The organism is Paenibacillus sp. RC84 (assembly GCF_041260495.1).
Taxonomy (GTDB): domain Bacteria; phylum Bacillota; class Bacilli; order Paenibacillales; family NBRC-103111; genus Paenibacillus_F.
The window spans coordinates 229,218-343,571 of the sequence record NZ_JBGBYL010000009.1 but is presented as its reverse complement, the minus strand read 5'-3'; the positions used below and the strand labels follow the sequence as shown (position 1 = coordinate 343,571).

The 114,354-nt window shown below is 56.9% G+C and carries 119 protein-coding genes (2 of these 119 running past the window's edge); 20 read left to right on the top strand and 99 right to left on the bottom strand.

Annotation, left to right across the window (positions count from 1 at the left end; all coding sequences use genetic code 11):
* Together ABH899_RS21505 and ABH899_RS21500 are read right to left on the bottom strand one after the other, a co-directional pair.
* A protein-coding gene (locus ABH899_RS21505) for a copper resistance CopC/CopD family protein (protein WP_370000408.1) crosses the window boundary here: on the bottom strand, positions 1–107 show its 5' portion. It extends 1,546 nt beyond the left edge of the window; the window shows 107 of its 1,653 coding nt (coding positions 1–107); its start codon is at positions 105–107; its stop codon lies off the left edge, out of view.
* Between the two features lie 50 nt (positions 108–157).
* On the bottom strand, positions 158–565 hold the full coding sequence (locus tag ABH899_RS21500; protein ID WP_370000406.1) for a DUF2203 domain-containing protein: 408 nt from the start codon (positions 563–565) through the stop codon (positions 158–160).
* A gap of 229 nt (positions 566–794) precedes the next feature.
* Here ABH899_RS21500 and ABH899_RS21495 point away from each other — a divergent pair, with 229 nt between their 5' ends.
* Positions 795–1,670, top strand: coding sequence for a PhzF family phenazine biosynthesis protein (locus ABH899_RS21495; protein WP_370000404.1), 876 nt, complete (start codon positions 795–797; stop codon positions 1,668–1,670).
* 127 nt (positions 1,671–1,797) lie between these two features.
* On the opposite strand, the gene ABH899_RS21490 is transcribed toward ABH899_RS21495, so the two are convergent.
* The 7 genes from ABH899_RS21490 to ABH899_RS21460 all read right to left on the bottom strand — a co-directional run bounded on the left by ABH899_RS21490 (position 1,798) and on the right by ABH899_RS21460 (position 8,556).
* Entirely contained in the window at positions 1,798–3,531 is a 1,734-nt protein-coding gene (locus ABH899_RS21490) for a diguanylate cyclase (protein ID WP_370000402.1), read from the bottom strand.
* 38 nt (positions 3,532–3,569) lie between these two features.
* Positions 3,570–3,953: a response regulator gene (locus ABH899_RS21485; protein ID WP_036740184.1), complete on the bottom strand. Its 384-nt coding sequence runs from the start codon at positions 3,951–3,953 to the stop codon at positions 3,570–3,572.
* Positions 3,954–4,146: 193 nt separating this feature from the next.
* On the bottom strand, positions 4,147–4,443 hold the full coding sequence (locus ABH899_RS21480) for a CD3324 family protein (RefSeq protein WP_009676152.1): 297 nt from the start codon (positions 4,441–4,443) through the stop codon (positions 4,147–4,149).
* 701 nt (positions 4,444–5,144) lie between these two features.
* Complete coding sequence (locus ABH899_RS21475) at positions 5,145–5,912, bottom strand: LamB/YcsF family protein (protein WP_370000400.1); 768 nt, start codon at positions 5,910–5,912, stop codon at positions 5,145–5,147.
* 3 nt (positions 5,913–5,915) lie between these two features.
* Positions 5,916–6,932 carry a 5-oxoprolinase subunit C family protein gene (locus ABH899_RS21470; RefSeq protein WP_370000398.1) on the bottom strand — a complete coding sequence of 339 codons (1,017 nt, stop codon included), beginning with the start codon at positions 6,930–6,932 and terminating at the stop codon, positions 5,916–5,918.
* Entirely contained in the window at positions 6,929–7,750 is an 822-nt protein-coding gene (gene pxpB, locus ABH899_RS21465; RefSeq protein ID WP_370000432.1) for a 5-oxoprolinase subunit PxpB, read from the bottom strand. Before pxpB ends, ABH899_RS21470 begins: the two co-directional genes overlap by 4 nt.
* A gap of 224 nt (positions 7,751–7,974) precedes the next feature.
* Positions 7,975–8,556, bottom strand: a complete 582-nt coding sequence (locus tag ABH899_RS21460) for a type II toxin-antitoxin system PemK/MazF family toxin (protein ID WP_009675151.1) — start codon at positions 8,554–8,556, stop codon at positions 7,975–7,977.
* Between the two features lie 244 nt (positions 8,557–8,800).
* On the opposite strand from ABH899_RS21460, the gene ABH899_RS21455 reads away from it, so the two are divergent.
* Positions 8,801–9,394, top strand: a complete 594-nt coding sequence (locus tag ABH899_RS21455; protein ID WP_009675150.1) for a TVP38/TMEM64 family protein — start codon at positions 8,801–8,803, stop codon at positions 9,392–9,394.
* Between the two features lie 262 nt (positions 9,395–9,656).
* On the opposite strand, the gene ABH899_RS21450 is transcribed toward ABH899_RS21455, so the two are convergent.
* Positions 9,657–10,997 carry a helix-turn-helix domain-containing protein gene (locus ABH899_RS21450; protein ID WP_370000395.1) on the bottom strand — a complete coding sequence of 447 codons (1,341 nt, stop codon included), beginning with the start codon at positions 10,995–10,997 and terminating at the stop codon, positions 9,657–9,659.
* Positions 10,998–11,227: 230 nt separating this feature from the next.
* Between ABH899_RS21450 and ABH899_RS21445 the strand changes: the two genes are divergently transcribed.
* The 4 genes from ABH899_RS21445 to ABH899_RS21430 all read left to right on the top strand — a co-directional run bounded on the left by ABH899_RS21445 (position 11,228) and on the right by ABH899_RS21430 (position 13,901).
* Positions 11,228–11,473, top strand: a complete 246-nt coding sequence (locus tag ABH899_RS21445; RefSeq protein WP_370000393.1) for a hypothetical protein — start codon at positions 11,228–11,230, stop codon at positions 11,471–11,473.
* Positions 11,474–11,695: 222 nt separating this feature from the next.
* Positions 11,696–12,532: a sensor histidine kinase gene (locus ABH899_RS21440; RefSeq protein ID WP_370000391.1), complete on the top strand. Its 837-nt coding sequence runs from the start codon at positions 11,696–11,698 to the stop codon at positions 12,530–12,532.
* Complete coding sequence (locus ABH899_RS21435) at positions 12,495–13,163, top strand: response regulator (RefSeq protein ID WP_009675149.1); 669 nt, start codon at positions 12,495–12,497, stop codon at positions 13,161–13,163. Before ABH899_RS21440 ends, ABH899_RS21435 begins: the two co-directional genes overlap by 38 nt.
* 93 nt (positions 13,164–13,256) lie before the next feature.
* Positions 13,257–13,901, top strand: a complete 645-nt coding sequence (locus ABH899_RS21430; protein WP_009675148.1) for a YcnI family copper-binding membrane protein — start codon at positions 13,257–13,259, stop codon at positions 13,899–13,901.
* 287 nt (positions 13,902–14,188) lie between these two features.
* Here ABH899_RS21430 and ABH899_RS21425 read toward each other — a convergent pair whose 3' ends face one another.
* From ABH899_RS21425 to ABH899_RS21410, 4 genes are all read right to left on the bottom strand, one after another.
* On the bottom strand, positions 14,189–15,097 hold the full coding sequence (locus ABH899_RS21425; RefSeq protein WP_370000389.1) for a Gfo/Idh/MocA family protein: 909 nt from the start codon (positions 15,095–15,097) through the stop codon (positions 14,189–14,191).
* 256 nt (positions 15,098–15,353) lie between these two features.
* Positions 15,354–15,839: a dihydrofolate reductase gene (locus tag ABH899_RS21420; protein WP_370000387.1), complete on the bottom strand. Its 486-nt coding sequence runs from the start codon at positions 15,837–15,839 to the stop codon at positions 15,354–15,356.
* A gap of 110 nt (positions 15,840–15,949) precedes the next feature.
* Positions 15,950–16,744 (bottom strand): thymidylate synthase, encoded by a 795-nt coding sequence (thyA, locus tag ABH899_RS21415; RefSeq protein ID WP_370000385.1) that lies wholly within the window; start codon positions 16,742–16,744, stop codon positions 15,950–15,952.
* A gap of 223 nt (positions 16,745–16,967) precedes the next feature.
* Positions 16,968–17,825: a sugar phosphate isomerase/epimerase family protein gene (locus tag ABH899_RS21410; RefSeq protein WP_370000383.1), complete on the bottom strand. Its 858-nt coding sequence runs from the start codon at positions 17,823–17,825 to the stop codon at positions 16,968–16,970.
* A 295-nt stretch (positions 17,826–18,120) separates the two neighbouring features.
* Here ABH899_RS21410 and ABH899_RS21405 point away from each other — a divergent pair, with 295 nt between their 5' ends.
* The gene (locus tag ABH899_RS21405; RefSeq protein WP_009677180.1) at positions 18,121–18,336 is read left to right on the top strand and encodes a hypothetical protein; all 216 of its coding nucleotides are present in this window, start codon (positions 18,121–18,123) and stop codon (positions 18,334–18,336) included.
* Between the two features lie 9 nt (positions 18,337–18,345).
* Positions 18,346–18,594, top strand: a complete 249-nt coding sequence (locus tag ABH899_RS21400; protein ID WP_016423854.1) for a hypothetical protein — start codon at positions 18,346–18,348, stop codon at positions 18,592–18,594.
* Between the two features lie 134 nt (positions 18,595–18,728).
* On the opposite strand, the gene ABH899_RS21395 is transcribed toward ABH899_RS21400, so the two are convergent.
* Positions 18,729–19,799, bottom strand: coding sequence for a hypothetical protein (locus tag ABH899_RS21395; RefSeq protein WP_370000381.1), 1,071 nt, complete (start codon positions 19,797–19,799; stop codon positions 18,729–18,731).
* 819 nt (positions 19,800–20,618) lie between these two features.
* Here ABH899_RS21395 and ABH899_RS21390 point away from each other — a divergent pair.
* On the top strand, positions 20,619–21,449 hold the full coding sequence (locus ABH899_RS21390) for a D-alanyl-D-alanine carboxypeptidase family protein (RefSeq protein WP_370000379.1): 831 nt from the start codon (positions 20,619–20,621) through the stop codon (positions 21,447–21,449).
* 277 nt (positions 21,450–21,726) lie between these two features.
* On the opposite strand, the gene ABH899_RS21385 is transcribed toward ABH899_RS21390, so the two are convergent.
* From ABH899_RS21385 to ABH899_RS21340, 10 genes are all read right to left on the bottom strand, one after another.
* On the bottom strand, positions 21,727–22,479 hold the full coding sequence (locus tag ABH899_RS21385; protein ID WP_370000377.1) for a LutC/YkgG family protein: 753 nt from the start codon (positions 22,477–22,479) through the stop codon (positions 21,727–21,729).
* Positions 22,472–23,983, bottom strand: a complete 1,512-nt coding sequence (locus ABH899_RS21380; protein ID WP_370000375.1) for a LutB/LldF family L-lactate oxidation iron-sulfur protein — start codon at positions 23,981–23,983, stop codon at positions 22,472–22,474. The genes ABH899_RS21385 and ABH899_RS21380 overlap by 8 nt, the downstream gene beginning before the upstream one ends.
* A complete protein-coding gene (locus tag ABH899_RS21375; protein ID WP_009677201.1) occupies positions 23,970–24,713 on the bottom strand; it encodes a (Fe-S)-binding protein in 744 nt (247 codons plus the stop codon). Before ABH899_RS21375 ends, ABH899_RS21380 begins: the two co-directional genes overlap by 14 nt.
* A 130-nt stretch (positions 24,714–24,843) precedes the next feature.
* Positions 24,844–25,605 carry a DeoR/GlpR family DNA-binding transcription regulator gene (locus tag ABH899_RS21370; RefSeq protein WP_218229045.1) on the bottom strand — a complete coding sequence of 254 codons (762 nt, stop codon included), beginning with the start codon at positions 25,603–25,605 and terminating at the stop codon, positions 24,844–24,846.
* Between the two features lie 381 nt (positions 25,606–25,986).
* On the bottom strand, positions 25,987–28,056 hold the full coding sequence (locus ABH899_RS21365; RefSeq protein ID WP_370000373.1) for a bifunctional aldolase/short-chain dehydrogenase: 2,070 nt from the start codon (positions 28,054–28,056) through the stop codon (positions 25,987–25,989).
* A 106-nt stretch (positions 28,057–28,162) separates the two neighbouring features.
* Positions 28,163–28,522: a hypothetical protein gene (locus ABH899_RS21360; RefSeq protein WP_370000371.1), complete on the bottom strand. Its 360-nt coding sequence runs from the start codon at positions 28,520–28,522 to the stop codon at positions 28,163–28,165.
* Positions 28,523–28,679: 157 nt separating this feature from the next.
* Entirely contained in the window at positions 28,680–29,528 is an 849-nt protein-coding gene (locus tag ABH899_RS21355) for an RnfABCDGE type electron transport complex subunit D (RefSeq protein ID WP_370000369.1), read from the bottom strand.
* A 12-nt stretch (positions 29,529–29,540) separates the two neighbouring features.
* Entirely contained in the window at positions 29,541–30,437 is an 897-nt protein-coding gene (locus tag ABH899_RS21350) for a YqaJ viral recombinase family nuclease (protein ID WP_370000367.1), read from the bottom strand.
* A gap of 43 nt (positions 30,438–30,480) precedes the next feature.
* Entirely contained in the window at positions 30,481–31,485 is a 1,005-nt protein-coding gene (locus tag ABH899_RS21345; RefSeq protein ID WP_370000365.1) for a DUF1702 family protein, read from the bottom strand.
* Positions 31,486–31,581: 96 nt separating this feature from the next.
* A complete protein-coding gene (locus ABH899_RS21340) occupies positions 31,582–32,229 on the bottom strand; it encodes a helix-turn-helix transcriptional regulator (protein WP_370000363.1) in 648 nt (215 codons plus the stop codon).
* Between the two features lie 381 nt (positions 32,230–32,610).
* Here ABH899_RS21340 and lexA point away from each other — a divergent pair, with 381 nt between their 5' ends.
* Positions 32,611–33,444: a transcriptional repressor LexA gene (gene lexA / locus ABH899_RS21335; protein ID WP_370000361.1), complete on the top strand. Its 834-nt coding sequence runs from the start codon at positions 32,611–32,613 to the stop codon at positions 33,442–33,444.
* Between the two features lie 106 nt (positions 33,445–33,550).
* Positions 33,551–33,751, top strand: coding sequence for a hypothetical protein (locus ABH899_RS21330; RefSeq protein ID WP_009677182.1), 201 nt, complete (start codon positions 33,551–33,553; stop codon positions 33,749–33,751).
* Positions 33,752–33,896: 145 nt separating this feature from the next.
* Here ABH899_RS21330 and ABH899_RS21325 read toward each other — a convergent pair whose 3' ends face one another.
* The 37 genes from ABH899_RS21325 to ABH899_RS21145 form a co-directional block, all read right to left on the bottom strand.
* Entirely contained in the window at positions 33,897–34,682 is a 786-nt protein-coding gene (locus ABH899_RS21325; protein WP_370000359.1) for an RnfABCDGE type electron transport complex subunit D, read from the bottom strand.
* Entirely contained in the window at positions 34,683–36,413 is a 1,731-nt protein-coding gene (locus ABH899_RS21320; RefSeq protein WP_009677202.1) for a CRTAC1 family protein, read from the bottom strand.
* Between the two features lie 40 nt (positions 36,414–36,453).
* Positions 36,454–36,717: an acyl carrier protein gene (locus ABH899_RS21315; RefSeq protein ID WP_009677204.1), complete on the bottom strand. Its 264-nt coding sequence runs from the start codon at positions 36,715–36,717 to the stop codon at positions 36,454–36,456.
* A 14-nt stretch (positions 36,718–36,731) separates the two neighbouring features.
* Positions 36,732–37,481, bottom strand: coding sequence for an SDR family oxidoreductase (locus tag ABH899_RS21310; protein WP_009677181.1), 750 nt, complete (start codon positions 37,479–37,481; stop codon positions 36,732–36,734).
* An 8-nt stretch (positions 37,482–37,489) separates the two neighbouring features.
* On the bottom strand, positions 37,490–38,758 hold the full coding sequence (locus tag ABH899_RS21305) for a beta-ketoacyl synthase N-terminal-like domain-containing protein (RefSeq protein WP_370000356.1): 1,269 nt from the start codon (positions 38,756–38,758) through the stop codon (positions 37,490–37,492).
* 36 nt (positions 38,759–38,794) lie between these two features.
* A complete protein-coding gene (locus tag ABH899_RS21300) occupies positions 38,795–39,622 on the bottom strand; it encodes a beta-ketoacyl synthase N-terminal-like domain-containing protein (RefSeq protein ID WP_370000353.1) in 828 nt (275 codons plus the stop codon).
* A 13-nt stretch (positions 39,623–39,635) separates the two neighbouring features.
* A complete protein-coding gene (locus ABH899_RS21295; RefSeq protein ID WP_370000351.1) occupies positions 39,636–40,883 on the bottom strand; it encodes a beta-ketoacyl-[acyl-carrier-protein] synthase family protein in 1,248 nt (415 codons plus the stop codon).
* Positions 40,880–41,731, bottom strand: a complete 852-nt coding sequence (locus ABH899_RS21290) for a tetratricopeptide repeat protein (protein WP_370000348.1) — start codon at positions 41,729–41,731, stop codon at positions 40,880–40,882. The genes ABH899_RS21295 and ABH899_RS21290 overlap by 4 nt, the downstream gene beginning before the upstream one ends.
* 45 nt (positions 41,732–41,776) lie before the next feature.
* Complete coding sequence (locus ABH899_RS21285) at positions 41,777–42,481, bottom strand: helix-turn-helix transcriptional regulator (RefSeq protein WP_370000346.1); 705 nt, start codon at positions 42,479–42,481, stop codon at positions 41,777–41,779.
* Positions 42,482–42,484: 3 nt separating this feature from the next.
* Positions 42,485–43,576: a methyltransferase gene (locus ABH899_RS21280; protein ID WP_370000343.1), complete on the bottom strand. Its 1,092-nt coding sequence runs from the start codon at positions 43,574–43,576 to the stop codon at positions 42,485–42,487.
* Between the two features lie 17 nt (positions 43,577–43,593).
* Positions 43,594–43,956 (bottom strand): cupin domain-containing protein, encoded by a 363-nt coding sequence (locus tag ABH899_RS21275; RefSeq protein WP_370000340.1) that lies wholly within the window; start codon positions 43,954–43,956, stop codon positions 43,594–43,596.
* A 16-nt stretch (positions 43,957–43,972) separates the two neighbouring features.
* Positions 43,973–44,725: a class I SAM-dependent methyltransferase gene (locus tag ABH899_RS21270; RefSeq protein WP_370000337.1), complete on the bottom strand. Its 753-nt coding sequence runs from the start codon at positions 44,723–44,725 to the stop codon at positions 43,973–43,975.
* 5 nt (positions 44,726–44,730) lie between these two features.
* Positions 44,731–46,056, bottom strand: coding sequence for an aminotransferase family protein (locus ABH899_RS21265; protein WP_370000334.1), 1,326 nt, complete (start codon positions 46,054–46,056; stop codon positions 44,731–44,733).
* Between the two features lie 4 nt (positions 46,057–46,060).
* Positions 46,061–47,494, bottom strand: coding sequence for a class I adenylate-forming enzyme family protein (locus tag ABH899_RS21260; protein ID WP_370000331.1), 1,434 nt, complete (start codon positions 47,492–47,494; stop codon positions 46,061–46,063).
* 16 nt (positions 47,495–47,510) lie between these two features.
* Positions 47,511–48,302 (bottom strand): phytanoyl-CoA dioxygenase family protein, encoded by a 792-nt coding sequence (locus ABH899_RS21255; protein ID WP_370000328.1) that lies wholly within the window; start codon positions 48,300–48,302, stop codon positions 47,511–47,513.
* Positions 48,303–48,400: 98 nt separating this feature from the next.
* Complete coding sequence (locus ABH899_RS21250) at positions 48,401–48,634, bottom strand: phosphopantetheine-binding protein (RefSeq protein WP_370000325.1); 234 nt, start codon at positions 48,632–48,634, stop codon at positions 48,401–48,403.
* A gap of 12 nt (positions 48,635–48,646) precedes the next feature.
* Positions 48,647–49,813, bottom strand: a complete 1,167-nt coding sequence (locus ABH899_RS21245; protein ID WP_370000324.1) for a glycosyltransferase — start codon at positions 49,811–49,813, stop codon at positions 48,647–48,649.
* Between the two features lie 15 nt (positions 49,814–49,828).
* The gene (locus tag ABH899_RS21240) at positions 49,829–50,926 is read right to left on the bottom strand and encodes an aminopeptidase (RefSeq protein ID WP_370000321.1); all 1,098 of its coding nucleotides are present in this window, start codon (positions 50,924–50,926) and stop codon (positions 49,829–49,831) included.
* A gap of 8 nt (positions 50,927–50,934) precedes the next feature.
* Positions 50,935–51,903, bottom strand: coding sequence for a hypothetical protein (locus ABH899_RS21235; RefSeq protein ID WP_370000318.1), 969 nt, complete (start codon positions 51,901–51,903; stop codon positions 50,935–50,937).
* A complete protein-coding gene (locus tag ABH899_RS21230; RefSeq protein WP_370000315.1) occupies positions 51,903–52,769 on the bottom strand; it encodes an alpha/beta hydrolase in 867 nt (288 codons plus the stop codon). The genes ABH899_RS21235 and ABH899_RS21230 overlap by 1 nt, the downstream gene beginning before the upstream one ends.
* Entirely contained in the window at positions 52,682–53,578 is an 897-nt protein-coding gene (locus ABH899_RS21225; protein ID WP_370000312.1) for an alpha/beta hydrolase, read from the bottom strand. The genes ABH899_RS21230 and ABH899_RS21225 overlap by 88 nt, the downstream gene beginning before the upstream one ends.
* Positions 53,565–53,984 (bottom strand): 3-hydroxyacyl-ACP dehydratase FabZ family protein, encoded by a 420-nt coding sequence (locus ABH899_RS21220; RefSeq protein WP_009673060.1) that lies wholly within the window; start codon positions 53,982–53,984, stop codon positions 53,565–53,567. The genes ABH899_RS21225 and ABH899_RS21220 overlap by 14 nt, the downstream gene beginning before the upstream one ends.
* A 17-nt stretch (positions 53,985–54,001) precedes the next feature.
* Complete coding sequence (locus ABH899_RS21215) at positions 54,002–54,442, bottom strand: 3-hydroxyacyl-ACP dehydratase FabZ family protein (RefSeq protein WP_370000309.1); 441 nt, start codon at positions 54,440–54,442, stop codon at positions 54,002–54,004.
* Positions 54,439–54,678, bottom strand: a complete 240-nt coding sequence (locus ABH899_RS21210; RefSeq protein WP_370000308.1) for an acyl carrier protein — start codon at positions 54,676–54,678, stop codon at positions 54,439–54,441. Before ABH899_RS21210 ends, ABH899_RS21215 begins: the two co-directional genes overlap by 4 nt.
* 87 nt (positions 54,679–54,765) lie before the next feature.
* A complete protein-coding gene (locus ABH899_RS21205; RefSeq protein WP_370000306.1) occupies positions 54,766–55,614 on the bottom strand; it encodes a phytanoyl-CoA dioxygenase family protein in 849 nt (282 codons plus the stop codon).
* A gap of 14 nt (positions 55,615–55,628) precedes the next feature.
* Positions 55,629–56,426, bottom strand: a complete 798-nt coding sequence (locus tag ABH899_RS21200; RefSeq protein WP_370000304.1) for a phytanoyl-CoA dioxygenase family protein — start codon at positions 56,424–56,426, stop codon at positions 55,629–55,631.
* Positions 56,423–57,247 (bottom strand): phytanoyl-CoA dioxygenase family protein, encoded by an 825-nt coding sequence (locus tag ABH899_RS21195; RefSeq protein ID WP_370000301.1) that lies wholly within the window; start codon positions 57,245–57,247, stop codon positions 56,423–56,425. The genes ABH899_RS21200 and ABH899_RS21195 overlap by 4 nt, the downstream gene beginning before the upstream one ends.
* A gap of 1 nt (position 57,248) precedes the next feature.
* On the bottom strand, positions 57,249–58,100 hold the full coding sequence (locus ABH899_RS21190) for a phytanoyl-CoA dioxygenase family protein (RefSeq protein ID WP_370000298.1): 852 nt from the start codon (positions 58,098–58,100) through the stop codon (positions 57,249–57,251).
* A gap of 21 nt (positions 58,101–58,121) precedes the next feature.
* On the bottom strand, positions 58,122–59,060 hold the full coding sequence (locus ABH899_RS21185; RefSeq protein ID WP_370000295.1) for a PDZ domain-containing protein: 939 nt from the start codon (positions 59,058–59,060) through the stop codon (positions 58,122–58,124).
* A complete protein-coding gene (locus ABH899_RS21180; RefSeq protein WP_370000292.1) occupies positions 59,053–60,231 on the bottom strand; it encodes an NAD(P)/FAD-dependent oxidoreductase in 1,179 nt (392 codons plus the stop codon). The genes ABH899_RS21185 and ABH899_RS21180 overlap by 8 nt, the downstream gene beginning before the upstream one ends.
* 78 nt (positions 60,232–60,309) lie before the next feature.
* On the bottom strand, positions 60,310–60,843 hold the full coding sequence (locus ABH899_RS21175; protein ID WP_218229016.1) for a hypothetical protein: 534 nt from the start codon (positions 60,841–60,843) through the stop codon (positions 60,310–60,312).
* Positions 60,844–60,971: 128 nt separating this feature from the next.
* Entirely contained in the window at positions 60,972–61,223 is a 252-nt protein-coding gene (locus ABH899_RS21170; protein WP_103994495.1) for an acyl carrier protein, read from the bottom strand.
* Between the two features lie 25 nt (positions 61,224–61,248).
* The gene (locus ABH899_RS21165) at positions 61,249–62,274 is read right to left on the bottom strand and encodes a hypothetical protein (protein ID WP_370000287.1); all 1,026 of its coding nucleotides are present in this window, start codon (positions 62,272–62,274) and stop codon (positions 61,249–61,251) included.
* Positions 62,275–62,276: 2 nt separating this feature from the next.
* Positions 62,277–63,536, bottom strand: coding sequence for a class-II aminoacyl-tRNA synthetase family protein (locus tag ABH899_RS21160; RefSeq protein WP_370000284.1), 1,260 nt, complete (start codon positions 63,534–63,536; stop codon positions 62,277–62,279).
* 29 nt (positions 63,537–63,565) lie between these two features.
* Positions 63,566–64,399 carry a phytanoyl-CoA dioxygenase family protein gene (locus tag ABH899_RS21155; RefSeq protein ID WP_370000281.1) on the bottom strand — a complete coding sequence of 278 codons (834 nt, stop codon included), beginning with the start codon at positions 64,397–64,399 and terminating at the stop codon, positions 63,566–63,568.
* A 3-nt stretch (positions 64,400–64,402) separates the two neighbouring features.
* Positions 64,403–65,194 (bottom strand): phytanoyl-CoA dioxygenase family protein, encoded by a 792-nt coding sequence (locus tag ABH899_RS21150; RefSeq protein WP_370000278.1) that lies wholly within the window; start codon positions 65,192–65,194, stop codon positions 64,403–64,405.
* 56 nt (positions 65,195–65,250) lie between these two features.
* Positions 65,251–67,200 (bottom strand): carbamoyltransferase C-terminal domain-containing protein, encoded by a 1,950-nt coding sequence (locus tag ABH899_RS21145; protein WP_370000276.1) that lies wholly within the window; start codon positions 67,198–67,200, stop codon positions 65,251–65,253.
* Between the two features lie 177 nt (positions 67,201–67,377).
* Between ABH899_RS21145 and ABH899_RS21140 the strand changes: the two genes are divergently transcribed.
* Positions 67,378–68,184, top strand: a complete 807-nt coding sequence (locus tag ABH899_RS21140; protein WP_370000273.1) for a phytanoyl-CoA dioxygenase family protein — start codon at positions 67,378–67,380, stop codon at positions 68,182–68,184.
* A gap of 200 nt (positions 68,185–68,384) precedes the next feature.
* Here ABH899_RS21140 and ABH899_RS21135 read toward each other — a convergent pair whose 3' ends face one another.
* The 31 genes from ABH899_RS21135 to ABH899_RS20985 all read right to left on the bottom strand — a co-directional run bounded on the left by ABH899_RS21135 (position 68,385) and on the right by ABH899_RS20985 (position 99,418).
* Complete coding sequence (locus ABH899_RS21135; protein ID WP_370000270.1) at positions 68,385–69,320, bottom strand: NAD-dependent epimerase/dehydratase family protein; 936 nt, start codon at positions 69,318–69,320, stop codon at positions 68,385–68,387.
* Positions 69,317–70,420 carry a hypothetical protein gene (locus ABH899_RS21130; protein WP_370000267.1) on the bottom strand — a complete coding sequence of 368 codons (1,104 nt, stop codon included), beginning with the start codon at positions 70,418–70,420 and terminating at the stop codon, positions 69,317–69,319. Before ABH899_RS21130 ends, ABH899_RS21135 begins: the two co-directional genes overlap by 4 nt.
* Complete coding sequence (locus tag ABH899_RS21125; protein ID WP_370000264.1) at positions 70,417–71,955, bottom strand: carbamoyltransferase N-terminal domain-containing protein; 1,539 nt, start codon at positions 71,953–71,955, stop codon at positions 70,417–70,419. The genes ABH899_RS21130 and ABH899_RS21125 overlap by 4 nt, the downstream gene beginning before the upstream one ends.
* Positions 71,956–71,979: 24 nt before the next feature.
* Complete coding sequence (locus ABH899_RS21120) at positions 71,980–73,917, bottom strand: carbamoyltransferase C-terminal domain-containing protein (RefSeq protein ID WP_370000261.1); 1,938 nt, start codon at positions 73,915–73,917, stop codon at positions 71,980–71,982.
* 1 nt (position 73,918) lies between these two features.
* Positions 73,919–74,605 (bottom strand): D-sedoheptulose-7-phosphate isomerase, encoded by a 687-nt coding sequence (locus tag ABH899_RS21115; RefSeq protein WP_370000259.1) that lies wholly within the window; start codon positions 74,603–74,605, stop codon positions 73,919–73,921.
* On the bottom strand, positions 74,547–76,268 hold the full coding sequence (locus ABH899_RS21110) for a carbamoyltransferase family protein (protein WP_370000256.1): 1,722 nt from the start codon (positions 76,266–76,268) through the stop codon (positions 74,547–74,549). The genes ABH899_RS21115 and ABH899_RS21110 overlap by 59 nt, the downstream gene beginning before the upstream one ends.
* Complete coding sequence (locus ABH899_RS21105) at positions 76,265–76,750, bottom strand: adenylyltransferase/cytidyltransferase family protein (protein ID WP_370000253.1); 486 nt, start codon at positions 76,748–76,750, stop codon at positions 76,265–76,267. Before ABH899_RS21105 ends, ABH899_RS21110 begins: the two co-directional genes overlap by 4 nt.
* Before the next feature lie 15 nt (positions 76,751–76,765).
* Positions 76,766–77,206, bottom strand: coding sequence for a hypothetical protein (locus ABH899_RS21100; protein ID WP_370000251.1), 441 nt, complete (start codon positions 77,204–77,206; stop codon positions 76,766–76,768).
* Positions 77,203–78,684 (bottom strand): glycosyltransferase family 9 protein, encoded by a 1,482-nt coding sequence (locus tag ABH899_RS21095; RefSeq protein WP_370000248.1) that lies wholly within the window; start codon positions 78,682–78,684, stop codon positions 77,203–77,205. Before ABH899_RS21095 ends, ABH899_RS21100 begins: the two co-directional genes overlap by 4 nt.
* A 12-nt stretch (positions 78,685–78,696) precedes the next feature.
* Complete coding sequence (locus ABH899_RS21090; protein ID WP_370000245.1) at positions 78,697–79,698, bottom strand: bifunctional heptose 7-phosphate kinase/heptose 1-phosphate adenyltransferase; 1,002 nt, start codon at positions 79,696–79,698, stop codon at positions 78,697–78,699.
* A 108-nt stretch (positions 79,699–79,806) separates the two neighbouring features.
* Entirely contained in the window at positions 79,807–81,579 is a 1,773-nt protein-coding gene (locus ABH899_RS21085; RefSeq protein WP_370000242.1) for an ATP-binding cassette domain-containing protein, read from the bottom strand.
* Entirely contained in the window at positions 81,576–83,348 is a 1,773-nt protein-coding gene (locus tag ABH899_RS21080) for an ABC transporter ATP-binding protein (protein WP_370000239.1), read from the bottom strand. The genes ABH899_RS21085 and ABH899_RS21080 overlap by 4 nt, the downstream gene beginning before the upstream one ends.
* Before the next feature lie 41 nt (positions 83,349–83,389).
* Positions 83,390–85,117: an ATP-binding cassette domain-containing protein gene (locus tag ABH899_RS21075; RefSeq protein WP_370000236.1), complete on the bottom strand. Its 1,728-nt coding sequence runs from the start codon at positions 85,115–85,117 to the stop codon at positions 83,390–83,392.
* 14 nt (positions 85,118–85,131) lie between these two features.
* Positions 85,132–86,880 carry an ABC transporter ATP-binding protein gene (locus tag ABH899_RS21070; RefSeq protein ID WP_370000233.1) on the bottom strand — a complete coding sequence of 583 codons (1,749 nt, stop codon included), beginning with the start codon at positions 86,878–86,880 and terminating at the stop codon, positions 85,132–85,134.
* Entirely contained in the window at positions 86,870–87,733 is an 864-nt protein-coding gene (locus tag ABH899_RS21065; protein WP_370000230.1) for a sugar phosphate isomerase/epimerase family protein, read from the bottom strand. The genes ABH899_RS21070 and ABH899_RS21065 overlap by 11 nt, the downstream gene beginning before the upstream one ends.
* Before the next feature lie 199 nt (positions 87,734–87,932).
* The gene (locus ABH899_RS21060) at positions 87,933–88,310 is read right to left on the bottom strand and encodes a VOC family protein (protein ID WP_009672264.1); all 378 of its coding nucleotides are present in this window, start codon (positions 88,308–88,310) and stop codon (positions 87,933–87,935) included.
* 170 nt (positions 88,311–88,480) lie between these two features.
* Positions 88,481–88,858, bottom strand: a complete 378-nt coding sequence (gene acpS / locus ABH899_RS21055; RefSeq protein WP_370000227.1) for a holo-ACP synthase — start codon at positions 88,856–88,858, stop codon at positions 88,481–88,483.
* Complete coding sequence (locus tag ABH899_RS21050) at positions 88,855–90,063, bottom strand: glycosyltransferase (RefSeq protein WP_370000224.1); 1,209 nt, start codon at positions 90,061–90,063, stop codon at positions 88,855–88,857. The genes acpS and ABH899_RS21050 overlap by 4 nt, the downstream gene beginning before the upstream one ends.
* The gene (locus ABH899_RS21045) at positions 90,060–90,803 is read right to left on the bottom strand and encodes a glycosyltransferase family 2 protein (RefSeq protein ID WP_370000222.1); all 744 of its coding nucleotides are present in this window, start codon (positions 90,801–90,803) and stop codon (positions 90,060–90,062) included. The genes ABH899_RS21050 and ABH899_RS21045 overlap by 4 nt, the downstream gene beginning before the upstream one ends.
* Positions 90,800–91,147: a 5' nucleotidase, NT5C type gene (locus ABH899_RS21040; RefSeq protein WP_009672212.1), complete on the bottom strand. Its 348-nt coding sequence runs from the start codon at positions 91,145–91,147 to the stop codon at positions 90,800–90,802. The genes ABH899_RS21045 and ABH899_RS21040 overlap by 4 nt, the downstream gene beginning before the upstream one ends.
* A gap of 75 nt (positions 91,148–91,222) precedes the next feature.
* Positions 91,223–92,257 (bottom strand): BtrH N-terminal domain-containing protein, encoded by a 1,035-nt coding sequence (locus ABH899_RS21035; RefSeq protein ID WP_009672026.1) that lies wholly within the window; start codon positions 92,255–92,257, stop codon positions 91,223–91,225.
* Between the two features lie 138 nt (positions 92,258–92,395).
* Positions 92,396–92,683 (bottom strand): hypothetical protein, encoded by a 288-nt coding sequence (locus tag ABH899_RS21030; protein WP_370000219.1) that lies wholly within the window; start codon positions 92,681–92,683, stop codon positions 92,396–92,398.
* 95 nt (positions 92,684–92,778) lie between these two features.
* Positions 92,779–93,051 carry a hypothetical protein gene (locus ABH899_RS21025; RefSeq protein ID WP_218228991.1) on the bottom strand — a complete coding sequence of 91 codons (273 nt, stop codon included), beginning with the start codon at positions 93,049–93,051 and terminating at the stop codon, positions 92,779–92,781.
* 101 nt (positions 93,052–93,152) lie between these two features.
* Positions 93,153–93,725 (bottom strand): hypothetical protein, encoded by a 573-nt coding sequence (locus ABH899_RS21020; RefSeq protein ID WP_009672087.1) that lies wholly within the window; start codon positions 93,723–93,725, stop codon positions 93,153–93,155.
* An 83-nt stretch (positions 93,726–93,808) separates the two neighbouring features.
* Positions 93,809–94,090, bottom strand: coding sequence for a hypothetical protein (locus ABH899_RS21015; protein WP_370000216.1), 282 nt, complete (start codon positions 94,088–94,090; stop codon positions 93,809–93,811).
* Positions 94,091–94,274: 184 nt separating this feature from the next.
* Positions 94,275–94,553: a hypothetical protein gene (locus ABH899_RS21010; RefSeq protein ID WP_218228988.1), complete on the bottom strand. Its 279-nt coding sequence runs from the start codon at positions 94,551–94,553 to the stop codon at positions 94,275–94,277.
* 81 nt (positions 94,554–94,634) lie between these two features.
* On the bottom strand, positions 94,635–95,576 hold the full coding sequence (locus ABH899_RS21005) for a hypothetical protein (protein ID WP_370000214.1): 942 nt from the start codon (positions 95,574–95,576) through the stop codon (positions 94,635–94,637).
* 20 nt (positions 95,577–95,596) lie between these two features.
* The gene (locus ABH899_RS21000; RefSeq protein WP_009672127.1) at positions 95,597–96,268 is read right to left on the bottom strand and encodes a helix-turn-helix transcriptional regulator; all 672 of its coding nucleotides are present in this window, start codon (positions 96,266–96,268) and stop codon (positions 95,597–95,599) included.
* 327 nt (positions 96,269–96,595) lie between these two features.
* On the bottom strand, positions 96,596–96,889 hold the full coding sequence (locus ABH899_RS20995; protein ID WP_370000211.1) for a hypothetical protein: 294 nt from the start codon (positions 96,887–96,889) through the stop codon (positions 96,596–96,598).
* Between the two features lie 28 nt (positions 96,890–96,917).
* Positions 96,918–98,492 carry a M2 family metallopeptidase gene (locus ABH899_RS20990; protein ID WP_370000208.1) on the bottom strand — a complete coding sequence of 525 codons (1,575 nt, stop codon included), beginning with the start codon at positions 98,490–98,492 and terminating at the stop codon, positions 96,918–96,920.
* Positions 98,493–98,518: 26 nt separating this feature from the next.
* Positions 98,519–99,418 (bottom strand): glycosyltransferase family 2 protein, encoded by a 900-nt coding sequence (locus tag ABH899_RS20985; RefSeq protein WP_370000205.1) that lies wholly within the window; start codon positions 99,416–99,418, stop codon positions 98,519–98,521.
* Positions 99,419–99,601: 183 nt separating this feature from the next.
* Between ABH899_RS20985 and ABH899_RS20980 the strand changes: the two genes are divergently transcribed.
* Both ABH899_RS20980 and ABH899_RS20975 read left to right on the top strand, forming a co-directional pair.
* Positions 99,602–100,474, top strand: coding sequence for an SRPBCC domain-containing protein (locus ABH899_RS20980; protein WP_370000202.1), 873 nt, complete (start codon positions 99,602–99,604; stop codon positions 100,472–100,474).
* Positions 100,475–100,661: 187 nt separating this feature from the next.
* Entirely contained in the window at positions 100,662–102,920 is a 2,259-nt protein-coding gene (locus ABH899_RS20975; RefSeq protein ID WP_370000199.1) for a helix-turn-helix domain-containing protein, read from the top strand.
* A gap of 83 nt (positions 102,921–103,003) precedes the next feature.
* On the opposite strand, the gene ABH899_RS20970 is transcribed toward ABH899_RS20975, so the two are convergent.
* Entirely contained in the window at positions 103,004–103,375 is a 372-nt protein-coding gene (locus ABH899_RS20970; RefSeq protein ID WP_370000196.1) for a hypothetical protein, read from the bottom strand.
* Positions 103,376–103,552: 177 nt separating this feature from the next.
* Entirely contained in the window at positions 103,553–104,161 is a 609-nt protein-coding gene (locus tag ABH899_RS20965; protein WP_370000193.1) for a GbsR/MarR family transcriptional regulator, read from the bottom strand.
* 253 nt (positions 104,162–104,414) lie between these two features.
* On the opposite strand from ABH899_RS20965, the gene ABH899_RS20960 reads away from it, so the two are divergent.
* From ABH899_RS20960 to ABH899_RS20935, 6 genes are all read left to right on the top strand, one after another.
* Positions 104,415–105,614, top strand: coding sequence for a quaternary amine ABC transporter ATP-binding protein (locus ABH899_RS20960; protein ID WP_370000190.1), 1,200 nt, complete (start codon positions 104,415–104,417; stop codon positions 105,612–105,614).
* A complete protein-coding gene (locus tag ABH899_RS20955) occupies positions 105,611–106,447 on the top strand; it encodes an ABC transporter permease (protein WP_370000187.1) in 837 nt (278 codons plus the stop codon). The genes ABH899_RS20960 and ABH899_RS20955 overlap by 4 nt, the downstream gene beginning before the upstream one ends.
* Before the next feature lie 38 nt (positions 106,448–106,485).
* Positions 106,486–107,334, top strand: a complete 849-nt coding sequence (locus ABH899_RS20950) for a glycine betaine ABC transporter substrate-binding protein (RefSeq protein WP_370000185.1) — start codon at positions 106,486–106,488, stop codon at positions 107,332–107,334.
* Between the two features lie 27 nt (positions 107,335–107,361).
* The gene (locus ABH899_RS20945; RefSeq protein WP_370000182.1) at positions 107,362–107,796 is read left to right on the top strand and encodes a TIR domain-containing protein; all 435 of its coding nucleotides are present in this window, start codon (positions 107,362–107,364) and stop codon (positions 107,794–107,796) included.
* Positions 107,797–107,893: 97 nt separating this feature from the next.
* On the top strand, positions 107,894–108,061 hold the full coding sequence (locus ABH899_RS20940) for a hypothetical protein (RefSeq protein WP_370000179.1): 168 nt from the start codon (positions 107,894–107,896) through the stop codon (positions 108,059–108,061).
* A gap of 163 nt (positions 108,062–108,224) precedes the next feature.
* The gene (locus tag ABH899_RS20935; RefSeq protein WP_370000176.1) at positions 108,225–108,818 is read left to right on the top strand and encodes a YdeI/OmpD-associated family protein; all 594 of its coding nucleotides are present in this window, start codon (positions 108,225–108,227) and stop codon (positions 108,816–108,818) included.
* A gap of 128 nt (positions 108,819–108,946) precedes the next feature.
* On the opposite strand, the gene ABH899_RS20930 is transcribed toward ABH899_RS20935, so the two are convergent.
* The 4 genes from ABH899_RS20930 to ABH899_RS20915 all read right to left on the bottom strand — a co-directional run.
* Positions 108,947–111,844, bottom strand: coding sequence for a GAP1-N2 domain-containing protein (locus tag ABH899_RS20930; RefSeq protein ID WP_370000431.1), 2,898 nt, complete (start codon positions 111,842–111,844; stop codon positions 108,947–108,949).
* The gene (locus ABH899_RS20925) at positions 111,844–113,109 is read right to left on the bottom strand and encodes a TRAFAC clade GTPase domain-containing protein (RefSeq protein ID WP_370000174.1); all 1,266 of its coding nucleotides are present in this window, start codon (positions 113,107–113,109) and stop codon (positions 111,844–111,846) included. Before ABH899_RS20925 ends, ABH899_RS20930 begins: the two co-directional genes overlap by 1 nt.
* A gap of 12 nt (positions 113,110–113,121) precedes the next feature.
* On the bottom strand, positions 113,122–113,757 hold the full coding sequence (locus ABH899_RS20920; protein WP_370000171.1) for a hypothetical protein: 636 nt from the start codon (positions 113,755–113,757) through the stop codon (positions 113,122–113,124).
* A 125-nt stretch (positions 113,758–113,882) separates the two neighbouring features.
* Positions 113,883–114,354 carry the final stretch of a vWA domain-containing protein gene (locus tag ABH899_RS20915; RefSeq protein WP_370000168.1) on the bottom strand. The gene runs 812 nt beyond the window's last position, so 472 of the gene's 1,284 nt are visible here — the last part of the coding sequence; its start codon lies off the right edge, out of view — the gene reads right to left on this strand; its stop codon occupies positions 113,883–113,885.

Below are 114,354 nucleotides of genomic sequence, written 5' to 3'. Positions count from 1 at the left end.
TGCGCAAACGCCTCCCGGGGAAACAATCCTCCCAGGATGACGAGCAGGCACAGCAGACCGGCCGTAAAAAAGGTCCGCCGTGCCGTCTTCACTACCTTTCCTTTCATGTTCAGTCCATCCGCCTCCAGTGTCTTTGTAAGTCACGCTTCCCGGACCTTTAATCCCCGGGGAGCGGTTTGCGGCCTGTGTACCCGTCCTGCCGGCTATGATAATAACCGATGCGTTCCTCTCCGCTGCGCCAGCAAAGGAGGACTTCTTCGCCGCCCAGAATGGACGGAAAATCCACAAGGCCGGAATCAATGTCCTTTAGCTCGATACCTTGATGATAAAAGTGCTGAATCATTCCGCGGGCTTCGATCTGCAGAAATTCAAGATCGCATTCCAGCTCGAAAAGCGGATCGTATGCTTCTTTTCCGCCCAGCCTGCGGACCGCCTGTCTTTTTTCACGCAGCTCCGCATACTTGTCCTCAAACTTCTTCTTGATTTCTTTGAGACCGGAGATCTGATCCTGTACCGCAGGCAGCAGGACGTTGGCTTCCTCTACCGTAAAATACCGTTTGGCCATTTACTCCACCCCCTAAGATCAGTGTACCAGAAACAGGTTCCCCGAATCGAATGTCTTGAGCGGTCGGCTCCTCCAGTATACGCGATGAAAAAGGCGGAGAAAGAAAGCTCAGATGACAATTCCATGAAAGAAGGGAGAAGTCCTGCTTCTGTTTCTGTGCTGTACTTTCACAAAAAATTTCATTAAAATCATTTCAAATCCTATTTTCCGAAAAAAAGGCGGTGCCCCCATGAGCTTGTCCAAGCAGGATTTTTATATCGTCGATGTATTCGCCGAAAAGAAATATGCGGGAAATCCTCTCGCCGTCATCATTTGTCCCGAGCCGCTGCCCGCCCCGGATATGCAGAGCATTGCCCGCGAAATGAATTATTCCGAGACTACGTTCCTCCAGCCGGAACCGGATGCGGACGGAAGCTACCGGGTCCGTATCTTTACGCCGAACAGCGAGCTGCCGTTCGCCGGTCACCCTTGTCTGGGGACCGCCTGGATCATCCGTCATCTTTACAGTCCCGATGCAAAGGAAATTACCCTGAAAGTTCCCGCCGGAAACATTCCGGTCACCTTCGGCAGCGACGGCGTGCTCTGGATGGAGCAGCTTCAGCCTTCTTTCGGAAGTCTTATTTCCGCTTCCGCCGCAGCAGCGGTAATCGGACTGGAAACGGAGGAAATCGACGAACGCTACCCCGCTCAAGTGGTATCGACCGGCATCCCTTTCCTCCTCATTCCCGTGAAAACCCTCGCCTCGGTGCGCAGCGCGGTTTACCGGGCCGAAGAAGCAGCCGCGCTTCCCGCAGAAGCCGCCGTCCCCGTCATGCCGTTCTGCCCGGAGACTTACGATAACGCGAACGGGATCAACGCCCGCGTGTTCGTGGACGAACTCGGAGTGCCGGAAGATCCGGCTACGGGCAGCGCGGGCGGCTGCCTGGCCGCTTACCTGGCGCACTACCGCTATTTCGACGGCCCGTCCGTCGAAACGGCTGTCGAGCAGGGCTATGAGATCGGCCGCCCGTCGCTGCTATATCTGCGGGCAAGCGAAATGGACGGCCGGTTCGCCATCCATGTCGGCGGACGCGTATTTTTTACGGCGCAGGGGCAGCTCGTGTAAAGCGCTCTTGCTGCCGATGTCCGACCGGGCAATTCGGTCCCCGGCTTACCTTCCATTAAAAAAAACCATTTCCGGCCTGCCGCAGGCTGAAATGGTTTTTTAATTGGATGAAGCGGACGCTCGCCTCTTAATCCAGAAGCCGCTTCACGTTCATTTCCAGCTCGACCATCGAGAACGGCTTGGTCATGTACTCGTGAACGCCAAGCTTTTGAAGCGTGTCCATGCTTTCTTCTTTTTTCCGACCGGAAAGCATGATCACCTTGCACATGGTTCCCGTCACGGGAGGCTCGGTGTTAAGAAGCTCCAGTAGCTCGATTCCGCTCATTTTGGGCATAATGCCGTCCAAAATGCACAAATCTATGCCGCCTTCGCGGATACGCTCGTACGCGGCTTCTCCGTCCTCCGCCTCTTCGATATCAAGAGGCAGGTGCTGAAGACCCGAGACCACAATGGCGCGCAAAATCTTATCGTCGTCCACGACGAGCAGCTTGGGACGATGCCGTAGGCTTCCCTCGGAACCGGCCGGAGCGGCTTCCGTCTCCTCCTCGATATAGATCCGGTCTTTGCCGTCCTGCTTCGCCCGGTACATCGCCCGGTCGGCCTGCAGAATCCATTCGTCTATGGACAGATCCGAGTGCCAGGCCGACACGCCCGCGGAGAACGTAATCCAGTAGTCCTCCCCCTCGTCGGACACGATCGGCTGAAGGTGCGCCATCTCGAGCAGAGCGCGCAGCGATTCCGCCGCCGCTTCCGCTCCCGTCCCCGGCATGACCACGACAAACTCTTCTCCTCCGAAGCGAAAAACAAGGTCCGTCGAGCGCATCCGGGTCTGCAGCAAATGCGCGAGACCTTGAAGAACCAGATCTCCCGTATGGTGACCGTGCCGGTCGTTGATCCGTTTGAAATTATCGATATCGATAAAGGCGAGCGAGATGGCGGACGGATAGCGCTGCACCCTCTCCAGCTCCAGCTGAATCTGGTGATCGAAGTACCTCCGGTTGAACACCGCCGTTAAGGGATCGCGGAAGGCCAGCTCTTCGAAATTTTTGGTTCTTTTCACAATCCCGTAAATGCGTGCGGCCAGCTCTTCATATTGAAAAGGCTTCGTCACGTAATCATCCGCGCCCAGATGGAAACAGCGCACTTTATCGCTTAAATCGTCACGGCCGGACAACACGATCAGAGGCACCCATTTCAAGGTCGGATCTTCCTTCAGAAAATCGAAAAGTTCATAACCCGACTGCGGGTACATCATAAGATCCAGCGTAATCAAATCGTAGGCCTGCTGCCGCAAGAGCAGCTTGGCGGACGGGACGTCGCTCGCTTCGTCCACTTTGTAGCCGTCCAGTTCGAGCCGCCGCACCAGATATGTGCGCAGCACATCGTCATCGTCTATGATCAACAAGCGCCTTTTGCCGCCCATTGTGTGTACGATCCCGTTTCCCTTCTGTTCGTCCACCTCGAGCTCGATCACCGAAACATCGTGTTCCATCAGCAGATGACGGATATATTCGCTCGTGTGCGTGACGCTTTCATTGACCAGAGGGGTGAAATCCGCCGTTAACGCCGCAGATGGATGAAGGGACTGCGTCCATTCCCACACGCGGACGAGTTCCTCGGCGATTTTGCCGATCCTCCCGAACTGGAACATGGGGGCGCTTCCTTTCAGCATGTGAACGATCCGGTACATATCCTGAAGATCTTTCACCTCGGGTGAGGAAGCTATGATCACCAGCAGATCGTCCATCTGTGCGATTTGATGGGCCAATTCCTTAATGAACAGCCTGCGCCCCTGCTTCAGCAGCCGTTCGTCTCTTCCCTCGGCATCTGAGCCATGCCCCCGGGAGCTCGGTTGATTCATGGTTGAGATTCACTCCGTTCGTAATCGCGTAATCGCTGTCATGCGCCGCCTATAAGAGCCTCCACGGTATCGACCAGCTGAAGAGGGCTAAACGGTTTGACAATATAAGTGCTGACACCGGCCGCAGTCGCTTTCTCGCGATCCTTGTCCAGAGCCTTGGCGGTCAGCAGGATAACGGGCACTTCGCGGTTGATCCCGCCTTCCGAACGCAGCCATTCGCACACCTCGACCCCGGTTTTCTCCGGCATCATATAATCCAGAATAACCAGATCGTAACGCTCTCTAACGAGCTCGGCAACCGCTTCTTTACCGTCCATAACCTCCGTGATGGCGTATCCTTCGTCCGAAAGCGTCTCGGTCAACAAAAATCGGAGTGCGGCTTCGTCGTCTGCGAGCAAAATGCGGTATGGATTCAACTCCATTCCTCCTGTTCGTCTGCGGTCTGTCTCTACACCGATAGGGTTCGATTAATATTTCCGAAATCCTTCCACAAACCATCCACCGCAACTTTTTATCTATGATAGCACACGAGCCCGATCCGGGTAAAAAAATTTCCAGCCTCTGGGGGAGACTGCCGGAAGACATAGAAAAACGGCGGCCTAAGAGGTCGCCGTTTTATGGTGTCGCGGCAGCTTCTTTAAGCCGCTCGCGTGTTTTTCCAATGATCTTGCGTATACTGTCTTCCGATAGATGAAACGTCTGAATCAGCTCCAGCACGGTTGAACCGTTTTGGTATAACCGGAATATTTCGCGGTTGCGCCGTTCTATAATGAGGCGGGTTCCGTTATTTTCTCCCCAGCCTGCGCGTTTCTTCTCTTTCTTCGGAACGTAAATGATCTCTCCCTGAATGTAATTCTGCAGCTCTTTAAGCAAGCTGGCCGGAAGAATATCCTTGCCGTTCTTGTAACTCATCGGATGAAAACCTCCTCGAATTGGTCGTGTATGATCCGTACCGCATCGTCAAACGTAGAGGGTCTTCATCTTCCGCACCTGCCATCATTCATAAGGAAAGATATACACGATAGGTATCGTGCCGCAGCTTGTATGTATATACAAACAGGTGAACGGTACTTCCATGATGATAGCAGTTAGAAAATGAGCACCTCTACGGTGACTTTCACTCTTACTGTTTGAACAAATTTCATGGAAACCATCTCCTTTCACCTAATTTTTTTGGGTTTACTATTTCCAATTATATGGAGTCGGCCTGTTTTTGTCACGCACATTTCACATAATCTTCAGGAAAATAAAAACCGGGGGCGCTGCCGCCCCCGGTTCGACACGGGCTTCCGCTTACGCAGAAGCCACCTCCATTGTCGTGTTCATTGTTCCGAATCACTCCTTTCCTGATAGAGTGGAGCCGGCCGGCTGCATCTCTATTAACGCATATTTGCGGGCCCGTTCTCAAGGGGGAGATTCGTTATAGTCGTTCTTTCCAGATATTCCTGAAAACCGGAGCAGCTCCGCAGTTCCGGGCCGGGTTCGGCTCTCGCCGTCAGCCGTCCTGCGTCACCTGAAGCAGGACGTGAACGCGCCGTACCGCGGGCTGTGCACCCGGCTCCGATGGCCGGCCGTCCTGCGGCGCCGCACCGCCCCAGCCCGCGCGAGGCCCCTCACGCGCCCCAAGGCGGGCGGACCGCAACGCCCGCCTCGTCCAGCGCCGCCCGGACCGAGCGGGCGATGACCGCCGCGTGCGGGCCGTCCCCGTGCACGCAGACCGTCTCCGCGGTCAGCGGCACGGTCTCGCCGCGCGCGCCGGTCACGGCGCCGTCGCGCACGAGGCGCAGCACCTGCGCGGCCGCCTGCGCCGGATCGCTCAGCAGCGCTCCCGGCTCCGTCCGGGGCGTCAGGGTGCCGTCCGGCCGGTACGTCCGGTCGGCGAACGCCTCCGCCGCCGTGCGCAGCCCGTGCGCCTTCCCGGCGCGGAGCAGCTCGCTGCCCGGCGGTCCGAGCAGCACGAGAGCGCCGCCGCTGACGCGCAGCGCCGCCCGGGCGACCGCATCGGCCAGATCGCCGCGTGCGGTCGCCATGTGGTACAGAGCGCCATGGGGCTTCACATGGCGGAGAGTGCCGCCTTCGGCCTGTACGAAGGCTTGAAGGGCTCCGAGCTGATACAAAGTCAGCTCGTAGACTTCTTCGGCGCCGACTGCCATCTCCCGGCGGCCGAAGCCGGCCAGGTCGGGCAGCCCGGGATGCGCGCCTACGGCGACGCCTTTCTCCAGGCAGAGCGCCACTGTCCGGCGCATGACGCCGGGATCTCCCGCGTGGAACCCGCAGGCGATATTCGCCGATGAAACGCTCTCCAGCAGCTCCTCGTCCCGGCCGAACCGGTAAGCGCCGTAGCTTTCGCCCATATCGCAGTTCAAATCGATCGATACCATGCCTTATCTCCCCATCCTTGCGCGTACTCCGGTCTGGAGCAGCCTCAGGTTCATTTCCTGGCGCATTAGCTCCGCCTGCGCCTCATGCAGCGTCACTTCCGCGAAACGCACGGACGCCCCGGGAGCAAGCTGGCCCAGAACCGGCAGATCCGCGCTGATGACATGCCCGATTCGCGGATACCCGCCGGTCGTCTGGCTGTCGGCGGCCAGCACAATCGGCTGTCCGTCCGGCGGAACCTGGATCGTCCCGGGCGCCGTGCTTTCCGATACGAGTTCGCCCGGAACGGACAGCTCCAGGGCGGGGCCTTGCAGCCGGCAGCCCATGCGGTCCGATTGGGGCTGCACGCGGTAAACACTCGCGGTCAAGGCGTCCAGGCCTCCCTTAAACCGGCCGGTCTCACTGCCGCGGACGACACGAAGCACCGCAGGGTTCCCCGCCGTCCTCCCAGGTCTGACGGCCCAGGATGCCTCCCACGCGGCCGCCCGGACATCGATGTCTTCAGCGGAAGCCTGAAGCCGGAGCTCTGCCATCATCCGCTCGGCGGCCGGTGACGGCCTGCCCGGCAGCAGCTCGTCGCCCGCCTGAAGCGGCCGTCCTTCCAACCCGCCCAGCCCGGCGCGGGTGTAAGTACTCCGGCTGCCGAGCGCAAGCGGAACGTCGACGCCGCCCGCGAGGGCAAGATAGCCCCGGCATCCGTTGCACCCGCTTCCGAGCGTGAGCGTCGTCCCCGCCCGGATATATACGGGGCGCCAGCCGGGAACGGGTGTCCCTCCGGCGTATACCGCAAACTCCGGGCCGCACCATGCGGTCAGCGTGTCTTGACGCAGCAGCAGCCGCGGACCCTGCAGCGTCCATTCCAGCACGGCCGCATGCCGGGGATTGCCCGTGAGGATGTTGGCCGCCTGCATCGACAAGATGTCCATCGCCCCTCCGGAGACAAATCCGAAGCGGCGGAAGCCGAAGCGCCCCGTATCCTGCACGGTCGTGTACAACCCCGGATTTTCGACAAGCAGGCTCATCGGCGGTTCCCCTCCTTAGCCATCTCCGTTTCTGCGCGGCAGAGCCGCTCGTAATCCTCTTCGTCTACAGGCACGAAGCGGACCGTGTCCCCCGCCTGCAGCAGCACCGGAGGATTGTGACGCGTCCGCAGCAGATCAAGCGGCGTACGGCCGATAATATGCCAGCCTCCCGGCGAAGGCAGCGGATAGATCCCGGTCTGGCTGCCTCCGATTCCAACCGATCCGGCCGGAATGGCAACCCTGGGATTAGATCTCCGCGCAAGAGCCAGAGAAGAAGGAAGTCCTCCCAAATAAGGGAATCCGGGTACAAAGCCGATCATATAGACCCGGTATACGCCTTCGCTGTGCAGCCGCACAACTTCTTCCGGGCTCATCCCGAGAGTACGTGCGGCATCTTCCAAATCCGGACCGAAGGAGCCTCCATAACATACCGGAATAAAAATTTCCCGCGACGGAGAAGCTGGAAGAACCGAATGCTCCGCAGCACCGGTTTCTAGAACACGCTCCAGATGCCGGCGGACCCAAGTGTAAACGACAGGCTCCCCGCCTGCCAGCATGGCCTCGGTTTCTTCCAGCTCCGAAGGAGAGAAATGCCTGCCGGCGGCCACCGCCGCCTCTACGACGGAGTACCAGACCGTGACTGTCGTATATGTAGGTACGATCTCGACCAGTCCCGGAAACGGGCTGCGGCTGATCGTCTCCGCCGCCTCCAGAACACGCCGGTGCACTTCCTCGGATATGCTTTCACCCAGACGAAGCACGACGGCCTGGTCTCCAAGCGGCTCGAAAACGATTGCAGAACTGCATTTAGGCTCCACTTTTTGCACTTTTTGCGTCTCCCCGTTTCAAAATATCCCCTGCCGTGTATTATTTAGTAGACATGAAAAAAAGACCTCTGGCGGGAGATCTTTTTTCGAAAGACGAAGGAATCAACGGACTCCTTATATTTGAATTGTAATGGACCTTTGGGATACGATTCGATCAACCGATCAAACATATTTGTAAGTCGCTAAAACAATTAAACCACACCAAATAAGCTTTGTCAACCATGTATTTCCGAGGCGCTGTCCGGACGCTCATACAAATCCAGTTTTTCTTTGAGCGCATAATTTTCCTGCAGCAGGCGTTTGATAAACGCTTTGTCCCTCTCTTTTTTGTCGAGAAGATCTTTATATTTTTTGAACATGCCCAGAGAGACCATCACTTTTTCTTCGATCTCGTCCATCTCTCCGCGGATGTTCGCCAGGCAGCTCCCCGTAATGCGCGACTTGCTGACAGTCATAATATTGGCCAGCAGTACGTAACCGGTAAGCTGCTTTTCTTTGCCCGCTTCCAAATACGTATAGTTGCCCTTGAGTTCTACGGATACGCTCGGAATGCCCGCGGTGTGCGTAATAGGCGCGATGATCGTATTCCCGGAATGTTTGTTGCCGACGTCGTTTTGTAAAATGATGCACGGACGCTCTTTCTCTTCTTCGCTTCCGATGCCTTTACCCAAATTGCATTTGTAGACTTCTCCGCGGCGCAGGGCACGCGTTTTCGCTTTATCGGACAGGGAGTCCAGATAGATTTTCGTTTTAAGCCACTCCAAGTAATCCTGAATGCGGGTAAGATCCGTTTTCAAAGGGCCACCTCCGTTGTGATTGCGGTTTGCCATGAACAAAATTCCCCTTTCGTGCTGTGTAAGAAATATTCTGTTTTAAGGTAAACTGGGTAACGGATGAATCTGCCGGACACGGATGCCGCCTCTGCCCGAGAAACCATTCCGGATTTCATTCGTTATACTCATGTATAAACCCTTTTTTACGAAACATTAAAACAGTCCAGTTGATCTTTCACTACCCGAAAAAGGAGCTCTTGAAACCGCCGTGACTTGGGAATCTATCAAAAATGTGCTGACCGAAGAAAATATTGCGCAGCTTTTGTCTCATTATAATTCTCTCGGTCCATTGCCCGGTATTTTGCTGACGTTTATCGAAGCTTTCATTCCCGTTCTTCCGCTGTTCGTGATTGTCATGGGAAACGCCGCGTCCTACGGGCTCGGCTTCGGCTTCCTATACTCCTGGCTCGGCACGAGTCTGGGCGCGACCTGCCTGTTCCTGCTGTTCCGCAGACTGTCCAATACGGCGTTTATGCAAAAGCTGACCCGCTCGCCCAAATTGCGCAACGGCATGAATTGGATTCATAACCACGGGTTCGGCACGATCTTCCTGCTGAGCTGCTTCCCGTTCACGCCTTCTTCGCTGGTTGTGGTGGCGGCGGCTCTGTCCCGGGTCGAGAAAATGATTTTTCTGCCGGCTATCGTAGCCGGGAAGGCGGTGATGGTGTTTACCATGGCGTTCGTCGGGTACGACATCATGTCTTTTATCCGCCAGCCCTGGAAGTTCCTGATCGTCCTGGTCGTGATCGGCCTGCTTTGGCTGCTCGGCAAAAAATTCGAGACCCGTATGCACCGGGCTTAAAAACCTCCGCTGCTGCGGGAAGAGTCACGTTCAGCAGTAGCTGCTTTGAAGCTCCTTGTCGAGGGGCTTTTTTTATTTGTAAACCGTGCTGTTCGGGCACGGCTTACAAATAAACGCATCAAGGCTTGAAAGCGGGCGGGCATGGAGTAAATCATTGACAGTTTGCTCCGCCTGTCCGGTCTTTATTCCCGCAGCCGTGAAGGATCGGTCCGTTCCACGCAATCCGCGAGTGTCCGGCAGGACCTCCGGTCACCGGTCACCGTCACGAACGGATTCTCTCCTCCAGAAAGGCCAAGCGGAATATTTGCTTGGGACGTCCTTTGGAAACGCCGCGTTCTTCGCCGATAACGTCGACAAGCCCGGCATCCTGCCAAGCCAGTAGGAAGCGGTGGGTGCTGCGCACCGTCACGTCGAGGACGCCCGCAAGCTCCTGCGCCGTGTAATCCAGCTTCCCGAAGCGGGTTACGTACGCGACCAGCCGGCTCAGGTAAGCGGGCGTCATTCCCGCCCTCCCCGCTTCCTTGATCAGCTCGGCATCGAGCAGGGACAGGTCGAAGCGGTTCGGCTCCGTCATCTCCAGCGGACCGATGACACTGCGGTCCTCGCGCACGATGAACGTGATGTTGCCGCCCGCATCTTTGGAGCGGCGCAGGGCAAGGCGCGCATGCGTACCCGCTTCGTTGGCGGAACGGCCGAAGCCGATGCCGATGCTCAGCGTAAGGTCGTGCATGAGCGACAAATCTTTGGCCAGCGGGATCGATTTGTAGCCGCCCGTCTCCCGCTCGAATATCCCTCTCGTCGTCATGAACAGAAACTCGTCCCCGCCGAGCGTGTTCAGATACCCGTCGAGATGTTCGACGTAGTCCAGCACGATCCGGTGAAGGTCCAGCTTCATCCGCTGCACTTCGTGCTCGGAGCCCGACCTGGCGGCCAGCCGTTCGAATCCGTCGATGTTGATGAACCCGATGACGATCTGGCCCTCTTTGCTCCGGCGCGTCTCCGTGGAGAGCAGCGCGCGCTGCAGCGAAATCGTCATATCGTGCTCGGTCGGGGCGATCCATTCGCTGCGCAGTCCTTCCTTCGTCAGAGCCTCCGCAACCGTCTTCATTCCCGTTAGGGCGACTGTGTCCCTTGATGCCCCTGCCCGGTGGAAGTCGATCAGCTCCTGCAAGCTGCCGTCGCTCTGTCCGCCGTAACAGACCACGTCCATGCCGTTCTCCCCGAGTTCCCTCAGCGCCTTGGCTACGACAGGCTCCGTCAGTCCGTCTACGGTCAGTTTCCCGGGGGAGCCGGTATGACCGGCCAGATAGAGCGCACGGTATAAGCCCGTGCCCGTCAGCGGCACATAATGCGCCGGAATTCGGAACGCAACGCTCTGCTTAGCGAGGCGGAATGTGTCCGGGTCCGTAAAAAGCAGCACCTCGGCCTGCTCGCCGAGACGCTGAACGTCCGGAAGCCGGTGCGGCTCCCCTTCCCATTTTAAAGACAAAGAATGAAAAGAAGGAAAAGCTTTGATCGTCTCCTCCGCTTTATCGAGAAGCTCTTCCGGACCGATCAGCCCGATCACGATTTCGTCCCGGCTGGGGGGTCGTTTTATTTCCATGCTGCACATCCTCCTTGTCCCTGGCCGGATTTCCGCCGCGATAAGCACGTACCTCGGCAATCCGCGTGTTGTAGGCGTTTACATTCTTTCTCTATTTTAAAGAAAGACTTCATTTAAAGACAAATCTTTAAATTGTCTTTAATTAAATTTAATGTTTTTTCTTTTTAAAAAATGGTGTGACGAATATCACAGAGGACTTGTCATATCTTAATAGAGAGGTGAGTTTATTTATGTTTGATATACTCATATACCAGAAGCAGAAAGTTATAGTCAGCTGCGGCAAAGATACCATTACCGGTGTCATTTCCAATCACTACGAACAGTTTGGTCTGATTAAGATGGATAACGTCCTTCTGCCGATCGAACACATTCTCATGATTGAAGTTGTGGAGGAAGAGGGCGATCCGTTCTGTTATGCGGACCTGCCCGCTCAATCGATTAATAAAGGAGCTTCCTTACGGGAAATGCTCTATTGAGTGACCCACAGCCGGCCCTTTGACCCGAGGGGCCGGTTTTGCTATGCCCGAAGTTTTTTCGTCCGAAATAGGACGCTAAATCCATTAGACGAAAGTTTCTCCAAAAAGTCGCGGTCTGCGAAGAGGAAAATTTCTCTCGCCTTGTTGCTCCGGACGCGTTACGGTATATTGGGTACATCCGTTAAGACAAGAATCATTAATCTATGCAAAGGACGGGCTTTTATGTCGCTTAAAACCCTTAAATGGCTGGCCGTTTGGACCCCTACCCTGTTTATCGGAGGATTCGAGTTTATCCGGCATGAGTTCATGCTGAGCTATATGTCCATGGAAACCGGAAACTGGTACATTACGTTCCTCACTCTCCTCGTCTCCTACATCTTCGCCACCTGGATGTTCCGCAGTATCGAGCGTACCAATAACCGGCTGGCCCGCGAAACGTCCAAACGCGCCGTCTATGAAGAACGCGAGCGGCTGGCCAGGGAGCTGCACGACAATCTCGCCCAGACGCTGTTTTTTATCAACGTGAAGCTGAAGCAGGGGAAGACCGAGGAAGCCAAAGCCGCCGTCTCTGAAATCGACCATCATCTTCGTCAGGCGATTTTCAATCTCCGAACCCTGCCCGAGGAAGGGACCTCCTTCACTCTGCGCATCGGCAAGTGGCTGCAGGACTGGGAAGTGCTGACCGGCATTGAAACCGTCCAAAATCTGCGGGCAACCGACAAAGTTCTCACGGCTGCCGAAGAAGTGCAGATTTTCGCCATCATCCAGGAAGCTTTCACCAATATCCGCAAGCATTCCCGCGCGACCCAGGCTTCCATCGACCTGGAAACGAGCGGCCCGGAATGGTCGCTCAAAATCGCCGACAACGGAGTCGGATTCGCAGAGGACGAATCCCAGCGGCACCGCTACGGCCTGACCATGATGCGCAAGCGGACCGCCGAGCTCGGAGCCTCGTGGGAACTTCAGTCTTCGCCCGAAAACGGTACGGAGCTGTCCGTCACTTCATCAAGGAGGAAAACCCATGTCAGAGACCTGCTATCGCGTTCTCATCGCGGATGATCATCCCCTTGCCCGCCAGGCAATCCAGAGCTTGCTGGAAGACGATTCTTCATTCACCGTCGTCGGCGAAGCCTATAACGGCGAGGAAGCGATCGCCCTCTGCGGCAACCTGCAGCCGGATGTGGTGCTCATGGATATCCATATGAGCCCCGTGAACGGCCTGGAGGCGACCCGCCAGATCAAACAGCGCTACCCTCACATCCGCATCGTAATCCTGACGGTATCGGACGATGTAGCCGATCTGTTCACGGCCGTCCAGTTCGGAGCACAAGGCTATCTGCTCAAAAATATGGACCCCGACGAGTGGCTCAACTACCTGCACGCCCTGCTCGACGACAATTCCCAGGTGGCCCGCCAGATGGCGGACCGGCTTATGCGGCGCTTCCGTCAATCGGGGACACCGGCCGCCTCCGGCCAGCCCCTGCCTCAGCTTACGGCCCGCGAACATGAAATTGTCCTCTATGTCGCCGAAGGATACAACAACCGGCAAATCGCGGAAAAGCTGCTCATTTCGGAAAACACCGTTAAAAACCATATGAAAAATATTTTCGAAAAGCTCGGCATGGATAACCGCGTCCAGCTTACCGCCTATGCCGTGAAACACGGTATGTCACGAAAAGATCATAACTAGGGGGCAAAAATAGCCCAGTTGAGTCATACTTTCTCCTGCCCGCTTTGGGTACAGTAGAAGTACTACAAGATTGCGAGAGAAAGGGAGTTACTCATGAACAAGCTTAAAATACAAGCGGCCGCCGTTGTAGCCGGTTTGATGCTCTTTGCCGGCGTGGCCAGCGCCCACGTTACCGTTAATCCTGCCGAAGCGACGGCGGGTTCCTATCAGAAATTTACAGTTCGCGTACCGACGGAAAAAGATGTGCCGACTACCAAAATCGAAGTGAAATTCCCGGTAGACGCCGTATCCATCTCGCGTTTCGAGCCGAAACCGGGCTGGAAATACGAAATTGCCAAAGACGGAGCGGATAAAATCACGGGTGTGACCTGGACCGCGGAGAACGGCGGCCTGACCAAAACCGAATTCGGCGAATTCAACATGCAGGGCAAAGTGGCCGACAACGCCACTTCCATCGTCTGGAAGGCTTATCAGACTTACCAGGACGGCAGCGTAGTGGAGTGGACCGGCGCCGAAGGCTCGGACAAGCCCGCTTCCGTAACGAAGGTTGCCGCTAAACCGACCGGCGCAGGCACGGACAGCCACGGCCATACAAGCACGGCGCCGGGCAGCGCCACGGCGGCTCCCGCCCAGCAGGCGGGCGCTTCCGCGAGCAATACGCCGCTGTATCTGTCGATTGCCGCTGTGGTACTGAGCGCGGCTTCCCTGCTGCTCAGCCTGTTCAGAAAACGCGCCTAAGCAAAGTTACGTTCCGTTTCCCTCCTGCTCGAACGGCGGGACGGAAACGGGAAAAAGCTGCGGGAATGACGATTCCGCAGCTTTTTTTGTTCACTTGAAAAGACCTGAACCGCTCTTTACGGCGGTTCAGGTCTTTTTGTGCGCCTGAGGCGATGCGTATGCGATGCGATACAGCGCGAGCGGCCTGGGGCGAGGCGAGACGCTCCGAGACGCTGGAGACGGCGCGAAGCGGCCCCGGGCGCGACGGGGAACGGCGGGGTGCCGCACGAGGCGAACCAAGTTGCCGCCTAAAGACGCACCCGTTGCCCCGTCTCACGGCTCTCGTTCGCCGCTTCGATGAAGCGGATCACTTCGAGCGTCTCCCGTATGCCGACCGCCGGCTCGCCGCCGCGGAACAGCTCCATGACGCGCTCAAGCAGGCTCGCGTAGAAGGGCTTCGCGTCCGCGGAGATATCGACCGCGCGGCTCCCCCCTTCGCGGTGCACCACCGCGCCGAACGCGGGACTGCCCTGGCGGCTGCCGCGCACGGTCCCGATGCGGCCGTCGGCCCAGACGCCGACGACCACCTCGTGCGACTCCCCGGCTGCCGCCGTGACGTGCACGCAGCCCGGGCCAAGCGCGGCGTACAGCATCTCCACCATGTGGATGCCGTACCAGAACAGGCCGGGCTGCGTCGGCTCCAGCGCCAGCGGGCCGAAGCAGTCGGCTCCGGTGACCGCTCCCTTCTCCTGAGCGCGCAGCGCTTCCGTTAAGCCTTCGGCGAAGCGGAGGGACGAGCTGCTCAGGAGCGGAACGCCGTGCCGTCCGGCCAGAGCGGCGATCTCGCCGGCATCCCGCGAGCTGACGGCCAGCGGCTTGTCGACGAACACCGGCTTGCCGTACGGGGCGATCTGCCGGAACTGTTCGGCGTGTACCCGGCCGTCCGCCGATTCAAGCAGGATGGCGTCGCATGCCGCCGCAACGGCCGCGGGAGAGTCGGCGATTTCCACGCCGTATTCGCCGCGGAGCTTCTCGGTGAACCCTCCCACGCGGGAACGGCTCAGCTCGAAATCTTCCGATCCCCCCGGATAGGCGATCACGACCCGGCCGCCCGGCACATGCCAGGGATGCCCCGGATCGTTGAGCAGTTTCGTAAATTCGACGGCATGGGAAGTGTCCAATCCGATCATGCCGATTCGTAAACTTGGTTGCTGCACCCTTAACGCCCCCGTTCAGCTTTCCCGGCTTATGTAAGCCGCCGGGCTGGTTATGTACCCGTTATTGGAAGAAGCTCCGGCAAGAAGACCGGGCAGCCGCAGGCGCATGAATAACCGGTCTGCGTCCCGCCTTGTTTACCGTCCTTCCGAATGCCCAGCGCAGCCGGATCCCCCGTTACCGCGCCGGACTCCCGATACTATTCTGACGGATATGTATCCGCTTGTGATTTCGATTCCGGCACCGGCATTTTCGGCGTCACTGCGCCCGCTCGTACACCCGGAATGTATAATCATACGGATTTTTCTCATCCCGGATACCGGGCTCGTCGGAAACAAGCGTCCATTCGCCGGGATCAATCTCCGGAAAGAACGTATCGGCTTCGAAAGTATCGTCGATAAACGTCACGTACAGCTTGTCCACGTGAGGCCAGAACAGCAGGAACACTTCCGTTCCGCCGATCACGAAAACCTCCCCTTCCGTGTAACGTTCCAGCACTTCTTCCACCGTATGGACGACCGTGCACCCTTCGGCTTTAAAGCCGCTTTGCCGGGTCAGGACAATATTTTCACGATTCGGCAGCGGGCGTCCGATTGAATCGTATGTTTTCCGCCCCATCAGAATCGGATGACCGGTCGTCATTTTTTTAAAATATTTCAAATCCGCCGGCAGATGCCACGGCAGCTTATTGTCGATCCCGATCGCATTTTTGCGGTCCATCGCAAAAATAAAAGAAATACTCACCTGGCCAACACCTCTTCCCGCGACCCATGCGAACCTTGCGGCCGTTCATGGATCACCCTATTTTCCGTCCTAATTCGGTCCGAAACGTGCTCTGCTGACGCCCTGCGCAATCAGATCGCGATCGGAGCCTTAATACCAGGATGCGACTGGTAGCCGACAAACTCGAAATCTTCAAAAGCGTAATCGAAAATAGAATCCGGCTTGCGCTTGATTTCAAGCTTGGGCAGCGGAAACGGCTCTCTCGCAAGCTGTTTCTCCACCTGTTCCAGGTGGTTCAGGTAAATATGCACGTCCCCGCCGGTCCATACCAGGTCCCCGACTTCGAGATCGCACTGCTGCGCGACCATGTGTGTGAGAAGCGCGTACGAGGCCAGATTGAACGGCAGACCGAGGAACGTATCGACCGAACGCATCTGGAACATGCACGACAGCTTGCCGTCCGCCACATAGAACTGGAACGCGTAATGGCAGGGCGGCAGCGCCATCTCATCTACCTCTGCGACATTCCAGGCGCTTACGAGATGCCTGCGAGAATCCGGGTTGGTTTTAATCTGGTCGATCACTCGGGTAATCTGGTCGATAGTCCGTCCGTCCGGCGCCTGCCAAGTACGCCACTGGGCGCCGTACACACGGCCCAAGTTGCCGTCCTCATCGGCCCACTCGTCCCAAATGGTGACGCCATTGTCGTGTAAATAGTGAATGTTGGTTTCACCTTTCAAAAACCATAAAAGCTCGTGGATAATCGAGCGCATATGAAGTTTTTTAGTCGTCAAAAGCGGAAAGCCTTCCGCCAGATCCATCCGCATCTGACGCCCGAACACGGAAATGGTTCCGGTTCCCGTGCGATCTTCTTTGCGGGTTCCGTTTTCCTTGATATCCTTAAGCAGTTCCAAATACTTATTCATTCCCAAGCGCACCTCGAATCATCGGTTTTCCTTTTTTCCGGATAAAGTCTGTCCTTAGTATATCAGTTTCCTCCTCCCCGGAAAATGAAAAAGAACTTCTCCTTATTCAGAAAAAGTTCCCTGTTCCCCGTTCCCTTCCGGCAGCCGGAAAGAAGCGTTCCCTTTCTTAGGAGGAGAACGCTTCTTTTATAGACCCCGAACGGCTCTGCAGAGGCAGAATCGTCTAGACTTCGGCCCAGATCCGTCTCACGTTGTCCATGGCGATTTTGGAGCCTTGTCTGCACTCTTCCATGCCTTCGAATTCGATGGACAGATAGCCGTCGAATCCGGAACGCTTCACCAGACGCAGCACTTCCCACATGTCGATATCGCCCTGCCCGGCAATAGCTCCCCGTAGGTAGTTGCCTGCCGTGGTCTTGAACCAGCCTTCACCCGGATTCCGGTAAGAAGGGCGGAGATAGAAATCTTTGATATGTACAATGGAGGCAAACGGCAGATTTTTCTGCACGGAAGCGACCGGATTTTCATCCGCACACATAAAGTTGCCGATATCCAGCGTCGTCTTGAAGTTCGGACGGGCCACGCCTTGAACGACGGTAAGCACCCGGTCGCTCGCCTGCACCAGATAGCCGTGATTTTCGATGCTGGTCGTAATCCCGTACTGAGCGGCGTAATCCGCAATCGTCCGGCACGCTTCGATCATGCGGCCCAGATTCGCGTTGAACGTACGGATGGAAACGTCTTCATGGCGGGCCACATCATGGCGCATCAGCTTAACGCCCAGTTCGGCCGCTACATCGACTTCCCGCTTCACCCGGGAAATTTCATCCTGGTAAGCGCCCTCATTTTCCGTCAGGAAGTTGGCTCCGACCGCATAATTGGAAAGCTCGATGCCTGCGGACTTCGCTTTTTCCTTGATGCTTTGCACAAGCTGGGGTTCCCGGGTAAAATCAATTTCCAGCGGAACGACTTCCATATGTTCGCCGCCGTTAGCCGCAATCCAATCCAACGCACTGACATAGTCCAACTCCCCGGCTCTGATGGCACGGTACAAACTGTAAGAGCTTAATCCGATTTTCAAAATGGGCCGCCTCGTTTCTCTGTAAGGGTTATAAGTACACCTGTATCATAGAAAACCGTTCCGCAAGAAGCAAGCTCTCTTCTTCTTCATATAGGAGCGTAATCGGCGTCCAGACCCCCTTTTTCGTAAAAATAGCCCCCTATAATCCCTCTTCCTTCCAAAAGCGGCTCTACACGGATACCTTGTGACCGATTTCGCTGTTTCCTTTAAAAGAGACGGAGGTAATACAGGGTACGGTAAAAAGTCGTCCGTACTCTGCGTACAATCCGGCAACCAGGCGAAGGAGGAAGACACGATGAATAACGGGCCCAAAAAAGAATACGACCTGCGCCGCCTGGCCGGATTCATTTTTTTGCCGCACGGTATCATCCTGTGCCTCTGCGGCCTGTTCAGCCAAGCAGCGACGCTCTGGAATCCTTACATGTGGTGGGGGAGCGTGATGCTTCTCTTCAGCGCCACCTTCCTGTTCTGGACCGGGTTCGAGCGGCAGGCGGAAGAAGAAACATTCTGAGGACGTCCTATGCAATATGACTGGTCCTCCATTTCCCGGACGGTCGGCTTTTACCGGAGGCATCAGGTCATTCCGTCGATTGAAGAGATCGAAGACACCTGGCAGAGAGCCCAGGACGGCAGCCGCGAGGCCGCCATCCGCTTCCTGGACTGGAGACGCCACTGCCTGCTGGCCAAAACGGACGAGCAGCGCGCCGCCATGATCCTCGTTATGAACTATTCGTATAAGCTGTTTAATCGCGGCTCTACATCCTCATAATAAACCGGCTGACCCGGGCATCCCCCTCCCGTACGGCCGGTTTTTCCATGCCGTTAACGGCGGACAACGGCAAAAAATCCCCGGCTTCCATCAAGGAAACCGGGGATTTGTCTTGCGCGCGACCGGAGCGATTATTACATGCCGGAAGCTTGCATTTTTTGCGAAAATTGTTCGATAGTCAGCGTATCGGTAGGAAGAGGCTGAAGGTTAGCCTTCTTGTTGATATTGCTGTACTCCGTTTTGATTTTCGTACCGACTTTGAACGTACCCTGCTTTTCATCGGTGACGTCCAGGTTCGCGTTAATTTCCTGATAAGCCGGGAATTTATCTTTATTGATAGCCGTCAAAATGTTGAATTCGTTGATTTTCAGTACTTTTTTCAGCTCATCGATCGCCTTCTGGGTATCTTCCTTACTCGAACCGGCGGCAAGTTCTTTCTTTGCCTTCTCGATTTCGGCCGGATCGACTTGAAGCATGTCTTTATACTTGTCGCTGGACACGAGATCCAGAAGCTGCGGAGCTACCTTCTCGACAATCGTTTTGATGGTAGGTTCCAGGTTCTCGTTGGTAATCTGGAATTTCACGACTTGTTTCGCGTCTACGCTCTCGGGCAGTCCCGCGTTTTTCTTATCCACATCGACAAAGTACGTTTTTTCGTCAAAGTTGGTCGTAAAGATTTTCATCGCGTCTTGACCGAACTGCTGCTGTTTCTTCACGTCGATGGCATTTACGTTCACTTTGCCGTCCGTCGTCTGATTCAGCTCGTTGACATCCACGACGATGTATTTACCGACGGTGTCTTTCGGAATAGGCAGAAGCGGAATGTTCGGAACTTTCACATACATCTTGTCTTTGGTCATAACCATAGGCAGGGAAATCTTCATCGGCATGTCGCCTTTGAGGTTGGCTTCCAGCGTCATTTCCAGCTGCATAGGATCGGCCTGGTAAACACCTTTAGCCGTAACATCCAGGTTTTTCAGGAAATTAGCTCCCATCGCCAAGCTCGGATCCGCTTTAAGCGCGGATTCCGGGAAATCCAGGTTCAAGGTCATATTCATGTTGAAATCCGCACTGTTCATGTTAGAAGCAGCGGTATAGGATTCCTCCAAAGCCGTTTTCGGTGATTCTTTTTTGCCGCAACCCGCCAATACGACAGTAAAAGTCAACAGTAATACGAGTGCAGACATCCAAATTTTCTTGTTCACACGATTTCTCCTCTCTCTATCCCTCACGATAATTAAGAACATGAACGATTATAATACAGCTTCCACAGGAAGCAAAGACAAAAATTTGTATAAAGGAGGAAATTGAAGAAATCCTGCCCTATTTGGAGTTAACCCGAATGGGGAAGGTGTGAAACGCCAGGAACGGTTTATTTTGGAAATTGGCGCCCTATGCGGGGGTTAGAACCGGATGAATATCCGGGTCACATGGTTTTTCGCGGTGTATGGACATACTCGGCCCGGAATAACCGAACCTTTTCCGCAAAAAGAGCGAATATAGAGCATAACGCTTATGGAGGAGGTAAAACCGATGGTTGCAAAACGGAAGAATTGAAAGAGCAAAGAAGGCGTCCGCTCCGTCACATGCGGCTTATGCTTATCCCCGACAATTGCTGTTGACCTTCTCTCTCTTACGGATAACGCATGAAACGAAAATGCCCTTACCCCGGACGGCGGAGTCGGGCCCCGGGCAGGAACCGCCGGGTATCCCGGATTCAATCCTCGTCGGGATTTTCCCATTTTCTGGAGTATGCCTTATTGGTGATCCAAATCGTCGCCCATAAAATCAGACCCGCCAAAGCCAGGCCGATAATCAGAGATGCGATCATCATAGCTGCTGCCTCCCTTCTTGTTACCCCCATTGTAGCGAATGAAATGGCAAGATGATAGTGTTTTCACCGCTTAGTCACAATTGCCCCGCGTTGGGTTTTTCAACCCGCGTAAGGTATAATAAAACGTGTTGTATTTCGGGCCTGTCCCGCATAAGGATGCGCCTTTTTTTTAATTCAAGGAGGAACTACCATGACCCCGAAAAAAAGAATCACCCGGCTTCTGATCCTGGCTTCCGCCATCGCGCTCTTCGCCGGCTGCGAGAACAGCAAGGAAACGGGCGGGAACTCCCCGGCCGCCACGTCGACTCCGGGTACGTCAGCGGTAACTTCGCCTTCCGCAAGTCCGTCCGCGGTACCGGGAAGCACGAGCAAGCCGCCGACTTCGCCGACACCGGCTTCCACTTCGAAAGGAACGGACGGTGCGGAGCAGGTGGCCGCCAAGCCGGAAAGCATGACCGTGCTGGTTAACAAACAATTCAAGCTTCCGGACACGTACAAACCTTCCGATCTGGTGTACCCGGATGTGAATTTTGTATTCGCCGAAAAAATCGAAAAGCGCATGATGCGCAAAGAAGCGGCAGGCGCGCTGGAAAACATGTTCGCCGCGGCCAAGAAAGACGGGACACCGCTGGCCGGCGTGTCCGCTTACCGCTCCCACTCCACGCAGACGACCCTGTTCAACCGTTACGTACAAAAGGACGGCGAAGCCGCGGCCAAGAAATACAGCGCCGTACCGGGACACAGCGAGCATGAAACGGGATTGGCCATAGACGTTGCGGGCAGCACAGGCAAATGTGCGGCCGAAGACTGCTTCGGCGGAACGCCCGAAGCCAAGTGGCTGGAAGACCACGCCCACGAATACGGGTTTATCATCCGCTATCCGAAGGGCAAGGAATCCGTCACCGGCTATCAGTACGAGCCGTGGCACCTGCGCTATGTCGGCACCCAGATGGCCAAAGACATCAAGACGAAGAACACGACGATGGAAGAGTATCTGAATGCCGTACCGGTAGCGAAATAACGCCGGATTCATCGAACGGGCAATGGAGCCTGCCGAGTCATAACGAGAAAATGCCGCCCCTTGTTTTGAGGGGCGGCATTTTTGTGCGGCCAGGCAGGCTGCTGCGGCCTGACGACGCCAGACTTGGCGCGAAGTTGAAACGCCTCCGGCCTTTGGCGCGTATCAGCATAAAAAGAAAGAACCGAATATGAACTGCCGCTCGGAAACGGCAGTTCATTTACATAAAATTTTCGTTTGCTCCCGCAGGCAAGCCACCGGCCCGTCCCGGCAGGGACGGCTAGCAGTCTTCCACCACAAGCGCATAGACAATACCGGGACCGTGCACGCCGATGGTAAGGTCGTTCTCAATATCCGCCGAACGGCTCGGGCCCGATACGAAATGAATCCCGGCCGGCCTCGCTCCGGCCGCCAGCCCGTCGAGCGGACGGAGCACCTCGCCGAGACGCATCTTCATCCGGCTGGCGGGAACCACCGCGACGAGGACCGCCGGAAGCAGGCTGACGCTCCTGCCTTTGCGGGGCGAGGACATCAGCACGACCGTACCGGTATGAGCCGCGGCGCAATCGGCCGCCACAAGCCCGATGTCGGCTCCGGCAGCGTCTGCCAGCCCGGCCTCCTTCTCCGCGTCCGAGGCATGCTCCGCGTTCCAGACGGTCAGGCGGTCGAGTCCCTCTGCCGTCTCCAGCACGGCCGCTATCGCCTCCAGCTCCGGCTGGTCTTGGCGGATGACCCGCCTCGCCTCCAGGTCGCGGATCAACTGCCGCACGAAAGCGGCCGCTTCCTCCATGGAGGCCAGCTTCTCGGCATGACCGCCCGCCTTGCGCCAGTTATCCATAAAGAGACGGATGCGCGCCTCTTCGTCCAAATCTACGGCGTTCCAGAAGTCAGGCGCTCCCCGGAACGGTCTTGCCGGGCGCTCCGTTATCCGGGGACGCCCCAGCCGGGAGGCGATGCCGCCCAAGAACGCCTCCTGCTTCCGCCGGGACTCGGCTTCCAGCCTGTTCAGGAAATCGGCAGCGGATTTACTCATGACGGCCGCCCCCTTTCCGGCGGGCGTCCATAATCCGCTCCATGCGGCTCTTCACGTCCGCGTCCATCTCCGGCAGGCTTCCGGCGGCTTCTTCGGCGAGGCTTTTCCATTCCTCGCGGAATGTCTTCGGCGGAAGCGCCGGGGCGTAGCGGTGCGTGTTCCAGCCCTTGAGCGGACCGATTCTCGCTTTGATCACGCCGCCGCGGGCCACGAACCGCTGGCCGAATCTGCCCAGCGCCGCAACCCGCCTCAAGCGCTTGGCATCGGCCATGATATAACCGAAAGCGGACATTCCCGCCTTCTCCGCCGCATCCCCATGGCCCTTCTCGACCTTGCGGCCGCGTAAATAGACCAGCATGTCGTGCAGCGGGATTTTGACCGGACAAGCCTCGTAGCAGGCGCCGCACAAGGTCGAAGCACCGGCGATATCGTCCCACTCGGCCGTGTTCCGGTTAAGCGCCGGGGTGAGGACGGCCCCGATCGGACCGCTGTAAGTGCCGCCGTACGCATGCCCGCCGATGTGCCGGTAGACCGGGCAGGCATTCAGACAGGCGCCGCAGCGGATGCAGTTCAGCAGCTCCTGGAAATCCGGGTCTCCGAGCTGAAGCGAGCGCCCGTTGTCCAGGATGATGACGTGCATCTCCTCCGGACCGTCTCCGTCCGGTTCTCTTCTCGGCCCGGAGATGACCGACATGTACACGGTCAGCTTCTGGCCGGTGGCCGAGCGCGGCAGCAGCGTCGCCATGACCTCCAGATCATCCAGCGTGGGAATGATCCGCTCCATTCCCATGAAGGTGATCTGCGTCTTGGGGACGGTGCTGACCATCCGGCCGTTGCCTTCGTTCTCGAAGAGAACGATGGAGCCGGTCTCGGCGATGGCGAAATTGCAGCCGGTCATTCCGATGTCCGCCTCCAGGAACTTCTCCCGCAGCTTCCGGCGCACGAAGCCGGCGAGCACGCCCGTATCGGGCGGGAGCGTTTCGCCCGCCTCTTCGGACAACAGCTCCGCGATCTGGTAGCGGTTTTTGTGGATCGCGGGAATGATGATGTGGGACGGCGCTTCCCCCGCAAGCTGGATGATGTACTCGCCGAGGTCCGTCTCCACGGCTTCAATGCCGAGTTCTTCGAGCGCGCGATTGATGTGAATCTCTTCGGATACCATGGATTTGGATTTCACGACGCTCTTCGCTTCTTGGTGCCGGGCGATCTCCATCGTAATCGAGACCGCCTCTTCCGCCGTTTCCGCGAAGTGGACATGGACGCCTTGCGCCCGCGCATTTTCAACGAAGGCGCCGAGGTAATAATCGAGATGAGCGATCGTATGCAGGCGGATCTGCCGTCCCCGCTCCCGCCATTCTTCCCAGTTTCCCTGCTCGGCGGCCGCGTTCAATTTGCCGGTTTTCAGACGCTCGGTCGTGAACTTGACGGCTTTCCGCAGGAAATCGTTGTTAAGCGCGATTTTCGCCCGGTCTTTCACACTGCCCCCACCGCTAGACATGCTCATCGGCCCGTCTCACTCCTTCCTCCAAAAGTTCCGCCAGATGCATGACCTTAACCGGTCTGCCTCTGTGCAGCAGATTCCCCGATATATTCATGAGGCAGCCCATATCGAGACCGACGAGCACCTCCGCTTCCGTTTCCAGGACATGATCGGATTTCTCTGCGACCATCGCGCCCGATATGTCGCTCATTTTGACGGCAAACGTGCCTCCGAACCCGCAGCAGTCCTCCGCATGAGGCAGCGGAACAAGTTCAAGGCCCCGCACATGCTCCAGCAGGGAGGCCGGTTCGTCCTTGATGCCAAGCAGCCGCGTGCCGTGGCAGGACGGATGGTAGGTGACTCTGTGGGGAAACACCGCACCGAGATCCGTAACGCCCAGCACGCCGACGAGAAATTGCGTAAACTCGTACGTTTTCTCCCGGAGGGCTTCCGCCTTGGCCAGCAGCTCCGGATCGTCCTGAAACAGCTTCGGATAATAATGCTGAACCATGCCCGTGCACGAGCCGGAAGGCGACAAGACAAAGTCGCTGTCGTCAAACGCTTCCAGCAGAGTCCGGGCCGACTTGCGCGCATCGTCCCAGTAGCCGCTGTTAAAAGCCGGCTGTCCGCAGCAGGTCTGCACCTCCGGAAAATGGACCCGGATGCCGTACCGGGCGAGCAGCCGCACCATCGCCTGCCCGACCCGGGGATACACGAGGTCGCTCAAACAGGTGATAAATAAGGAAACCTTCAAGATGAATCGCCCCTTTCGGTTGAAAGCGCTCTCTTTTAATAGAAGAAATACGTTGTAATGATTGAAAAAAGCCCTTTCCGCTCCGCGAATAATAAGATGGGGGAACGGGCAGGGCGGATACGGCGGGGGCTCAGGAAAGCCGGGTAACCTTTACGCCTTTCTCGCGCAGGGCTTCCAAGCTGTCCGCGCTCGTCGCCGAATCGGTGATGACATGCCCGATCCGCTCCCATGAAGCGACGTGGGCAAACGACTGCAGACCGAACTTGCTGTGGTCCGCCAGCAAAAAAACTTCGTCGGAAATGGCGACCATTTTGGCTTTGACCAGCGCCTGCAGCTCGCTTGATTCGGAAATGCCGCGCGCCGCATGCACGCCTTTGCACGACAGGAACGCTTTATCGACATGGTACGTATCCAGGGAGCGTTCGGCCAGCGGACCGGCGTAGGAAAGCGATTGCGGAAGAAGACGGCCTCCGGTGGAAACGACCTGTATTTTCTCCTTGGAGCTGAGCTCCACGGCGACTTGAATCGAGTTGGTCAGCACGGTGAGCGGTTCGTCCGGCAAAATTTGTGCCATATACCACGCCGTCGTGCTCGCATCGAGTATGATCCGGTCGTTCTCCCGGATATGTTTAACGGCTTCCCGGGCGATGCTCCGCTTGAGGTCCGCGTGCACCGTTTCCCGTTCCTTGAACGGAATCTCGGGCTGGGATTCTCCCACACGGACCGCTCCGCCGTGACTGCGCATCAGCCGGCCTTCGCTCTCCAGCTTGTCGAGATCGCGCCGGATCGTTTCCTCGGTGACTCCGCACAGCTCGCTGAGCTCCGTCACCCGTATGCTTCCTCTTTCATTGACCAGCGCGAGTATTTTCTGCCATCTTTCCGCTACAAGCATCGTGCATCCTCATTTCATGGTTCCATTCTTGCCGAGGCGGGCCTGTTCTTCTGCCGTACGCACGGATGCAGGCATGGTCCGGGCTTCGCCTCTGTTTCTTTTATTGTACAATATCGGGCGGGACGGGACTAGACGAACGGCCTTCGGACGGCCGCCCATGCCGCTCGAAGGCCGCGGCGGCACAGGCGGGACGGAGCGGGCACGACGATTGCCGTCTGGAACGAATCGGCATTAACCGGTGTGACGTCACGGCCGTATACAGCGAGGCGGCATCAACCGGGGCGGCGTCACGGCCGTATGCGTCGAGCCTGCATCACCCCGCATAACGTTCCGTCCCTCCGCCACGAGGCGGCATAGCCGGGCACGACGCCCTCCCTCCGGCTATCGCGTAAACGCCGCCGGAACGCCGCCGTCCACGGTCAGCATGCAGCCGGTCGTCTTCTCCGATTTTGACGAGGCAAAGTAGGCGATCGCTTCCGCGATATCCTGCGGATACACGTTCACGAGCAGCGTCGTCCGCTTGCGGTAATACTCCTCCAACTGATCCGGCTCGATGCCGTAAGCCGCGGCGCGTTCGCTGCGCCAGCCGGAATTCCAGATGGCCGAGCCCTGGAGGACGGCGTCCGGCAGCACCGAATTGACGCGGATGCCGTAGGCGCCTCCCTCGGCGGCAACGCAGCGCGCCAGGTGAATTTCGGCGGCTTTGGCGGTGCTGTAGGCGGAAGCGTTTTTGCCCGCGTAGACGGAATTTTTCGAGCCGACGAATACCATGCTGCCGCCGGTTCCCTGAACCTTCATGATCTTGAACGCTTCCCTCGCTACGAGGAAATAGCCCGTTCCCAGCACGTTCATGTTCAGGTTCCATTCTTTCAGTGTCGTATCTTCAAACGGACTCGATGTCGCCAGGCCGGCGTTATTCACGATAATGTCCACCCCGCCGAAGGCAAGGACGGTTTCCTTGTATGCTTCCGCGACCTGTTCTTCGCGTGTAACGTCCATTGCGGCGGCTATGACGCGTCCTTGCCCGTACTGCCGGTTAAGCTCCGCCGCCAGCGTCTGCGCCCCCTCCAGATTCAGGTCGGCCAGCACGACGTGGGCACCGCCCTTCAGCAGCTCGCGGGCGGCCGCGCCGCCTATGCCCCCCGCTCCGCCGGTAATGAACGCCACTTTCCGGGAGAATTCGGCTTCCGCCGGGGCAAGTGTCAGCTTGTACAGCTCCAGCGGCCAATATTCAACGTTATAGGACTCGTTTTCACTCAGCGAAACGAAGTTTCCGAGCGCCGTCGCTCCCCTCATCACGGCGATGGCACGATGATAAAGGGCGCCGCTCACTTGGGCCATTGCCCGGCTTTTGCCCGTATTCACCATCCCGAGGCCGGGAATCAGAATCACTCTCGGCGCCGCCTCGAACATCGCGTCACCCTCGTTCCTGTTGCGTTCAAAGTAAGCCTCGTACGCTTCCTTGTAAGCGGCGATGCCGGACTTCAGCGCTTCGATAAGGGCCGGAACATCAGCTTCGGCGGGATTCCAATCCACGTAGAGCGGCTTCATCTTCGTATGAACGAGATGATCCGGACAGGCGGCCCCCACCTGGGAAAGCGCCTGCGCCTGGCGGCTGTTCACGAATGCCAGCACATCTTCTCCGGCATCGGCCGTCAGCAGCATCTTCCGTTCCCCGCCGACAGCTCCGCGGATGACCGGCAGTACCTGCGCGAGGATCTCTCTGCGTGCGGAGTCCGCCAGCGTTTCATACTTCGCGCCGCCGAACAGCGCAGCGCGATTCACGCGCGATTCGATGAAATTTTCCGCCTCCGAGATAATTTCGATCGTCTTCTTGTAGCAGGCCGCCGACGTCTCCCCCCAGGTGACCAGTCCGTGCTTTTCCATCAGGACAAGCTCGGCGCCCGGGTTGGCGCGTACGCCTTTGGCGATCATTTTCGAAAGGGTGAAACCGGGACGCACATAGGGCACCCAGACAAACCGGTCGCCGTATATTTCGCGCGCCAGCTCTTTGCCGTTATCCGCGCAGCAGAGAGCGATGATGGCATCGGGATGCGTATGATCCACATGTTTAAAAGGAAGAAACGCATGCAGCAGCGTTTCGATCGAAGCCCGCGGGTGCCGACTGTTCACCATGCAGTGTCCCAGATAGGCGACCATTTCTTCGTCGGTCATCTCTTCCCGCTCCATAAGCGGACGAATATCGTCCAGGCGCAGGCCCGTGAAATTTTCCGCTTTCATGGACGCAAGGTCCGAGCCGCTGCCTTTTACCCACATGACCTCGATTTCCCGCCCGCGAAAATCGGTGACCGCCGTTTTGGCCGAGGTGTTGCCGCCGCCCCAATTGGCGACCGTTCGGTCAAACCCGAGCAGGTTCGACCGGTACACCAGTTCGTCCAAACCTTTCTTAACGCCTACCGCGACTTCCGCATCCCATAAATTTGCCGTCATTTTGTGCTCCTCCTCAGGAATTGAACGAGTATTGTTTTGCTTTACTTGCACTTGTTTTCTTTTATTTAATCGTATCATATCTTTATTTGTTTTTGAATATTTATTTTTATGTTTGCTTTTCTTCTTTGGATAAATAAAAAAAGACAAAAACGGGAGGGCCCGTCCTGTCTTTGTCTTTATTTTGTGAAGTTGTCTGTCTTTTTATTGGGTTGCGGGTTGCTTCTTGCGATTTAGCGGAAATGGTCCCAGAAGTCCCAATACTTGAAATATTTCGTGCGCAGGAAATACCTCGATGGCAAATGGTCGGCCGGGAGACGGTCGCGCTTCCCCTGTTTCTGTTCATCGCTTCGCTCCCTGTGCTGCGGCCGAGTTTCCGTGCGGCTCGGCATCCGATTTTCCGGCTGTTTTTCAACCTGATTTGCGGACCGGCTTGCCGGCTTTGCTTCTGTACCATCCGTTCCTTCATTAGAATGGGCTTCCGTCTGGAGGTTGGCGCAGTGTCTGCCGCAGCCTGTCCCCTCTCCGCCGTTGAAAGCCCTCCTGCATGTCCCGTTGCGGCACATGGCGTTCACCTCTTTTGTAAAATTAATCGTCGGATTTCCATTCCTTCTTACTTCCTCTGTTTAAGAGTTTGCCGTCAGTCCCGGCTCCGGCGCCGTTTTGCGGGAAGCCCACAGCCGATATGGGATGATGAGGGCCAGGCACACAAGGAACAGCGCGTAGAACTGCGGATTCGGAATCCGGTTGATCCGGAAAACGGCGTCCAGCAGAGCCACGAAAAAGGCAAACGCGATACGGGCGCTCCTTGTCGCAGGCGTGGATTTGGGGTCCGTGATCATGAAGAAGGCAAACAGTTGAAGGGAGGCGCCCATGAGGGGCCCAAGGGCCGCAAACAAAGGCGCTCCGAAGAAGAAATGCCGCACGAACGCAAACAGCGTAAAGCTCCCGAGGAAAGCCAGCACCGCATCCAGCCGGTTGGCGATGTAGCACACCACGATGCCTAGGCACAGGATCAGAATCATAACGCCGATGCCGTTCGTCCACTGTTTGGGAGTACTCACCGCATACTGGGGCAGGGAGTAGAGCATGATGACCATCGCCACGTTGTTGGGGTTGAAAATATGCCCGCCTTTGAAACGGATGGCATATTTCAGCGCGATCGCGATAACGGCGGTGAGCGCGTAAGGCCACAGCTGATTGGAACTGAGCAGCAGAGAGATGCCGATTCCCGTGATCAGGGCGCTGAGCGGAAATATCCACGTTTTATTTTTCAGCCGGTTCAGAATGATTTCCGTCCCCGTGGTACAAACGACTGCCGCAAAAACCGCATCCCATTTCTGGAAAAAGCCCAGGTACACTTGCCCGGCTATCGCAAAGCTGCTCAGGAACGCCAGAATAAAGTATCTCGGGTCAATCCGGTAATCCCGCCAGGATACGACCGAACGCAGATGCGTATTCATTTCGTTGCGCATGAAATTCCTCCGTTATTTCGAAATGGTTGAAATCTGAAACCGCCTGTAGGGGGTGAACCGGTCCGACTTCCGGTTGATGCTTTTCCATTCCACTTTGTAGTTGCCTACCGTGCCCTGCTCATGTTCACCCAGCAGTCCCTTGAGCTTATTTTCCGCTTCCGTTTTGCGCAGCGCCGCCGCCCTTTCTTCCTCGGCCCCCTGCCGGTACTGCCCAATCCACCCTTCCGCTTCTTCCGTCAGGCGCACGGACGAGTTCCGGCTCGTCGGCGGGGGATACAGCCGGTTCAGCAGATCGGACGAAGCATCCGTTCCGTCGAAGGACGGCGGTCTTCTTCTCAGGACATGCTCGTTCCAAAATACGGCTTCCCGGTCGATAAGCCGTTTGATCCGCTCTTCGCTGCGCTCCAGACGCACGGTACGGAACTTGTTGCCGCCGATCAGAACGGCTACCCACCAGTGATCCGCGCCCGTAACGGCCATATAGTGCTGGCACTGAAAATCAATCTTCGCGGGAACCCGGCCGTTCTCCCATTCTTCTTTGCTGAATTCGCCGGTTGATTTGCATAAAAGACCCGCATGAGAGCCAATCACCCAGCGGTCCAGGCCCGCCAGCATAAAAGAATGCTCCGGGTGCTGAAAAATCCAGTTTCTTCTCATCACCCTGTGTCCGGTCCGATCCGTAAATTCCCGTGCGATAAAATCTTTGAGCTTGCTGCCGAGCTTCATCGCTTCCTTCTCTTCCGAAGGAGGCAGTTCTCCGGTTTTATCCAGGTAAACTTCCAGAGCGGTTTTCCATTTGTCCGCTCCGCAGACGGCTCCCGCATCGCTGCCGCCGATTCCTTGTCTCCGCCAGGCGAGCCATTCCTCGTAAGAAAGATCTCGGGTATTCACAAGCTTCTTCGCACGCATACCATCTCTCCTTTACACCGGCAGCTTCTGCTGCGGTTACGAGCTATTCTTCCTTAAGCAGACTCCGCACCGTATCCATCCATCTCAAGTAATAATCCGCTTCCGTATCGTCCTTCCCCAACAGCTGCACGGCCTCGTGAACACGGTCCACAAATCCGGTGACTTTGAGAATGACGGGATAGGTGTATCTCTCCAATTGTTCGTCCCAGTAAACGGGGTCCTGCAAACGGCGCGCCTCCCAGCCGAAAGCAAGCCCCTGCCGGAAAGAAGGCCGGTATTGCTCCGGAATTTGTTTATCCGCATGGGCCGCAAACGCAAGCTGATCAAAAAAACTGTACGCTGCGGCTAACCCTACTCCACTATATGCATCATGTCTGAATTCAGCAGGTAAATTTTCCAGTTCGGCAGCTGTTTTTTGCAAATCGAATTCCGTTAAAAACCATAAACAACGGCCGAAACCCTGGTAGCAGACGCGCTGGTAGGGAAACGGGAAATGTTGAAATTTCTGAATAATCTGTTTATTTTTCTTATAGTGAAACAACGCGGTTTTAAATCCGGCTCCATCGAACACAATGGGCGCGTATCTTGGGTCCAGTTGCTTTATCCAGCGCTTGTATGCCCGGTACCGGAAACCGTACCGGATAGTGAGGTACCATCCGAGTCCCACGTAATACTGATACAGATATCCCGGCGACAACTGATGAACGTAAGCTTCGAAACGTCTGCCTCCGGACGGGAATAAAGCGGATTTTACCCCAAGTCCCATGCCGGCCCCTTCGTAAGCGAACCCTTTGTAGAACGGCTCGAAACGGTTTTCCAGCCTGGCACGCAGCTTGGGCATCCCCAATACCGGTTTCAAAGTCCAGTTGCTGCCGGACAAGAACGCTCTTAAAATCTGCGGGAATTTGCGGTCGTAATGGACATTGCCCGTGAGCGGAAATTTGGCGACCATCTTCGGGATGCTGCGGTGAAAAGCTTTCAGATAAATGAAGAGAGCAAGAAAGGCTAGGCATGCCCCTATTCCGGCTGCGACTGCAATGACCTGCATGGATCCATCTCCTCCGCTTTCCTTGTGGCTGAAACGGTTGACGCGTCTGTAAAAGGCAGCGTCTTCCTTGTTTTTTCATTTCCCTCCTTTTTCTTCTTATTGCGAAGCGGCTTTGCTCAATCTATAGACGGACGGGTTTACCCCCACCTTCCTTTTGAAAATTCTGCCGAAATGAGTCAAATCGTTATAACCTACCGAGAAACAGACGTCTGTTACGGGCTCTCCTCTTTTCAAAAGAAGCTTCGCTTTCTGGATGCGCTTATTCATCACATATTCTTTGAAGCCCGTACCCACATACTTCTGAAACATCCGGGAATAGTGGCACCGGCTGACATAAATTTGCGAAGCGACTTTCTCGAGATTCAGATCGTTCTCGCATATGTTTTCGTCGATGTAGGCCAGCGATTCCGCGAAAAGCCGGTTATCATGGGAAACTTCTTCATTCTGGGCCACCATATCAATCAGAGATATCAAGGAAGATAAGCTGATTTTATCGGCTCCTGCTAACGCGAGCAGAGGACTGTTGATTCTCAGCTCGTTCACATTCCAGGTTTTCGGAAAAGACGGCTCGAATGTAAGAAACACGATCAGTTTATAGTGCGCCTGCTTGACCAGTTGGAGAGCGGAGTTAAAATCGACAAACTCGGTCAACTTCACTTTTTTGGAAAGAAGCAGCAAATCCGCCAGGTAATCTTTACATCTCTCGGCTTTATGTACAAAGACCAGCAAATCCACTTCGTTCATCCCCCTCTTGATAGTTGGTGAATTTTTCATAAATTAGTCCAAAATGATAAATTAGCTGATTAAGTGCTTCTGAAATAAATTTTACCAATAAAACTTTGTCGTTGATCTGCTTGAATTGTCACCTATCCGTCTTTTTTTGTCATGAAGTTTCACATCCCTAGAAAAAGTTAAACATAAATATTCAATTTATTTTGGATGAAACTGGTAAAACAAATTATATACGCTTATGCGTGTGAAAACAAGGATAAAATTCGAAAATGCGTATTTTTGAGTATTTGTAATACAGGAATAAATAGCTATTTTCTAAAACTAATGTTTGATATACTATTAGAACATATGTTTGTTGATTGTTCTGGAATATGCCGAATTGGGGGCTTGCAAATGAATGAAATTAATCATCGCATTAAAGAGCTGCGGTTAAAGCACAACTTGACCATGGCCAAGATGGCCGCTATGATCGGAGTTTCTCCGGGAAACATCAGTGATTGGGAAAATGGCAAAAAAAAATCGACCCCTACTGCTAGAGCATTGATCTCCATTTCCAAACAATTCAACGTTTCTCTTGATTGGCTAATGACAGGTAAGATTCCTGATTTTCCTTCAACCTTGATCCCCTTCCCTCCTTCCGAGAAGAGCCATCCACACATAGATGCCTTGTATGATGTCGCCGAGCAGCTTGAGGAGGAAGATTTTGTCCTCCTCCAGACGATGGCCGCTCATCTTGCAAGCAAGAACCGGGCTCAGACGCCGGGTGAGCTGTACCGGTCCGGGAAGGTGCGAGCCGCTTCCATCCAACCGGACAGCGAACTCCGTGAAGCTTCGCTCTCCGCGGAGTATTACGTCCGGCTTCCCCTGATCGGTAAAGTTACGGCGGGCAGTCCGATCCTGGCTGCGGAGAATATCGAAGAGTATTTCAGCGTTCCCAAAAATCTGGTGGGCCAGGGAAAACATTTCATCCTGCGGATTCAAGGGGAAAGCATGATCAACAAAGGAATCGAGAACGGCGACCTGGTGCTCGTCCGTCAACAGTTATGGGCGGACAACGGGGAAGTGATCGTCGCGTTGATCGACGGTGAAGAAGCGACGGTGAAAACCTTCTTCAAAGAATCCAACCGGGTCAGGCTTCAACCCGCCAACGATCGCTTTCAGCCTCTCTATCCGGTTAACGTCAGCATACTGGGCAAAGTCGTGAGCGTGCTGCGGGACGCCGAATAAACCGGCCGGACATCAACAAACGCCGTACAGCCGGCAACAAACGAGGAGTCCCGCCGACCTCCGTCATCGTATCCTAGTTTCATAACGGATGAATGGAGGGCTCGACTTGCCGTCGTTGGATCGATTTGAAGTCGGACTGCCGGACCGTCAGGCAGAGGAACCCAGTCAAGTTACGGAGTGCGCATTCGACAGATGCCGCAGCCCGATTTACGCCGGAGAGAAGAATTGGGACTTCGACCGGGACTGGTTCTGCAGCGCAGCCTGTATCGCCAGGCATTTGGGCGCCGAGAAACGCTATGTGGAGTAGCCACCTAGAAAAAGTCCGGGGGACAACGGAAGCTCCAAACGGAGCCGCCTCCCCCGGACTTTTTGGCGTGTTAACAGCCGGCCATACAGCGGCTCTCCTCTTCCGGAGGAAAGTCCTCTGCCTTGCCGCTGCGTCTTTAGACGGTTTAGACGGGAATGCCCGTTTTCCCCGCTTTATTGGCCAGCAGCCTGTAAGGCACCCCGAGCAGGAGCGTGACCAGAAATGAAGCGTAAAACTGCGAATTCGTTATTTGATTCACACGCAGCCAGGCATCCGTAAAGGCAATTAGAAAGGCGAACAGAATCCTCGCTTTCCGGGTCGGCGGCGTCGTTTTGGGATCCGTGATCATAAAGAAGGAAAAAAGCTGAAAGGATGCCCCCATCATCGGACCGAAGGCGTACAGGACCGGTTCTCCGAAAAATCCGACTCTTATAGCAGCAAAGAAGGAAAAACCCCCGATAAAAGCCAGGACGGAGTCCAGCCGTTTCGCTTTATAGGCCGCGAAGAGACCGAGAATCATAATGAGGCTCATGACCTCGATCCCGTTGGTCCATTGTTTCGGAGTACTCACGGCATAGGCGGGCAGAGCGATCAGCATGATCACCATCGCGACATTGTTCGGGTTGAAAATGTGGGCGCCCCGCAGCCTTACGAACTGCTTGATCGTGACAGCCAGGACGGCTGTCAGGACATAAGGCCATACGGCATAGGAGCTGAGCAGCAGACTGATTCCGATACCCGTAATCAGGGCGCTCAAGGGGAACGCCCACTTTTTCTTCAGCCAGCCGACCAGAATAAATTCAAGAGCGACCGCTGTAAGCACAGACGCGAAAAAAGAGTCCCATCTCTGAAAAAAACCGAGAAACAGCTGGCCTGCGGCAACAAAGGACAACAAAAACGCCAAAATATACAGTCTCGGATCTTTGCTCATCTAGTCCTTCTTTTCGGTCAGTCTCAAAATCTGGTTTTTGGGAACGTCCCGGAACTGCTCCACTCTTCCGCTGGGCCAGCGCACCGTGATCTTGTCCGCTTTATCCGCCTTGCCGAGGCCGAAGTGCAGGCGCGGATCGCTCTGGCCGCCGAAGCTGTTGGCTCCGTCTTTTTCCATGACCGTTTCGACTCCGTTCACTTCAAAAGTCACCCTCGCCCCTATCGCGTCCCGGCTGCTCGGCGCCGTGCCGATCAAATCCAGCTTGATCCAATTGTTCTGATTGGTGACGGTATTCTCGTAAACTCTGGCCGGCCCGCCCTGATTGGCGAACACAAGGTCGAGCTTGCCTTGGTTGCGGATGTCTACCGCCGAGATGCCGCGTCCGTCTTCCACGAAGTCAAGCCCGACCTGCCCCGCTATATCCGTAAATTTATTTCCCTGCGGGTAAAAAAGAAACTTGTTCTCATAGCCGGAAAGACTCTTGTCTGCGAAAGCCGGCCAATTCTTCGTATCCTCGACGATATTGCCCGGTGTCGTTGCGAGTGTCCCGAGATCGAACCAGTAATCTTTCTTCTTGCTGGCGGAAACAAACCCCGTCTGTACGACCAGACTCGACTTGCCGCTGTTGTCCAGATCCATAAAACGGGCGCCCCAGGAGAAGCCGGCCAAATTGACGCCCATTTCTTTCCCGCGGTCGATAAACTGGCCGTCCTTCTCGTGCCACAGCTGATTGCCTTCCAGAATATACTGGGATTTGCTGACGTTGCTGACGTACATGGCCGGCTTGCCGTCATGGAAAATATCCGCGAAATCGACGTTCATTCCTTTGAAGGTATCATCTCCGATTCCCCTCGGTTGAACCACAGCCGTAAACTTCTTGCCCTCTTCGTTCAAATACAGGGTATCGGGACCGAAATCGTTGGCATTGTAGATATCCGGCCAGCCGTCGTTGTTCACGTCCCATGTCCCGGAAGCGAGGGTCCAGCCTGTATCGCCCACCCCGAGCTCCGCGGTGACGTCCGTGAATGTACCGTCCCCGTTATTGCGGTACAGCACGTTACGGCCGCCGTTGCGCGCCCTCTCGAAATCGTTATGCATAATCTTCGTCGTCGTCAAATTCCACAGGTCGTTCTTTTCATGAAAATAACAAGACAGGTACAGATCCAGATTGCCGTCTTTGTTGTAATCGAGGACGATCGCCTTGTTGACATAGCCCTTGTATCCAACCCCCGCCTGATCCGTGACTTCCGTAAAAGTCCCGTTCCCGTTATTGTGAAACAGGCGGCTTTTGCCCCAAGAACCGACGAACAGGCTGGGATACCCACTGTTGTCGTAATCGAACCACACGGCCGCTTCCGAGATTCCGTCCTTGTTTACATCCGCAAGCCCGGCGGATTCGGCCGTTTCGGTAAAGGTGCCGTCTCCATTGTTGTGGAACAGAGCGTTCTTGGAGCCTTTGGCGGAGTTTACGAAGTAAAGGTCCATAAAACCGTCCCCATCATAGTCCGCCGTAAACACGCCCGCTCCGGTCGAAGCCATCCAAGGCATAATGTTCGCCACTTTGGAGTCGAATGTCGGCTTGCTGTGGGTGAATTTGACGCCGGAAGCCTGTGTGGTCTCCTTCAACGAAAAGCCGAAATCCGTCCGGTTCTGCCCGGCGCCGCAGCCGGTGGCCGTCAGAAGCAGCGCCGACACGGCAAGCAGCATTTTGCTCAAAGGTTTAACCTGCATGTACTCTCCATCTCCCCATCCGTTCATAATGAGATCCGGCTTAGCTTTGTCCCGCCCTGCCTGTAATAAAGGTCAGAATATCCTCCAGTGTAGCGATGCCGCCGAGATCGTCCTCCGTCATTCTTACGCCGAATTCTCTTTCCAGGGTAACCACGAGCTCCAGGACAGCCAGAGAATCAATTCCGATTTCGGGCAGGGGTTTCCGCAGGAAAGCGTCGGCGTCCAGTTCTTCCATCGGCTCCGTAGAATCCAGAAGACTCACCGTTACTTCGATAATGCGGGATTTCACAGCTTTAACGTTCATGACAGTTCTCCTTTTCAAAGTAATCCTCCGTCCACAACCAGCACGGCGCCGTTCATATAAGAAGCCGCATCCGAGAGAAGGAAAAGGACGGCGGAGGCCGCCTCTTCAGGCGTTCCCAGTCTTCTCAGCGGGATGTCCTTTTCCAGGTCCCGCTTGCGGCGGGCGGGAATGGATTCCAGCATGTCGGTGCCGATAAACCCGGGAGCAACGGCGTTTACCCGTATGCCCAGAGGCCCCGCTTCCTTGGCAAGCGCCTTGGTCAGTCCGATGACGCCCGCCTTGGAGGCGGCATAATTGGTTTGTCCGGCCGCTCCGGCAATTCCGGTCACGGAGGAGAGGTTCACCACGCTCCCCCTTGAAGCGGCAAGGGGACGGATGAGGTTTTTCAAAATGATATGCAGGGAGGTAAGGTTCACCTGAAGGACGGTGTCCCACTGCTCGTCGGTCATCCGGTACATCGGCGTATCCTGCAAAATTCCGGCGTTGTTGACGACTCCATGCACGGGACCCTCTTCCAGCAGGTTTGCGACCATTCTTGCGACGGCAAGCTTGTCTGTAAAGTCCGCCTGCACGCAAGAGACACGCGATAAGTCATTCCCCGTTTCATCCAGAAGCGTTTCTGCCGCCTGCCGGTCCTTCGAGTAGGTGAAGACTACGCGAGCGCCTGCCGAAGCCAGCTGTTTGACGACGGCCCTGCCGATCCCCCGGGACCCCCCGGTCACCAAAATCGTTTTTCCTGTAAAACTGTAAGTCGTCGTGGCCATAGTTCCTCCTAATCCGGCTTGTTGAACAGCACGGCCGCGTGGAATCCGCCGTAAGCGGGTACCGATTTTAAGGCGGAAGCCGTTTTGCGGTGCGCGGTTAGCGTCTGAACGGGAAGCTGCACCCTTGGATCGGCTTGTTCGTAATTCAGCGTACGAAGCAGAATCTCTTTCTTCATGCAGTGCAGAAGCAGTACCGTTTCGATCATGGCGCTCGCTCCCAGCAAATGCCCGAAATACCCCTTGAAGGAGGTTACGGCCGGAACAGGCCGGTTCAGACGGCCGAAAGCGCGATGGATTTCGTTCGCTTCGTACCGGTCCCACAGAGTACTGCCTGACCCGTGCGGTACGATAACGTCGATTTCCGGAGCCGTGCCGTGTCCGGCGGCCTCCGTGATGACCGACGCGTAGGAGTGCCTCGAAACGTCCGGAAGCGTCATATGCCAGTGTTCCTGGAGGAAGGCCCCTCCGCGGTAAACCGCCAGCGGCTCTGCCGGCCTCCCCGCTGCATGCTCGGCCGATTCGAGAATGATCGTGCCCGCACCGTCCCCAAGAATGGAGCCGTCCCTATGCAGGTCAAACGGTCTGATTTTCATCTGTCCGGAAACAAACCCCTTCTCCTGCAGCCACAAATACTCCGATGCGTGCGCGTAGTCCGAACAGGCGACGATAACGAGATCGGCGCTGCCGCTCGCAATAAGCATCCTCCCCAGCTCCAGCGCATACAAACCCGAGGCGCACGCATTGTTTACGACATAGCCCGGGCCGTTCACCCCCAGCAGCTGTGCCAGGTAAAACAAGTAGGGAAAAGTCTGGATATTAAAAAATTCACGCCGGAACTCGTTGAAAAGCGGCGTTTTTTCCGCTTGGTCCTTCTGTGAGGCGGCATCCTGATAACGGATGAATTTATCCGTCAGCTTCACGGCGCCCAGATTCTCGTGACCGATAACGAGCCCGATTCTGCTGTCTCCGGTTATCCGGAAAGAGGCATCGTCAAGCGCCTGCCGGATGGACAGAAGCAGCATGCAGAAGTCCCGGTCGTCCAGCAGATGATTTTCCGCAAGCCACCGCACACTCTTCTCTTCCAGCCAATCGGACAGGTCGAAATCCGGCAGAGAAAAGACCGGATATTCCAGGCGGTTGCCGTCCGGAAAAGGATAGGAGCGGCGGGACGGCTCCGGTACCGAATCGGACAGTGCGGCTTCCCATACCTCTTGATTGGTCATGCCCAGGGAACACAACATGTTCGTTCCCGTAACCAGAACGCTAGTATTCTTCACGGTTATCTCCTCTTAACGATGCGGATTTGCACGGATTTAAAACTCGACGGCAAGCAGCCCCTCCGGGCCGGCATCCGCATAAATCACGGACGTTCCGGACGGAAGCTCCCCGCTTCTGAGCCTGACAGCCAGAACCGCCGGAAGCTGCTCGTCGGTCACGCGGGTTGCGGCCGCATCCGGCAGGTCCGTTCCGCTTGCTACGCGAAGCTTGAGGCCGTCCCCCCCGGAAGGCATCCGGGACAGCACCAAAGCTACGACGGACTCCCTGGCTGCCCGGTACCGGATGCTTCCCTCGAAGACGGCGGGCGGCAGCAGCCTTACGATGCAGACCGCCACTTGGGAAGCACGGCCCGACTCCAGCATGTCGGCCGCGTACTGCAGCGACTTCACCGAGGAGAAGTCCCCGCCCGATATCGTGACATTGGGGCCGCCGAGCCCGAAGTAGATGGATGCCTGGCCGGCTATTACATTCAGTACGGTTTCCGGAAACAGACCCGGGTTCGTGTTGTTCACCCCGTACGTTTCCGCCTCCTGCTGCAGCCGGTCGATGGCTTCCAGATTCGCGTCGTTGGTTCCGACAACCACGCCGATGTCGTTTCTCTTCCCATCCGGGACGTGCCCCGGAATCGAGGCCATTTGCAGCGCCTCCTTGATGGCCAGACAGGCCAGCCGGACGGCTCTGGAATGCCTTTTCAGCCCTCTAAGACCCCCTGCCGCATCCTCCGGTTCATCTTCGATCCGGGAAGACAAAGTCTCGTCGTCCGAATCTTCAGCCGGAGGCCGGCTGTCCGGACGTTCGACAATCGCCGCAAAGCTGGGGGCCATGTAATACCCGCACCCGCTTAAATAAATGAACTGCGGCACCGCTATTCCCCCCTTATTCCAAGTTTTCCGGCCGCTGTCCATGAACGGCGGACAGAACAATCGAGGAGTTTACTCCTCCGAACGCGTAGGAATTCGACAAAACGGTACGGTACCTGCCGGGCGCGGGTTCCTTCATGAGAACAGGGACCGGGCAAGCCGGATCGGGCTGCTCCAGATTAAGCGTCGGCGGAGCCACCCCTTCTTCCAGGCATTTCACACTCATCACCGCTTCAATCGCGCTCGCCGCGCCCAGCGTATGGCCGATGTGGCCTTTAATCGAGCTGGCAGCCGGAAGACGCGTCTCCTTGAAGACGACCGACAAAGCGGCCGCTTCCATCTTGTCGTTCGCCTGGGTGCCCGTTCCGTGCAGGCTCACATAATCGACGGCGGACGCCGGGACCGCCGCCATCTTCAAAGCGGCGCGCATGGCCCGCACGGCGCCTTCCCCCTGCGGATCGGGCTGGGTAATGTGATGAGCGTCGCAGCTCATCCCGTACCCGAGCAGCCCGGCCCGCGGACGTATCCGGCGCGCCTGCGCATGAGCTTGCGATTCGATGACTAGCACGCCCGCCCCTTCCCCGAGGAGGAGCCCTTTCCGGCGAACGTCGAAGGGCCGGCAGCGGTCGGGCGCCATGGCGCGCAGGCTGCTGAATCCCGTAAAAGCGACCCAGGACAGCGAATCCGCTCCGCAGGCGATCATCACGTCCGCTCTGCCGGACGCAATCTCGTCCATGGCTCTGGCGATGGCGAAATTACCCGCTGCGCAAGCGTTGGTGAACGTCCATACGGGACCCCTCAATCCGAGCAGCCGACTGATCTGCTCCGTTATGACATGCGGCCCTCCGAACGCCTCGCTGCGCTTCCCTTGAATGGCGCCTTCGAGCGGGTCGATATCTCCCATCGTGGTGCCTACGCAGAGCCCGACCCGGCAGCGGGAAAGCGCAGGCTTATCGAGCCCCGCATTCCACAGAGCCTGCTCGATGGCGGGCATCAGTATCCGCGTCGCTCTTCCCGATTTTTGGAGAGCGTCCGGAGCGTATTCGGAGAGGGGGATGTCGTCGATCTGGCAGCCCATCCGGTTCGTATGCTTCTCCACGTCAAACACCGTGATCGGTTTGACGCCCGTCTCTCCCCGCAGCAGATTTCTCCAGAAGGATGCCTCATCCGTTCCGATCGAAGTTACGACTCCCAAGCCCGTTACCACTGCCGGTTGACCCGCTTGACGGGATCGTTCTTCGGGTGCATAGCCTGCTTGGTTCATTTGCCCTGCCCTTCTTTCATGGGATTCCAAATGGGGCTGAGGTCGCTGATTCCCGGTTCCGGCCGCTGAAACTGATCCATGCCCCGCTCACGCACGACAATCTCGACTGCCTGCTCCTTGGAGGCTTGCGCCCGCTCCTTCAGGGCCGGATCATCCGGATGAGCTTGATGTCCCTCTTTCCAAATCTTCATGCCGTCGCCGACCTCGCCTTTTTTAACCAATGCATCCCCCAGTGCCGTGTACGCCAGCGTCCACATGTAGAAAGGATGGTCCTGTTCGAACTTTTTCGTGACAGCCAGACAGAAGGACAGATCCTGAATGGACTTATCGATCCGCTGCAAGCCCACCGGCCAGTACAGATTATTGATTCCGCGGGCATAATGAGCCAGCCAGTCGTAAGGGTCCTTCTCCAGCACCTCATTCATCAATTCAATGGAATGAACAGATATTTGTCCGAGAGAGGCGGTTCCCAGAGACTCGTTCTGCATCTGGTCCACGTAAGCCAGCGCCAGCTGCAGCTTGGCTCTTGCCGGGGGCTGCTCCAACGATTTCATAAACGATACGAAGGCATCGATCCGGCCTTCTTTGCCCATCGTTATCCGGAGCGCATTGCCGTAGGCCAGGTTATCCGGTTCGGCGGCGACCTTTTTCTGCAATTCTTCTGCGCTTCCCAGCGCCTGGCCGCCGGCTGCGGCTTTTTCTTTCTCGAACGCAAGATTATACTCCGCAAGCCGCATACCGTCGGATACCGGTGGAAGCTTGTACGGCCGATTCCAGTAATAATAAAATTCCGTTAATAGTCCTGCCACAATCAGAACGACAAGCAAGAACTGCCATCTTTTTCTCATACGGTTCCCCCTCGCTTTGACTTGTTTGGGATCTCCCTTAGACTTTCATAAAATAAACTGGCTGTAATAATGCTTGCGGTAATCGGAAGGACTCACACCGACCTTCTTGCGGAAGATTCTTCCGAAATGGGTCATGTCTCCGTATCCCACGGCGTAACAGGCATCCGTAACGGAGTGTCCTTTTACGAGCAGTTTCTTGGCCTCCCCGATCCGCTGTTCGATCAGATAGTCGCGGAAGGTGATGCCGAATTGTTTTTTAAACCGTTTCGAAAACTGCCATTTGCATACGTAGCATTCTTTGGCCACGCTCTCCAGAGAGAGCTCTCCCGTGCCCAGGTTGTCCTGGATGTGCTTAAGCACGCGCTCCCAATCCATCTCCGTGTCGGGTCCGGCACCCGCGAAAGTCTTTCTCGAGAAGACATGGCTCTGGATCGACGCCAGATAGTGAAACAGAAGCTGGATCACAAACCGCGACTGCTTGTCCGCCTTCGTAAAAACATACACCGGAACGGAAGCGTCCGCAGGCAATTCGCCGGTCTCCACCCGCTCGTTCTCCGTGAGAACGACAAGCGCCTCGCAGCTTCCGGCCGTGGCCTGCCTGCGGGCATCTTCCGCCGTTCCGACGTGCAGAATCAATCCGTCGGCCACATAAGCCGCAGCGGGCGTATTGCGGGAATCAAGCGGATCGCTGTCCGCCGGGTCGCTATCCCCCGCATCCCTGCCGGCTTCCCTGTCCCAGAACACGATCATAGGCTAGCCCTCCCGGCTTCCGGTTATAATCGCGCCGCGGACCGGCCCTTCGTTCATCTTGACGCAGATGTCCCGGAAGCCCGCGGCTTGCATGACCTCCCACCAGTCCTCCGGGCGGAGAAACCCGAAACAGGACGTGTCCCCGTCCGCTCCGCCGACCGGCTTAAAATCGGGCAGCAGTGAGAAAATAAACTCCTGATGCAGCCTGGACCGGTAATGCTCCCTCACACACTCGGACAACACGATCGTTCCTCCCGGTTTCAGCAGCCGGCGCAGCGCGTCCAGTGAAAGAGCCAGATCCTCCGCGCAGTGCATGACATTGACGGCATAGATAAAGTCGTACGTCTCCCCGCCGCTCTTCACCTCGTTGATATCCAGTGTCAGCTGGCGGAGCTTGTGCGGGGGGAGCTCTCCTTCGAGCATCCGGCCGGCTTTCGCGGCGAGCAGTCTGCTGGCGTCCGAGACGGTGTACTCCTCGACGAATTTCGACCGGAGGCGGATTTCCGTCAGCAGAGCGCGTGTTGCCGAACCGAAACCTGTACCGAGCTCCAGGATTGTGCAGGATTCCGCGGGAATCAGATCCGCCAGCTCCTCCGCTGCCCACTGGTTGTGTACCGCGTACAAGTCATGCGCATTGTGGAAATACACTTCCCACAGGGCGATGCCTTCGCGGTTAAACAGCCTGTGCTGAGGCTGAACCTCTCCCCGGATGGCCCGCAGCCAGAATGTCCCCGCGTATTCGATTAGCTTCAGGGAGGGGGCCACGTGCACGGCCGGGAACGGATTGCCCGGATTCGTCCACTCTCTGCCTTTGGCCGTGAGTGTCAGGACCGCTGTGCCTCCGGGCCCGGTCGTCTTCCCGACGAACTCCTGCTGCTCCAAAAAATGAAGAGCCCAGTTCAACAGCGGCCTGTTCTCTTCCGAACAGGCGATCTGAGAAAGCAGCCTGCTCTCCCGCACCGGGCCGTTCAGGTCGATGCCCCCCGCCTTCATTGCGTTCAAAAGGGTAAAGGCCGTAAAATCCGATACATATTCATAGGCCGCATGATAGGTTTCGTTAAACAAAGCCGTCTTAACGGTCGTAACACCACTCACCCCTGTTCCTCCCAGCCTTACGATGTGGTCTCGATCTCAACGATCCGCTGCCGGATCACATGATAGTCGATGAAGACGTATAGCAGCGCGCCGTTCTCGGTGCGGACGTCATGGGATTCCGCCAGGCCCGCCGTAAGGAAATCGCCTTCTTTCATCACTTCGTTCTCGTTTAAAATAAGATCGCCTTTGATCAGGTAGGCGAATTCTCTTCTCGGGTGGTCGTGCATGGGAATGAAGCTTCCGGGATGAAGTTTAACCAGAAAGCACAATCTGCCCTGCTCGTCTTCGTACAGGTAGCTCATCTCGGTGTTTTCATAAATGCCCGGCTCCCAGTTCATTTCTTCCCATTTAATGAGCTTGTGTTTATTTTCGATTTCCATCTAGAACCCTCCCGGATTAATCCGTTTTTTTCTCCAGATGAAGCAGCATCCGCGGACTTGAGGTCGTAAGCGGAGACAAATCGAAGCCTCCGTATATTCCCTTGACGTCCAGTCCCGCATTACCGTGCAGCCGCAGCAGCTCGGCGGCCGTATACAAACGCAGGTTCAACCGGGATGACTTGAGCTCCCCATTGTCAAACCACGTCATCTCTTCGTTCCATCTGCCGGTTACGCTGTCGAAATCCCGCTGCGACCATACGGGACAGCCGTTCATCATGTCCCACGTTTTTTTCGCGCTGTAAAGAAGCTTGAAGTCCCGGTTTTCCGTTTCCTGAATCAACTGTCCCCCCGGTTTTAGAGCGCGGTAGACACGATGCAGAATGTCTTGATTCTCTTCTTCGTTTTCCAGATACCCGAATGCCGTGCCGAGATTAAGAACCGCATCGAATTCGTCCGCGAAATCAAGCTCTCTCATATCCAGAGACTTGAACACCGCCTCGGCTCCGGATGCCTGAGCCCGCCGCCGCGCCTCGTCCAGCAGCGTATCCGACGCGTCGATACCCGTCACTTGGTACCCCCTCAGAGCGAGAGGGACGCTGATCCGGCCTTGTCCGCAGCCCAGGTCGAGAATGGACGCGCCTTCCGGCAGATTCAGCAAGGACAAAAGCTGCCCGATTTCGAAACGGGTACGCTCTTCATTCAGAATCACTTCCGAGAAAAGGAGATAGTCCTTCCCGAAAAAGTCGTGCCAGTGCTCTCTTGCCGCCACTGTCTTCACCCCATTCGCCGTAATGCTCTCGTCACCCCGTGAACGAGAAAGTCGCATTCTTCCCCGCTGACATTCAGGGGCGGATACATAAGAAGAATGCCGTTGAAATAATTGCCCATTATGCCTTCGTCGTGGAGATGCCCGGACAACCGGCGCCCCCATTCGAAATCGACCGGCTCTTTGGTCGCCTTGTCCTTCACGAATTCAAGCGCAAGCATAAGGCCCATCCCCCGGATATCGCCCACGTTCGGATGACCGGCCAGCGCGTCCGCAAAATCATCCAGAAGCCCCTGTCCGCGCACGGCCGCATGATCCGGCAGTCCGTCCTGCTCGATGATTTCCAGCACCTCCAGAGCCGCCGCGCAGCCGACCGGATGTCCGCACTGCGTCGAGCCGTGAAGCAGGATGCCGCCGCTTCCGAACAAACTGTCGTCCAGCTCGCCCGACATCAGCACGGCCCCCATCGGGAAATAACCGCCGGTCAATCCTTTGGATACGGCAAGAACATCCGGCTCCAGCCCGTATTTCTCGCTCAAGGACCAGTGTCCCGTTCTGCCCAGTCCCGTCGTAACTTCATCCGAAATCACCGCAATGCCGTATTGCCGCGTCAAAGCCCTGACTTGTGAAAAAAACGGCTCCGGCATAAGAACCACTCCGTTCACCGCCTGAATCGGCTCCACAAGAACGGCGGCGATCGTCTCGGGGCCCGCTTCCCCAATCAGGCGCTCCAGCTCCTTCAGGCAGAAGTCCGCCGCACTTTCGGGAGAAGAAGCCGCCGCCGGAGGCCTGTACAAATTAGGCGCGGGAGCGCACAAGCAATCATCGAGGCCTCTTCCGAACATTTCCCGGATGCCCAGATGGGTAACCGAACCGGAGCCGTAGGTTGTTCCGTGAAAGTTTCCGTCGAATGAAATAAACTTGTCCCGCTTCGCCTCCCCGCGGGAGATGAAATGCTGCCGGATGAGACGCATTGCCGTTTCCACGGCCCCCGATCCGTCGTTGGTAAAGAACACCTTGGCATACCGGCTGCCGCAGAGGCGGAGCAGTTTGTCCGCCAGCGGCTCGACCAGGTCGTGCGTCTGGGCGCAGGTCGACGCGAAGCTCAGTCGTTCCATCTGTTCCTTCATCGCCTGGATGACCCGCCAGTTGGAAAGCCCTACCGTGGGAACCGCCGTAGTCGTATACAGATAGGCTTTGCCCTGCGTGTCGTACACCCAGGAACCGTCTCCCCGCTCCAGACAGGTTACCTGCTCGAGCCAGGTGTCCGTCGTTAGTGTGCCGCTGGGAGGCATCCATGTAAACGGATGGACGACCGGATAGCTTTTGTGCATGAACTCACCTCAAAGATTGGATTGGACGAATCAGCTTTCCACTGGCCGTCTTCGGAAGCTCCTCTTTCATTTCGATCACATCCGGCCACAAGCGGGAATCTTTGATCTCGTGTATGATCGTCGAACGGATTTGTGTCATCAGGACCCCATGTTCACAAGTGATCCAGGCATGAACTCTCGTCCGGTCTTCGGAATAATCCGCAAAAACGAGCGCTTCCTTGATTCCCCGGAGCTTCATCAGCTCGCTTTCGATCTCGCTCGGGTCCATATTGACTCCTCCCCGGATGATCAGGGAATCGGCTCTTCCGAGAATATAGATGTCGCCTTCCCGGATTACGGCCCGGTCGCCCGTCCTCAGCCAGCCGCCCTTGATTTTCAGCGAGGTCGCGGCCGGATCCCCGTAGTAGCCTTTCATGACGTTCGGTCCCCGCACGTACAGGACGCCTTCCTCGCCTTCCTCGGCAGCCCTTCCCTCCGTGTCCTCCGCCCGCACCTTCACCTCGACGCCCGCCAAAGGTCTGCCGACGCAGCCCTTCCGGTTCAGGAAGGCGCCCTCCTCGGTCAGACAACTGATCCGGGGCGAAGCCTCGGTAAGTCCGTAGGCGTTCCAGACAGCCGCGCCCGGAAACGCTTCGGCAATGAGCTCCGCCTGTCTGACGGTCAGACACTCCCCACTCAGCATGAGGCAGCGGAGGCTGCCGAAATCGAACCGTTTCCGGAAACGGGCGAAGGTGGCGGCGACGGTGGGCGTTGTGCCGAGAATGGTAATGCCGTCCCGCTGGATGCTCTTCATCGTGCTCAGCGGATTCGTATCCGGGGGCCGGAAGTAAACGGCCGCTCCCCCGAATAAGGACGGCAACAGCTCGCCTGTAAAGGCCGAAGCGTAAGTAAGCGGCCGGAACAGATAAAGCCTGTCCTCCGGAGCCGGCTTGAAGTAGCCCAGGATGCTGCCGACGTTCGACCAAATGTTGCCGTAGGTCAGCATGACGCCTTTGGGCCGGCCGGTCGTCCCCGACGTGTACAGGACGACCGCGACGTCCCGCAGCTCTTCTCTGGGTGAAGCCGTTACCGGCTTAAGCCCGGGGAGAAGCTCGCCGTCTTCGTTTAGAAGCGCCGGTGTGATATACAGCTCCGGCTTGATCCAGCTCAGCACATTTTCGGTCAAACCGGGATTTTTGGCGGGATCGACCGGAACGAGGGTGACTTTCTGCCTCAGAGCCGCCAGAAACAGCGGGATCGCTCTCCAGCCGACGGAAACGTCGATGGCGACGGTCCGCTGTCCGCGGTTTGGATCGGCCGCGAGTCCGGCTATTTTCAGCATCCTCGCATGACTCTGCGCAAGCTCCGTTATTCGGCTGTAGGTGACTTCATGAGTTCCATCCACTGCGCATAGGCCAGAATGGTCAAGTAGCTGACGGAAAAATAACTTTGCATCCATCCCCGCTCCTCCCCGTTTAGTCGGAATCCGTGTTCAGAAACAACCTTTTTACGCTGTGAGATTTGTTGACGGGTCTGAATATGTTATCGCCGGCCGAATTGAGAAGTTCCCTGTTCTGCACAAAAAGACTTCTGACGCTTTCGCCGACGAAATGCATCACGAGAGAATTCCTGAACCCGTACCGGGTCCGGTTCGCATGGGAGCCGTGGACGGTGTAGCCGTTAAACACCACCACGTCTCCGGGCTTGGTGGTCAGGTCGACCTCCGTGTGACGATCGGGAACCGGAACCGACTGCCCGTAGGTGGAACGGCTGCCCGGAGCCCGAGGTTTCAGCAGACCCAGGCGGTGACTGCCCGGAACCATCCGAAGCCCTCCGTTTTCCGAGGACGCCCCGTCGAGGGACACCCAGAACGCGCAGCCCGGAGCAGGCTCGGCCCCGATATCGTAATTGTCCTGGTGCAGGGGCAGCTGCTTGGCCCCCGGACATTTATAAAACCCCGTCGTTCCTACAAGCAGCGCATTCTCGCCGAGCAGCCGCGCAGCCGTCCCGAAGGCTCTGGAATCGAGCGAGAACCGTCTGAGAGCCTCATGGCTCTGATGCACATTCCTCAAGGGTGGGAATAAGCTTTCCAGCGGAAATACCAGGCTTTGCAGGATCGTGCGGCTGCGGATGCCCCGCGTCCATACTTCTTTCAAGGCCCGCTTGACCTCTTCCGCCTCGTCCGGCGAAAACACCCCGGGAATGACCGCGAATCCATTTTCCCTGTAGTGCTCCATCATTTCGCCTGTCATGATTCCCTTGCTCAATGTACCCCTCCTCCCGTTTAGAGGGGAACGTTCCCCTTCTCTCTTTAAGCATAGAGGGTCGAAGGGGGGAGTTACTCGGCTTTCCTGGCGGCTCTGCGCTACTTGGCGATAATTCCGTTTACGTAATCCTGAATGTGTTTGGGAGTCGACAGTTCGTCCAGATTCAGCTGATCGTCCAGAACGTCGATATTGAACATCATTTCGAACTCAATCAGAATTTCAACGATCTTAACGGAATCTATTCCTTTTTCCAGAAAATTGGTATCCATATCCACGTTATCGAGCTCGCCGATTTTCTGAATGACTTCCAGTGCCGCTTCTCCGGTCAACATGCGCTTCATCCTTTACGAATTATTTTGCAGAACTTGTTCGATGGCGCAGACGGCCGTTTCGTTCGGGTTGTCCCGCCCCATAATCGCAGCCAGTTCCTTGGCCCGCGGTGTATACGGGTTTCCCTCCGCCAGCAGGCTGTGCAGCGCCTGTCCGATCCGCCCGCGTCCCGCTTCCTCCGGGCCGACTGTCAGGGCGATTCCGAGGCGTTCACATGTCCGGGCCAGAAGATGCTGGTCGGATGCGAGAGGAATCACAACCATGGGAACGCCGTACCTCATGACGGACTGTACGGTGCCGCAGCCTCCATGCGTAATGACAGCGTCCGCACGGGGCAGCAGAAGATCGTGATTGGGATAAGCCGTTATCCAGCTGACATGGGGAGGCAGAGGCCGCTTCCCTTCGTACGGCTTATGTTCCGCAACGATCAGATGAAATGAATTCTCCTCCGACAGACTCACGGCCGCGCCGATATAGCGGTTCATGACCTCCCTGGAATCATGCCGTTCCGTCGAGGAAGCGCAGACGAGAACAACGGGACGGCCCGGGCACGGTTCCGCCTCTAACCGGGACGCCTCGGTTACGCGGTCACGGTCTCCGGACTCAAGCGTGCAGCTCCCGGTAAACACGGACTGTTCCGGAATGCCGCCTTCCTCCGGGTACAGCGCGGCATGGACGTTGACCAGATGAAGCCGGGGAGACAGCCCCGCCAGATCTCCCCGCGTTCTCCTGTCATCGGTAAGCGGCGGCAGTCCCAGTCTCATCCTGACCCCGTTCAGCTCCCGGGCGTAGCTCTGCCTCAGCCGGTTAAAGACGGTCTGGCTGCCGGGAAGCGCTTCTTCGGGATAAGGAACCGTCGTTTGGAGGCTGATCCAGGGGATTCCTCTTTTCTCCGCCGCATAAGCCGGGGCCGCTTGGGAAGAATCGCAAATCATCCAGTCGACTTCCCGGCCGGCAAGCAGCGCATCCATTTCCTGGGCCTGTTCATAAATAAACTTCTCCGGAAATTTTCCCCATTCCGCCGGCAGGAAGGCCAGTCCCGCACGGACAGCCAGCTCCTTATTGGCGGGGTGGGTAACCAGCGTGACTTTATGCCCCTTCTTCTTAAGCTGCTGTCCGATAGCCAAGGCCGGAATTACATGTCCCAGAACCCTCTGGACCGCGATAAACAGGTGAGCCATCCGCTTCCCTCCCGTTCAAGGATTTAACGGTTCCAATTCCGGCACAACGAAATAACCGTTCTTACGGATCAGAATGTCGTCAAAATAAAGTTCGCCGCCTCCATAGGCTTCGAGCTGGCATAAAACGAGATCCCAATGTATACCCGAGGTGTTCCCGTTATCGGCCATCTCGTAGGCTTGTCCCAAGGCAAGATGAATACTTCCCGCCATCTTTTCGTCGAAAAGCAGGCTGCGCATGGGTTGTCGGATATGGGGATTCAGCCCGATGCCGAATTCGCCCGGACGCGAAGCTCCCTCGTCCGTCTTTAAAATGCCGCTCAGCGCTTCGGTATCGTCCGCCGACCATTCGGTCACTTTGCCCTGCCGGAACGTGAGCGCGACGGAATCGAGCGTTTTGCCCATGCAGCTTGTCGGCACATTGAACGTGATCCGGCCTTCCGCCGAGCCGGCCACCGGCGCCGTAAACAGCTCTCCGTCGGGAAGATTGTAGCGGCCGTCGCACAGGAAAGAGGGAACGCCTTTCACGGAGAAAGACAAATCCGTCCCGGGCGAGACGATACGGATACGGCTTGTCCGCCCGAGCAGCTTCCGGAGCGGCTCCGCCTTTTCTTGGAGCCCCCCGTAATCCATCAGGCAGGACGAGGCGTAGATTTGCCGGAGCTTCGAGGTTCCGATGCCCGCCTGCTGGGCCATTCCCGGGGTAGGATAACGGAGCAGCACCCATTTGGGCTTGGACGCCATCGTCATTGTCAGAGGCTGAAGATAATGCTTCACGTAATAGCCGTAGCGCGTCTGGTCCGCATCTTCCATTTCGAAGGTATTTGCTTCCGAGTGAATCCCGATGTACGCGTCCATCGCGTCGACAAGGCCCAGGTCATGCTCCGCCCACTGGCGGATCTGTTCCTCGGAGGCTCCCGCCAGCAGCCATTTAAGTTCCTCGACGTCCGTTGTCTGCAAGAAAGGAACCGCTCCGGCCTCGTAGATGCGCGCGATCAGGCTTTCGGTCAAGTCCGCCGCATCTCCGCGGACTTTGACTACCACTTTTTCCCCCGGACGAAGCCTCAGAGAATGGCTGACGATCGTGTCCGCAATCCGCTTGAACTCTTCTTTCATGATTCACCTCATACTAGATGTCGTAGCTCCCGGTAAAACCCTTTTTCGCTTTCAAGGGCTTGCCCGAGGTAATCGGTAAGCTTAGCCGAATAGTCTTTATCCGGCTGCCTTTTCCACTTAGCCAGAACCCCCATAACCAAAGACCATGATTTGCACACGTAAACAAGCTCCTCCACCCAGCCGGGGGCTTTGTACCGAACCGGTACGGTGCCGTTCTCCACGGCCGTTTTCCACAGCTCCCTCAACCGGCGGAAATAGTGGACGTCGAACTCCAGCGTTTCCAGCATGGGGATCAAGGCTTCCGGCGGGCTTTCCGCAATCGCCTTTACGAAGTTCTCCAGATTCTTAAGTCCCTGCTGATCGACCATATTGTGTACCGAGGCACGGACCAGCGAGAGGAATTCTTCCTCCCAAGTCTTCGCATACCCCGGCCGGCGTCCAAGGATGGCGACACCGCCCTTCTCCGAGTTCGCCTGAGCGCTCATCAGCGTTTCCCAGGGGACTTTGCCGATATACCCGTTAAAAAAAGCCGGGGCCCCTTCGTCATCGACCAGTGTCACCCCCGCCTCGTCATAATCGACCAGCAGCGACCAATGAACGATATCGTGCTTCCCGTAATACGAGGAGAACACGGCTTCCTTCGCATTGTAAAACAACAGACAGTAGCCTTCGTGATCGAAGACGGAATCAATCAGAGGATACAGTCCCTCCGTATTCAAAGGGGAATATTTTGTCAGCCTCCAGCCTCTCCCCGGCTCGGGCTCTCTGCGCCTCAGCATGAGTCCGTTCGACTCGCAGTCGAAGGCGTTCAGGAAAACGGGCGTAAGCTGCCGCTCTCCTTTCCATTTAAGCACCTCCATCATGCAGAGCTGTCTGCAGTCAAGCGTGCGCTGGGATAATCCTTCGCCGTCCGGGAACCGCCAGTCGGTTTTTTGGGACAGGATGGTTTGCGCTATTGTTTTCCGGGTTTCTTCCATTAAAATTTCTCCCTCTCCCCGTTATCGCTCCGTACAATGGAGACCGCCTCGGTTATCCATTGGTCCATTGCCGCAGGATGCTGGTAAAAATACCGGTATCCCTGCATCCTGTGCAGAAAGACGTGGTCCATTGCCTCCGTCATTATCCGGGTGTCGTCATCTTCACTGCTGCACACGATGTGCAGAGGCCCGCCGTATTCTCTGACAAGACGGGCCGTATCCAGCTCAAGAAGCTCGTCCAGCATACCGCCTGAAATACACTGACCGTGCAAATAAAGCATATGGGCGCCCCAAGCCATAAAAAAATCGTACGGCTCCCGGTTAAAGTCGCTCAGCGTGTAATAATCGAAGCCCGGCACAAGAAGCTGGGCGTCGAGCTTTCCTTCACGGCGGAGAGCCTGAAGCGCCTCCCGTCCGAACAAAGCTTCCTTCTCCGGGAATTTCCGGAAAGGAGGCGCCAGCAGTACAGGGATACAGACGGGAGCAGCTTCCTCCTTCTTCTGCAGTGCGGCTGCCGTCTGGAGGGCTATGATCCCGCCGAGGGCGTTGCCGATCAGGAAGATCCTCTCCGTCGGGTGCTCTTCCAAAACTTCGGCAAGCACTTCGAGCGCATCCCGCTTCATGCCGGACACCGTCGTGTCCCCCAATTCTCCGAAGCTGTCCCCGTGGCCGCGGTAGTCGAATTGAACGACCCTTGCTCCGCTCCGGGCCAAACATTTGCGCAGGTTGGAGAACAGGTAGTTTTTTTCGCTCATCGCCTGGCCCAATCCCGCGAACGTCACAACGAGATCGTTCCCGGGTCCGTCAAGTTCTTCCACGAGTCCGTAGATACCGCGGTCATGTCCGAATCGTCTTTGCTTCCACATAAGCTGCCCTCCCCCCTAACCAGACGCTCCGTGCGGAGCCAGGAAGTCGTATGCTCCATCAGCGTTTCCTCCAGCGGTCTGGATGTAAACAGATGGCCCGCTTCCGGAACCCGGACTACCCGATTCTGTGCGGAATGCCTGTAAATCGCCGACCGGCGGGACTCCGACAGCTCCATTTCCTCCAGGATGAGAGGATCGTTGTCTCCGTAGACGAGGACGGAAGAGCCCTTATAAGATTCCAGGGCGACTTCGGTGTCCATGCTCTGCAAATCCCGGTAAAAATCCATCCCGACCCATAGGCCGGCCCACGGCATAACCAGCTTGCCCGCTTCCGGATGCCGGATAAAACGAGGATGCTTTCCGCTCGGATAATTCCCGCCGAATTCGAAAAACAGCGGACTCCACAGAACCAGCCTCTCTATCCCGCTCGCCCGTGCCGCCATCAAGGCGATTCTGGCTCCATCGCTGAATCCCAGGAAGACGGCCTCCCGTTCCTGCAGATCCGGATGATCGCAGACAAACTCATAGGCTTTCCGCACATTCGAGATTTTACCGGAGGTCGTCATGTCGAAATAATGCCCGTCGCTCAGGCCGATTCCGTAATAATCGAAACGCAGGAAAGCGATTCCCTGCTCTGCCAATCTGCGGGCGAATTTCACGGCGAGCCGGTGCACCTCGTACCTTTCGCCGTTTTTGCCCGGACAGTATATGATCACCGGACAAGGTTTGAGGTGCTCGGGCGGCAGGTGCAGAACTCCCGCCAGTTTCCCCTGGTCGTAAAGCTCCACCAGCCTTTCATCTCCGTTCATCCTTCTCCCCCTCCTCCCGCAGCAGTTTCATTTTGCAGTGAATCACGGTGCGGCCGCCGACTTTCCCGACGGCCGCCAGTTCGCTTCCTCCGGCCGTAAAGCCGACGTCAAATCTTACGGAGTCCCCGGGAACGACCGGACTGAGGAAACGCGAAGCGATTTCGCCGAACCGGCAGTCGCCCGGTTTCCCGGGCAATTGCCGCCGCAGCAGAAGCTCGGCCGATTGCAGGATGCATTCCACCATCAGCATACCGGGATATACACTGTATGAAGGGAAATGACCAATCAAATAGAAATCACTGCCGGAAATATTCTTCAATGTTGAGATGGCCCTATCGCTTTCTCCGATAATCCGGTCCACCATGGTCCAAGGTTTTGCGTCATGCAAATAAGCCTCTGCCGGCATACGATGGTCCCCGCCTATTATGAATTTGATGTCGCGGCAACAGCTACGCTTAGTTCGGCCGATACCGCTGTTGTTCCGTCCGACCGGTACAAAGTGCCGGTAAAGATCGCTTTTTTGCTTAAAATGCGGACGGGTTCTACCTTGTAAGTAATGGGTTCCTGCCAGGATACGGGCATCAGCAGCTTGGCCTTGATCGCTCCCAGCAGGGGAACTTCATCTTCCTCCAGGGGTGCCGTCTCCAATTGGGTCAGGATGACGCACGCTTGGGCCAGCCCCTCAATCAGCAGGGTAGGCGGAATGGTATCCGTATTGCCGAAGTAGATCTTCAGCGGCAGCGGGCTGCATCCGGCTACAAGAAATTTTCCGGGCGAATAATCCTTTACCTCGTCCAGCACCCGGAGGGGAAACTGATGGGGCAGCATCGTCAGCAAATGACCGTAGTCCGGGCGGCGGCTCATAAACAGCCTTCAAGCGCCTGAACGATATCCCCGACCTGCGTACTGCCGCTGATTTCCAGCGCTTCGTCCGGCCACTGGACTCCGAAATGCTCCTCGATAAGCACGACAAGCTCCATAAACCTCAGCGAATCGAATCCCATATCGAAAAGCCGTTTTTCTTCGCTAATCTCTTCGACCGGCAGCATACCGCAGCCTTGATCGCTTAAAAACAGACGTATTTGATCTTTCGCAGACACGTTGCTTCCCCTCCAAACTTTCCGTTGCTTTCATTGTAAAGGTCCCGCCGCCGCTTCTCTCTGCTTCGATTGCAAACAATTCTTGCTTTATTGAGCCGCGGATTCAGACGCAGACCGGGCAGCTCCGTCCCTGCTGTACAGAACCGGATTAAGCGGACTGTCCGCGCGTTCTCCCGGTTTCCGTCCCGGAAAGTACGTCTCCAGATGCTTCCGTCGCGCCTCGTTATCCTCCGGGTCGGCTATAACCGCATCCTCCGCTATATACGTGATCGTCAGGACTTCACGCATGGAGTCCGTCGGATTCGCCAGCGCGCTGTGAGGCGTCCATCCGGAATGAAACGTCGCGTGCCCCGCCTTCATTCCCTTGTAGCCGGTTTCCGTCAGCCCTCTGCGGACCGCATCCAGCAGAATATTGCCGGAACTTTTCATCCGCCGGGTCTCATGCGCACCGGAAATGAACCGCAGCGAGCCCATCTCGTCCGGAATATCGGTCAGAGGCAGCCAGAGAGTAATGAGCTTGTCGGGTTTAAAGCGGAGCATATACGCGCCATCCTGATGCCAAGGTGTAGGGCCGCCTCCCGGCTCCTTGTAAAAAATCTGATCCAGGTACAGCCGCACCCCGTCCGCTTCCAGCAGATCGGCGGCCATCCGGGCGAATTTGCGGGCAAAGACGAATTTCTTCACAGTTTCGTCTCTCTGCCATAAATTAATCAGCTGGAGAAAAGCTCTGCCGAAATCATCGCGCTCCTCCAGCGGCCGGTCTTCCCGCACACAGGTCCGGACCAGTTCCCTCACCAGGGGGCGCAGGGCCGCCACGTCTTCTTCCGCGGCGACCCGTCCGGCATAAACATGACCCTTGCTGCGGTATTCTTCTATCTGTCCGGGAGACAGCACAATCTCCTCGTGCAAATTTGCCGTGAAAAGAGAATCCTCCACCTATTTTCCTCCTCTTAAAAAAGCCTGCGGTAAAGCAGCGGCGTCAGCGGCCCTGCGGCCGGCTGTCCCGCCCCGGTTCCGGCGAAGAGGCGCCTGAGGTGCGGGGCTCTGCCGGACTTGTCCTCGGGATCCAGAATTCTCGCCCCGTCGGCAAAATACGTCACCGTCATCACCTCGCGAGTGAAGGCCCCGCCGTTCCCCGGAGCGCTGTGCAGCAGACGCCCCGCATGAAACGCAGCGTCGCCGGTCCTCAGCGGACCGTAGTTCTCTTCCGGGAGTCCCGCTCTTTTCGCTTCCAGCAGGGGATTCTTGGATGCGCCCCCCGGAAGAAGATGCGAGCCGGACAGGTAGGTCACCGGCCCGCCGGGCTCCGGCAGATCAACCAGTGGCATCCACATGGTGATAATCTGCTTGGGGTCCAGCTCCAGCATATAAGCCTCGGTCTGATGCCAAGGCGTCACGCTGGCCCCCGGCTCGATGAAGTTCGCCTGGTCCAGATACAGCCTGACTCCCGTGACGCCCATGAGATCCGCCGCCAGCTTAGCCAACCGGCGCGCAAATACGAACTGCCGGACACGCGTATCCTCCTCCCAGAGGTTCATATACAGCTGCTTATGCGGCCGGACGCTCCGGTCTCCCGTGTAGCCCTCCACCGCCGAGATGATATGCGGACGGTAGGCGCTGATTTCATGGATGAAGGCCGCCTGCCTGATGCAGACGTGCCCTTTCTCCCGGAACTGTGCGATCAGGCCCTCCGGCAGTGCGTAGCTGTCGCTCAGAGGCGGCAGGTCATCGTGAACGGCCCCGTTCATTCCGCATCCTCCTCCGCTTGATGAACCAGCTTGACCACATCCCGGTAGGGCCGGTAAAACAGCAGCGGAAGCCGCCGTCCCTGCGCCTTGCCGCCCGGCTCCAGGCCCCGGAAAAGGCTCTGAAGCTGCGGATTCCTGCCGGCGCTGTCCGCGGGATCCGGAATCCGGGCATCTTCGGCAAACCAGGTAATAATGAGCATCTCTCTCGTGATCTCCGTATCGTTGCCGTAAGCGCCGTGAAGCGTCCAGCCGGTATGGAAGGAAGCATCCCCCGCCCGCATCGGGCCGCACGGCTTCTCCGAGAGGCCCAGTCTCATGGCCGCGAGGAGAGGATTTTTGGCTCCCCGGAGCTTCTCGTGAAGATGCGAACCGGCAACGTAAGAGAGCGGCCCCCTCTCTCCCGGAATATCGGTGAGCGGCATCCACATCGAAAGGACGGAATCGGGGTCCAGTTCAAGCATGAACTGATTGGCCTGGTGCAGAGGCATTGCGCCCGCCCCGGGCTTCTTGAAGAAGACCTGGTCGAAATACAGCCTGACTCCGTCCACACCGAGAAGATCCGCCGCAACCCGGGAAAATCTCCGGGCGAAGACAAACGCCTTCACGGCGGCATCCTTCTCCCAGACGTTCATCACCTGCAGCCTGAGCCCGTCGTCCAGCCGGGCGATCTCGCGCCGGCACGCTTCCTGGATCCGGCCGATCTCTTCCTCCGAGGCCAACTGTCTCAGGAGCAGATGCCCGTCCCTGCGGAACCCGTCGATGTCCTCCCGCGACACGTTCCATTCCTGCTCCAGGGCATCAAAACCATGCGTGTTCTCCATCTTATCCCTTCCTTTCCGTCCGGCTGCCGGACTCTGCAAACCGGTCGAACACGAGCGGCGTCCAAGGACTGACGGCTGTATCCCCGGGCTTCATTCCCGGAAAAATCCGTCTCAGGTGATACGCTCTCGCTTCAGTATCCGGTTCAACGATTCGCAGGTTATCCGCAACGTAAATGATCGTGGCGACCTCCCTTACGATGGAGGTCCGGTTGGCCGCCGCATAGTGCAGGGTCAAGCCCGAATGGAAGGTCGCGTCTCCGGCGGGCATCGCCCCGTAATGGACCTCGGCCAGTCCTTTCCGGTAAGCCTGCAGAAGCAGATTCGTATGCTTGTCCGCAAGCAACTCGTGCGAGCCGGACATAAAGCGCATCGATCCGAGCTCCGCCGGCAGATCGACGAGCGGCATCCACATGGTCATCGTCATGTCCGGGTCCATCTGCAGCATGTAGGGACTATCCTGGTGCCAGGGAATCGCTCCTCCTCCGGGCTCCAGAAAAATAGCCGAATCGTGGTACAGGCGCAGCCTGTCCACGCCCATCAAGTCGGCGGCGATTTGGGCAAAACGGCGGGCGAAGGTGAAAGTTCTCACCTTGGAACTTCTCTCCCACATGTTCATCACGGTCGGAAAGGCCCGTTCCACTCCGTAAAACTCCCGTTCGTCCGGCGGATAGGAATCGGCCGTGAACGTAGGGTAAATTTCCGTAACCGCCTGACGGTAAGCTTGTACTTCCTCGGCCGAACAGACTTTTTCCAGGTAAGCATGCCCGTCCCTGCGGTAGCGGCTAATCTGCTCGCCGGTAAGGCTGTACTCCCTGTCCAGCCCGGCTGTCGCACTCCGTTCTTCCCCGATCATTCCCCTCACGCTCCTTTCGTTTCATTCAGTTCCCGCTGCACCGTCTTCTCCGTTCTCAGCCGCATCCTTCATGCCGCTCTCCGTTCCGGTCCAGACCGCTCCGGATGCCGAGCGGCTTTTCGCGATAAGCTCGCGCCTGTGTTTAATTTCCTCCAGGGAGAGGCTCTCCTTATTTAAGCCGGTGAACTGCTCTTCGACAGACAGCCGCACTGTCGTTTCGTGCTGCTTGCCGCTGCGGCTGAACATTACCGATACGGGCCCCTTTTTACCGGAATAAGACGAAATGACGCGGACGAAATCGCCGTAGGTCGCCGTTGTCCGTCCCCCAATGGCGAGAATGACATCGTGTGCCCGGAGCCCCGCTTTCTGTGCGGGACTGTTCGGGAATACTTCCAGCAAATAATTTCCGCCCCGCACGGAAACTCCCGTCTCCCGGCTCTGTTCCGGGTTCACCGTGCAGTTGGTTACACCGAGCCGGGGATAACTGAATAATTCCGTCCGCAGATCCAAGCCCAATTCGAGCACCGACTTCAAATTCATCAGAGAGCGCCGCCAGCCCATTTCCAGACACTCGCGCAGCCACTGCCCGTACGTGTCTTCGGCGAATCCCTGCACCTGCAGACTCAATTTGACAAACCCGTCCGTTGCCTCTAAGGTAAAAGCCGTGTTTACATAGAAGATTTCCGCTTTGCCGTCGGGTGCCAGGGATTGATAAGCGTCCGAGAGGACGAAACGGCGGTTAGGTACGCTTTCCACAACGACAGACTGATTCTCGATGTCGCCGTAATTGAGCGTGTAGACATCTCCCGCCTTCGGCAGAGAGGGATCGCCTGTTGTAGAAGAAGAGTACGTGAGATACGTATTCGTTCCTTCCGTCGTGGCGATCGACCACCATACTTGCTCCGGGGCAGCTTCGAGATAAGTGACATTGCGTGTACGGTCCGTTGGACATTCAATCATGATTTTGACCTCCAGATAAAAGTGAAATGACGGCTTCCGCCTGCAGGCCGATTTTCTTGACCAGACTCGGGAAAGTCGCCAGCATCTTCAGGGCGCCGGCCGACGTTTCCGTTAAGGGATCGCCGGCCGTTTCCAGCGTAGCCAGCGAATGCCGGTACTGCGGATAAATCCGGTTGTTGCGCTGCTCTTCATAGCTCCGCATCGCTTCTTCCCATTCCTTCGCGCCCGTGAAAAAAGCATGCAGCTCGTCCGCCAGGACTTCGGCCGTACATACGGCGTTGTCGATTCCGACGCCGGCCACCGGGTGCAGAAAAGCTCCGGCATCTCCCGCCAGCGCCCATCCGCAGCCGTAAGCTTTACGGATAAAGCTTTTAGCCGGAGGAATTCCCCGGACGCTTCCTTCCAATCCGCTCTCTGCCAGTCTCGGCGCCAGCGTGCGGATTTCCAGCAGCCTTTCCATGAATTCCCCCCGTCCGAGGCGGCCCATCCGCTCCTGTTCTTCGGGGGAATACATGATGGCTGCGCAGTGCATCAGCCCGTCGATCGGATTGCACAGGACGACGGACGAACCCTTCCAGTACCATTCGACCGCCGGAACGGGCAGCCGATGCACACCGGACAAATACGCGTAAGCAACCCCGTGAAGCGGCCGCTCCGTCTCGGTCTCCAGAGGGGCCCGCACCCCTTTGGCCACCGCCGAATACCGGCCGTCCGCACCGATTACGGCTTTTCCGGCGAAACGCTGAAGCTGCCCGTCCTTCCTCCGGCATTCGATGCCTGCGGCTCGTCCGTTCTCCAGTAAAATCTTCGTCACTCTGGTGTTAAGCCGCACTTCAACGTTCCGATGACGGGCTGCGCTTTGCAGAAGCAGAGGGTCCAGCAGTTCTCTGCGGAGTCCCAGGGCTCTTTTCGTCACCGTAATATCCGACTCGAAAACAGTCCCTTCCAAATCCACCCGCATCCGCGTCAAGAAAGGCGCTCCGGCGGACTCCATTTTCCCGAGAATGCCGAGCCTCCCGTACACGTCGCTCTCGCCCAGGATGTGGGTTGACGTTGTCGCGTTCGGGTACGGAAATTGATCGACCAGCAGAACCGAGTGTCCGCGCCGCCCCAAAAAGGAAGCCAGCGAAGCTCCGGCGCATCTCGCGCCCACGATAATCACGTCGTACATCGCATTCTCCTTCTCGTACGGCAATTTTCAAGTAAGAAAGAGGGGCCCGTGTGGATGACCCCTCCTTTGACCGTTCGATTAGTTAGATTGCAGGCATCCGTATACGGTTCCCACTTGATTGTCTTCGCTGTCAAACAGCGGAGTGACACTGTCCGAATAGAACGTGGCGTTTTTCGGAGGCAGGCCTTTCAGGGTCCCTTTCATGTGAATCGCCTGTTTGTTGTGGAATTCGCCTTCCGGAGTTTCGATCACCCAGTACAGCCAGGACTCGCCTTGAACGCCGTCCGCCATTTTTTTATTGAACGGGATTGTGGCTTGAGCTTTCATGGCCGCGCCTTGTCCGTGCAGACCACCGCGGACGCGGATGGTTTGTCCCGGCCAGATCACGCTCGAAGTCGCGACAAGATCGACATTTTTGATGCCCAGTTCCACATTGATGCCGGATTTCAGGCTGAACTCGGAATCGTTGACGGTGAACTCGGTCGGTGCTACCTGAGTGAATTGAAGCTCTTCGGAACGTCCGTCCAGCAGCTCCAGATAAGTTTTGCTGTTGGAGTTCTCCAGTGTCATGGTCACTTGCTTGGCATTCTTTTTGGACGATGCGGTTTTCATGGTTTTGCCTCCTTGAGTGGCTGTTTTTTGTTTCCCCGGGGTACTTTTACTATCTCATATCCCCCGGTCGGTTACTCTGCTTTTGACCATGACCTCTTCGTCTTCTGTTGGCGTGCGTTCCGTCCGGTTCACCCTTTGCCGTCCAGGCATTTCTGAATGAGGTTCCGGATCGTTTCCACACTGGTAAAATTCTCAAGCAGAATCTCCTCGTCTTCGATCACGATGTTGAAAGCTTCCTCCAGCAACACCACAAGCCGGATAAAACTCATGGAGTCGATTCCCGTTTCGAGAAGCTTGGTGGTCGGCTCAATCTCGATCTGCTGGGGCAAAATCTGTTTCACATGTTCAATAATCACAGCTTCCATGGCTGTTTGGTTCATGCTTACACCTCGACGATTCAGATTTTCATTTCAAGTGAGACAAGGTAAGAAACTCCATCAGCATGGCGGAAGCCCGTTTCTCAAGCTCATACAGGGTCTGGAAATTGTCCGCAAGCTGATGCAGGTATACGGATGCTTTCGTCCGCTGATATTTGATGCTCGTCCACTTGGCCCGGTCCATCTCCGTTTTGGCCTTGATATACACATTCTTCAACAGGTCCAGCTGACTGGAATCCGTCCCGGTCTGAAGATAAACAATCCTTTGCAGCATCAGACTTTTGTGGAGAATCATCTTGTGAACGATAATGTTCCAGTAAATGAATTCCTTAGCCTGAAGAGGTCTTCCCTCCGCAAGCTGCCGGAAATACAGGGACAGAACCTCGTTGACGTAATGGCCCATCGCAAACGTCTCATCCTGCGAACCGTTCCCCCGCACCCTGCCTCTCTCCAGGGCAAAGTACATGTTACGGGTATCGGGACGGGACGCGAGCGCATCTTTGAGCCGGATAACCGACGCGGGAAACCCGTAGAAAGCAAACCAGCGCTGGGCATGCAAATCTTCATCGGCCAGTCTGGTCATCTCCCGGCCGAACAGGCCGTAGGGGACCTCCGAGCTTCCGTATCCTTTGCCGTTCACGTCGAAAGCGAGAAAGTGAAAAACCTTGCGCTCATCGTCGAAGCCGTACACGAGCGCTTCATGAAACATATCCTGCTTGTTGTAATAACGGGAGCAGGGGATGTTTCTCCAGTTAAAATACACGATCATATAGCGGCCTTCGCCCAGGTTCTTCCGTGCCGTCTCTACCCAGTCCTCACAGCGGACAAGGGGCGTTTCCTCGAGAACTTCGGAATAGACGTCGAGATGCTCTTCAAAGCGGACGACGGGAAACAGATCGGCCCCCGTCGATTTGAGGGTCAGGTTCATAAAGTGGCTGTGGTACCAGGGCAGCGTCCGGGCATGCGCAAGCAGAAGACTCAACCGGATGTTGTGGTAGCATTCGGTCTCGAAACCCGGCGATTCCACGACAGGAAGCAGGTGTCTCGTATCCATCCTTACAGATGCTCCCTGATGAGCTGCGGCCAGCTTCCGGCCTCGTATCCGTGCGTGTCGGCCAAGGCCTGCACCCATCGGTCCACTCCGAAGGCGGTGCAGCCCGAATGAAGGGGAGCGCCCTTGCCCGCCTCGCCCGCTTCACCGGAGTCTCCGTATTCCTCTGCTTCTCCGGTTATGCCGAACGCTTTGCACAACACGTCTCCGCATACATTGAAAGACGTGACCGCATAATCGCTTGCGCTTCCTCCGCCGGGTGCGAACCGCAGCTCGAATTTGGACTCCGCAGCGAGCTGGAACAGCCGGCGGTCCGTGTCTTCCGGCAGGAAGAAGGGGTCCGACGCCGTCTCCACGTACCCCTCCAGCCCCAATTGCCCGAAGAGGAGCCACGTGTCCTCCAGCAGCTTCAGCCGCATATCCCTTACCTCCTGCGCTCCGCCGATGTACACGATCTCGAACATCCCGAACTCGCGCAGCCGGGAATCGTCTATCCGACTGGCGTGCTCATGCCTGAAGCAAGGTCCGTAAGCGGAGTAAAGCGCGAGCTTCGGGCCGGACGAAACCGCCCCCGCCGCCCCGGGGCCGCTCCCGTTTCCCGCAGGGCCGCCGCTTCTTGTCCCGCTCCGTTCCTCGTACACGTGGTAGCAGACGCAGGGCTGCAGATACATGCCGCTCGGCTGCAGCAGCTCGTGCAGCGGCGCGTTGTCCTCGAGCCGGGCACGGATCTCCTGCATTGTGTCGAATTGATGCCGGAATTCCCCTACGGCATAAACATTCTGCGGGAAATTCCGGATATATCCGCTCTTCTGGAGGACGGATTCCGGCATCATCGCCGGGTATCTGCGGAGAGCCGCCCCGTACGCATGCGCCCGGCTCCGCAGAAGCTTCACAAGCGCCTGCTCCAGCAGCACATGGGCCTCCTTGGCGCTTTCACTGCTTTCACTGCTTTCCCTGTTTTCGCTATCCCGCTCCCGTGACGGTGACGCTCCTGTTCGCGCTCGGGCGCGTCCGGCCGCCTTCCCATCCCTGCGGTTATCCTTCACCTTCCGGTAGGGAAGCTTCCGGCGTCCGGACAGGGATGCGCATAAGGCATCCAGACGGCGGACGACCTCTTCTTCGTCCGAACCCCCGTACTCGATCGTCAAAGCCGCCTCATCCCGGCTGACGTTCGTAATGCGATCGGACAGATAATAAATTTTTTCCATGAGTTGAATCAGATCTCCGGCCTGCCCCACCTTATCGAGCGGTACTCGAATGAGCATCCTGTCACCTGCTTTCTCCACGCCTCTTTCTACCTCCACCCGGCAAAATAATCCGCTTCTTGAATGGAAAACACCGATTCCTGGCCTTCGGTAATTTTCGTATCCGTATTGAGCCTTCTGCGCACTCTGGCGCCCGTTTTATCCATCAGATTGTTAAAATTAAGCGCAAGCTTCTCCACGCTCACCCCGGTAAAATGAATGAGCAGCGACCTGCGGAAGCGGTGTCTGGACAAGTTGTCCGAAGAGCCGTGGACAATATTCCCGTTGAAAAAAATAACATCTCCCGGATTCGTGGCAACCTTCACCATTTCCGCCGTTTCGTAATCCTTCAGCCACTGGCCTTCATCGGAAAAATACCGGCGGACGTCGGAAACGTCGCCTTCGGGCACTTGCAGGTCCAACGAGTGGGTACCGGGCACGAAAGTCATGCCCCCGTTGCCCTCGTCCGAACCGTCCAGCGATATCCATGCGGCATAAGTCGTTCCCGGCGACACGCCGAAAGCGTAATTATCCTGGTGCATGGGAAGACCTCTCGTCGAAGGAGATTTGAAATAATAGCTGGTCGAAATAATGAGCGCCTCTTCGCCGATGAGCTGCTCCAGATAAGCGAACAGCTGCGGTTTGAGGGATAACCGCTTAATGATTTCATTCTTCCGGTGGTAATCCCGGAGGCGGGGGTACAGACTTTCGAGCGGACGGTTCCCGTTCTGGATGATCTGCCCGGAAGCGGTGAGCTGCACCCAATGCAGATCAAACTGACGGATTAACTCGTTGACTTCCTCCGGTGTATACACGTCGCTCAGGACGAGATAGCCCTCGCCGGCGAACGTGGTAAGCTTGTCGTCCGTTAGCTTCTCATTCATCGTTCACTCCCCCTTTCTGCCCAAGTTGGCGCCCGCGTTCATCCGCTTGCGCACCCGCTGGCCTTCTTTGTTCATCAGATAATTGAAATTAAGCGTCGTCTTCTCGGCGCTCGCCCCGGCGTAATGACTGATAATCGAATGGCGGAAAAGAACCTCGCTCCCATTGTCCGCCGAATCGTGGATCAAATTTCCGTGATAAATCACGATATCGCCCGGCTCTGTCCGCAGCTCGATAAGCTCATGTTCTTCGGGAACGGTCAGAGTCTGAACATAGCCGCCGAAGGTATCCTCGGCCGTTGTGTACACTTTCTCCGGAACCTGAAGATCCGACGTATGGGTCCTCCGCACAATCCGCATGCCGCCGTTGGACACATCCGCCGGATCGAGGCCCGCCCATATCGCATAACAGGTGCCCGGAAGGACGCCGATACCGTAGTTGTCCTGATGAAACGGCATGCCCGTCGAACCCGGAGGCTTGAAATAAAAGTTGGTCGATACCAGAAGAGCTTCCTCCCCGGCCAATTCTTCCAGGGCGGCTAAAGCCTCCTCTTTAAAAACAAACTCGCGTACAAGGGCATGATCTTTATGCAGATCCTTCATGCGCGGAAACAAGCTCGTTAACGGCTTCTCCGGGTCCTGTACGATTTTCTTGTCGAGAATCGAATCCAGCCAGGCCTTGTGGTATTCCTCCTTCAAAGCGTTCACTTCTTCCGGCGAATACACGCCTTTCAGCATCAGATAGCCTTCCTCGGCAAAAAATTGTTTCTCCTGCACGCTTAATGAGTACGCAGTCATAAACAGCCTCCTTCGGATGAATAAAATGACTAGGCTTCAGGATCGCGAAATTCCCGTTATCCCGGCCTCGACCGGTGCAGTTGGACCTCCCGGATCAGCCGGCGGGCCTGCTTCGGATCGGTCAGGTCGTAGCGCTTGATGCCGCCTCTTTCGATCCGTTCCATATAAAATTTCAGGATCTCCAGGGGAATTCGGTGAGGATTGTGCCGCAGCATCGCAGCCTCTCTCTCTTCGGGACTCATCGGGCTGAATTCGATTTGTCGCGGAAAAGCGGCGTTCCCCGCCCGGGCCCGGTAGCTGCCATGGTTGACCAACTGAACGCGCCTGCCGTTGATATACGCCACTTCGATGCCCTTCACCAGAGCGAAATGCAGCGCTTCCCCGATATCCTGGATGATCGGTTCTCCTTTGCCGTTCAGGGAAGTGTTGCACAGAACCGGAACTCCGGTCGCTTCCTTAAAAGCCCGGAGCAGCCTGTACAGATTCCGGGTAGGGGGAGCATCTTCCACCGTCTGAACCCTTGCCGTGCCGTCCAGATGAATAACGGCCGGGATTAGCTCCCGCTTCTCCGCCTTTACGCGGAAAGTATGGAGCATATAGGGCGACGGACAGCCTTCCTCGAACCACTCCCCTACCTCGCCGGCAAGAATAACGGGCGCGACCGGGCGCCACCATTCTCTCTGCTTGACGGTATTCAGCGCATCCTTCGCCGCCGATGTCCTCGGGTCCCCGAGAAGAGAACGGGCGCCAAGCGCTCTGGGCCCCATTTCCGCCGGTCCGTCGAACCAGACGACAGGCGCATGGCACAGATCTTCGGCCGCCCGGCTTTCTTCCAGCGGGGTTACACTCCCGATGCAGCCGGCGAAGGCGCCGGACTGGAGGACTTCCTCCAGCGCGGACCCGGATGCGCCATGGTAGGCGTGACCGAGCCGGAACCGGATGCTCGCCGGGGACATTTTGCGGTAAAACGCATACAGGCCCATGCCGAGCGACAGGCCCGAATCGTTTACGCAGGGCGGCGCAATCATGCCTTTAAACCCGTACTTGCGCATGAGGTGGCTGTTCGTCGGGCAATTCAGCGCATAACCGCCGGCCAGAGCGAGATAGGTCTCTTCCGGCTTGACGCCGTATGAGTCGAGAATGGCTTCCACATTCCGCTCCATCAGGGCGATGGATGCCGCCTGCACCTGCTTCATCACGGCGGAAATCTTGTTCTCTCTCTCCGTGAAGCGAGGATCCAAGCCCGTACAAGCAGGGTTTTCCCGCGTATCCCTCTCGCAAAGCTTGTCCGCAGCTTCGATGAGAGGCCGTAAATAATCATGCTCCCAGATGTTGAAATTCCGGTCGTAGGCCGGCGGAAGCTCCAGAGGAACAGGATTTACGACGCTTTCGGAAGCATAGGCAAGCGCCATCAGCGTGCCTTCTCTCAGGTTGTAATACGTGCTGGACCAATCCCACAGCGGACCGGGGGACTGCACCGGAAACAGCTCCAGCTTCCCGCTGCGCACCAGGCAGCCGGCAAAAAACGGTTTGTTCCCCGTCTCCCTGTCCACCACGTCATCCGGGATGCCATCGACGGCCAGCCCGAGCACATTTCCTTCATAGAACAGCCTGCTGTCCGCCATTACGGCCGAGAACAGATGGGAGATGCTGTGATAGGACAAGTCCGGGTACTCGTCCAGGGAGTGGTAATCCGAACACGTAGCCAGCCCGGGCGTGCCCCACACTTCCGTCATGTCTTCCAAGGACAGGCCGAGCGGGCCGAGCAATTCGTCGACGACCCCTGCGGCATGCTCAAGACTGTAGAAAGACTGCCTCTGCTGCTTGCGCCCCGTGAATCTCTCCAGCTCCCAATAGCGGATAAGCCGGATATCGCCGCCCTCCTTGCGGAACAGGGCCATATTGGGGTCGTGCCGGATACAAGTCCCCGTCAAATAATCCAGGGGGCCGATATGAAAATAGGTGGAAAGATAGTAACCGTCCTGCATGCTTTCACCTCGCCACATGAACTTATTTCCATTCTAACAACGCCGTGGAACGGACAATCTGATCTTCTTGCTCGTTAATCGGACATTCTTTCCCGTTTCGTTTTTACGGCGTCAACCGGACAAGAAAACCTGAGGCCCGGAACGGACCGGATTTTATAATAGAAAAAAAGTAAACGCGCACAAGGAGGTATTCAGTTGGAATCCGAATCCGCAAACAAAGTCCTGCCGGATTTATCGTCCGGTTACACGCTGACGCAGGAGCAGATCCGTTATTTCAGAGCCAATGGGCATATCTGTTTGAAAGAGGTTCTCACCCCTGCGGAAATTACGGCCTACCGGCCTTGCATTCTGGAAGCCATCCGCGATTACATGACCAATACGATCCCTTCCTACGGTCCGGACGATTCCGGCACGGTCAATTTGCGTCTCCGCCACCCCGATGTCGGGCGCTTCACCGCTTCCCGCCGGCTAGCCAAGATCGCCGCCGATCTGATGGGCGTGGAAGGCGTCCGGATTTACCGGGACTCCGCCTTCTTCAAACAGCCCGGTGCGGCCGCAACGCCCATGCATCAGGATAACAACTACATGCTTCTCGACACGGACCGCTCCATTACAGCCTGGATTCCTCTCCGGGAGGTTACCGCTTCCATGGGTTCGCTTCACTTTATTTCGCGGTCTCATACGCTCGATAATCGCGGAAAAACCGCCAAGCAGAACCTGAAAGCGGCGTACAGACTCGGGCTGGAAGAGATGACTTACGGCGGAATCGGACTCGGAGACGTGACCTTTCACGCGGGCTGGACGCTTCACAATGCCCCGCCCAACGATACGCGCGATACCCGTGAAGCCATGACGATGATGTATTACGAGGACGGAGCCGTGATCGTCAACCCTTTCGGGACCGATCCTACCGGACATCTCAACCAATACTTCGGGGGACAGAAGACGGGCGAGACGGCGGACACCCCTTTTAACCCGCTCGTGTATAAAAAAGACAGCTAAGGAGCCGTCCCCGAAGTCAACCTGTGATCCTTTTCAACGGATGCCTTTAACACGGACTCGAACCTAAAAGAAGCTTCCCGACCCGCTGCGCGATGCGGGTCGGGAAGCTTCTTTGTTCTGGCTTCGGGACTTCTCCCTCGGGGCTGCCCTATCGGGAGAAGTCCCGAGGAGAAGCCCTTTAACGAAGGAGAACGGGCGTTTCAGACGAAACCCCGGACGAGTTTTCCGTACAGCTCCTCAATCCCTTCTTTCAGTGAATACGAGGCTTTCCAGCCCAGCACCCCGCCGATCTTATCCGCATTGATCCGGTAGGACCTCGGATCGGCGGGTCCCTCCCGTCTGATCTCGACGGGAATCGGCAGTACGGCCGCAACAAGCTCCGCCAGATCCCGAATCCGGATGTTCTGCCCGCCGGAGCCGATGTTGAATATCTCGGCGGTCACCTTCTCCTCAGGAGCTTCCAGCAGACAGCAGACGGCCTCGACGGCATCCTTCAGATGGACGAACGGCCTCCACTGCCCGCCATCGCCCTGGAGAGTGATCGTGCCGGTCTGCCACGCCGCCCGGACCATCGCGTTAACAGCGAGATCGAATCTCATTCTCGGAGAGTATCCGTAAAGGATGGCCGGACGCGCCACCGTAACGTCGAACCCCTCCCTGCCGAGAAGAAGGATATCCCGCTCCGATCGGCAGGCCGCTTTGGCGTAAGTCGTCAGCGGGTTCGGAACCGCCTTCTCGTCCGCACCGCGCGGATCGTCCCGGAATCCGTACACGCCGCAGGTGGACATAAACAGATACCGCCCGGCCCCCGCTTCCCTGGATCTCTTCGCAGTCCGGTAACGCGCAAACTGATTGATGTCCAGCGTCTCGTGCGGAGTGATTTCCCCCCTGCGGTCATGGGAAATGGCTGCCAGATCGATAACGGCGTCTATGCCTTCAAGCCCTTCGCCGCTCCATGTTCTCGTATCCGCATAAATCCGGGTTACGCCGGAATGAATAAAGTGCCTGTCCTGGCCCCGGGTATACTTGTCCAGAGCCCGGACTTCATACCCCCGCTTGGCCAGCTCGGGCACAAGGCTGCACCCGATATACCCGCCCGCTCCGGTAACAAGGATTTTGCGTACGGCTTTGCTCATACCGGGCCCCCGCAGATGCGTTCGGCCGCTTCCCGGCTCATGCCCTGACCGGTCAGCTTTTTTAAAGCTTCTTCCTTCACATGTTCGGAAGATATGCCCAGCCGTTTGATATCCCGTTCCAGCATTCTGCGGTAAACGGAGTAAGATCTGGGCAGACGCCGTTCGAATTGGCTGACTATCGTATAGTCCAGCAGCAGGACCCTTTCATAGATTTCGTTGTATCGGGCCCGTTCTTCCCCGCTCACCACCTCATAGCCGGGATCCGCAAAAGAACGGTAATAAGAGACCGAACCGATATGCACGACTTCGTCCGACAAAGCGGTATCGTCCTCATCCAGACATCTTACGCGATGAATGGGATATCCCCGGGAATGTGCCAGGAGCTGATACAGAACCAGCGTGTCCAGATGGCGGGTCACGATCCCGTCCTTCTTTATGATCTGCGCGGGAAATACCGGCGTCCCGTCGCCGTTTTCCGGAAGGATTCGGGCCAGTGTACGTTTATGCGCATCGTCCAGCACGTGGAACGTATCGTACCTTTTGAACGAGGAAAAGGCAGGCGGCGCATCAAGCAGAAACGGACGGGGCGACCACGGCAGACTCCCCCCGTCCAGTTCCCGCATAACCTTCCGGTTAACAAACAGGAAGAACGTCCGGAGAACCCGAAACTCAAAACGCGCCGGAGGGACCGTTCTTTTTCCGTACTCATACGACCACACGCAGTTCATGGAAGCCGAGCGCGGTACGCGGGCCATTTCGCCGAACAGCCGGTCGTTCAAAACGAAGCAGTCGATATCCAGCCATCCGAAATCCTCGCTGTTTACGGCCGCCAGGTAATGCCACACCATTCCCTCGTCCACTTTTTCCACGAAACAAAAGAAAGGGCGCCGGAGCTCCTGCCGGACCCAGATTTGCTCTTCTTCGGTAAGTCCCGCCCCGATTAAGACGACCGGAACCGTGTCCGGTACGAATTGAAGCGATTTGGCCGCCCAGTGAAGAAGTCCCGTCGTGAAGAACAAATAATACACGCCCTTCTTATCGGGAATGCTTTCGTAAAAACAGCGGAAATCTTGCAGCAGCTTGTCGTCCAAATGCTTCACGCCTTTGCCTCCCTTTTCGTTCTTTTCCGCCTATACAGTTTGTTTCCCATCAGGAGAACATCCAGCTCCGCTTGCAGGAAGCAGCGGACGGCCTCCGCCGGAGTCTCCACCATCGGCTCCCCATCCAGATTGAACGAGGTGTTAAGGAGCAGGGAGCAGCCGGTTATGCGCTTGTAGTTTTCCAGAAGAGCGGCCATTTCCGCATTGAATCCGGGAGAGATGGGGTACAGCTGCGGCTGGACCGCCTTACCGGCATCCCCTTCCAGCAGAATGTAACCGAAGGGACGGAAAGCTTCCCGCTTTTTGGCCGAGTTCAGCCGCGAGATGTTTCCGGGAAATCGGGCATCCGCAAGGATGCTCCGGTTGCCCAGAGCCTTCGGCCCAAACTCCGCGCCTCCCCGGAAGACGGCGACCAGATTTCCTTCCGAAAGCAGCCGGGCCGCTTGTCCGTTGACATCCTCGGCCTTCACTTCCTCCAGGAAATCCCCGGCCTTGCGAGCGGCTTCTTCCATGGCTTCCGCCGGATACGGCTTCCCCAGGTATGGGGTGGCCGGGAGAAGCACTTCTCTGCCTTGCCCGCCCAGCACATAATGGCCGTACAGCGCGCTTCCCGCGGCGGCTCCGGCATCGCCTGCAGCCGGCGGCAGATACAGCCGCTTGAAGGGCGTCTCCCGCAGCAGCCTGTTTACGGCCGCATGATTCAGAAATACGCTGCCGGCCAGGCACAGGTTGTCCGAGCCCGTCCGCTTATGCAAATACCGGCAGGCATGGATCAATATCCGCTCCAGATGAACCTGCACGGCATATGCCGCATCCGCCTTCGCCCGGAACAGTTCGCCGCCGCTTTCCGCTCGGCCGAGCTCCGCGCGGATAAGACTCCGGAGCTCGTTCATCTGCCCGAGAGTTTGGGTGAAACCGCCCTCGTCGTCCAGCGAGTAGAAGGCTTGGAACGCGTCCACCAGCCGGGCGGTTCCATAAGCGGAGACGGCCAGCGTCTTCTCGTCGTACATCGGCCCGAACCCGATCTCCTCCGTCACGGCCAAGTAGAAGAGGCCTGCGGAGTTGGACACGTTGCGGAAATCGCCGCTCTCCCGGCCCATCACCTTTCGGATTTCCCGGATTTCCGTACCTCCGGCCGCATAGTAAGTAACGGTTTCCACGATCTTGTTCTCCCGGTCCAGGTAACTGCCCCGGCCATCGGCCACGAGTACCGCCGCTTCGGTAAAGGGCGACGGATAGAACGCACTCGCCGCATGAGCGAGATGATGGTTCATCAGCCGAATTCCCGGGACATACCGGGCGTAATACCGGCTTTCGATATTGTCCGCGCCGATGATAAGATCGACTTCTTTTTCGGTCACGCCCGCGTAATCCAGACAGTACCGGGCCGCTTTGCAGCGGAAGGTCGAGGCATCGACGAAAGCCTGCTTGGAGCGGGACAGCCTCTCTTCCTCGATCGCGCATACGATTTTTCCGTTATGCAGCAGACAAGCGGAAAAATCGTGGATGGAGCCTCCCAATCCCAATATGAGCATCGTTATTCACGCCTTTACGCCAGTTTAGATCGTGCGGAACAATTTCTTATGCCGCTGTACGAGCCGGACCTCCCTGCACAGCCGCTCGGCATCTTCCCGGCTGCGGATGTCGTAAATACCCGCCGGTTCCTGCTCGTTGGGGTCCCGGTAATGGTAGAGCACGTCGCGGGGAACGTCCCACGGGTTCAGCTCCTTCCACGCCGCCTCCTTTTCCCGGTCGCTCAGGGCACTCATGCCGATCCGGCGGGGATACGGGCCTTCATGCGCCTGGGCGTAATCGGCATGATTCCGCAGCCGGATGCGCATCCCGTTGATATACGCCACCGGTATGCCTTTGCGGAGGGCGAAATTGAGCGCCTCATGGATCGTATTGACGATCGGCTCGCCCCGGTCGTTCAGCGACGTATTGCAAATGACGGGGACGCCGGTCTGCTTCCGGAACTCGCCGATGACTCCGTACAGGCCGGGATTCTCCAGATGCCCGATGCTCTGCACACGGGCGCTGCCGTCCAGATGCAGCACCCCCGGAATGAGGGGAGCCTTGTCCGGCCTCGCCTTGAACGTATGCAGCATAAACCGCGACGGATAATCCGTCTCGAACCATGCGGCCGTCTCCTCTTCCAGAATGATCGGCGCTACCGGCCTCCACCACTCCCGCTGCTTGACCTCGTTCACCAGGCGCTTCGATTCTTCCGTCCGCGGGTCTCCCAGAAGAGAACGGTGTCCCAGCGCGCGGGGGCCGATTTCCGACTCCCCGTCGAACCACAGGACGAGGCTCCGCTGAATATCCCGCGCCGCCTGCTGTTCGGTCATCGGTTCGGCCCGCTCGATAAACGGGGCATAGGCTTCGCTCGAAAGGATGTCCGGGAGGGAAGAGTCCGGTTCCCCGAAATAAGCGTGAGCCAGCTTAAAATCGAACGGTTCTCCCCCGAGCTTTTTGTGGAAAGCATAGAGCCCCATCCCAAGCGAAAGCCCGGAATCCCCGACGCATGGAGGCGCGATAAATCCGGCGAACCCGTATTTATTCATCAGATGCCTGTTCGTCGGGCAGTTCAGCGCGAAGCCGCCGGCCAGCGCCAGATAAGTTTCCGAAGGATCGATGGAATACGCCTGCAGGCTGCGGTCGATATTGGCGTCCATCACCTCCATGGAGACCCGCTGGACGATTTTCATAATCATGCTGATCTTGTTCTCCCGCCGGGAGAAACGGGGATCGAATCCGTTGAACAACCGGCCGGCATCCTCGTCGGTCAACTGCTCGACCCGGTTGACGAGGTCACGGATGCAGTCCGATTCCCACATGTCATGCCGGCCGTCGAGCACGGGAAAGCCGGCCGTCCTCTCCCCGTAGATCTCGCTCGTGCTTGCCGAAGCGAGCGCCATGAGCGTGCCCTCCCGCATCCGGAAATAAAACTTGGCCCAGCCCCAGAGCATACCCGGCGATTCCGCCGGAAACAGGTTAACCCGGCCTTCGTTTATATAGCCTCCGGTGAAGAAATATTTCTCCGTCCGTTCCCTCGTGTCCACGACCCCGTCGGGACCGCCGTCAACGGCAAAACCGAGAATGCGTTTGTTATAAAACAGGTCCGAATCCGCCATAACCGCAGAAAACAGATGGGAAATGCTGTGATAAGAAAGAGTCCGGTACTCCTGAACGCTGTGATAATCATCCGTTGTCTGCAAGCCCGGAGTTCCCCATATTTCCACCATGTCCCGGAGCGACAGGCCGAGCGGACGCAAAAGCTCGTTCAGAACGCGCTTCGCCTGCTCCGCACTATGGAAGGAGACGTAGTGCTCCTTAATCCCCGTCACACGCTCCAGCTCCCACAGCCGGATCAGTCTCACCGTTCTGCCGCTCTTCTGAAACAAAGCCGCGTTCTGATCGTGACGGATAATCGTTCCCAGCAAATGATCCAGAGGATCAATGTGCAAATAAGCGGACAAATAATAGCCGTCTTGCATACTATCCCTCCGTTTCCGATTCCGGTCCGAAAAACTCCTCTTCCAGCATGAGGCAGAGGGTATGGTACATCTTCACGTGGTCCTCCTGGATTTCATCCGTTACGGAAGACGGGGAGGCGAGCACCACATCGCTCCAGGCCCGGATCCGGCCCTCGCCCGCTCCCGTCAGCGCAACGGTCGCGAGTCCCAGCGTCCGGGCGACTTCCATGGCCCGCGTGACGTTGGCCGCCTGTCCGGAAGTGCTGATGCCCAGAAGCACATCGCCCGGATTCCCGTAGCCCAGAACCTGCTGGGCGAAAACGGCATCCGCCGCCAGATCGTTCAGAACGGCCGTGACGAGAGCGGTCTGGCTGACAAGCGAGATGGCGGGCAGCCCGAGCTGAAGCCGGTCCAGACAGGACGGCGCCGGTTCACCCGGAAGGCCTGTCGTATCCGGCAGCCGCCCTTTCAGCCGTCTGAGGGACGCGGCTTCCGGGGGACGCTTCAAGCGGAAGCCCTTCATCAGCTCGCCGACAATATGCTCGGCATCCGAGGCGCTGCCTCCGTTCCCGCATACGAGAAGCTTGCCCCCGCTCCGGAAGCTGCCTTCCATCACGGCAAACGCTTGCTCGAGCGCGGTCCGGCTGCCTTCAAAACGGGCATGCTTCCGAACCAGCGTGTCCAGATGGCGTTTCACCGCTTTTTTCACGGCCGGCACCTCCTTCCTTGCGCTTCTTATAAATCGTCCCGTTCAGGACCAGGTAATCCAGATCTATCCGCAGGAAGCAGGAAACGGCGTCGTGCGGCGTCTCGACTATCGGCTCTCCGTTGTCGTTGAACGAAGTGTTTAACAGCACGGGGGTTCCGGTCAGGCTCTCGAAATGTACGAGCAGCTCATGGAAGCGGGGATTCAGCCTGCGCGAAACGGTTTGGACCCTGCCGGTCCGATCCTCATGACACACCGCCGCCGTCTCCTCCCCTTTGCCCGGCAGGAAAGGAGGAACCAGCAGCATATAATAGGAAGGACAGCCGAGGTCAAAAAAATCGGCCTGTCTCTCCTCCAGAACGGCAGGCGCGAACGGGCGGAAATGCTCCCGGTGCTTGATGCGGGCATTGATCGTATCCTTCATGGCCGCCTGCCTGGGGTCCGCCAGAATGCTCCGGTTGCCGAGCGCTCTCGGACCGATTTCCGAGCGGCCCTGAAACCAGCCGACAATACGGCCTTCGGCAAGCAGCTCGGCGGTTTTCATGGAGACGTCGGCGGCTTCCACTTGCTCGATGCGGTCCGCAAATGCCCCGGCCGCCTTCGCACACTCGTCCGGCCCGTAGCTTTTGCCCTGATAGGGCGAGAAAGGAATGTTCACTGCCGTGCGGGGCCGGCCGCCGAGTACGTGGAAGCCGTACAGCGCGCTCCCGATAGCGGTACCCGCGTCCCCGGCCGCCGGCTGGACGAAAATATGCTCGAACGGCGTCTGCCGCAATATTTCGTAGTTGGCGACGCTGTTGAGAAACACCCCTCCGGCCAGGCACAGATTGCGGCTGCCCGTTGCGTTGTACAGATACCGGCAGGCCTTCACAAGAATGCGCTCCATATGATGCTGGACCGCATAAGCCAAATCCGCCTTGGCCTGAAACTTCTCCGGGTCTTCCGCAGCTTCCAGCGTCCGGCGGATATACGTCCGGAGTTCTTTTACCTGATCCAGAGTCTGGCGGAAATTACCCTCGTCATCCATCGAATAGAAGCTTCCGAAAGCGTCGGTATGCCGTGCGGTTCCGTAGGGCGACAGCCCCATCGTTTTGCCTTCCTGCAGCAGCCCGAAGCCGATCTCCGTCGTGACCCGTTCGTAGAACCCCCCGACCGAGTTGGACATGTCCGCATCCGTCAGACCGGATTCGGAATCGTGGGCGGCACTGAAATCCAGCGTGTCCGTTCCCGACACTTTCTTGATCTCGGCAAGCTCCGAGCCGTTTCCAAAATAGTAGCTGACCGTCTCCCGCTCGGCCGGAAAACCCGTGAAGCTGCCTCTTCCGTCCGCAACCAGCACGGCCGCGCTTGGATACGGAGACGGATAAAACCCGCTTGCCGCATGGGCCAAATGATGATTGATCAATTGAATCCTATCCGCGTACTTCATATAGTAGACGGGGTCGATCAGATCGTTTCCCACCACGAGATCGAGCGACCCGGCATCCAGGCCCTCCGCCTGCAGACAGTAATCGGCGGCTCTGCACCGGAACACTTTTCCCCCGAGACCCAGACAATGCTTGACCCGCGCAAGCCTTTCTTCTTCCATCATGCAGCGGACTTCGCCATCGCGGACCAGACAGGCCGAATAATCGTGAATAGAGCCGCCCAAGCCCAGTATGTTCATAAAAACCTCCTTTCGCCCCGCAAAATAGAGCGCAGCCGGGAGGAAGAAGCTTTCTTATCCTCTCCGGCAATCTTGATTTCACAGCCCATTTCGCGGGCGGCCGCCATTTCGGGAAACGTTTTGTCCTTGTAATCCCAGCCTTTTACAAAAAAATCGGGTCGGATGGCTCTCAGCGATTCGCAGCAGTCGTCCTCCTCGAAAATAAACACATGGTCCACGGCCTCAAGAGCGGCTATGATGCCCGCCCTCTGCCCCTCTTCGAAAACCGGCGGACGGCTTTTGATTCTGCGGACGGAAGCGTCCGAATTCACGGCTACGACGAGAATGTCGCCCATGCCGCGGGCGGCCTGCAAATAATCCAGGTGCCCGATATGAAAAATATCAAAGCAGCCTCCGGCCATGACGACGGTCTTAGTCCTCTCTCCGGTTTTTCCGGTCCTTGCCCGAGCAAGCTCCGCTTTCAATTCCGGCAGTTCTGCCATCTTATTCCTCATCGTTCACCGGACCTTTCTGCCGGATTTATGTATCCAATACGAAACGAGCCGGTGATACGAGAAGGAACGGGACGGAACGTGAACAAGGCACATGGGAGAATAGGAAAAGCCCGTAAACCGGTAGGCAAACCTGTGAATCTCGCCAAGCAGCACGACCCCTCCGACCTCGAAAGGCGTCTTCCAGATTTCCTCCGCGCTCCGGTAACAAACCGAATCGGACAAAACCTCCTCATCGTCGGTTACGATCAGGACGGATTTGTTCTCCGCGTTCCCTTCCGTCGTCTCTGTCTCGGGCAGGAGCAGAAAATCGGCCAGCCCTTCGTTACCGGAAGCTGCAGAAACGGAATAGCCGTACTCCCGGATCGTCCGGGCCAGTTCCAGACGCAGATTTTCGAGATCCGCTCCGTCCCTCGTCCGGTCCCAGATATACACGATTCTGCTCATCCCCCGCTCACCCACTCTATCCCCTGTCCTTCCAGCGTGTCCTCCGCCGTATGGAGTTCCTTGCCGAGCGGGAGTCTTCCCTCCAAAATATCCGTGAGCCTGGCAAATGCCAGCTCCGCGGGGATATCCGCGATATCCGCGCTCCGGGGCACGAGGCTGTAATTGGCTCTCAGCGTCCGGAAGCTGACGTGGGACTCGTCGGACGTGAAAGGAAACTGCAGATGGGGGAAGCTTCTGCCCCAGAGCGTGATATGAGGCACGCCGAGAAAGCCCGCCATGTGACCGCAGACGCTGTCGATACCGACTAACGCGTCGAGTCCCCCGACTGCGGCAAACAACCGCTCCGCCGGCAGCACGCTCCAGTCGCTGCATCCTTCCGCCGGATAAGGAAGCGGCGTCAAATTGACCAGCGCGAGTCCCCGTTCCCGGCACAGGGCGATAAACCTCCCGGCTCTGGCTTCGGGCCAGGAGCGCTTCGCGTCCCCGGTGTGGAACTGGATGCCCACGACCTTGCATCCCGCCGCCCGCAGCCCCGCCAGCTCTTCAGCCTGTTCGGCAGGCAGAGGCGGGTAGAAGACGGGAACCGGTTCCGGAAGCGCGTAGGGCCGCTTAAAGCCGAGCGCCGCGCCGAACAGCCCGCTTATGTGCCGCGTAGGAGGCGAAGAAACGGAAACCGGCAGAAGAACGGCTTTGCGGTACAGGGAGGACCTCAGCACCGCCTCATACACGGCCGGACTTTCCGGGCTCCGGTAAATGCGGCAGCCCTGCAGGAAAGTCCCGAAAAACGACGCCAGCTTCTCCTTGGCTATGAGATGCACCTCGTGCCCGAGGCGGGCTTGCTTGTCTATAAATTTCCGCAGCAGGGGAAGCAAGATGACGCCGTCGCCGTATCCGAGAAACCAGTCGGCTATAACGGCCTTCGGTTTGGGCTTGCCGTGAACTTCGGTGCCGACGTCCAGCTTCTCGGCCGGTTCGGCCGCCCGGAAGTAGAACGGGAAGCAGAACCGGTCCCTGTAGACATACAGCTCCGCAGGCTCATACTGCTTGGGAATGTCTCCGATCAGGTGGGCGTAATCCGCTCCGGCTTCCGACCCGGCTCCTATTCCGGTTACGGCTCCTGTCTTGGGCGCATGAAAAACGAAAGCCGTCACAATCCCGCCGGAGTCCGCTGTTGCGGAAAGACTTGCGCCGGAATCGGATTCGATCTCCGCACGACCGCGCTCCCCTTGCAAATACCGCGCAAGAGCCTCCAGCCCGTTACGGTCACGGACGGGCAGCACCGTAAATCCTCCCGCCCGGAACAAGGCGAGATCCGGCATACGCAAACGGATGGCCGCCAGATCGGGCGTTTTCTCCGACAAGAGCCTCATGACGTCTTCCTCACGTTCCGCCGTCGTCCATACGAGAATTTTGCTGCGGGACGACCGGAGGTAGCCCCTTCTATTTTTCACCTGCTGCCGAAAAGCTTCGTCCGCCATAACTCCACCTCCTCACGGGCGCCTGTCGTCCCTTTGTTTCAATTGTCCGATAAATGCGCTCAATTCCCGGGTGCTCACCGTCGAGGTGTACCCCTTGGAAACCGAAACGGCAGCCGACGCATTGCTCAGCATAAAGCTCTCTTCCAGCGGCAGACCGTGAGCAATCCCGACCGCAAAAGCCGCGAGGAAAGAGTCTCCCGCACCCACCTCGCAAACCGGCTCCTTGCAATAGGCAGGAACATGGCGGATTTCTTCTGCGGTAATCAGATAGCTGCCCGCCTCCGCCGCCTTTAGAACGAGGGCGCCGATCTCCCATTCGGCCAGATTTCCTTGGGCGTACCGCGCCGCCTCCGCCGGATTTGCACAGCTGCACGAGGTCAGCTTGTTGAACTCGGCGAGGTTCGGGAACAGCACGGAGGCGTGCGCGTAGCGTCGTATGTTCTCCCCGGCCGGATCGACGAGAACCGGGATGCCTTTGTCCGCCGCCCGGCGGATATAACCGGCGATCAGGGAATCCGGCAGCACGCCTTTGCCCAGGTCGGACAGCACGGCGCAGCTCACGGCGGGCAAGCTGTCCGCATGCTTCAGCAAAAGCCCCGCAACCGATGCGGACAACGGCGTATTGTCCTCCCTGTCCACGCGGAGCAGCAGACCGTCTCCGTCCGACAACCGGGTTTTCAGCGTCGTTTGTCTGCCGGTCTCCCCGATCAGGCCGCCGGAATCAATCCGGTCCCCGGCCAGGCTGCGCAGCTTGCCCGCTTCCGTATCGGTCCCGAGCGCGCCGAGAATGGCCGCGTTCCCGTCCAATGCCGCGATATTCAAGGAGACGTTCAGGGCATTCCCCGGAAAAAACAAGCTCGGTCCTTTACGCAGGACGACACAGTGTTCGTTGGCTGAATAATCCCGGGTACAGGCTGTGTATTCATCAAGCAGAATATCGCCGAGAACGATCATGGTTCCCGGCGGCTTGCGCCCCAGGCGGTTCAGCAGCTTCTCTTTGCAGCTCGGTTCCAATCCATCACCTTCTCTTCTGTTCGGAAAAAGCCGCTTGTTGCAGCCAAAGCCAAATCGGTTCTTCTATACGTCCAGTGTAAAAAGCACGGAGTCGGAGCACTCGGCTTTTTAAGGACGATTCACCGGTAAAGTGCCGCCGGCTTCATCCAATAGAGCTCTGAATTCCTCCGAAGCGAGGGTCAGCTCCCGGAAGGTGCCCTGGGCTTCAATTTCCCCGTCCTTCATAACGATAATATGGTCGGCCCGCCGCAGCGCCTCTCTCCGGTGAGAAACGACCAGGCAGGTCGCTTCCTCGCGGGCGTTCAGACGCTCCCACAGCCTGCTTTCCGTCTCGGCGTCCAGGGCGCTCGACATGTCGTCGACGACAAGAACCTCGCTGCCGCGGACAAACATCCGGGCGGCGGCGGAGCGCTGGATTTGACCGTTCGACAATTTCACGCCGCGGACTCCGACCGCCGTATCGAGCCCGTTTTCCAGCAGACGCACATCTTCTTCCAGCACGGCGTCATAAACGGCTTGCTCCAAACCCTCTTCAGGCAGGCCGAGCAAAATATTTTCCCTCAGCGTTCCGTTGTACAGCTTAGGCACTTGAGGCGTATAAGCGGTGCGCGGAGGGATAAAAAATTCTCCCGGGTGCGCGATCCGCCGGTTATTCCAGCGGATCTCTCCGGCCGTCGCCGGCAGCAAACCCAGTATCGTTCTGAGCAGCGTCGTTTTACCCGAGCCAACTCGTCCTACGATGACGACAAAAGAACCGCGGGAGATCTGAAGATCGATCCGCTTGATTCCTTTGGATGTGCCGGGGTAGAAATACGTCAGGGATTTCGTCTGAAGCTGTTTGAACTGTCTGGATTCCGAAACGGCAGGCGGCGCGGCAGCCGGCGAAGTTTCCGCCAGATCCAGGGGTTTGAAATCGATCATCCTGTCCAGGGACGAGCCCTGCAGCAGCCAGTTCAGCCGCCTTAAATACCCTTTTACCTGTTTAATCTGGGTGATGCTGGTTCCGCTGTACTCGATAAATTTGCTCATATGCAGCAGCAGATGAACGAACAAGGCGTAATCTCCGACGGTAAACTCTCCCGGTCCGAGCAGGCGTGCACCGGCCAACAGAAGGATGCCCGATCCGATCTGAACCAGATTCGGCATCAGTGCGTACATAAGCTGGCTCATGACTCTATCGCGGGAAACTTGTTTCCGCCGGTCATCGGAAAGACGTGAGAATTCTTCCACTACACTGTCCTCAGCTCCGGCTACTTTGACCGCCAGCACCGATTGGAATACCTCGCTCATAAAGCCGGACAGTTCCCGCCGCCCGCCGCCCTTCGGCCGGAGCCGGACGTTCATCCGGATGATGCTGATCTGCACGAGAGCAAATACGGCAATCAGCGGAAGAATGATGCCCAGCGTTATCGGAACGTTTACCGCGAGTAACACGGCCAGCGCCGTAAAGAAAAAGACCGTTTTGACAACGAGAAGGTTCACGTTCCTAATCGTATCGGCCAGTTGATCCACATCGTCCCGGAACTGGCTGACGGCCTCGCCCGGCGACCCCGGAATAGCTCTTGCTCCCGGCTGGCCGAGGATGTGATTCAGCAGATTTTGGCGGATAAGTCCCTTGATGCGGAAATTAAGCGCGGTTTCGGTGCGGGACGCAAACCGGATCGATCCCAGCGTTGCGGCCGCATTGACGGCCAGCAGGGCCACGACAAACCAGGTGACGTCGGACGATGCCGAATGACCCGTAAGCTGGTCGAAAAACATTTTCATCAGAAGGCCGGCGGCAACCGGAGCCAGGTTAAAGGGAAGCCATTGAAAGATGCCCTTCCAAAACAATCCGGGATGGTAAGCGGCCATTCTCCATAAAAACTGCCTCGTGTTCATATAGTCTCCTTTCCGGATGCTTGTCTTAGTAGCCGGGAATAGCGGGAACCCGGCTGTTCCGTCAATGCTTGACGGCTCCCCTGTTCCGCGATCCGGCCTCCGTCCATCACGAGAATGCGGTCCACGCCGCGCAGCGTGTTCAGCCGGTGCGCGATGACGATGGCCGTTCTGCCTTGCAGGAGCCGGTTTGTGGCCTGCTGTACTTTTTCCTCGGTAGAAGGGTCCAGCCTGGAAGAAGCTTCGTCCAGAATGACCAGCGAAGGATTCCGCAGAAAAATGCGGGCAAGAGCGAGCAGTTGGGCCTCGCCTGCGGATAATCCTGCTCCCTGCGCCCGGATCTCCGTATCCAGCCCCGAGGGCAGCGCGCGATACCAGCCCCCGAGCCCCAATTGATCCAATACTTCCACAATCCGTTCGTCCGGGATGTGCGGGGCGAAGAAAGTGACGTTATCCCGGACGCTTCCGCTCAAAATCCGCACCTCCTGCGTTACGAGACCGACGCGCTCGCGAATCTGCGCCAGGCGGACCCGGCGTATATCCGTTCCCCCCAGCAGAACGGTACCCTCTGCGGGGTCATACAGCCGCAGGAGCAGGCGGATTACGGAAGTTTTGCCGCTGCCCGTCCTGCCGACGATGCCGAGCGACTGGCCCGCTTGCAGGCTGAACGTAAGATCCGAAAGAACGCTGCCGGATTCGCCTCCGTAGCCGAAACTCACTCCCCGGAAGTCCACCGAGAGCGGACCTTCCCCGAGCGGCGCTTCCTCCCCCGGCTCAGGGTCCCGGATAACCGGAACCTCGGCCAGCAGTCCGCCGATCCTTTCCAGATGGGCCTCGGCCCGCTGTAAATTTCCGATCAAATCCCGGATCTGATCAAGCGGCCCCGCAAGAAGGCCCATATAAAACAGCATCATGTACAAAGTCCCCACGGTGATCGAATGGTCGGTCCATAAATAAGTGCCCAGCGCCAGGACCAGAACGGTTCCCAAACCCAGAATGACGGTGGAGGCCGCCCACATCAGGGAAAAACCGAATCCGGCCCGCATATGCCTCGGGAACCACTGCCGCAGCATCCGCCTGAACTTATCCATGGTGTAGGCTTCGGCTCCGCTGGAGCGCGTATCTTCGGTATGAGACAGCTGGTCCCCCAGATAAGCGTAGAAATCCGCGCCCGCTTCCCCCACCCGCACCCAGAACGGAAGCGTCCATTCCCGGATCCGGCCGAACGTAAACAAAGCGGCCGCGACAAATAACGTCATAGCGGACCCCATCCAGCTGTTTTCGTAAAAAAGGACGGCCAGCACCCCGGCGATAAGACCGATATTGCCGCACAACGAAACCGTCAGCATGGCGAAAAACCCGGACAATCCTCTCACGTCGCCGTCTATGCGCTCGATCAGCTCGCCGGCCGGATGCGTTTGAAAAAAAGAACCGTCCTGCCTCAAACAGTGCTCCAGCAGGTCCGCCCTGAGCCGGTTCGCCGCCGTCCAGCCGATCCATTCCCCCGCGTAGTCTGCGGCGATCGTGGCGAGCAGCTGGACCAAAGCCAGCCCGGCAAACCATACGGTCAGCCCTGCTATGCCCGAAGCGGGAGAGGACAATCCCGTATCGATCAACACGCGCAGTACTTGAGGATTGACCAGCTGCAGGCCGATATTCAGGGCGACCAGGGCGCAAAGGGCCAGAACATGCACGCGCAGCGCAGCCAGATAGGTTCTAAGCAGCTTGTAATAACGGAGCACCGGAACCTTGGGTAACGATAAAAAGGCCACTCGGCTTTTCCTCCTTGCAGGATCAGATTTCACGGCGGGTCTTACGGCTGCTCCCATAAGCGCCGCATTTCATCGGAGGATCGCAGAAGTTCATCCAGGGTGCCCTGCTCCTCAACAGCGCCGTCTTTCAAAACGACGATATGATCCGCTCTCTCGAAAGCGGCCCTGCGGTGGGACACGACCAGGAAGGTCGTATCCCGGAGCCGATCCAGCCGCTTCCACAGCTCGTTCTCCGTCCGGGCGTCCAAAGCGCTGGACAAGTCGTCCAGAACGAGGAGGCTGCTCTTCCGGGCAAACATCCGGGCCGCCGCCGTCCGCTGAATCTGCCCTCCGGACAGCTTGACCCCCTTCACGCCGACAATCGTCCGGAGACCTTTTTCCAGCTGACTGACGTCCTTGTCCAGCACAGCTTGATAGACCGCCTCCCCGAGCCGTTCTTCGGCCAAGCCGAGCAGAATGTTTTCCTTCAGGGAACCGTTAAAAAGGCCCGGCACCTGCGGGGTGTAAGCGGCCCGAGGCGGCGTGAAAAACCGGTCCGGCTCCTCCACTTTCTCCAGGTTCCAGCGTATTTCACCCGCGTCCGCTGGCAGCAAGCCGAGCAGTGTCCGCAGCAGCGTCGTTTTTCCCGAGCCGTTCCGCCCCGTAACGACCACGAACGATCCCCCGGGAATATGGAGGTCTATATTCCGGATTCCCTTACCCGTGCCGCCGTGAACGTAAGTCAGCCCTCTGGTCTCCAGCAGCTGCAGCGGGCTTGGGGAAGCCGGAAGCCCGGGAGACGGCGGCGGAGCTTCTTCCTTCAGATACAGCGTCCTTCGCGCGAGCAGCGTATCGGGCGGTGCTCCCTGCAGAAGATGGAGAAGCCTGTTTACGGACACGCACGCCTGCCTGTAGGTTTTCAAGAGATAACCGGCGTACTGGACAAACCCCGTCAACACTCCGATATAGGCGACAAACAGGGCGAAGTTCCCCACGGTCAGCTCCCCTTTCCCCGAAAGAAAAGCGGCCGCCAGCAGAATGAAACCCGTTCCGGTCTGCGTGGTGTTCGTCAAAAAAGCGGAGACGGACCGGTCCAGCAGCCTTTCTTTCAGAACGGCCCTCATGCGCATCTCTCCGAGAGACCGGAAGCGGCGGCTTACGGACGTTTCCGCATTCTGCAGCCGGATCGCCTGGGCCGCGCCGCAGACCTCCCCGATAAAGCCCGATATCCCGCTTTCGGCTTTCCGGGAAGCTTCCCGTCTTTTTTGCAGAGAAGCCGCCGCCAGCTGGCCGAGACTTAACATAAACACAAGCGGTAAAAAAACAAGCAGCGTGATGCCGGGGGAAGCCGACCATAAAATTCCGCCCGCCGCCGCCGCAAACAGGGCTTTGACGGGCAGCAGGTTATACAAACGCAGCAGATCGGCCAGCTCTTCCACATCGTCCCGGAACGTCGAGACGGCTTCGCCCGTCGTGTAAGGGAGGGATCTGGCTCCCGGCCGCTTGAGAATATGCTCCAGCAAATTTTGCCGGATCAGGCTCTTGACGCGGAAGTTCAGTTCCGTCTCCGTCCGGGTCCCCCACACAATGGACCCCGCCGAAGCCAGCGCGTTCACGGCCAGCAGCGCGATGACAAACCACGCCACGCTGGCCTCTTCCCCGGTGCCTGCCAGGTTGTCGAAAACCAGCTTGACCAGCAGCCCCGCGATTAGGGGCGACAAATTGAACGGCAGCCAGATCGCGGCCCCCTTCCAGAAAAGCCGGGGATGGCAGGCGGACAATCTCCACATCAGCCGAAGCGGGCTCATACCGTCCGGTTGCGCAGGCTTTGACGCAGCAGCCGCGAATAGCGCGAATCCGGATCTTCCAGCAGCGCCCCCTGCAGGCCGTTCTCCGCAACCCGTCCGCTGTCCATCACCAAAATCCGGTCCACATGCCGGAGCGTACTCAGCCTGTGGGCGATAAGGATAGCCGTTCTTCCCCGGAGCAGCTTCCTTACGGCGCGGTCGAGCTTTTCCTCCGTCGCCGGGTCGAGACGGGACGAAGCTTCATCCAGGATAATCAGACCGGGGTCCTTGAGAAAAACGCGTGCGAACGCCAGCAGCTGCGCCTCGCCTGCGGACAGTCCGCCTCCGCCGGCTTCGAGCTGCGTATCCAAGCCTTGCGGAAGCGCCTGGAACCAGCTGTCCAGGCTTAGTTCGGTAAGCAGGCTGACGATTTTCCCATCCGGGATACTTTGGTTAAAGAAGGTCAAATTGTCCCGGACCGTGCCTTTAAAGATCTGCACGTCCTGCGTGACGATGCCCACCCGCTCCCTCAGCCCGGACAGCTTTACCCGGCTGATGTCGGTTCCGCCCAGAGAAACTGTGCCCGACTGGGGATCGTAAAGGCGCAAAAGCAGCCTCGCGATCGAGGTTTTGCCGCTCCCCGTGCGGCCCACTATGCCGAGCGATTCGCCCGCTTCCAGCTTGAACCCGATCCCATGCAGCACAGGCTCGCCGGGCGTATAGCCGAATGAGACGCTGCTGAATTCGACGGAAAGCGCGCCGCCCTGCAGGGTGTCTCCTCCTTCCGCGGGGTCGCCCACCGACGGCCGGATTTCGAACAGCTGCCGGATCCGTTCGATATTGGCCGAAGCCCGCTGCAGGGCACCCAGCTCCAGCCGGATGGTATCGATAGGCCCGACCAGCATAACCGTGTACATCATGATCATGTAGACGGTACCGGGACCTGCCGCGCCGGCATGCCACAGCCAAGAACTGACGCCGAATGTGAGGATGGTGCTTAAACCCAGCAACAGCATGGAACTCATCCACATGACGGAGAACGCCCGGCCGGCCTCCATATGAACAGGCAGCCACTGATTCAGAAGCGCTTTAAACTTCCGCATCACGTACCCCGAAGCTCCGCTCGAACGGGTATCTTCCGTATTCGTCAGCTGTTCGCCGATAAAACCGAAGAAGGCGGAGGACGTTTCACCGACGCGGACCCAATGCGGAAGTGCGTAATCGCGAAGGAGGTAATACACAAGTGCCGCGCCGGCCACAAACAAGGTCATAACGGCTCCGATACTCCAGTGGATGTTGTAAAGAATGATGAGGGTGACGCCTAAAAGCACCAGGTTGTTCGTGAACCGGACCACAAATTTATAAAAGAACTCAGCCAGCCCGTTGACCGCTCCGTCTACACGGTCCAGCAGTTCTCCCGGGCTGTACTGGTGGAAGAAAGCGATGTCTTGCCCCAGACAATGCCGCATCAGCCGGCTGCGGAGCTTGTTGGCGGCCGACCAGCCGACATGTTCTCCGACATAGTCGGAAGCCAGCGAGAGAATCTGATAACACACGCCCAGCAGAATGAAAAGAAAAATGAACTTTTCCGCGGGCTCCGGAGAATTCAGTGAATCGAAGTACTTCATTAACAGCCAGGGAATGGTAAGCTGTACGGCGATATTGGCGGCCAGCAGAAGCGTCAACAGAGCGAAGCGGCTCTTGTGCTGTTTCAGATAAGGGCCGACCAGGCGAAAATAAGGGAGGATCGGTAGCTTAGTCCACATGTCCGTCTATTTTCTTCCTTTCTTGACTGAATTTCGAACTTTCATTCTTCAGAACATCCAGAGACAGACGTACGGCTTCACCCGGGAGACAGGAGACCTCGTCCATTTCCAGGGTCAGAAAACCCGAGAAGTCATGCCCGGCCAGGTCCTGCAAGAGAGAAGAAAGATCAAGCATCCCGCTTCCCAGCTCCGTAAAAACGGTTTTCCGGCTGCCTGGCCGGGCGCTCCTTGGATCGCCCTCTGCAGGACGGGCGTCCTTCACATGCAGAGCCGTTATTCTCGGGCCGTACCGCTCAAGCAGGTCCCGCATCGCGATACCGGCTTCATGAAGATGCCCCACATCCGGGACCAGCCCGAGATCGTCGGGTGCCCGCTCCATGACGTAATCGATTTCCTCCCGCGTGTAAATGCAGTGGGAAATGTGCGGATGAATGTCCGCGGCTACTCCGTAAAAGCTGTACCGCTTGTGAATTTCGGTTACCATGGCCACCATGCGGTGCCGGTCTTCCTCGGTCCAGCTCCGTTTCAGCCGAATTCCGGGGCCCAGAATTACCCGGCCGATTCCGGCCGACTCCAGCATTCTCGCCAGCCGGTCATGGTGAAGATAGATTTCCCGGCGCCGGTTCCAGCCCGCGAAATGCCCGAATTCGAACACACCGGACACGCTGTGGCTCGTTTCGTTCAGCAGCTCCCGCCATCGGTTGATTTCCCGTTCAAAAGGCAGAAGCAGCCGACTGCCGATTTCTACATAGGCTACATCCAGCGCGGCCAGTTCCTTCAGGCCGGTCCGGTAGGCCTCCCCCCACGGAGTGAGCTGACAAGAAACTTTCGAACGATGGAAAATCTGTGTCATCTTCACGCACCTTCATTGTCTTTGTGAGTTTCCGCGGTATAGTTTGCCATCCAGGTTCGCCGTATAGGTTTATTGTAGGTTTCCGCCGCCCCGTCTTCTCGGGTTTCCATGCGTAATGCTGCGGGATTAAGCTGTACGGCCGTCAGAGAACGCAAAAAAACCGGCCCCTTCCGGGTACCGGTTTGCCTGCCGCGTTTTTTTAAGCCTCCTTCAATTGTAAAACGCCGATAAAATTATGGTTAATGTCGTAAAATTTCAGAAACTTGGCAAAGCCGCCGTCATCGAAGCTGACGATTCTAACCTGCTCTTCTTCCAGCCTGCGGGCAAGGAGATCGATTTCGTTGCTTTTGAAGAAAATGACCGGCATGGTCTCTCCGTCTTTGTCAAAATGTGCGGAAGAATAGTCGCTGGACTGCCACAGCATTAAATTCGGGCCGTTCTCCAGTTTCAGCATCGCACATTCCCCGTAGTTATCGAGCAGCGTGCAGCCGAACATTTTCCCATACCACTCAATGGATTGCTTCAGGTTAGAGACAGGCAGTTGAACATGATCTATTCCGGTCAAAGTCTGGGTCACGGGATCAGCTCCTTGATCATTTTAGGAACACACTTCCATAATTGGATAAAGCTATTTACATCTTACCTTTGCGACTGTCCGAGCGTCAAGAAATAACGGGCGCGCTCCACGGCAAAAAAGCCTGCTGGCTGCCTCCGGCGGAGACACTTCAACAGACTGCGGAACATGGTTTAGGCCATGCAGAGAACCACCTGACCGAGCGCATACTCCCCCGAATGGGAGATGCTTATGTAGATGTGAAATCCAAGACGCTTGCGGTCCTCCTCGGCCTTCCCGTGCAGGATAAGTTCAGGCTGACCGGAGGGTTTGTTAACTACTTCCAGGTCTTTAAATAAGTACTTCCCTCCCAGTCCGGAACCGGTCGCCTTCAGGAACGCTTCTTTGACGGCCCACCTTGCCGCCAGATGCTGGGCGGGGCTGGTATGCCGGCTGCAGTAAGCCCGCTCGCGGTCCGTGAACACCTTCTGAAGGAAGCTCTCCCCTTGTCTCTTCACCGCCTCTTCAAGCTGGGCAATGTTCTGCAAATCCACGCCGATTCCGTAGATCATAACTCCTCCAGGGCCAGCGCCCTCCGGTTCATAAGCGACATGCACCGCTTGTAGATCTCCCTCGCTCCACCGTAATTACGGCTCCGGATCAGCGAAGCGAGTTCCCCGGCCCGTTCTTTGTAACCGTCTTCGGCTACATACATGGCAAGCTTATACAAATGATCGGCCGTAAACGTCCCCGGCAGGATATACTCCCCCGCTCCCGTTTCCTGCACCTTGCGGGCATTGAACTCCCGCTCCGTATGCGTCGGCAGGATAAGCGACGGAATTCCCCTCATGATGGCGGACAGGCAGCTTCCGTGTCCCCCGTGGTGGATAAACAAACGGCAGTTCTCCAGCATATGTGAATTGAAATACGGGATGACCGTGATGTTCCCGGGAAGCCCGGCCTTCAGACGGTCCGGCAGCCCGTCGCTGGCGGCTATAACGACCGCTTCCTCTTTCCCTCCGAATGCCTCCGCAACATGGTTCAGCAGCTGCAAACCCGTAGCGCCGGCGGTATCCTGCAGCCTGCCCGGATAGACGAGGACAAACGGCTCATCCGGAAGACGGGCGCCGGCGGGACCTGCAGCCGGGTATTCGATGGGGCCCACATAACGAACGCCGTTCGTGTAGACAGGGTCCATCTCCGGAATGCCCGGGATAAAGTTGAGCGTCCCCGCATTGAGCTGTTCCATGCGCCGGATGTCCGGCAGGCCCAGCCTGTCCAGTACCCGGTTGACGACTGGCGTCACTCTCGGCAGATTACGGGGAGGCCGTCCCCAGTAATGCACGGGCTGACCGTCCGGATGGAAGCAGGACTGGGTGATCGAGGCAACCGGGATGCCCAGGTAACGGGCGGCGATTGCCGTGTGGGGACTCATGTCCGTTATGACCAGATCGGCGTTGAATTTCTCCAGCATGCGGATCCGGTGATGAATCCAGGCCTGAACGAAATCCGGGTCGAGCAGGCCCGCTCCCGCATAGTAATGGTCCAGGTTATAGAAGACCGGACCACCGGCTATCATCCTCTCGGCGGACGGAACGGTCGGATCGTCGTCAGGCAGATGCTTGAAACCTCTGCTTTCAATAAAAGCCGCGCTGCCCTCCCCGTAAATGCTGAAAGCCGCAGTGTGTCCGGAACGCCGGAAGTGCTCGGCTACCGGCAAACACCGGAGCACGGGGCCAAGGCCGCCGCTTAAACCGAAAAAGATCCGTTTCGTCATGCCCCATCACTCTCCCGCTTTCTGTAGTTTCTTGCAAAATAGGCAGCCTCCTCCGGCGTTCCCAGCGGAAAGCATCTGTCCGCCTGGTCCGCAACGACGGTATATCCCCGTGCGATCAGCCGGTTGTACAGCGGTGCCACGTAGGTTTCGCCTTCCGCCGTTCCAAGGCGCACCGCTTCCTCCGCCGACTCCAGAAACAGTCCGGCTTTCCGGAAATAGTACAGCCCCGTCGTCGCCCGGTTCGAGATCGCCTGCTTCTCCCTGACCTCCGCAACCCGGTCCCGACCGTCTGTCCGCACATAGCTGTAAGCCGGGCTCGTGGAAGCAAACACGGAGATAATCCCGTCGGCCTCGTTTCCTCTAGTGCGGATCGTTCTGCCAATGGAGGATTCCGTATACGTATCGCAGTTGTAAATGAGAAGGGGCAGCTCCGGATCGAAGCACGCTTCCGCGCTTAACACCGTCTCCGCCTGTCCTCCCGTAACTTCGGGCAGAGAGCGGATAACGGCATTCCCGCAGCAGCTTCTGATGACCGTCTCCAATTCTCCCTGCTCCAGATGATCTTCCAGACAGACGAACACGATTTTATTCCCGGGAAAATGCGGCGTCAAACTTTCCAGCGCCCATTGCAGCATCGGCTTTCCCGCAACGGGTATGAGCATCTTCGGAACGGACAGGCCCGCATCCCGGAAGCGCTGCCCCCGGCCCGCCATCGGAATTACGATTTGAAGAGGCTTCATCCGATGTTCAGCCGTTCCAGAACCTCGTCCCAGCTGCGGTAGGCCAGGGCCAGATCGTCCACGTACACGTCGCCGTAAGGCTTGCCGAAAACAATTTCGTCGTAGGGGATTTCGTAGCGTTCCAGCCAGTCCAGCGTCAGGCCGCCGACCCGGGCAAGAACCTCCCCGACATTGCCCTGGCACGTTTTCATATGACGGGCCGTGTGGATGATAATCCGGTGCCCTTCTTCTTTCAGCCTGCGCAGAGCCTCGACCGAGCCCGGTAAAGGCGTAACATCGGCATACGACTCGCCTTCTTTTTTCAAAGTGCAAATAGTCCCGTCCAAATCCAATACGATCCGCATAGTATTCCTCCATTCTTTGCCTACGGCAATCGTACCAGAGCGGGCCGGACAAGAATCAGATTCCGTTGCGGGATATTAGGCGGTTGTTGATTCATCCTTGCGGACGTCATCGGACGGCCCCGCCGTCCGCCGGTCGAGCCACTGCTGCAGAAGGGCGGTATTATCGGCTTCCTTCTGCTTCACCCGCTCCATTCGGGCCAATATCCGCTCTTCGAAGGCCTGGAATTGATTGCCCGTCGCCGCCCGCATGAGCAAATTAGCCGCCACCATCCAGCTTTGATCGGCTTCCAGATAAGATTCGGCGAGCGCGTGCTCCCCGATAGCTTTAAGAAAATGGTGATGGTGGTACCGGGAGTTGGCGATCTCCCTGAATCCTTCATATAAATAACTGGCCGCCTTAAACTTGACGGAGTCTTCTTCGATCGTCTTCAGGCTTTTTATTTTCCCGCAAATGGGCACGAAAGCGGCGAGACCGGGATAACTGCCGGACGGACAATCGTAGGTGACGGCTCCCTGCATATTCGCCAGGTTGTCTTGGATTACGCTTTTGCAGAATGCCGGTGTAAGCTCCTCGGGAGCGGGCCCTTCCGTTTTTTTCAGAAACCACACATACAACCGTTTATAAAACGCGCTGTCCAGCGAAGCGTCGAATACGGCCTGCAGTTCGGACTCTTCGAGAAAGCCGTGATATTCGTAATAATGATCGCAGATTTCGAACGTGCCCTCCCGGTATCCGGTAACCTCCAATGCGTGCGGAAAATGGGTCCTTCTATAAAACCCGCTGTACGGCAAATAAAAAATATCGGATTCAATGATTGCACTCTTCCCGTTCGCAAGAGTCTCTTTCAAAGTCCGCATGTAATCGTCTCCCGCAGAGGATCCCGTCTTATGGAGCCGTGCCCCGAACAGCCCGTACACAAAATCGTCCAACAGCCGGTAATAGGGGCTGATTTGAAACTCATCCTCATCCTCCGTATCGCGGTAAAACAAACCGGCCTGGTTGAACAAATAAATCAGATGGGCATCTTCAACGGGAAGCCGCTTCAGCAGAGCCGCAATATTGACGTAGAAACAATTCAACCGGGTTTCTTTGTATAACGTAAAAGTCATCCGTCGGTCCGTCCTCCTCCGTTAAGCTGTAAATCGGGGTTTTTCCTTGGCCTCGTACCGGCCTCGTAAATGAGAGAAAGAGATAAGCCGGGTTACAGCTTATCTCTTCCGGTCATCGGAGTCTGCCGCCACGCTCACCTAACATTTCAGGGCAAAACCTGTGAAACCCGAGCTTGTAAAGGCCGGTGCCGTGTATTCTTCGCCGTGCCGTGCAACTATCCCGGCCGCAGACGGAGATGTTCGGGCACCTGCAAGGGTGCTGCCGGCAAGAAACGCACAGCCCGCCGGTTTCGCCTGCAAAGAGTCCGCAGCCGTGCCTTGTGCAGTCAGCGCCTGCACAGTCGCATTCGCGTTAAGAGCCTCACTCGCAGCCGGAGAGACAAGAATGGCGGTGGCAATGACGAATTTCGCGGCCGTTTGGTTCATCCGTTTCACCTTCCTTTCCCTGGAATGGGCGATCCTTCACATGAAAAACGGGAGACTGCCCGTACAGGCTCGTCTCACCGGAGTTTTTCAGGTATTTAGGCCACACATTTTACGCACAGCGACGATACGCCCGAAACCGTATATTCTCCCGGTTCCTGCAAACGCAGATCGGACGCTTTCTTCGCTGTCCGCAAGCTTAAATAAGTATCTTCGGACGCGGATACCGCCCGGTTCTGCTGAACGTCTGCAGACGCCGTGTGCGCCTGGACAAACGCGGGCTGACCGGCGCTGACGTCCAGGGCCGTGCCCATGACGGGAGACACCAGTACAGCAGTCGCAATGAGAAACTTAGTCGTCGTTTCCTTCATTCCATCCATCCTCCTTTCTTCTAAGAGTGCCGGCTCTCTTTTAGTATAAGAGCTATCCCGGCCGGGTCCTCGGCTGTATCCCTCCCTTTATTAGGTAAATATTACCTGCCCCCCGGTGTTGATTCGCTTTCGAGCGTCAGGCCGAACACGTGCATGCAAGGGTTGTCTTCAAACGTAATCCGGTTGATCTCGGCCGGACGGTCTAGTTCAATCCCGTCATACCAGAGCCTGGCGGATCTGTGCGTAAGAGGGCCATCCATCGTATGTAGGCAGGACGTTTCGATTACACACTCGTTACGCGGAAAAGGAACCTCCGAAATAAAATGGGACAACAGGATCTTCTGCTTCGAGACCTCCTGCCCGTCCAGCATCAAATACATATAGTCCGCCATATTGGCATCGCTCGAGGTACCGAGAAGATGAATGTTGGTCACCCGCTGCCGGGGGAACTGGATGGACTGTCCTTCCGTTACGATATTATCGAAAGATTGCCGCTTAAAGAGAACGAACGGTATTTCTTTAAATTCGAAAGGAGCGTCAAACTGAAAGGCATCCTCCGGAAAGGAAGCCCTTGCCGAGCTTAAATAGCCCTCGTGATAGTTATGGCTGCCTGTCGTTCCGCAGTTATTCAAACAAGACCTCAGATCCAGACAGGTAAACATCCGTTGATTCATGTAATCCCTCCATATCCCCATAGGTGCAAAAGAGAGAAAAGAGATAAGCCACTTCCCCGCTTATCTCTCTTTGTCCGGCTCGCTTAGGCCAATGTCTTCTTAAACACATTGATCGTAAAAGAAGGTTCCGCCTCGGCTAATTCAACGATACCGGCGGAAGCGGGCGGCTGAGTCTCAGCCGTTGTTTCCGCAGCGGTAGGGTTGAATTGCGGAGAAGCCGCCACAGTGACAGGCCCACCTTCGGAAATCACCGGAGGCTGGATCTGGACAGCCGCAGCGTGCGCGCTTACGTTCAGAGCGGTGGCCGCCGCAGGGGCCGCCAGAATAGCGGTGGCGATGATAAATTTAGACGTGATCTCTTTCATTCGTTTCACCTCCTTTGCTCGGATGTGACTACTTCTTCAGTATAGAAAAATAACGCCCGGCCCTCTCGGCTTTACCGGATGACTTCAACCTGCGGAACTTTCGCAATCCACGGATCTTCCCGGTCATAGCCCTGCCTGCAAACGCAAAAGAGATAAGCGTCGGGCGCTTATCTCTTTTGACCGGTCACGCTGGAGTTTTCGTCACAACTGACGGGGAGAAATTGCCGGCTCCGCCGAACTCCCGCAAAATTTCCCGGGACTCCGTCTTCACGCCGGAAATTCCGGCTTGGGATAATGTGCCGGATGGTGCCGCCTGTACAGCCTGCACACCCTGACCGGCCGGTTGAACCGCCGGCTGGGCCTGAACCGCAGCGGTTTGAGCGCTTGCCTTCAGGGCTGTTCCTGCCGCAGGCGAAACGAGAATCGCAGTTGCCATCACAAATTTTGCTGCCGTCTGATTCATTCTTGTCACTCTCCTTTTTCTGTGGGCTCCTTTTCAGTATAAAAGAATGAGCGCCCGGTTCCTCGGCTTAACAAGGGGGTTCTAATCGGCGAAAATTTCATACAGCAGACGGGTTGCCACGGCGTACAAAGCCATCTGGCGCTCCGGACTCTCCCTGTGGAGAGGCAGCATCGAAAGGAACAGCAGCGCCTCGATCTTGGCGACATCCCGGAGACGGCCGCCCAGATACCGGTCCCAGTCGCGGAGAAGCCGGAGCTGCCCATCCGTAAACGGGATTTCCAGCCGGATGTCATTGCCCGCCGTTTGCAGAGAATATCGCCCGTGGACAATATGCTCGTACCCGTTCAAGCTGTGTCTGATTTTCGCCAGGTCGTACCGCCGGTCGCCGTAGATCCCCGGAATGCCGAAGCTGCCCCGGGGATCTACCAGTTTGACGGCCTGTTTGTCCGGCGCATAGAGCACATTGGAGAAACAGAGGTCGCCGTGCAGAACAGCGATAGCCGGATTACCGAGCAGGGACCGGAAATCTTCGAGATGGCTCTCGAAAATCCGGAAGGGGCAGAGCACCATCGTTCCGTTCAGCCGGTAATAGCCCTGGTTGTAAAACCGTCTGGCCCGCTCGTTGCCGTTTAAAAAGGCCGCCATGCGCGTCTGGGTCTTGCCGATGTACATCTCGTGCAAACAGGCTGGATCCAACTCGGCGGGGAAGGCGGCAAACCGGCCGAAGAGCTGATCCAGCCGGGCAAAGACGCCCGCCCAGCCTTCCTGATCCAGCCGCCCGCTCATGTACAGCTCCGATAAAGTCGGGGCCTGGATATACTCCAAACACAGATACACTTGATCTTGCAGCGAGTAGCCCAGAACACCGGGGATATACGTGTGTAATTCCTCCGGCAGATTCAGGTACCAGCTAATCTCGTCGCGGAGTTTCTTGTCGCGGCGGCTCGTTTTGCGGACGGACCGCCCGTCCGGCCCGATCGTGAGCCGGTTGAAATAACGGGAGCGAATCGGCTCCGTTTCCATAGCTCCTTCCCCCTTTCGCGTTATCCGCAGGACGGCGCTTCCCGCCTTTGTCCCCGGTAAACCGAAGGGTTTATCCCGACCAGCCTTTTGAAGACCCGGCCGAAATGCGTTAAATCCCCATAGCCGACGGCATAGCATACATCTGTGACCGGCACTCCTTTTTGCAGCATGGCCTTCGCTTTCTGAATGCGTTTGTTCATTACGTATTCCTTGAAGCCGAAGCCGAAATATTCTTTAAACATCCTGGAGTAATGACACCGGCTGACGAAAATACTCGATGCCACTTTCTCCAAGGACAGATCGTTTTCGCATAAATTTTGTTCGATATATTCAAGAGACTGATACAGCAGCGGCGAAATTTCCGGCTTGCCCGGCAAATCGGCGGACGGCTTGGATAAAAGCCCCACCGAATCGAGAAAAGAATAAAACACGAAAAGATCGCGTTTGTTCACTTTAAGCAGCACCATAATCGGGCTTTGCAGCTGAAGCTCCTCGATTTTCCATTCCTCCGGGAGCGATTCGTCGAAAGACAGGAAAACGAATAGCTTGTGAGCTTTTTCCTGCCGGCGGAGCGATCTTGCGACAGCTTTAAAATCAGATTCGGCAATGATAGACATGTGGGAAAACAACCTCTGTACTCGTTCGAACTCGTCTTCCTTAAGCTGATGGCTGATAATAAGTAGCACGTCCACTGGCACCCATTCCCCCTACACGTAATGGTTTCGGTGCCGTCATGGTATCAAACCGCAAGAAAGAAAGATCAGGTTCTCTTGCAGGACATTAGGATTTTTTTGACTATTATAGAATTATATGAAAAATATTTCTTTTAAGCGGATTGATAGTCGCGCAAAATATCGTATATCGCATCCAGCCCGTGACGAAGAAAGCCGGCGATAGCCGGCAAAGGCCGTTCTTCCTCCCGCATGCGGCGGAAGTGGCGGAGTATCCGCTGGTTATACGGAAACGGCAAACGAGAGGCGTTTCTGCACGCCTCCGGGGCTTCCAGACGAAACCATTCGTCAAGCCCCTCCAGCTTCTCCGGCGTTAGCGTTCCCCTCAGTTCCTCCGACAAGCGATCCAACTGCCGGATCAGATTCTCGGCTGCCGTCCCCATCTCCCTCCCTCCGTTCCATCGCCATCACTTTAAGTCCGGGCTTGAACGCCTTGTCCGCAGCGGACAGGGGCAGCCTGCGGTAATAGTCCAGCTCCTCGGGCGTAAGCATATACGTCTTGACCTGGCTGTTAACCGGTTCGGACGAATCCCGTTCCATACGGGAGACGACCGTCCTCTTCTGGATATGAATCGTTGCCATTAGCGGCATCCTCCTTAAGATACGAAAATTAGCCTTGCAGCTGACGGATCAGGAAAAGCGGGCTCAGGTCCTGCGAGGTGCCCGCCGCTAGCAGCTCCCGCCAGCTTGCCGAGGCTCCCGGACGGAACACTTCCTTCCGCAGATGCTGCAGCGCTTCTTTCCCGTGCCATTCCTTGAAGCGAATCTGAAGCGTGTGCTGAAACTGGGAGGCTGCCGCCTCGCCGAGCAGGTAATTGTAGTAATAGACCGGGAGCGTGGACAGATGCGCCTTGGCGGCCCAATACGGATAATCCCACTCGGCCGGCCGGGGTATGCCCTGCACGTCTTCCACGAGATCCCACCATAAGCCGTTTAACGGCTGTTCGGGATTTGCGTATAATTGCTTCTCGAATTCCACCAGAGTCAGCGTCCAATACAGCCTGACCAGCGTTTCTTTCCGAAGCCGTTCCTGACCGGACCGGACATCGGCCTCGGGCTGACCGCCGAACAGCCCCTCCCTCCACTCCGCATCCCACGCCAGTCTTTCCAGCAGCAGGGCGGCGCCCTCGCTCAAGAAGGGATGGGCCGGCTGACGCAGCAGAAACGGAAGCGAAGGATCCAGCTCCTGTTCGAAAAGGGCATGTCCCGTTTCGTGGAGCAGCACCGCAAGCCCCTTCGTGTCCGGGGACAAGTTGCAGGACATGCGGATATCCCGGCTTCGGTCCAAGTTCAGGCAGCAGTTCGCCTGGCCTTTGCCCGGACGCTCCGCCAGATCCGCCTTGCGGATGACGGCGTTCAGATCGAATCCGCGTTCCAGCAGCCACCCGGACACCTTGTCCGCCATTTCATCCGCGCCAGCCGCAAGCGGCTCCTCCATCGCATCATGCATCTGGAAAAACGGATGCGCATAATGCCAGGAGCGGACCTCGCTCCGCGCGATGTGAAACCGGTCGGCCAATTCCAGGTCGATCCCGCATTTCACCTCCCGGTAGGCGAAATCCAGACCGCCGCGGATTTGCCGGATCAGCTCCGTCAGCTTGTCGAGCCCGATCCCGGCGGTCTCCAGCTTCATCGCGAAGTAATCGTCGTAGCCGAGCCGCCGGGCAGCGCGGTTGCGGAGCTTGACCAGCTCCAGAAGTTTGGGCGCGGTGAGCTCGCCCAGCCGCATTCCCGCCTGCCAGATCTGCTTGCGCTGCCGGCCGTCCTTGAGCCTGCGCATCAAGACCCGCACCGCCTGCTCCGACAACAGAGTGCCGCCCGCTTCCGCGCGGAACGTGCCGATCGTGTAATGCAGATCGTTCCACAAAGAAGCGGCGGCCTGCCGTTCGTCCGCCTCCATCCGGTGTTCCGCCATTTCAGCCTGCAATACTTGCAGTTGGCGCTCTTGGTCTGCGGGCAGGCCCGGATGGTTCAGCCAATATTCCGCCTGCTCGCGCAGGACCGGAGAGGCTAGCGCCTCCTGATAAGCCTGCTCATCTTGTTCGCACTGCTTGACGTAACGGAATTCGCCCGTCGTGATTACTTTCCAGAGCGAATTCATCATCGGGACGTATAAACCGGCCAGCTCGCGGTTCGCTTTTCTCAGAAAAGAGTCGGCGTTGGTCTGCAAACGTTGTTGTGACAATCGTCCTTCCCCCGTTTCGGTTTGGTTCATGACTTGAAATTGAGAATCCGGACGTATTCGTCGGGAGTATTTCTTCCCGCGCTGCCGAGCATGCCCGTAGAGGCCAGGTTCTCAAGCTGGATCCGGCTGATTCTGCCCATCATAAAATCATAGAAAGCCCCTACGACCGGGTGAGGGTGCTTGCGGAAAAACGTGTCGTGGCTCTTCCGGATAAAATCCGCATAAGAGGCGCCCTGCCGCGAATGCGCCAGATGCACATTCACCGCTTCCGGGCAGTAAGCGAAGGGAATCTGCCGGCGGTGGGCCCGGTAGCCCAGCTCCAGGTGCTCGAAGCCCCACTCGCGGAACGAGTCGTCGAAGCCCCCCAGATCCCGGAACAGCTCCAGAGGGAGGGACATATTCCCGCTCAAGGCGGCTATCCACGGAACGGGCGAAACCGTCGATCCGCTTTCGTTAAACAGCCGGTAAACGAGCCGGCAGTACTGCGGAATGCGGTCATATTTCTGCTCCCCGTAGCGGGCCAGCACCAGATCCCGGTTATGTTCCGCATCCGGGACGTAGAGTTCCCGGACCTGCCCTACCACAAAGTGGCTGTCGTGCTTCCGGCCGGCTTGTTCATGCGCTTCGATGAATCCCGGCCTCGGTATCCGGTCGGCATCGCAGAACAGGACGCAGCCTTCGTCCAGAAGCCTCGCTCCGGCATTACGGGCGGCCGCCCTGCCGCTGCGGGGGATGCGCACGTAAGTGAGATTCAGCCGCCCCCTGTAAGCTTCCGCAACCGCGTGGACCGGCTCTTCGGACCCGTCGTCTACGACGATAATCGGGCAGCGGTTATAAGGGGCCGCTTGCCTGGTTAACCCGTGCAAAGTCAGGGATAAGGCGTAGGCTTGATTGTAAACCGGGATAACCACATTCATTTTTGTCATAAAACACCACCTCCGGACCTGACGGCCCAACTGAAACATACGCTTTGCCGCATTATAAAACGCTTTCCTTATCGGCCGCTCGGCTTTTTATTCCGGCTGAATGCCGATAAAAACCGATCGTTAGTTCGCACAAAAAGATAAAATAAAGGTATCTGTAACACGCGGAGGAGGACTGCTTTCGGGATGAATGCGGACAGAGGAAGAACGGTCAATTCGGTTTATATCGACGCTTCCGCGGACGAGATCTGGTGGTATGTGGCGACAGCGGAGGGCTGGAAACATTTTTTGAGCGACATCGCGACTTATTCGGGGGCGCAGCCTGATATCGCCCAAGGGGACGAACTCACTCTCGTAATCGGAGAATTAACGAATCGCGCCGTCTGCACCGAATGCGTTAAACCTGAGCTCATCCGGTTCGACGAGCGCTACACGTCCATTTTGCCGGACGGCTCCCTCTGGGAATACCACTTAAGGACCTCGTTCGCTTTCGAACAAATCGGCGGCGGCACTTGTACCCAGGTGACCGTCACCGTTGAAGGCTATACGGAGGATGAAAGGATGCAGTGGGTCAGGGAATGCGGAGAAACGGGCTGGAGACAATCTCTTTTTCATCTGAAAAATACAATCGAGCTCGGCCTGGATCTGCGCAACTCGATTTTTAATTATCCCCGACTGGGGGTCATGAATTATACGGCAACCGCCGCACAACTGGAAGAGCAGGGGCTTGCCGACGCGGGCATACGGGGGAACTTCATCGCGACCGTGTACCCGAACAGTCCGGCCCACCGGGCCGGTTTGCGCGGCGGGATTATCGTGACGAGCCTCGGAGGAATGCCGGTTCCGACGTATCACGATTTTGTAAAAGCTCTCTCCCGCTTTTACGGAACGAACGCGCCCGCCGACATTGTTTTCTACGAACGGGGAGAACGGCACGCTGTAACGGCGGATTTAACCTACGACGACCAGTTTACCGGCATGATCGATCCAAACGAAGTTTCATTGGATGAAATCAGCGTAAGGCGGCGCAAGCTTTCTGCCGTAAAGGAACAGGAATAAGCAAAAGGGCAGCATACGGCGAGGCCGTGTACTGCCTTTTTTTGCGGATGTTCCCATTATGGCTCTACACAGAGGCTTCAAGCGGGCGGCAAATTCTTCCGTGCGTATACACTCCCCTAACATTCGGCTCGTACAATGGAAAGAGACCGGCCGCTTTTCCACCAAATGAGTAAGGAGTTCCTGCACGATGCCGTTCAACAAAACCAGACCGACCTCCCTGTTCCTCGCGACGCTGATCAGTTTTCTCGTCATTATAGGATTGTTTGCCGCGTTCGACCTGGCGGCCTTCGCTTATTTCAAGACCAAATATCACGGCGAAATTATCGCTCACAACCAGTCCATGCTTAAAAATACCGCCGAAAAATACAGCACGCATTTTTCCCGGATCAACACGCTTCTTTTCAATACGTACAACGATCCCGGCGTGATCGCTTTCAACCGGCATCTGCAGGGCGCGACGGATGAAGAGCTCCGTTATCTGGAGGCGAAAAGCATCGTTACCCGTCTCCGTTCGGATACCTCGAACCCGCACCTGTTTCTCGACAACCTCGTGGTGTATTTCCTGCCGCACGGCGTCACGCTCGACAAGGACGGCAGCAGCGGGGCGGAAGACCAGTACAACCGGCTGTACAAAAGCGCCGCCTATCCGCTCCCCTTCTGGGAAAACCGCCTGAAATCGGCGGATGCGTTCTCCCTGCTGCCCGCAGCGGATTTCAAGACGGTCTGGAATTCGCCCGCCGAGAAGAAGCTGCTGCCCGTCAGTTTTCATTTGAGCGGCAGCAGCTACCTCGTTACGGCTTATCTGGACGTGGACAAGACGCAGCACGATTTTCTCGGGGAAGGCGGAGACGGGCGCCTCTTTTACGTGCTGAACGGCGATGGAAGCGTTCTTTTCGGAACGGGTGAAGGCGGAGATCCGGTGGAACTTCCCGCATTCGAAGAAACAAGCGGAACCGCCGCTGCGGGCGGAATGGTTTATTTCCGCTATACAGGCGACGACGGTCTGACGTACATCACCGGCGTTCCCAATGCCAGCGTGGCCTCCCAGCTCCGGAAGCTGAACTGGACGCTGCTCGCGATTTTCGTCCTGTCGCTCGGCATCGCCCTTGCCGTCTCCCTGCTGAGCAGCCGCCGGATCAACCGGCCCGTCAAACAGCTGGTTTCGGCATTTATGAGCGGCAGCGGCAGCGGCGAGCCCAGCGCGATCCGGGAATTCGCGTTCATTCAGGAGAAAATTGCCGATTTGTTCAAGGAAAAGGCCGAAATCCGCAGCGAGCTGCGCAGCCGGCAGTCGCTTCTTACGAAGTACAGCTACATTAACAAGCTGAGAAGCATTCATACGGATATTCACGAATGGCAGGATTTTATCGCAAGCGACCAAAGCTTCCAGATTATCGTCTATGAACTCCGGTTCCGGCAGGCGAAACCGGGTGAGGAACCCGTCCCGCACGAACGGCTTGCCTCCTATTACCGGGAGCATCTCGATGTGCTTCTGAGGGAACACAGTCCCGGTTCGCATACGTTCCAGATGGAGAAGAACCAGATATTAACGGTCATCAGCGGCGCAGTCGCTGCTGACACGCTTCAGGCCATGCTCGGGGACATCCGGCACCTGTTCGATTCCGACAAGGAGCAGTGCCTGGCGGCCGTGGCGGTCAGCTCGCGGTTCGAGCACGCTTCCCAGTTCAACGATGCCTACCGGCAGGCGCTGGAAAGAGCGGGCCAAGCCACCCTGGAGGAGGAGACGCAGCTCCTCCTTGAGACGCGGTCCGGCCTGCAAGCTTGCGCGCTGAGCCCCGCCCGGGAGCAAGAGCTGAACGCCTGCCTGCAGGCCGGGGACGACAAGGGCGCCCTGGAGCTGATCGGCCGCCAGCTTGCCGAAATGCGCGAGTCCGGGGCCGGCGTCGTCCAGTTCAGGCAGCTTGCGGAGTCCATGGCGGGCAAGGTATGGAAGCTCATGGACATCTACAAAATCGCGCAGGACGCTGCCTGGCCCGTCAAACCACTTATGCGGAGGCTCAGGGAATGCTGCACCTTCGAAGACTATATCGAAGGCTACCGGGAGCTGTTCTTTTCCGCGGCCGCGCTTATCTACGAGAAGAAAGACACGGAAGATCCCGTGATCCGCTTCGTCATGGACGCTCTCCGGGACGGCTACGGGGAAGAGCTCTCCCTCGAAAATCTTGCGGACCGCCTCCAGATGTCGAGCGCCTATTTATCGGTCTATATCAAAGAGAAAACGGGAGCGAATTTCAGCGACCACCTGAATGCCATCCGGGTTTCCAAAGCGCAGGAACTGCTGACGGGGACTCAGCTCAATATTGTGGAAGTCGGTCTGCGCATCGGCTACCGGAACATCACTTCGTTCAACCGCATGTTCAAAAAGTGGACGGGGCAGACGCCCGGCGAATACCGCAGAGCCGCCAAGTTGACGGCCGAGGAATAAAAAAAGCGCCCCTCAAGGGCGCTTTTTGCGTATGCTCTTGCGATTGCGTTTGCGTTTGCGTTCGTGACTTGCGTTCGCTTACGTCAATATCCCTCAACCTGGAGAGCTTCCGTCAATTTCTCCGCCGCTTCACGCGTGCGTTCAAAAGCTTCGGTCGCTTCATGATCCGCCGCATTGGCTGATTTGATGGCTTCCAAAGCCTTCAACGTAGCTTCCGCGGCTCTCGATGCGGCTTCGCGGCTGGCGTGAATCAGCTTGGATAAGGAGCCCGATTCCGTGTTTTCCCTCACGATTTCCGCCATCAGAGCGGCATGTTCAGCCGCGGCCGTAGCTTCGAAACCTATCCGAACCGCTGTTTGCCGGAGTTCGTAGGCCCGGCTGTTTGCCCTGTTCGAAATTTCACGAGCTTCATTCATCAATTCGACATAAGCGGCAATCTTTTCATTCAAGGTCATCCGGTCCCACTCCTATAGGGCGAAATACGAGCTTATACTCCTTCTATAATAAGCTATTTAGGGGCAGGTTCAAACTCCCGCCCGCAGTGTCGATCCCCTACGCGTATATCCGGCGTGCGGCGGGTGCGGCATTCTCTCCAAATAAGAAAAAGGACAAGCCCGGGCTTGTCCTTTTTCTTATTCTTTCCCGTCGCGCTCCGGCCGACCGGCTTCGTCTGAAGCGGGTTCCCGGGGCTCTTTTGGAATCAGCTCGAAGATCTTGCCGGTTTCCATCGCCTCGATCAGCCTCAGCAGCCACTTGTAATAGTCTATGGCGTGCGCGATTTTCGCTTCGTCCGCTTCCAGCACGGCCTGAAGCTCCGGACTCTCTTCGTATTCCTTCTTCATATGCCGCAGTTCGACGAGCGATTTGTTGAGGGCATTCATATTCCCTTCCACCGCTTTACGCCATTTAATGGAGAAAAAATCACTGAAATTCTGGTACCAGTCCGGTTCCACCTCGTACAGGTCTTTGCGTGTGCCTTTTCCCCATACCTTATCGATCATTTTCAAATCCATCAGCGTCCGGACGCCGGTGCTCATGGATGTCTTGCTCATCCCCATCGTTTTGCTCAGTTCATCCAGTGTGACGGGGCCGTTATTGAAATACATATAACCATATAAGTGCCCGATCGACAAGGTAATGCCGTATAAATCCATATTTTTGCCGATGGAATCAATAACCCGTTCACGGTTTTTTTGAATTTTCTGGCTCTGCTCTGTCGTAAAGCCGCTGAGATCGTTCATGGTTTCCCTCCTGAGGAACAAGCTGCTGCTTCTCAACCTCTAAATTGTATTGTAATCAAAGACCCCTCGATAAGTAAAGAAAACACGAAAGAAGGAATACGGCGTTATACGGAGTATACTTAACGTATTGTACGTAAAGTTAAAACTGTACAAACATTTATAAGCTTATACGGACTTTGACGGTCAAAAAAGAATGCCGTTACACTGAAACAAGTCAGCAAGCCAGTCAAAAGACCCAGGAAAGGAGGTCCACATGCCTATCATTGAGGTAAAACAACTTACCAAAGTATTCGGATCGGACCCCAAGAGAGCTTTGACCCTGCTGGATCAAGGCCGCACCAAAGAACAGATTTTGAAAGAACACAGACTGACCGTGGGGGTCAATAAAGCGGAGTTTTCGATTGAACAAGGAGAAATCTTCGTCATTATGGGACTGTCGGGAAGCGGCAAATCGACGCTCGTCCGTCTGTTAAACCGGCTCATCGAGCCGACGGGAGGCCAGGTTCTTTTTAACGGAACCGATGTGCTTAAAATGAACCCCGAGCAGCTTCGTCAATTCAGACGGAAAAATATCGGGATGGTTTTTCAGAAATTCGCTCTTTTCCCGCACCGGACCGTACTTGAAAATGCGGAATACGGACTTGAAATTCAGGGTGTCGAACGTAAAAAAAGAACGGAAATGGCAACCGCCTCTTTGAAGTCGGTCGGCCTGGAAGGCTGGGAAAACAGCCTGCCCGACCAGCTCAGCGGCGGTATGCAGCAGCGCGTCGGCCTTGCCCGCGTGCTGGCCAACGATCCTGAAATCCTGCTTATGGATGAAGCGTTCAGCGCACTGGACCCGCTCATCCGCAAGGATATGCAGCTCGAGCTGCTGGAACTCCAGTCCAAGCTCAAGAAAACGATTGTCTTCATTACACATGACCTGGATGAAGCGCTGCGCATCGGAGACCGGATCGCCCTCATGAAAGACGGCTCCATCGTCCAGATCGGCACGCCGGAGGAAATTCTGATTCAGCCGGCCAACAAGTACGTGGAACGCTTCGTCGAAGACGTGGATTTGTCCAAAGTTCTTACGGCGGCCCATGTCATGAAAAAGCCGGAAACGATCTCCCTCGAAAGGGGGCCGCGGGTAGCCCTTCAGCTTATGCGCGACAGCGGCGTGTCCAGCTTGTACCTGACGAGCAAAGGGACGAAGCTGCTCGGTATCGTAACCGCGGAAGATGCCCTTCAGGCTCTCAAAGAAGGCAAGTCGCTGGAGCAGGTCATGCAGCGTTCTATTCCGACTGTTTCACCCGGAACACTGCTGAACGACCTGTTCGAAATGATGGCCGAAACCCGGCTTCCCGTTGCCGTCGTCGACGAGGAGGACCGGCTGAAAGGCATCGTCATTAAAGGAGCGGTGCTTTCGGCCTTGGCCGGAAATGCGGAACCGGAAGCGGGTGCTGTGCGATGAACCTCCCTAAACTTCCGCTCGGCAGTTGGATCGAATTCCTCGAAAGCTGGCTCACCGATCATTTCGGGCCGCTTTTCGGCGCTATCAAAGCGGTCATCGCCGCCATGGTCGGCTCCATCGAGACCGCTCTGACCGCGCTTCCCGCGCTCGTTCTGATCGTTCTGATCACGGCGCTTGCCTACTGGATCGGCCGCTGGCGGATCGCGCTTTTCGCGTTTATCGGCCTGCTGCTGATCGACAACCTGGGCTTCTGGGAGCTGTCCATGCAGTCGCTTGCGCTCGTTCTGACGGCGTCCATCCTGTCCATCGTGATCGGGGTGCCGATCGGTATTCTCTGCGCACGGCATACGCTGCTGCAAAATATCGTGACGCCGGTGCTCGACTTCATGCAGACGATGCCCGCCTTCGTCTACCTGCTTCCCGCCGTGTCGTTCTTCTCCCTCGGCGTCGTGCCGGGCGTAATCGCTTCGATTATTTTCGCGATTCCGCCTACGATCCGCCTGACCAACCTCGGCATCCGGCAGGTGCCGGAAGAGCTGGTAGAGGCGGCCGACGCCTTCGGCTCGACACCGGCGCAGAAGCTGGTCAAGCTGCAGCTGCCTATCGCGATGCCGACCATCATGGCCGGCGTGAACCAGACCATCATGCTGTCCCTGTCTATGGTCGTCATCTCCTCGATGATCGGCGCGCAGGGGGTCGGCGCTTACGTGTACCGGGCCGTCACGCAGGCCAAGACGGGCGTCGGCTTCGAAGCCGGTATCGCCATCGTCATTATGGCTATCCTGCTGGACCGTTTGACCCAGAATGTATTTAAAAAGAAAAAATCGAACTAAGGGGTGTCATCGTTATTTTTAAAAAATGGAGTTTGTTGTTGTCCGTCGTTCTCGCCGTTGCACTGGTCGCCGGTTGTTCCACCGGCGGCGGAGCCAAAGGCAAATCCGTCAAGCTGGCGTATGTAGCCTGGGATTCGGAGATTGCCAGCACGAACGTTGCCAAATACGTCCTGGAGAGCAAACTGGGCTACAAAGTCGAAATGCTCCAGGTTGACGCCGGGCCGATGTGGGCCGGTATCGCCGACGGAAGCGCGGACGCCATGGTTGCCGCCTGGCTTCCCGGCACTCACGCCTCCTATCTGGAGAAGTATAAATCCAATGTGGAGGATCTCGGCGCAAACCTGAAAGGCACGAAGACGGGACTGGCTGTTCCCGCTTACATGAAGATCGACTCGATTGAGGATCTCAAGAAAGCCGATGTCAGCGCGTCGCTGAACAACCAGATCATCGGGATCGAACCCGGAGCCGGCATTATGATGTCCACGGAAAAAGCGGTCGCCGACTACGGCCTCTCCGGCTACAAGCTGGTTGAAAGCTCTTCGGCCGCCATGGCTCAGGAGCTGCAAAAAGCTTATAAAGAACAGAAGCCGATCGTCGTCACCGGCTGGACGCCGCACTGGATGTTCGCCAAGATGGACCTGAAATATCTGGCCGATCCCAAAGGCGTCTACGGCGGCGAAGAAGAAATTCACACGCTCACCCGCAAAGGGTTGAAAGAAGACCAGCCGAACGCCTACAAGTTCCTGGACCAGTTCGAATGGACCCCGGACGACATGGCTAAGGTGATGGTCGCGATCCAGGAAGGCAAATCGCCGGAAGATGCGGCCAAAGAATGGGCCGACGCGAACGCCGACAAGGTGAACGCCTGGATCAAGGGCATCGAATAAAACCCTGGTTCCAAGGAGGCGAACGATGTGCTGCCCCCGGCAAAATCGTATAAAACCAGTCTGTATCTGAGCTGTGCCTGGAACGACAGGTCAGCCTTCCGCGAGTTGGTTGCGCTGCTGCATACCTACCGGGGCCGGGGCTTCCGCTTCGAAACGTTTCTGCTGCCGGAAGATCATCCGGCGGCCGACGCGGATAATGAGCGGTCCCTTTACGAGGCTGTGCGCGGCAAGATGAAATACTGCCAAGCCGTGCTCATTCCGGCCGATGACCGTCCCGCCTACAGCAGGTGGATCAACAAAGAAATCATCGCGGGCACAAGCGAAATGAACAAGCCGCTTATAGCCGTCCGGCCCCCGGATTCGGGAGAGCCATCCCTGATCGTGAAGCAGAATGCCGACCGGATTGTCGGCTGGGACGCGGAAGCGATCGTGCAGGCGATCCTTGAGCTGTCCGCAAAATAAGCGCGCACGCCGAACACCACTGTCCTCCGGGACAGTGGTGTTTTTTTGTGTGTAACTATTTCGGGCGCGATGCGTGTATACAGTAAGGAGGGAGAATATGGACGGGTATTCGTTAGACCGTATTTATCAAGCTTATTTTAAGGATGTGTATCGTTATTTGTTCTCCCTCTGCCTTCATCATCACACCATTCCGCTCACGATTTCAGTTTCAAGTTGGATAGAAAACAGCGTATCAGGGGTATCCACCTATCCGGAACGGGAATAACTACTCTAGTCGATTCTGAAGAGATGGACGGACTCTTTTAATGGGGTTGCAACAAGCTATTTGGACCAATACCTGGCATGATTTCGCTGCCTTGATAGCAAGGAGCACGAAAATACAACGTCGAATAAAAAGAGAACGAGAAGTGGAAGAGGAGTGTTCCTTAATGACAACTAGTAGAACGAATCCTAAGGTTGATGAATTTTTAAGTAAGGCAAAAAAATGGAAGGAAGAATATGAGAAGCTGAGAACGATCGTTCTAGACTGCGAGCTGACCGAAGAATTTAAGTGGATGCATCCTTGCTACACGTTTCAGAATAAAAACATCGTTTTAATACACGGATTCAAAGAATACTGTGCGCTTCTGTTTCACAAAGGCGCCTTGTTGCAAGATACCCATGGCATTCTAATCCGACAAACGGAAAATGTACAGGCGGCGCGCCAGATTCGGTTCACCACTGTTCAAGAAATCGTTGAGCTGGAAACCATCTTGAAAGCTTATATTCATGAGGCCATTGAAGTGGAAAAAGCCGGTTTGGAAGTGAATTTCAAAAAGAATACAGACGTCGTCATTCCTGAAGAACTTCAAACCAAATTCGATGAAATCCCGGCCTTGAAAACCGCTTTTGAAGCATTGACGCCCGGACGACAAAGAGCATACATTCTTTATTTTTCCGAACCCAAACAATCCAAAACCCGCGTGTCGAGGATTGAAAAATATGAGCAGCAAATTCTCGACGGAAAGGGATTAAATGATTAGTACCGATTTAACGCAGCCAATATAAAAAAAGCGGCCCTCCAAACCGGATGAGGCCGCCTTTTGGCGATAAGCGCTTGCTCGTTTTTATTCGTATTGGCTAAAAATAGCGTGCTTGCTCTCTCAAGCTCTTACCTTGACCCGGCAGGAGGCCCCACGGGCACAGGGTTCGATTTCACGGTATAGCGTACGGGCTCGCTCAGGCGGCCCAGCTTGTTCTTCGCCGTGATCTCGATCGGATTTTCGCCCGGAACGAGCTGAACCTGCTGGGAAACGCTGCCCGTCCCGGCAAGCTGCCCGTTAATATAAATTTCCGGGCTCGGATCGTTGCCGTCCTCCGCTTTAGCCGTCACGGTGACTTTAGCGGCTTTCACCGTCAATGGCGGCTGTTCCGCTTTCACCAGGGGCCGCGGCACCAGGGTCACCTTTTTGCTCACGGTTTCGGAGGCTTTGCCCGACTTGCTCACCGCTTTGAACACAAGGGGATTCTCCCCTTCGTTCAGTTTCAGCTCGATGCTCCCGTTCTCGATAACCTTGTCGTTGACATACAGCTTTGTATTTTTATCGGGTTCCTTCAGAGAAGCTTTGACCGTCACCGTCTCGCTGCCGGTTTTCTCCTGGAGGTCTCCCACGATAACGACCGGAGTCGGAGCCATCCACCCCGATACCGGCTTCCAAAGTACGGCGATAATAGCGATAAACAAGATCAGAAAAATGGAGCCCCTGAGCACGATTTTCCGTTTGTTTTTGGCCCAGATCCGGGCCCATTTGCCGGACTGCCGCAGTCTGACGGTTTCGAACAGAGCCGCGAATGAAGGATTGCCGGTCTCCAGCAGCTTCCGGGACACCGCCTTATTGCGGAAAGCCTGCGGAGCGTGCACATCGAACGCGCGGCTGAGCGCCGCTTTGTAATACGGATGAACGGCGCCCTTCTCGTCCCGAAAACGGATATCTTCCGCCGACCAGGCGGCGAAATCCGTAAACGTATCCGTTCCTTGCCCGGCCGAGGCCACAAAATTCAGCAGCCGTTCGTAATCGTAGCCGGGCTGCCGATCCGCGCTTCCTCCGGTTCCCGGTTTATGGAAAGCCGTCACCAGCTGCCCGAAACGGGCCGGGGTAACCTCGTTTTGCATCAACTTCTGCAAAAGAAGCTGCGCCCGGTCCAAATCGACAGGGTCCAGACGGGCCATCACATCTTCCGCTTCGGACTGTTTCTTCCCGTCCAGCGTCAGCACTTTGTACACCGCTTGTAAGACGTGAAGAACTCCTTCCTGATCCCGCGACGCCTGACCGTATAGGTCCGGATTGACCGGATCGAGCAGAAATCCCAGGCTCTCGATATCTTCGATGCCGAGGCCGCTCGGCTTCAAGTCATCCGCCAACTCCAGATGCACCGCGAGCTTCATCCACCGGCTGAACTGCCGGATGCCGCGGTTCTTCTCCCCGGGCGAATTTTTCCCCAGCTGGTCAAAATACGCGGATAATGTCTGAGCCAGGGAAATTTTCTTCCTGACATCCGTCCGCATCAGCCTGCGCAGCGGATCGTAGGACTCCCGGGAGAACAATTCTTCTCCCATCAGCTCTTCGCTGTGCGACTGCCAGAAGCCGATCTCGCCGGTAAAAGCCTGCACCGACTTGACCCGCTTCATCCGATAGCGGATGTAGCCCTCGCCTAAGGCAGGGCTGCTCTTCATCAGCCCGCCGAATACTCCGGTGAAAACAGCCGGGTAAGCAGCCAGCAGGTCCAGCAGCGGAGCAGCGCCCTCGATACCGTCCCCCGCTGCCGCATCGGCGGCCCGCGAGACGAAGATGCCGAGGCAGCGGACGATCAGAGCTTTTACCTGCGGATCGGCAAACTTCTCGTAGCGGATAACGGCTTCCACGTAATCCGCCCCCGCTATGCGGTCCCGATCCGACGCCTCCCGGGTGAGAAGACCGACGAACAGCTCCTTCAGGCGCGGTTTACGCGGGTAAGATTCGGTCGTGAAGAACGACAGAATCCCGTTCATAACAGCGGCCCGGTCCTGTTCGTACAGCTCCGTGCGGCCGCGTTCGACCTCATACAGGACGCACAGCCGGGAATAGGCTGCGGCGCTCAGCACGGTCTGGGTATCCAGCCCGGAGACCGCTTCGTCGCAGAAGTGGAAGTACTTCTGCAGCTCAGCCGGATTGTTCCGGTTAGACCACACGTAATCCAAGTACGCGTGGTCCTGGGCAGGCAGCTCCGTGTTCAGGAAGCGGCCGCCGGCGAAATCGAAAATGAAATCTTTTTCGATTTTGCGGTCGGGCAGCCGGATGCTTCCCTTTTCCGTGAACACGACGTGCAGATGCTGCTTCGCTTCCGGCTCGCTGTTGAAGGTCATGAAGCCGAGCTGCCGGCGCACCGCGTAAGGAAGGCAGCGGTACACGAGTTCCAGCAGGCGCTTGGCGTAGATGGCGCTCTCGGAGATGTCCGTGTTCAGGGAAATGAACACTTTCTTCTTGTTCGCCACCGAGGCAAGCACCGCGAAGACGAGCTGGCGGAACAGCTCCCGGTCGATCCCGAGCGTCTCCAGCAGCTTGTCCCCTTCGCCCGCCCGGATTTCCGGCTCGAACGGGATATCCTCCAGCTCGGGGATTTCCTTGCCGCCCCGGATGTCGTAGCGGCTCTGGAAGCCGCGGATGCCGAAGATGCGGCGGGGATCGCGGATGAACGCTTCTTTGCGCTCCTTCGGAATCACGTACTGGTGCGTGAAGGAAGCGCTGCGCTGCCCCGTAAAGTCCGTCGCCACGTAGACGCTGCGCCCGATTACGAAATCCCCGTTCTCCGCGTGGTAAGCGACGACCGACTCCGGATACAGCCCGGAGTTTTCTTCCCCGCGCTCCAGAAGCTCCTGAGGCGCCTTATAGACGCAGTAGGGATGCAGCGCCGATTTGATAAAAGAAGGGTCCAGCCCGGGCGACTTGGCGACCGTATCGAACCCTTCGCTTGTGCGGAAGACCCCCTCGCGGTCCCGGGTAAACAGCTGCTGTTGAATGTTTTTCTGCATCACGTCGCATCTCTCCTCGCGATATAGCCCAGCTTATGCAGCAGCCAGATGAACGGCTCGTCGACCCGGGTCGGATTAATGACGCCTGAAATCTGCTTGTTCACGGGATTGGTGCCCAGCGCGGAAACCGCGAAGTAAGCCGTATTTGAAAAATACACGTCCACCGCGTCTTTGAACGGACGGTCTACTTTTTCAATAAAACGGCCGATTTCGCCGTTAATGTTCTCGAACTCCGACGCATCGAGATAGCCCTGATGGACGACATTGCGGAATACGTTGCTGTTCGGCTGGATGTACTCGCTGTCTTCTTCCTTCAAATACTGGAGCATGTCGCTCTTCGTCAGGACGATCGCCGTCGGGATGTCCGTCTTGGAATTGCTCTGGTGGGCGATAAAATTCTCGAACAGCGAAATAACCACCTCGCGCGGCTCGTCGTACCGGTTGGCGAATTCGCCCTGCTCCCCGCCGACATTAATCTGGATTTTATCGCGTATGCTCCGGATTTGCAGAGGGTCGACGAGAAACAGAATGCCGGAGGAATTTTTGATATGAGACGCATAAATATCGAGGTATTCTCTCTGAACCATGCCCTCGCCCGCCACGTCGAAAAAGACGATCGTCAGCGGAGCCTCGCGCTCATCTTTAAAAACAAACTGGAAAATAAACGGCTCCTGCTGTTCGTTCGGGTTCGTCGATTGCAGCATACTGCCCCGTTCGAAGATCGGCTCGTGGTAGTGCTGCCGAAATTTGCGGGAAATTTCCGCGCTCAGTGGCATACAGGCGGCGTTAAAATTCGAAGCCGTCGTATGCTGGAGCGTATGGATCAGCGAGGTCATATAGACGGACTTGCCGACCTGCGAAGCGCCCACGATCGAAATAATATTGCTCGGCACTTTACCGGCCGAAATAGGCAGCTCGTTATGACAGTAAGGGCACAGGCGCCGTCTGGTCGTTTCCCCGTAACGGTCCGTTACGGCGACGAGCACATTCTGTATATACGTCTTGTACGAGTCGGGAATCGTTGAAGGCAGAATAACGGCCTCCATATCCACCTCGGACAAATTGAACTTGCGCCTCCAGCTGTTCAGACGCTCATCTTCCTGGAGCATAAAATCATCGTCGCTGTCCTTGATATGACTGGCCCGGAACACGACATCATCCGGCTCGAATTTATTAAAACAATACGGGCAGACGATGCTGTAATAAGGCGGCCGCTCTTTCTCGGGCGGCTTTTTTTCGAAAAGACTTTTCAGATACCCTAGCATGTGCGCCTCTCCTCATTCCTGGATTAGTTCATAAACATCCCCGTAACGGGAATCGGTGAAAAAAAGCCGCAGAAAATCGTGTTTGCCGATTTCGATCTCCGGCAGGGTCTGCGTGCCCGCCTCGAAATCCCGCCGGAAAGGATAGGCGGTGCCGTCCTGCCGTCCCGCCGGATGGCCGCCTTCCTTCTTCACGTAACAGAGCGCTTCCTGCGGCACCGGAATCTCGCAAAACAATTGAATTTTTGCGGACTTGTATTTGCCGAACAACCGGCCTCCGTATTTAATCGAATACCGGATCCGGGCTTTGCCCGCGCTGACGCGGATGGTGTTGTCCGTGCCGGTCTGGCGGTACGGAGTCACGCGGCCGTCCTTCATGACGCACGGGAAAATGCGGTAACCCCGCATTCCGATGTACTCCATGCGCTCGCGGTAACCGCCGGCCGCCTTGTACTCTTCCCGCGTAAACAGCTTGAGCTGATGCGGGGCAAGCTGCTCGGGCGGCTGCTCGCTTCCGCTCTCGAAGCTGTACACATAGACTGCGCCGACTTCCTTCGGCCACTGCCATGTCAGCAGACACTCCCCGTCACGCGCCGGCTGCGAAGCCAGCCTCGTGATCCGGTTCTCTTCGTTGATTTCTTCCCATAGCATGCGAATCGCCTCACTTGATCACTAGCCTACTTGTTAAATGCCGTGCGCCGATAGCTGCTGCCCCTCTGTGCCGCTAAGTTCCGGAGGGGCTGATTTCTGCGGCGTCCCCATGTACCGCCGGTCGTTCAGCGGAACTTCTTGCCGACCGGTGAGCTGTCTTTTCTGCCGTAGCGCCCCTCTTCGAGCCGGGCCCGCTGATAATTTTTGCGCAGACCCGAATGGGAATCGCTCGTACCGACCGGAATGATCAGAGCCCCCAGCGATAAGACGAAGGCAAGCACGATGTCCGCCACCGCCCGGTAGAAGAACGGAATGTTCGTTCCGGGCATTCCGGTTTCCAGCACAAGTCCGGCCAGAAGGCCCGCAAGCGTACCGCCGATGGCAAAGCTGAGCGCAAGATGGCGGTTGTCGAAAATGATGCCCAGCGCAAGACCGATCAGCGTACCGATCAGCAGAATAAACGCCACCCGCAGGAATGCGTGGAACCCGTCCGAAGCGGCGGCTCCGAGGCGTTCGCCCGCAAGATGCCAAGGCTGCTGGGCCGTGTAGATCTGCTCGAACGCATCCGTGATCCGGTCCGCGCTCTTCACGTCGTGG

Coding starts and splice junctions, on each gene's coding strand:
- ABH899_RS21350 (WP_370000367.1), bottom strand. CDS start 30,437: ATGCGTGCGAAGAAGCTTGTGAATACCCGAGATCTTTCTTACGAGGAA.
- ABH899_RS21265 (WP_370000334.1), bottom strand. CDS start 46,056: ATGCACAAAAGCTATCCGGTCGTCCATCCGTTTACATGGATGCCTCCC.
- ABH899_RS21290 (WP_370000348.1), bottom strand. CDS start 41,731: ATGAGAAAAAGATGGCAGTTCTTGCTTGTCGTTCTGATTGTGGCAGGA.
- ABH899_RS20935 (WP_370000176.1), top strand. CDS start 108,225: ATGACAACTAGTAGAACGAATCCTAAGGTTGATGAATTTTTAAGTAAG.
- ABH899_RS21320 (WP_009677202.1), bottom strand. CDS start 36,413: ATGCAGGTTAAACCTTTGAGCAAAATGCTGCTTGCCGTGTCGGCGCTG.
- ABH899_RS21050 (WP_370000224.1), bottom strand. CDS start 90,063: ATGACGAAACGGATCTTTTTCGGTTTAAGCGGCGGCCTTGGCCCCGTG.
- ABH899_RS21155 (WP_370000281.1), bottom strand. CDS start 64,399: ATGAATGAGAAGCTAACGGACGACAAGCTTACCACGTTCGCCGGCGAG.
- ABH899_RS20955 (WP_370000187.1), top strand. CDS start 105,611: ATGAACCTCCCTAAACTTCCGCTCGGCAGTTGGATCGAATTCCTCGAA.
- ABH899_RS21245 (WP_370000324.1), bottom strand. CDS start 49,813: ATGGCTCACCTGTTTATCGCGGTCCAGAGGGTTCTGGGACATGTAATT.
- ABH899_RS21285 (WP_370000346.1), bottom strand. CDS start 42,481: ATGATCGTGTTCTGGGACAGGGAAGCCGGCAGGGATGCGGGGGATAGC.
- ABH899_RS21490 (WP_370000402.1), bottom strand. CDS start 3,531: ATGAATCAACCGAGCTCCCGGGGGCATGGCTCAGATGCCGAGGGAAGA.
- ABH899_RS21365 (WP_370000373.1), bottom strand. CDS start 28,056: ATGACGGCAAATTTATGGGATGCGGAAGTCGCGGTAGGCGTTAAGAAA.
- ABH899_RS21200 (WP_370000304.1), bottom strand. CDS start 56,426: ATGAACGGGGCCGTTCACGATGACCTGCCGCCTCTGAGCGACAGCTAC.
- ABH899_RS21435 (WP_009675149.1), top strand. CDS start 12,495: ATGTCAGAGACCTGCTATCGCGTTCTCATCGCGGATGATCATCCCCTT.
- ABH899_RS20925 (WP_370000174.1), bottom strand. CDS start 113,109: ATGCTAGGGTATCTGAAAAGTCTTTTCGAAAAAAAGCCGCCCGAGAAA.
- ABH899_RS21110 (WP_370000256.1), bottom strand. CDS start 76,268: ATGAACATACTGGGCTTGGGCGGCTCTATTCACGATTATTCGGCCTGT.
- ABH899_RS21195 (WP_370000301.1), bottom strand. CDS start 57,247: ATGGAGAACACGCATGGTTTTGATGCCCTGGAGCAGGAATGGAACGTG.
- ABH899_RS20960 (WP_370000190.1), top strand. CDS start 104,415: ATGCCTATCATTGAGGTAAAACAACTTACCAAAGTATTCGGATCGGAC.
- ABH899_RS21175 (WP_218229016.1), bottom strand. CDS start 60,843: ATGAAAACCGCATCGTCCAAAAAGAATGCCAAGCAAGTGACCATGACA.
- ABH899_RS21005 (WP_370000214.1), bottom strand. CDS start 95,576: ATGGAAACGGAGCCGATTCGCTCCCGTTATTTCAACCGGCTCACGATC.
- ABH899_RS21105 (WP_370000253.1), bottom strand. CDS start 76,750: ATGGCAGAACTGCCGGAATTGAAAGCGGAGCTTGCTCGGGCAAGGACC.
- ABH899_RS21370 (WP_218229045.1), bottom strand. CDS start 25,605: ATGCTTGTAGCGGAAAGATGGCAGAAAATACTCGCGCTGGTCAATGAA.
- ABH899_RS21170 (WP_103994495.1), bottom strand. CDS start 61,223: ATGAACCAAACAGCCATGGAAGCTGTGATTATTGAACATGTGAAACAG.
- ABH899_RS21315 (WP_009677204.1), bottom strand. CDS start 36,717: ATGAACGTTAAAGCTGTGAAATCCCGCATTATCGAAGTAACGGTGAGT.
- ABH899_RS21030 (WP_370000219.1), bottom strand. CDS start 92,683: ATGAACCAAACGGCCGCGAAATTCGTCATTGCCACCGCCATTCTTGTC.
- ABH899_RS21025 (WP_218228991.1), bottom strand. CDS start 93,051: ATGAAGGAAACGACGACTAAGTTTCTCATTGCGACTGCTGTACTGGTG.
- ABH899_RS21355 (WP_370000369.1), bottom strand. CDS start 29,528: ATGCGCAACGAAATGAATACGCATCTGCGTTCGGTCGTATCCTGGCGG.
- ABH899_RS21085 (WP_370000242.1), bottom strand. CDS start 81,579: ATGAACACGAGGCAGTTTTTATGGAGAATGGCCGCTTACCATCCCGGA.
- ABH899_RS21380 (WP_370000375.1), bottom strand. CDS start 23,983: ATGAGCATGTCTAGCGGTGGGGGCAGTGTGAAAGACCGGGCGAAAATC.
- ABH899_RS21040 (WP_009672212.1), bottom strand. CDS start 91,147: ATGCGGATCGTATTGGATTTGGACGGGACTATTTGCACTTTGAAAAAA.
- ABH899_RS21065 (WP_370000230.1), bottom strand. CDS start 87,733: ATGACACAGATTTTCCATCGTTCGAAAGTTTCTTGTCAGCTCACTCCG.
- ABH899_RS21225 (WP_370000312.1), bottom strand. CDS start 53,578: ATGAACGGAGATGAAAGGCTGGTGGAGCTTTACGACCAGGGGAAACTG.
- ABH899_RS21100 (WP_370000251.1), bottom strand. CDS start 77,206: ATGAGCAGAATCGTGTATATCTGGGACCGGACGAGGGACGGAGCGGAT.
- ABH899_RS21215 (WP_370000309.1), bottom strand. CDS start 54,442: ATGAGCCGCCGCCCGGACTACGGTCATTTGCTGACGATGCTGCCCCAT.
- ABH899_RS20985 (WP_370000205.1), bottom strand. CDS start 99,418: ATGACAAAAATGAATGTGGTTATCCCGGTTTACAATCAAGCCTACGCC.
- ABH899_RS21185 (WP_370000295.1), bottom strand. CDS start 59,060: ATGATTGAATGTCCAACGGACCGTACACGCAATGTCACTTATCTCGAA.
- ABH899_RS20970 (WP_370000196.1), bottom strand. CDS start 103,375: ATGACCTTGAATGAAAAGATTGCCGCTTATGTCGAATTGATGAATGAA.
- ABH899_RS21230 (WP_370000315.1), bottom strand. CDS start 52,769: ATGTGGAAGCAAAGACGATTCGGACATGACCGCGGTATCTACGGACTC.
- ABH899_RS21485 (WP_036740184.1), bottom strand. CDS start 3,953: ATGGAGTTGAATCCATACCGCATTTTGCTCGCAGACGACGAAGCCGCA.
- ABH899_RS21360 (WP_370000371.1), bottom strand. CDS start 28,522: ATGAAGGAACGGATGGTACAGAAGCAAAGCCGGCAAGCCGGTCCGCAA.
- ABH899_RS21445 (WP_370000393.1), top strand. CDS start 11,228: ATGTTTGATATACTCATATACCAGAAGCAGAAAGTTATAGTCAGCTGC.
- ABH899_RS21440 (WP_370000391.1), top strand. CDS start 11,696: ATGTCGCTTAAAACCCTTAAATGGCTGGCCGTTTGGACCCCTACCCTG.
- ABH899_RS21405 (WP_009677180.1), top strand. CDS start 18,121: ATGAATAACGGGCCCAAAAAAGAATACGACCTGCGCCGCCTGGCCGGA.
- ABH899_RS20940 (WP_370000179.1), top strand. CDS start 107,894: ATGGACGGGTATTCGTTAGACCGTATTTATCAAGCTTATTTTAAGGAT.
- ABH899_RS21190 (WP_370000298.1), bottom strand. CDS start 58,100: ATGATCGGGGAAGAACGGAGTGCGACAGCCGGGCTGGACAGGGAGTAC.
- ABH899_RS21390 (WP_370000379.1), top strand. CDS start 20,619: ATGACCCCGAAAAAAAGAATCACCCGGCTTCTGATCCTGGCTTCCGCC.
- ABH899_RS20965 (WP_370000193.1), bottom strand. CDS start 104,161: ATGAACGATCTCAGCGGCTTTACGACAGAGCAGAGCCAGAAAATTCAA.
- ABH899_RS21145 (WP_370000276.1), bottom strand. CDS start 67,200: ATGTGGCGAGGTGAAAGCATGCAGGACGGTTACTATCTTTCCACCTAT.
- ABH899_RS21250 (WP_370000325.1), bottom strand. CDS start 48,634: ATGTTGACCGGAGAAGCGGCACTGGAAGTCATTCAGAAAATCGGCGAG.
- ABH899_RS21015 (WP_370000216.1), bottom strand. CDS start 94,090: ATGAAAGAGATCACGTCTAAATTTATCATCGCCACCGCTATTCTGGCG.
- ABH899_RS20995 (WP_370000211.1), bottom strand. CDS start 96,889: ATGGCAACGATTCATATCCAGAAGAGGACGGTCGTCTCCCGTATGGAA.
- ABH899_RS21325 (WP_370000359.1), bottom strand. CDS start 34,682: ATGAGCAAAGATCCGAGACTGTATATTTTGGCGTTTTTGTTGTCCTTT.
- ABH899_RS21075 (WP_370000236.1), bottom strand. CDS start 85,117: ATGTGGAGATTGTCCGCCTGCCATCCCCGGCTTTTCTGGAAGGGGGCC.
- ABH899_RS21240 (WP_370000321.1), bottom strand. CDS start 50,926: ATGAAAGAAGAGTTCAAGCGGATTGCGGACACGATCGTCAGCCATTCT.
- ABH899_RS21220 (WP_009673060.1), bottom strand. CDS start 53,984: ATGCCGGCAGAGGCTTATTTGCATGACGCAAAACCTTGGACCATGGTG.
- ABH899_RS21020 (WP_009672087.1), bottom strand. CDS start 93,725: ATGAATCAACGGATGTTTACCTGTCTGGATCTGAGGTCTTGTTTGAAT.
- ABH899_RS21450 (WP_370000395.1), bottom strand. CDS start 10,997: ATGGAAATAAAACGACCCCCCAGCCGGGACGAAATCGTGATCGGGCTG.
- ABH899_RS21495 (WP_370000404.1), top strand. CDS start 795: ATGAGCTTGTCCAAGCAGGATTTTTATATCGTCGATGTATTCGCCGAA.
- ABH899_RS21385 (WP_370000377.1), bottom strand. CDS start 22,479: ATGAGTAAATCCGCTGCCGATTTCCTGAACAGGCTGGAAGCCGAGTCC.
- ABH899_RS21035 (WP_009672026.1), bottom strand. CDS start 92,257: ATGACTTTTACGTTATACAAAGAAACCCGGTTGAATTGTTTCTACGTC.
- ABH899_RS21235 (WP_370000318.1), bottom strand. CDS start 51,903: ATGGAAGAAACCCGGAAAACAATAGCGCAAACCATCCTGTCCCAAAAA.
- ABH899_RS21470 (WP_370000398.1), bottom strand. CDS start 6,932: ATGAGCCTGCTTGTCGAAAATCCGGGGTTGTACACGACCGTGCAGGAT.
- ABH899_RS21500 (WP_370000406.1), bottom strand. CDS start 565: ATGGCCAAACGGTATTTTACGGTAGAGGAAGCCAACGTCCTGCTGCCT.
- thyA (WP_370000385.1), bottom strand. CDS start 16,744: ATGAATAAGTATTTGGAACTGCTTAAGGATATCAAGGAAAACGGAACC.
- ABH899_RS21120 (WP_370000261.1), bottom strand. CDS start 73,917: ATGCAAGACGGCTATTATTTGTCCGCTTATTTGCACATTGATCCTCTG.
- ABH899_RS21295 (WP_370000351.1), bottom strand. CDS start 40,883: ATGAACCAAGCAGGCTATGCACCCGAAGAACGATCCCGTCAAGCGGGT.
- ABH899_RS21150 (WP_370000278.1), bottom strand. CDS start 65,194: ATGACTGCGTACTCATTAAGCGTGCAGGAGAAACAATTTTTTGCCGAG.
- ABH899_RS21010 (WP_218228988.1), bottom strand. CDS start 94,553: ATGAATCAGACGGCAGCAAAATTTGTGATGGCAACTGCGATTCTCGTT.
- ABH899_RS21070 (WP_370000233.1), bottom strand. CDS start 86,880: ATGTGGACTAAGCTACCGATCCTCCCTTATTTTCGCCTGGTCGGCCCT.
- ABH899_RS20920 (WP_370000171.1), bottom strand. CDS start 113,757: ATGCTATGGGAAGAAATCAACGAAGAGAACCGGATCACGAGGCTGGCT.
- lexA (WP_370000361.1), top strand. CDS start 32,611: ATGAATGAAATTAATCATCGCATTAAAGAGCTGCGGTTAAAGCACAAC.
- ABH899_RS21095 (WP_370000248.1), bottom strand. CDS start 78,684: ATGGCGGACGAAGCTTTTCGGCAGCAGGTGAAAAATAGAAGGGGCTAC.
- ABH899_RS21160 (WP_370000284.1), bottom strand. CDS start 63,536: ATGCTCATTCGAGTACCGCTCGATAAGGTGGGGCAGGCCGGAGATCTG.
- ABH899_RS21345 (WP_370000365.1), bottom strand. CDS start 31,485: ATGCAGGTCATTGCAGTCGCAGCCGGAATAGGGGCATGCCTAGCCTTT.
- ABH899_RS21400 (WP_016423854.1), top strand. CDS start 18,346: ATGCAATATGACTGGTCCTCCATTTCCCGGACGGTCGGCTTTTACCGG.
- ABH899_RS21430 (WP_009675148.1), top strand. CDS start 13,257: ATGAACAAGCTTAAAATACAAGCGGCCGCCGTTGTAGCCGGTTTGATG.
- ABH899_RS21275 (WP_370000340.1), bottom strand. CDS start 43,956: ATGGAAATCGAAAATAAACACAAGCTCATTAAATGGGAAGAAATGAAC.
- ABH899_RS21125 (WP_370000264.1), bottom strand. CDS start 71,955: ATGCTCATATTGGGATTGGGAGGCTCCATCCACGATTTTTCCGCTTGT.
- ABH899_RS21165 (WP_370000287.1), bottom strand. CDS start 62,274: ATGGATACGAGACACCTGCTTCCTGTCGTGGAATCGCCGGGTTTCGAG.
- ABH899_RS21475 (WP_370000400.1), bottom strand. CDS start 5,912: ATGGTATCGATCGATTTGAACTGCGATATGGGCGAAAGCTACGGCGCT.
- ABH899_RS21180 (WP_370000292.1), bottom strand. CDS start 60,231: ATGTACGACGTGATTATCGTGGGCGCGAGATGCGCCGGAGCTTCGCTG.
- ABH899_RS21480 (WP_009676152.1), bottom strand. CDS start 4,443: ATGAGTTACAAGAACGGCAAGGATATTCTTCCGGCCAGCTTGCTTAAA.
- ABH899_RS20930 (WP_370000431.1), bottom strand. CDS start 111,844: ATGCAGAAAAACATTCAACAGCAGCTGTTTACCCGGGACCGCGAGGGG.
- ABH899_RS21340 (WP_370000363.1), bottom strand. CDS start 32,229: ATGAACGAAGTGGATTTGCTGGTCTTTGTACATAAAGCCGAGAGATGT.
- ABH899_RS20980 (WP_370000202.1), top strand. CDS start 99,602: ATGAATGCGGACAGAGGAAGAACGGTCAATTCGGTTTATATCGACGCT.
- ABH899_RS20975 (WP_370000199.1), top strand. CDS start 100,662: ATGCCGTTCAACAAAACCAGACCGACCTCCCTGTTCCTCGCGACGCTG.
- ABH899_RS21310 (WP_009677181.1), bottom strand. CDS start 37,481: ATGGCCACGACGACTTACAGTTTTACAGGAAAAACGATTTTGGTGACC.
- ABH899_RS21045 (WP_370000222.1), bottom strand. CDS start 90,803: ATGAAGCCTCTTCAAATCGTAATTCCGATGGCGGGCCGGGGGCAGCGC.
- ABH899_RS21260 (WP_370000331.1), bottom strand. CDS start 47,494: ATGGATGCAAAGTTATTTTTCCGTCAGCTACTTGACCATTCTGGCCTA.
- ABH899_RS21135 (WP_370000270.1), bottom strand. CDS start 69,320: ATGAGCAAAGCCGTACGCAAAATCCTTGTTACCGGAGCGGGCGGGTAT.
- acpS (WP_370000227.1), bottom strand. CDS start 88,858: ATGATCTACGGAATCGGCGTGGATTTGCAGAACATTGCCCAGCTTGAA.